The sequence below is a fragment of the Buttiauxella noackiae genome (assembly GCF_000737905.1).
GTDB classification, from domain to species: Bacteria; Pseudomonadota; Gammaproteobacteria; order Enterobacterales; family Enterobacteriaceae; genus Buttiauxella; species Buttiauxella noackiae.
Genome location: NZ_JPRU01000005.1, coordinates 1 through 115343, shown reverse-complemented (window position 1 = coordinate 115343; position 115343 = coordinate 1). Strand labels below are relative to the sequence as shown.

The window sequence follows — 115343 nt, the reverse complement described above, 5'->3', positions numbered from 1 at the left end:
CCCTTCCACCTGTAAACGCACGTTGGCAGCGCTGGCCCACGTGCTTACCATGCATAGGCAAGCCGAGCAAATAATACGAAATCGTGGCACGTTTTCTCCTGAATATCCTTGTTCCCACCCCTGGAAGGAAACGCTTTAACAAAACCCCAACAATTGGGGTTGAAAACTGCACAATAACCCAAATAATTCTTATATGTACTGTAGTCTCATACAGAGGAGTTATTGTCTGCAATAACACGCCTCGTTACAACCGCATGGCGGTTGTTGTTAAATTTAGCCAACATCGGGAGAGCACGACTGATGAAATTATTTGAGAAAACCCATCCCGTGACACAGTCAGAAGCGTTGCCTGGTCGCAATACCCCGATGCCGATCGCCACTTTGCATGCGGTAAACGAGCATTCCATGACAAATGTACCAGAAGGGATGGAAATCGCTTATTTTGCGATGGGTTGTTTCTGGGGCGTTGAACGCATGTTCTGGAGAATTCCAGGGGTTTACAGCACCGCCGCAGGTTATGCCGGGGGCTTTACGCCTAACCCAACTTATCGCGAAGTGTGTAGCGGAATGACCGGGCATACAGAAGCGGTGCGAGTGGTTTATGACCCCCAAATGGTGAGTTACGAGCAATTGTTGCAAGTATTCTGGGAAAATCACGACCCGGCCCAGGGAATGCGCCAGGGTGGCGATGTTGGCACACAATATCGTTCCGCAATTTACCCACTCACACCAGAACAGGATGCCGCCGCGCGTGCAAGCTTTGCACGCTTCCAGGAAGCAATGACGCTCGCCGGAGACGACCGCCACATCACGACTGAAATCGCCAACGCCGGCCCATTCTATTATGCCGAGGATGACCACCAGCAGTATCTGCACAAAAATCCATATGGATATTGTGGCATTGGTGGGATTGGTGTGTGTCTGCCGCCGCAAGGCTAAATCCCGGATAAGCGTCTGCGCCATTCGATAAAACTCGCATAAAGGGTGGATGACACTTGCGCTTATCCACCCGACAAAACCACGTTCCACGCCCCATTTGTACAAACGGTTACCCACGCTGCGTTTACGGTTAAATCACGTCTGTGATATGTTATATGGTAACAAATAAACCCAATGACGCAGATATCGTGCGCCCGAATGTAATGACTCCATGCAGCCCTCCCAATTTTCTGAACCAACGGAACCTTCACCGTTAACTTCTCAGGCTCGTTACTCTTTAGCGTCATCGCAGGCGATGCTGACTGCAAGATTAGTCTTCGGATTAAGTGCGCTAATTTTTTTGATGATTGTGGTGGCGCTTATTGTCAGCATTATTGAGCCATCTTCACGCTGGACGGCCTTGTTAAGCAGCCAGGCCACCTTGCTCATTTTGCTTGCTACCGCCGTATTTAATGCACAGCGAATTTGCCAGTGGCGAGCAGAAAAATTCTCCCCTGCACTAAAACCCGAAACAGCTCCCCTTGAAGCAGAGCAACCTCCAACCATTTATCAACGACTTGGCGCACTCATTCCCATCAACGTTGAACGCATCAATGCGTTACTTAAGAGTGATGGTGTCTGGCTGGCCTCAATGGCGGGATTCGTCTTATTCGTCGTGCAGGCAGGATGGGGAACCCATTACGTTCCGCTGGAAGACGGCAGCCTGCGCTGGGTGGCGGTCGGTATTATTGCATTGGCGATGTTTATCACACTGGTTGCTGAGCGCCATCTGGCAGCAACCTCAAATGAAGCCTGGCCGGAAGCCAAATTCATTGCGCCGATATTACGCCTGACTCTCACGGTACAATTTCTCTCTTTGCCAGCACTGATATTCCCGACAATAAACCTCTCAGTGTTGGTCAATCTGCCTGCGATCCTTGTGGGGTTGGTCGCCATTGAGTTTTTGCTGCGCGGCCTGTTCTCCCTATTCACTCCACCGGGCGAAGAAGACAGCGAACCCAGGTTCCTTGCTCAAAGCCAACTGGCAGCACAGCTTGTCTGGCCGCCGCGCCCGCTACTTTTTTTACAGCGCGAGCTGCACCAACATTTTGGCATTGATTTACGCCAGCTTTGGGCATTTACGGTATTGCGTCGGGCATTTTTACCGGTGTTGGCAGTCATGCTGTTTTGCGGTTGGCTATTGACCGGAATGCAGCAAGTTTCCCCAACCCAACGCGGTATTTATGAACGCTTTGGCAAACCGGTTGCCGTGTTGCCATCAGGCCTGCATTACGGGCTGCCGTGGCCATTTGGCCAGGTGATACTGGCGGAAAATGGTCAGGTTCATGAATTAGCAGCCGGAGAAGAAGCTGATGCTCCTTCAGAACCGCTGGCGAATGCGGAAGGAAACGCACCTCAAAGCGCAGATCGTCTCTGGGATGCAATTCATAGCTTTGATAAAGCGCAGATTATTGCCAGCCAAAGCGGAAACCAACAGGGTCTGCAAATTATTAATAGCGACGTGCGTTTTATGTGGCGCGTTGGGTTAACCGATAACGCAGCACTGGCGGCAACCTATAACAGCGCCAATTTGCCAGAGCTGATTCGCAGCGCCGCAAACCAGGTACTGGTGCATCAGTTTTCCTCACTGACACTTGAGCAGCTTCTGGGGGAACAGCGCATCGAATTAGCAAGCCAGATTAAACAGGCAGTGCAGCAAAAACTCGACAACTTACATAGTGGTGTAGAGCTGCTCTCGACCGTCGTCGAAGCTATCCACCCTCCGGCAGGGGCTGCCGATGCCTTCCATGGCGTACAGGCCGCGCAAATTTCGGCTCAGGCGCTCGTTTCTCGCGAACGTGGACATGCGGCAGAGCTGGCCGCCAGCGCGCAAACTACCGCTACCACGCGCCAGAACCAGGCACAAATGAACGCCACCGATGTGACCAGCAAAGCGCAGTCAACGGCGGTGCGTTTTGCCGCGCAGAAACAAGCGGTAGCGCAATCCGGCCAGGTGTTTGTCGATGAATTATGGTTTAGCCAGTTGCATCAAACTTTAGGCAAAAGCCCGTTGTTAATTATCGACCACCGTATTGGCGCGACCTCGCAGCCCACTATCGACCTGCGCGAGTTTCCCTCATTAAGCCAGGCAGCACGTAACGATGCACCTTCCAAACCGACACAGGAGTCTTCCCGTTGAGCCATTCACATCATCATGGTTGCAGCAGCGGTTGCCACCACAGCCACCATTCTGACGCTCCTGTCACTAAAGCTTGGAAGCGCATTGTTGGCGCAGGTGTGCTGGTGCTCATTCTTGCCGCCGCAGCAAGCCTTGTGCAGGTTCGCTCTGGCGAATCGCTGATTATTACCCGGTTCGGTAATCCGGTACGCGTGCTGCTCAATCCGGGTCTTGCGTGGCGCCTGCCCGCACCTTTTGAAATGTCGACCGCCGTAGATCTGCGCCTGCGAACGACATCGAGCGGCTTGCAGGATGTAGGCACGCGCGACGGGCTGCGCATCATTGTGCAGTCATATGCGGTCTGGCAGGTTGATAGTACCCCTGAACATGTGCAGCGCTTTATGCGCGCGGTACAAAACCAGCCCGATGAAGCGGCACGGCAAATTCGTGCTTATCTCGGCTCGGCACTCGAAACCACCGCAAGTGGCTTTACGCTCTCTCAACTGGTGAATACCGATAGCAAACAAGTGCAGTTAAACCAGTTTGAATCGCATCTGCAGGCGCAAATCAGCCAGCCCTTATTGGAAAGCTATGGCATTCGGTTGGTGCAGGTTGGAACCGAACGCCTGACCCTGCCCGCGGTAACGCTTAACGCTACAGTCGACCGGATGCGTGCCGAACGCGAGACCATTGCGACTGAACGCACCGCTGAAGGCAAACGCGCAGCAGCGGAAATCCGCTCGGCAGCCGAGCGTGATGCCCGCATTGTGGAAGCACAAGCACAGGTCCAGGCTGCCGATATCGAAGCGCAATCTCAGGCGCAAGCCGCCGAAATTTATGGCAAGGCGTACGCCAGTTCACCTCAGCTATACAGCCTGTTACGCCAGCTTGATGCGCTCAGCGGCGTGGTTAATTCCAGCACCCGTCTGGTGTTACGCACTGATGCCGCACCGTTCCGTCTGCTGGTAGAAGGGCCAAAGCTGGATAAAACTCATGAGTGAGCATCAAAAAAATAAATCTGCAGGCCCGTGGATGCAGTCAATACGCCTCGCCTTTTACGCACTGTATGCGCTGACACTACTGGCAGCAGCGTCCTGGTTGTTTTCGAATATTCGCCAGATACCCGCAGACAGCCGTGCCGTGGTACTGCACTTCGGCGCACAGCAACGAATTGCCGAACCGGGTTTGTTACTCACCTGGCCGAAGCCGATTAACGATGTGGTGATGGTGCCAGCACCTGACCGCGTGATCGAACACCACGTTACGGCGCTATTACGCTCGTTCGATGCACAACATGCCGATGCGCGTGGTGATAACAGCAGCGATGCACTGGCAGGTTCCGGTTACCTGCTAACTGGAGATTCAGGCGTGGTGCAGTTAGATATCAGCGTGTTTTACCGTGTTGTCACGCCAATGGCGTATGTATTGCAGGGCGAACATGTGATTCCAGCTCTCGACCGGCTGGTTGAACGTGCAGCCGTTGCGGTATGCGCCGCGCGCGATCTCGATACTATTCTTGTCGCCCGCCCGGAAATGGTCAGCGGCGATTTAAATGTCGCCGAGCAGCGCGAGCGCTTGCGTGCTGATGTTCAGCATAACGTTGAGCAAAATTTACAACGCCTTGCGCAATCAGGCAGCGATCTGGGGATAACGCTTGAGCGTGTTACGGTGCAGTCCACCTTGCCGGAAACCACAGTCACCGCATTCAATGCGGTATTAACTGCCAGCCAGCAAGCGTCACAGGCGATTGCTACCGCAAATACCGATGCTTCTTTAATTCGCCAGAAATCCACCCAGCTTGCTGACCAGACACGCCAGACTGCTCAGGCACAGGCACGTGAACGCGTGGCGAAAGCGCAGTCCGACACGGCGATGGTGGCACGTTTGGCCAACAGCCATAACGACCCTGACCTGTTAGCTCGGGTTTATCGCGAGCGCATTGCGGCAATTCTGGCACAGGCCGAATCCGTCATTACCGTCTCTCCAAAAGATGATGCGAATTTGATCCTGCAAGCGGCCGGGCAAAAGGAACCTTCGAAACCATGAGTACCCACACTGTTAACCCCGGCGGCGCACTGAGCCATCAGGAACAACGGCAGATTACCCGCCAGTTAATACTGGCACTGGTCGCCAGCAGCACATTAATTCTTGGTTTGCTATGGCGTGGCCTGGCACCCGATCAAGTCGCGGTGGCCGATATTTTACTGGGGGCCGCATCGCTGATGGTCGGCATTCCAGTATTGCGCCACGCCTTTTACAGCCTGCGATATCCGAGCTTGCATGGCATTACCGATCAACTGGTTGCGCTGGCGCTGATTGGCTCATGGGCGACCGGGGATTTACTCACTGCCGCATTACTGCCGCTGATTATGATCGTCGGCCATATCCTTGAAGAACGCAGTATGATTGGCTCGCAAGAGGCGATTGAAGCGCTCAGCAAATTGACCCACAGCCGGGCGCGACGCTTTGACGTAGATGGCAATCTGCACGAAATTGACAACCATGAACTGGTAGCTGGTGACATTGTCGAAGTGCGCGCAGGCGACCGGCTACCTGCTGACGGGCGAGTGCTGGAAGGAGCGGCGAGTCTGGATACCGCACCGATTACCGGTGAGTCCGTTCCGCTGGAAGTAAAGCCCGGCATGAATGTTTACGGTGGCGCAATCAATCTTGATGGGCGGTTGCGAATTGAAGTGACGCACATCGGCGAAACCTCAACGCTCGGGCGCGTAGTGGCATTGATGCAAAGTGCCGAGCAAGCCAGCCCACCGATTACCCGCCTGCTTGAACGTCACGCGGCGCGTTATCTGTTGCTGGTTTTATTGATTGCCGCCAGCACCTGGTTTTTGACGCAAAACGACCAGGCCATGTTAGCGGTATTGGTGGCGGCATGCCCTTGTGCACTGGTGCTCTCCGCGCCTGCAACTTCTATTGCTGGGCTAACTGTTGCCGCACGTCATGGTATTTTGATTCGTGGTGCAGCCTTCCTCGAAGAATTAGCCGAACTGAATGCAGTGATTATTGATAAAACCGGCACGCTAACACACGGCAAGCTGCAACTTCATGAGCTGATTCCTGAAGCAGGTGAGTCGCCTGAAGTTCTGTCTGCACTGGCGGCGAGCCTTGGAGCCACCAGTAACCACCCGGTAAGCCGGGCGCTGGTCAATATCGCCCCGCAAAACACATGGCCGCAGCTTGAAAATGTCCATGAACACCAGGGGCTGGGCGTATCGGCAACCACCGCTGCGGGTGACGCGTTTCTTGGTCGATATGAACTACTCAAAACTCAGGTTGCGGATTTACCGGAAGAACCACCACATGATGGCCCGATGGTTGGGCTGGTGCTGGGGGGGCGTTTCCGTGGCTGGATTTTACTGGCCGATAGCTTGCGCGACGAAGCTGCCAGTGCAATGGCGGAACTGCGTGATCTTGGGCTTAACCATCAACTCTTACTGACTGGCGACCGCGAAGCTGTGGCACAACGCATCGCGAAGAACGTGGGGATTAAAGACGTTATAGCGGGGGCATTACCCGCAGACAAACTCCACCAGGTCAGCGTGCAAATCGACAATGGCTTCCGGCCAATGGTCGTCGGCGATGGTATCAACGATTCCCTGGCAATTAAAGCGGGTGTGGTTGGCGTTGCGATGGGTGCAGGTGGCTCGGATATCGCCATGGCATCTGCGGATATTGTATTAATTGGCGGGGACTTACGCCGCCTGGGAACCTGCGTACGCTTAAGCCGCCTGTGCCGCCGCACCTTACAGATGAACGTGTTTATTGGGCTGGGCTGGACGCTGGTGATTGTCGTCGCCGCCGCATTTGGCTGGCTAGGAGCCTCAGGTGCGGTGGTCGCCGCCCTGTTGCATAACCTAAGCACACTGCTCGTTCTGGGCAATGCCGGGCGTTTGTTAAGGTTTGAAGAAAAACTGGGAGGGTGATTAATCACCATTGTAGGGTGGGTGAAGTTGCGCTTACCCGCCCTACAAAGAATTTTTGACGCCCCAATTCATCGTCCAAATTATGCCCTCTGGCAGCCCCATACACCCTTACGCTATATTAGTTCTCAATACTGCCAGTACTGGCAATCATTTCCTTCTTCACGCGAAAAATTGTGGATCGGCCGCAATTGCATAATTTGGCAATCTCATCCGGGGTGTTCTTCCCTGCCTGCAACATATCTATGATTTTTCTATGTAGTTCTTTGTTCTTTTGTTTGCCCTTGTACTTTTTAGCCTCTTTAGCAAGAGCGATCCCTTCGTTGCGACGTGACGCGATCATACCCCTCTCGAATTCTGCTACTGCTCCCATCATGGTTAAAATCAGGCGGGATTGTGGGGAGTTGTCGAAGCTCATAGAGTTTGCGAGGAACTGAACCGTGATCCCACGATCAACGAGGTTATCAATCATTTCCAGTAAATCGCGGGTATTACGTGCGAGGCGACAGATTGAGTGAGTGAGTAACGAGTGTGTCGCCATCGCGGAGGTGGGAAAGCAGGTTCAACAACTCAGGTCTTTCGCTGGTGGACTTGCCTGATTCTTTCTCTGTAACGATTTTGTCGCAAACAGGTTCCAGTACTGCCAACTGACGATCAAGATTCTGATCCTTCGTTGAGACTCTCGCATAACCAAAAATCATTTTCCTGCCCTCGCTACCGACTAGTGTCATTTAAATTAACTTAACGACACAGTATCATTTAAGTTCATTCAATATCTAAATGAGACTAAACGAGACGCAAAAGAGGAGTATCACAAGGGACTACCCAAAAGAGATTTCTGACCGTTCGTTTTTTAGTCAATGCTGGGTTACGTTATAAAATTATTATTTGTAACAATAGTCTTAACACTCAAGTCCTTATCGCTATTAAATAGAAAACCAACGCAGTTAGGTATGAAATGAAACTAAATATGGTGATGAAGACTTTTGTCTTTACCCATTGGGTTGTTTTTGATGGGAGGTTTTTGATGAATCTTATTTCATCATTATTCATATTTCTTGTGTAATAACCATTTTCTTTAGCAATTAAAGCAATGATAAAAAAAGAATCTCGCATAAAAGAAAAAAAGAATCCACCACTCTGATATATCATCACTTGTGTCGGTAGCATCTTAAATTCTTTTTTGAATAGCTCGCAAACTTCAATGAAATTTCGATTTGACATTAGATATTGAATGAAACAAAGCAATGTTGATAGTAAGGCAATAGCTACGAGTGTAGCCATTACCATTTCATTTGTATCGCTGAAAAGTTTATTTCCCATATACTTCATATACCTTATTGCCCATTGCTTCACCGCCAGCACTACCAAGCTCAGAACCAACATAGCCAGCAGTGCCACCAACAATAACAAGGCATGCTAATCCACCTATACCAGCAGTTCCAACACCAATCGCGACACATGCAGGGGCTGCTAAATAACCTGCACCAATACCAAGTCCTGTACCTCCAACAAAACTTCCTATTTCAGTGTATTTCTTTTTAGAACATTCGTCTTCACGACCAACAGAACAAGCCTCATTTATTTCATTGACTGAATGTAAGGCACTAAAGCCGATCCCTACATAACCAACATATCGCATAGCTGCTACATATTTTGCCGCTCGTTCTATATGCGTAGCATAACCTTCAATATCACTTATTCCTGTCTCATTCCATTTATGAGTAATTGAACTTGTTGACAAGCCAAGAGCATTTTTTATTTTAGTGTATTCACCAAATTTCATAGCTTTGTTTAGGAAACCTACTTTTAATACCCTTTCAAGCTCTTTGAATAGTTGAGCACGTCTTACATAGAATTGCTCTCCAATTAAAGCACCTCTTGTCATGTAAGTATTTTTATACGTTTCTTGAATTTCTTTGAGGATTCGTTCTATGTTCTCAAAATACTTACCGACTGGATCAGCAGCAAGGCCAATCCCTTTATCAGCAATGTTGCTAAAGTTAGCGATTGTTGCATAGTGATTGTGTAAGAAATTGGCTTCTTTATGTGTAAGCGGTTCTAATGCTGTATCAATACGTTGTTTTGCATCCTTCATATGTGCTATCTGTTCATCATCCTGCTTTTCAGGATCAACAAGAAGCATAATAGAACCTGCTTTATATTCCTTACCTTCCCCATTCAGTGAACGGTAAAGTTCCTTTGCTCCTGCTGGTGAACTACCTTCGAATAAGTACCGCTCATAAGCACCAGTTTCAGCACCGTAAGGAAGTACACAGAAGCCAGCATCTACTGGCTCACGTTTGGTTTCTTCCTTATATGGTTTTTTAGCTGTCTGAGCATGCTGTACTGGTTCATCCGCTTTTGTCGAAGTAGCCACTAAGGGAGCAGGAGCAACTATAGGAGTAGCCTTTACTGTACTATTTGTCTCAACTCCGTAGGAGGCGTATGGAAAAGATGAAATGAATCTTGCCCTACATGGACATGTACTGCGACTGTGTAATGTTCCCGCTGCTGCTACACCGTGAATCCAGTAATTAGGTATACCACCTGCGATATGGTATATCTTGCCATCTTTGCCACACGATACAGAATCGCCATTTCTCGCGGTAGCAATCCCTCCAAAGCTGTGATCTGGGGAGCCTGAAAGGATACTACCGCCACATGTTGTTTTGTCGCCTTTTCGCAGAAAATGACCAGTAGCCATAGAATCATCCTTAATGAAGTTTGTTAGCAGGTTTGGAACCATTCACTGCCAAAGAAGATACGATCCACATTTGCTTTTCGATGGAATAGGTGGATACACAGTATTGCGTTGCCGGGCTGATCATCGGTGTTGCGGTGACAAGTGCCGTTGATACAGCATTACGAGCGTGCTCTTTGATGAGATCGATAGGTTGAGAGTTCAGGATCTCCATTGATTCACAGTAACTGGCAAACTCTTCATGCCAGTAATCATTCATTCCCTCGAACAGGGATTTGTCGAATTTCAGGATTGCTTTGTTTGTAACGGGATCTAACCCTTCACCAATAGGGAATGACTCAGGGAATTGCAGAGTGCGGTATAGCTCTGTTTGCAAGATAAGGTTTCTGAAATCGTCAATTGAGAACCCAAACACAAGCATGATGCCTTAATGTGAATTATGAGCTTTTGTGTTGATCATCATTTCTGTAATGTTCAGATCAGAGAATGGGTAAACCTTCCATTCAGACGGGGTTTCTGCCTGATTCAGCACTTCAGCAGCAATTGCCGCATCAAGAATCGAAGTGTAAAGAGCCATCCCCTGAACATTGCCACCGCCAACCCACTGAGTCTCTAACCACTGAACCCCGTCATCATTTACCGTCATCCGGGCAACTGCGAAAAGTAAGGTTGGCTGATGTAATCGTTTGTACCCGGTACATAAAAATGGATCTTTTTGGTCATAACGTACTGTACTCAGGTTGTTTTTTAGACTTTAATTCTCACATGAATATTACGGTTTTGTACAGAGTTTGAGCTGTTAACCTCATGTTTTATCCACAAATACATAAAACGGAAAGTACTGAAAAATCATTTCATCGACATTAAAAGAGGCCGCTTTCGCGACCTTATGCCAGTACAAACACTCATTGAGAACGATCAAGTACCATGTACGCTGGCTGGCTGAATATAACAACGAGCGGCCTCATGAATCCGTGAACAACCTGACGCCAGAAGAGTACCGGCTGATGGCCGAAAACCCGGAAGTCTCAAAAAGTACGTGGAACTAAAACAGGTGTACTTACATAACAGCGGATAAAAACTCATCCTCTATTGGCTTATCTCTGACCCTTAAAAGCATTTCACGAATCAAAAGTGGGTTCGTCTTCCCCATTAGCTGAGATAGCCTTATATAACGGCTTCAGTGAGCTTTAAAGCACGGTACTGAGCCACATCTTTGTCCTGTGTCCTTAAGCTCACTCGAAGAAGCTTTCCATCTAATCGACACTGCCACATAAAAGAACGTTCTGAGGAAGCCGTTTTGTCTAAAAACTGCACATTTTGCTGTATAAAGATTGGATAAAGATCTGGTAAAGATTGCATGAAAACCCTCTATTAACTGAGAATGGTTCCCATAAAAGTCACTTCAACACTTTAGGGTACTTGAGCAGTCCAAATTATGCCCTCTGGCAGCCCCATACACCCTTACGCTATACTACCCGTTGAAATTGCTGGCCCAACCTCCACGGACTGGCAGTCAAAACGTATCAACCCTTAGATTTTCAACTACCCTTCCGAGGCTCTGGCTCTAAGCCGGATAAACTATGTTAAACAGTATTTTATTAATACTTCTTCTTATTTCCGTCAGTGCATTCTTCTCAATTTCGGAGATCTCACTGGCTGCTTCCCGCAAAATCAAACTCAAGCTGCTGGCTGATGATGGCAACCTTAACGCGCAACGCGTACTGAAAATGCAGGAAAGTCCTGGCATGTTCTTTACCGTGGTGCAGATTGGCCTGAACGCGGTGGCAATTCTCGGCGGTATCGTCGGCGACGCGGCGTTTTCCCCGGCCTTTAAAGTACTTCTGGAGCGTTTCTTCTCACCAGAAATGGCTGACCAACTGAGCTTTATCATCTCCTTTACGCTGGTCACCAGCTTGTTCATTCTGTTTGCAGACCTCACTCCGAAACGCATCGGTATGATTTCGCCTGAATCTGTTGCATTGCGAATCATCAACCCGATGCGCTTCTGTCTGTTTATCTTCCGCCCGCTGGTGTGGTTCTTTAACGGCCTGGCAAACGTCATTTTCCGCATTTTCAAACTGCCGATGGTGCGTAATGACGACATCACCTCTGATGATGTCTACGCCGTGTTTGAAGCCGGTGCGTTGGCTGGGGTGTTGCGTAAGCAAGAACATGAGCTGATTGAGAACGTATTTGAACTGGAATCACGTACTGTGCCGTCATCCATGACATCGCGCGAAAACGTTATCTGGTTTGATTTGCACGAAGACGAGCAGAGCCTGAAGAACAAAATTGCCGAGCACCCACACTCCAAGTTCCTGGTGTGTAATGGTGATATCGACCACATCGTTGGTTACGTGGATTCCAAAGAGCTGCTGAACCGCGTGCTGGGCAACCAGAGCATGGCACTCAACAGCGGTGTCCATCTGCGTAATACACTGATTGTGCCGGATACACTGACGCTCTCCGAAGCACTGGAAAGCTTCAAAACCGCCGGTGAAGACTTCGCGGTTATCATGAACGAGTATGCGTTGGTGGTGGGTATTATCACGCTGAATGATGTGATGACTACGCTGATGGGCGATCTGGTCGGCCAGGGCATGGAGGAGCAAATTGTTGCTCGCGATGAAAACTCCTGGCTTGTTGAGGGCGGTACGCCGATTGACGACGTGATGCGTGTGCTGGATATCGACGAGTTCCCGCAGTCTGGCAATTATGAAACCATCGGCGGCTTTATGATGTTTATGCTGCGAAAAATCCCGAAACGCACCGATTCGGTGAAGTTCTCCGGGTATAAGTTCGAAGTGGTGGATATCGATAACTACCGCATCGACCAGTTGCTGGTAACACGTATCGACAATAAGCCGACACCGTTGACGCCAAAACTGCCAGATTCAGAAGAACAATCGGCAGCGTAGTTCTCAAACGTCAGAAACACTAACGGCACCCTCAGGTGCCGTTTTTTTTACTTCGCTTTAATGCCCTAAATAATTCAAGTAACAGTAACGAGGCAAAGACCACTAATCTCCAGAAACATCATCCTTTATGTGAGTGGAGTAAGGGGCGAACCAACGCACCTGCGGCTTGAAATATGACGGGTATTTAAGCCATTTCCGCCTGCATACGAATTACCTGGCGGTTTACTTCAGACATAACGGATAAATGCTGCTTATCTTTCACTTTTGGGATAAGAATTTTGCCCTTATCAAATTCAAAAGCGCCAACGTCCTTGATGTACAACCGTCCACGGAACAGGATTTTCACGTACTTCGCCACCTGAAGCGGGTTGTACCGTTGGAAAATTTTCATTCTTCTTCTCTCCTGCAGTGTTAACACCCCTGCGGTTCCACATTTGGTCCGACAAAACGAGGCGAAAAATTTGGTGCCTGGAAACTATAGCCCATATACAAACTGGCACCTAGTTTGCACAATCTTATTTACGGTTTGATTACAATTTCTCAGAATAATCTTTGCAAATGTAAACAAAACTTAGTTTAAGCCTTCAAATTACAGGGATATGTGCGGTCACCCGCAAACTGGCATCGTTGTTGCGGGACAGATGGCTATTCAGCACATATGATTAAAACGTCATAATAAGTGGTCCGATCACCTGCATATAATAAGGAGTCATCATGTCCCTACGTACTACCCTTGCGCTTGCCTTGCTGTTGTTACCCCTTGCGGCATCGGCCCATACTTTTGAGAAAAATCACCGAGTCTCACCTATCGGTATTACGGATAAAGGTGAGCTGATGCTCGATAAAGATAAGTTTAGCTATAAAAGCTGGAATAGCGCGCAGTTACCTGGAAAAGTGCGAGTGCTGCAACTTATGGCCGGGCGCACCAGTGCAAAAGAGAAAAATGCCGGGATAATCGAAGCGATTAAAGCCTCTAAATTCCCACATGACCGCTACCAGACGACAACCATCGTCAATACCGATGATGCGATTATTGGCACAGGAATGTTTGTGCGTAGCAGTCTTGAGAGCAATAAAACCCAGTATCCATGGTCGCAAATTATCGTTGATAGCAACGGTGTTGCACAAAAATCATGGCAGCTGGAGAGTGGCAGCTCGGCGATTGTAGTGCTGGATAAAGAAGGTCGAGTGCAGTTTGCGAAAGATGGTGGTTTGACACAGGAAGAGGTGCAGCAGGTCATGCGCCTGCTGCAAGAGTTGCTCAATAAATAGAGACCCGAAAACCTGGATTCAGGAATGATTCGCGTGGGGTATAGTCGAGAGGCTTACCCTGCCAGTCATGCACGTGCGCACCAGCCGCTGACGCAACGGCGTGGCCTGCTGCGGTATCCCAGATATTGGTTGGCCCGAAACGCGGGTAAAGCTGTGCCTGCCCTTCTGCCACCAGACAGAATTTCAATGACGAGCCAATAGCGGTAGTCTGATGCTCCCCCATCTGCTGCAGGTACTCTTTGAGTTCCGGATCGTTGTTAGCATGAGAGCGGCTTATCACCACCAGCGGTGGACGGGCATCGTGCACGTGGATTTGGTTACGTACGCCGCACTCCTCTTTCCAGGCTTTACCTTCTGCCGCGCTGTACATCACGTTTAGCACTGGCGCATACACGACGCCCAGCACCGCTTTACCATTTTCGATAAGTGCGATATTAACGGTGAATTCCCCGTTACGTTTCAGGAACTCTTTGGTGCCATCCAGCGGATCGACCAGCCAGTAACGCCCCCAGCTTTGACGCGTCTCCCAGGACTGCGGGTCTTCTTCTGAAAGCACCGGAATGTCCGGCGTCAGTGTTTGCAGCCCTTGCAGGATAATGCCATGTGCGGCAAGGTCGGCCGCTGTGACCGGCGAGTCATCGGATTTTTGGGTCGCCTCTAGCGGCTTTTGCCCTTCATACACCTGCATGATGGCAGCTCCAGCCTCCCGAGCCAGTTGGCAAATTTTATCTAACATTCTCCACCTCATGTTGTGTCATGCAAATAACCTATTGTTTTACTTATATCTCATTGCGTCTTTATGCGCTATCTGTGAAGCGATTCCGGTTTAACGCTTCTCATTTCTGGCACACTTCACAAAAATGTAAGCAACAACGTTTATATACATAGCCTTTTGCAGCCTACCTCTAAAAAGGACCTTTTATCATGATCAAGTTTAGCGCAACGATGCTTGCCATGCTGGTTGCTACCAGCGCTCATGCGGCAACCGTTGACCTCCGTATCCTGGAAACCAGCGATCTCCACAGCAATATGATGGATTTCGATTACTACAAAGATACCTCTACGGAAAAATTTGGACTGGTGCGTACGGCAAGTTTGATCAACGCCGCGCGTGGTGAAACGTTAAACAGTGTACTGGTCGATAACGGTGACCTGATTCAGGGCAGCCCGCTCGGCGATTACATGGCGGCAAAAGGCCTGAAAAAAGGCGATATTCACCCGGTTTATAAAGCGCTCAATACGCTGGATTATGCGGTGGGAAACCTGGGCAATCACGAATTTAATTATGGCCTCGATTACCTACATATGGCGTTATCAGGCGCGAAATTCCCTTATGTGAATGCCAATATCATTGATGCTAAAACCAATAAACCGCTATTCACCCCTTATGTGATTAAAGAAACTGCCGTTAAAGATAAAGATGGCAAAGAGCAGACGCTGCGCATCGGCTATATCGGTTTTGTTCCTCCGCAAATTATGACGTGGGATAAAACCAATCTCGAAGGCAAAGTTACGGTGAAAGATATTACCGAAACTGCCCGTCATTACGTGCCTGAGATGCGTAAAAACGGGGCAGATTTAGTGGTCGTTATCGCCCACTCTGGCCTGTCCAGCGACCCGTATCATGCGATGGCTGAAAACTCAGTTTATTACCTCAGCGAAGTACCCGGCGTGGATGCGATTCTCTTTGGCCACGCCCACGCCGTGTTCCCGGGCAAAGACTTTGCCAATATCAAAGGTGTCGATCTTGAGAAAGGCACGCTGAACGGTATTCCAGCGGTGATGCCTGGTATGTGGGGCGACCACCTGGGCGTGGTTGATTTAGTGTTGAACAACGATAGCGGCGCATGGAAAGTGACCAGCAGCAAAGCGGAAGCGCGCCCAATTTATGACAGCGTGGCGAAGAAAGCACTGGTGCCAGAAGATGCCAAACTGGTGGAAGTGATGAAGCACGATCACGATGCCACGCGCGAGTTCGTCAGTAAGCCAATCGGCAAATCATCAGACAACATGTATAGCTACCTCGCACTGGTTCAGGACGATCCGACGGTGCAGGTGGTGAATAACGCCCAGCTCGCCTACGTTGAGAAATACATTCAGGGCGACCCTGATCTGGCGAACTTGCCGGTACTTTCCGCTGCTGCGCCATTTAAAGTTGGCGGACGTAAGAATGACCCGGCCAGTTTTGTGGAAGTGGAAAAAGGCCAGTTAACGTTCCGTAACGCCGCAGATTTGTATCTTTACCCTAATACGCTGGTGGTGGTGAAAGCCACTGGCAAAGAGGTTAAAGAGTGGCTGGAATGTTCCGCCGGGCAGTTTAATCAGATTGATGTGAACAGCACTAAACCGCAGTCGCTGATTAACTGGGACGGTTTCCGCACCTATAACTTTGATGTTATCGACGGCGTGGATTACCAGATTGATGTGTCACAACCTGCACGTTACGACGGCGAATGCCAGATAGTGAACCCGAATGCCGAGCGCATCAAAGGACTGACGTTTAAAGGCAAGCCAATCGACCCTAACGCGACTTTCCTGGTAGCGACCAATAACTATCGCGCTTACGGCGGCAAGTTTGCGGGTACAGGCGATAACCATATTGCTTTCGCGTCTCCAGATGAAAACCGCTCGGTTCTGGCGAACTGGATTACGGCAAGCAAAGAGATCCACCCGGCTGCTGATAACAACTGGCGTCTCGCGCCAATCCACAGTAATCAGAAATTAGATATTCGCTTTGAAACCTCACCTGGTGAAAAAGCGGCGGCATTTATCAAAGAGAAAGGCCAATATCCGATGAAAAAAGTCGGCAGCGACGAAATCGGTTTTGCGATTTATCAGCTTGATTTGAGCAAGTAATTTCTCAGGCGTCCCGTTTTCGGGACGCCATAACCCTTGGCAAATTCTCTTCTATCCAGTCGGCTAACGCAGCAACTTTCACGGCCACTTCTTCGCCCAGCGGCGTCAGGCTGTATTCCACATGCGGCGGCACAACCGGGTAGGATATTCGATTCACAAAGCCATCTGCTTCCAGCCATTGCAGCGTTTGGGCGAGCATTTTTTCACTCACCCCACCCATCTTACGGCGCAGGTCGCTGAAACGATGAGTCCCACTCTGCAAGGCCACCAGAATTAACACGCCCCAGCGGCTGGTGACGTGTTTTAACACATCGCGCGACGGGCACTGCTCGGCGAATAAATTACCATCACGCATTTGCTCAGTTAACGACAGTGGACGGGTTTCAACTACACTCATTTCATACTTACCTTTTTGTGCGTACTTACTAAAAGTTAGTGATAGTGATATTTTGACACAACTTAACCAGAAATCCACAGGAGATTTACCATGATCGCGATTACCGGAGCTTCCGGCCAACTAGGCCAACTCGTTGTTGAAGATTTACTGAATACCGTTGCAGCTAACCAATTGGTTGCCATCGTGCGTAACCCGGCAAAAATTCAATCATTTGCTGAGCGTGGTGTTCAGGTGCGTGCTGCCAGTTATGAAGATAAAGCGGCGCTAGTGCAGGCGCTGGCGGGCGTTGAAAAACTGCTGCTTATCTCTTCAAGTGAAGTCGGACAACGTGCGGTTCAACATCGCAACGTAATTGAAGCTGCTAAAGAAGCGGGTGTGGAGCTGATTGCTTACACCAGCCTGTTGCATGTTGATTCTTCCCCGCTGGGTCTGGCTGATGAACACATCGCTACTGAAAAAATGCTGAAAGAATCAGGCATTCCATTTGTGCTGCTACGCAACGGCTGGTATACCGAAAACTATCTCGCCAGCGTGCCACCAGCACTGCAACACGGCGTGTTTATTGGTAGCGCAGGCGAGGGAAAAATCGCTTCTGCAACGCGCGCTGATTATGCGGCAGCCGCCGCAAAAGTGATGACGCTGGAAAACCAGGCGGGCAAAGTTTACGAATTAGCGGGCGACCACGGCTGGACGCTGTCCGAACTGGCTGCTGAACTGACTAAACAGAGCGGTAAAACCGTGGTTTATCAAAATCTGCCAGAAGCTGATTTTAAAGCAGCATTGTTGGGTGCGGGTTTACCTGAAGGCCTGGCGGAGCTGTTGGCAAATTCTGATGTTGGCGCATCCAAAGGTGGCTTGTTTGATGACAGCCGTCAGTTGAGCGCGCTGATTGGTCGTCCAACCACTACGCTTGCAGAAAGCCTGCGTGCCGTGCTGTAAATGTTAACTTTCCGTTAAACATGGACGCCCCTATACTGATGGGGTGTCCAGATGGAGATTAACGTGCAAGGCGTACCTGACCAATTCAACGATGAAAAAGACAAAGCCCAATTTCGGCATCTGCCGCAATTGCCCGGTGTTGAGCTTTATCACGCTCATATTTCGCGTTACGCCTTTGAACCGCATACCCATGAAGCTTTTGGCATTGGCACGGTAACCTGGGGCGCTGAGCGTTTCCGTTATCGTGGTGTTCAGCATGTCGCAGCTACAGATTCGATAGTGTTGATGAACCCCGACGAGCTCCATACCGGCGAAGCAGCAACCGAAGATGGTTGGCAGTACCGCATGATTTATCTTGAACCGGAGATCCTCGAGTCAGTTACCGGCTCACGTAACTGGTCATTTAGTGATGTGGTCAAACACGATCCGCTGCGGGCAGGTCATATTTCACAATTGATTAATGGCTTGTGGAGCGAGAATGATGCTCTGGCACAGCAGGGCCTGTTACTGAATCTCATCGAAACTTTCCAACCATACGCTCGCCACGTACCATCCGGGCCGAAAGAGTCGGCACACCGCTTCGAACAAATTCGGGACTATCTGCACGATAACTATATGCAACCGGTGACGCTTGATGAGCTCGCGGCCGTAGTTTCGCTTAGCCCTTATCACTTTCAACGCACGTTCAAGGCGCACTTCCACGTCACTCCCCACCAGATGCTCATGGCAATTCGTCTTTGGCACGCTAAGCGATTACTGACGAATGGTATGCTGGCTGCTCAAGTTGCCGCAGCCAGCGGCTTAACCGATCAGGCACATCTGACGCGTGCTTTTTCCCAACGCTATGGCATCACGCCCGTGCGCTACCAGAAACAAGTCGCTCTGGCGTTTAAAGAGTAAAACCGCAAGCTGGTACAATATTTCCCCTCACGCCATGCCTACACTCAATCCAAAGCAATAAACGGAAGATGAAGATGTTAACTGGTGTGTTGTACGCCCTGCTCGCGGGGCTGATGTGGGGGCTGATTTTTGTCGGCCCGCTAATTGTCCCTGATTACCCTGCTGCAATGCAGTCGACCGGACGCTATCTTGCTTTGGGACTGATTGCGCTCCCGCTGGCATGGTTTGGGCGCCAGCGTCTGCGCCAGTTGTGCCGTGCGGACTGGTTTACCGCACTCAAGCTTTCCACCGTCGGCAATCTCATTTATTACGTCTGCCTGGCCAGCGCGATTCAGCGCACAGGGGCACCGATTTCGACCATGATTATCGGCACTCTTCCTGTTGTGATTCCGGTCTTCGCCAACCTGCTTTACAGCAAACGCGACGGTAAACTCCCGTGGCGCAGGCTGGCCCCTGCGCTAGTGATTATTGCCCTGGGCCTGGTGATGGTGAATACCGCTGAATTACGCACCGGGCAGCTCGATTTCAGCTGGTGGCGATATATCAGCGGCATCGGGCTGGCGTTTATCTCGGTTGCCTGTTGGGCTTGGTATGCGCTGCGTAATGCCAGATGGCTACGTGAAAACCCCGATAAGAATCCGCTGATGTGGGCCACGGCACAAGGGCTTGCGATCCTGCCATTTTCACTGCTGGGTTATATTGCCGTTTGCCTGTGGATGTCACGCACCAACAGTGACTTTACCCTGCCCTTTGGCCCGCGCCCGGAAGTGTTTTTAGCGTTGATGCTCGCCATTGCTCTGTTCTGTTCATGGCTCGGTGCTTTGTGCTGGAACATTGCCAGCCAGCGTTTACCGACTGTTATTGTCGGCCCGCTGATTGTCTTTGAAACGCTGGCAGGACTGGCTTACACCTTTATGCTGCGCCATAGCTGGCCGCCATTGCTGACATTACTGGGCATTGTTTGTCTTGTCATCGGCGTGGTGATGGCCGTTCTGACCAAACCGCAGAAAAGTACGCTAGCTGAGGTGGTTGTTGTGACGGACAAATAGCGCCTTACCTCGAAATAGTCATAGCGCCAACTTAAAGATGCATTTAATATGCATCTTATATTATCGACAACGAGGTATTTGCTCATGGCTTTTCGCGACCAACCTTTAGGTGAACTGGCTTTAACTATTCCACGCGCATCTGCGCTGTTCCGTAAATTGGATCTCGATTACTGCTGCGGCGGGAAGCAGACGCTTGTACGTGCCGCAACGCGTAAAGAGTTGGATTTGGACGCGATTGAAGCTGAGCTCGCAAAGCTTGCTGAAGAGCCAATCGAGAAAGAGTGGCGTACCGTGCCGCTGGCCGAAATTATCGACCACATCATCGTGCGTTATCACGACCGCCACCGCGAACAGCTGCCAGAACTGATCCTTCAGGCAACGAAAGTTGAGCGCGTACATGCGGATAAACCAAATGTGCCAAAAGGTTTAGCGAAATATCTGACTATGCTGCATCAAGAGCTGGGCAGCCACATGATGAAAGAAGAGCAAATCCTGTTCCCAATGATTAAGCAGGGTATGGGTTCTCAGGCAAATGGTCCTATCAGTGTGATGGAAAGTGAGCATGACGATGCGGGCGAACTGGTCGATGTGATCAAACACACCACCAATAACGTTACGCCACCGCCGGAAGCTTGTACCACCTGGAAAGCGATGTATAACGGGATTAATGAGCTGATTGACGATCTGATGGAACACATCAGTCTTGAGAATAATGTGTTGTTCCCACGCGCTTTGGCTGGCGAATAACCGTAATTAAGCGCCTCCTCCATGGAGGAGGCGCTTAAAATTACTTACGCATTTCCGCGATGCGTTTCTTGCCGATAAACATCCAGCACACACCCAACAATACAAACCACAACGGCGTCACGATCAGCGCCTGGCGGGTATCTTGTTCCAGCGTTAGCAGCACAATCACAAACACGAAGAACGCCATACACACCCAGCACATCAGCTTACCAAGCGGCATTTTGTAGATAGATTTCTCATGCAAATGTGGGCGCTGTTTGCGATACACCAGGTACGAGCACAAAATAATCGTCCAGACGAACATAAACAGAATCGCCGACACGGTAGTTATCATGGTGAATGCTGCGATCACGTTAGGGTTCACGTAGAGCATCACCACGCCACCCAGCAGGCAGATACAGGAGAAGGTCAAACCCTTCGCCGGAACAGCTCGCTTAGAGAGTTTGGCGAATGCTTTTGGCGCCATACCATCTTGTGCCAGTCCAAATAGCATACGGCTGGTTGAGAACACTCCGCTATTGGCAGAAGAAGCCGCAGAAGTCAGCACCACAAAGTTGATGATACTCGCAGCCGCGGGCAGGCCCACCAGCACGAACAATTCAACGAACGGGCTTTTATCTGCCACCACGGAACGCCATGGCGTTACGGACATAATGACGATCAATGCGAACACATAGAACATGATGATGCGGATCGGAATCGAGTTGATGGCGCGTGGCAGAGATTTTTCCGGGTCTTTAGTTTCTGCAGCCGTCGTTCCCACCAGCTCAATACCCACAAACGCAAATACCGCTATCTGGAAGCCTGCGAAGAAACCGCTGATGCCTTTCGGGAACCACCCACCGTCATTCCACAAGTTGTTGATGGAAGCCTCTACACCAGACGGGGAATGGAAGTTGGTCAAAATCATCACCAGGCCGATAACGATCAGCGCAACGATGGCGACAATTTTAATCATCGCAAACCAGAATTCCATTTCACCGAACATTTTCACGGTGGCGAGATTAAGACTCAGCAGCAAGATGATCACGGCAAGCGACGCCACCCAGTCGGATAAACCGGGGAACCAGAACTGCGCGTAGGCAGTTATCGCGACAACATCTGCCATGCCGGTTACTACCCAGCAGAACCAATAAGTCCAGCCGGTAAAATACCCCGCCCATGGACCCAGTAAGTCTGCCGCAAAGTCGCTAAAAGATTTGTATTCGAGATTAGAAAGCAGCAGTTCGCCCATCGCACGCATCACGAAAAACAGCATAAAGCCGATAATCATATATACGAAGATGATGGATGGACCCGCGAGGCTAATCGTCTTACCGGAGCCCATAAACAGGCCAGTTCCGATGGCGCCACCGATGGCAATAAGCTGAATATGGCGGTTGGTTAAATTACGCCGCAGAGATTGTTCTGACGGCTCTTCAGCAACGTCAGAAACCTTTATCTGATCTACCATGTTGTATTTTTCCTGTACCTGTCTGTTGTGTTCAGGCTCTACCGGCCTTTATAAAAATTAAAATAGTGAGGATGTGATGTTGTTGTTCCGGGGAACTCAAAGATAGTAGGGAAGAATTGGCAGGTTGAATACTAAGAAAGAAATTATTTGTTAATTTAATGTTTGTTTTGAGTGCAAAATCACGACCATAAAGTGAGCAGCCTCACAGAAACACTCAGGAAGGTAGTATTTACCAGATAAAATCACGCTAATTTTGTTAACTACCAAATAAAAACCCCGCCGGAGCGGGGCCTTGAACGCTTACAGAATTTCCAGCAGTTCAACTTCAAAAACCAGAGTGCTGTACGGAGGAATTGACGCACCAGCGCCACGCTCACCGTAAGCCAGGTTATGAGGAATAGTCAGTTCCCACTTTGAGCCAACTGGCATCAGCGTCAGAGCTTCAATCCAGCCTGCGATAACGCCGCTTACCGGGAATTCAGCTGGTTCGCCACGCTGTACGGAGCTGTCGAACACGGTGCCATCAACCAGTTTACCGGTGTAATGTACACGAACGTGATCTTTACGCGCTGGGATTGGGCCAGTGCCTTGAGTCAGAACGCGGAATTGCAGGCCAGATTCGGTGCTGCTCACGCCGTCTTTCTTAAGGTTTTCTTCGAGGAATTTCACGCCTTCAACAGCCAGTTCTTTCTGGCGTTCCTGGCGAACGGCGTCGGCACGCTCGTGAACTTCACGCAGTGCGCGATGAACCACATCAACCGGAACTGCCGGGGCATTCCCTTCCAGCGCATCACGCAGACCAGCTACCAGTGCTTCTGGCAGCAGGCCTTGCAGACCAGATTCACTCAGTTGTTGACCTACTTGTAAACCAATACCGTAACTTGCTTGCGCTTCGACGCTGTCAAAAGAAGGGGTCGTCATGGGATTTCCTTTAATGGTATTTAAAAGCAAGCCCGCAGCATAGCAGCGTCAACCTGACGGGTAAAATGCAAAAGCGGCAAAGGTGACAAATGCAGGCGAAACAGGAACAATGCTTTAAGTGAGCGTGAAATTGCGGTTGAGAATCACGTAACACAGGATTATTCAGCGCATCAAACAGTTAGCGTTCTATAATGGAGTGGGTAAATGTACAGAGCACGTTGTGTGGAAATGAGGAGTATTGCCGATGCGATTCGCTGTTAAACCCTGGCTTGCGCGGATTTGGCATGCACCCGATAATTTCCGGTTGATGGATCCACTTCCGGTGATGCACCGCCGTGGCATTATTATTGCGGCAATCGTGATTGTCCTCGGTTTCCTGTGGCCGACACCTGATGACCCTATTGAGCCAGTTACGCGCGATGCGCAGCTTTCCATTGAGTCGCAATCCCCAATTCGTGCCCACTTAGTCAACCCGCCAGAAAACTCTGCCCCCGTCGAACCGTCACGTGTGGAAGAACAACCACAGGCAGAAACGCAAGCTCCTGTGCCGCATGAGAATAACGATATTGACCAGCAATGGCGTTCGTACCGCGTCGAGTCAGGGCAAACCATGGCGCAGTTGTTCCGCGATCATAATTTACCGCCCGCTGATGTTTATTCGATGGCGCAGGTAGAAGGCAGCAACAAACCGCTGAGTACTTTGCAAACCGGGCAAATGGTGCAGATTCGCCAGAATGCGAATGGTGTGGTGACGGGACTGACAATTGATATTGGTAACGATCAGCAGGTGCTATTTACAAGACAGCCTGATGGTAGTTTTGTGCGTGCTCGTTAGCACTTAATTCTCTTTACTCTAAATAATTCTAGTTGCAGGTAGGCAGTGAAAGAATGCAACCAACTCCTCTGCTGCTTGAAGTATGACGAGTAAATGCAAAACGCCGGCACTAGGCCGGCGTCTTAACGTAACTACATCAGCGTAAATTACGCTTCAGCAACAACGTTTACAGTCAGTTTAGCGAATACATCGCTGTGAACCTGGAAGTCCACTTCGTGCTCACCAGTGGTACGCAGAACGCCGTTCGGTAAACGAACTTCGCTCTTAGCCACTTCAACGCCAGCTGCAGTTACAGCGTCAGCGATGTCGCGGGTACCAATGGAACCGAACAGTTTACCTTCGTCGCCAGCTTTAGACGCGATAGTAACAGTTTCGAGTGCGTTGATCTTCGCAGCGCGAGCTTCAGCAGCAGCCAGAACGTCAGCTAATTTAGCTTCCAGTTCTGCACGGCGTGCTTCGAAGAATTCAACGTTTTTCTTGGTAGCAGGAACAGCTTTACCCTGTGGTACCAGGAAGTTACGAGCATAACCCGCTTTAACGTTAACCTGATCACCCAGGCTACCCAGGTTTGCTACTTTATCAAGCAGAATAACTTGCATTACCTTATCCTCTCAAAGTCATTAATGGACAGTGGCCGATTACTGATGACGATCAGTATATGGCAACAAAGAAAGGTAACGAGCGCGCTTGATGCAGCGAGCCAACTGACGCTGGTATTTTGCACGAGTACCGGTAATACGGCTCGGGACAATTTTACCACTTTCAGTGATGTAGTTTTTCAGTGTAGCGATATCTTTATAATCAATCTCTACAACGCCTTCCGCTGTGAAACGGCAGAACTTGCGACGACGGAAATAACGTGCCATTAGGCTAGTCTCCAGAATCTATCAAATCAATCTGCTCGGCATGCAATACCACTTTATTCAGACCATTTTTTGCCTGATGGCAACTAATGAAACCTTGAACTGTGAGTACCGTGCCGACCGTTATACTTTGAGTAATGGCTGAGTGTGCGTGCCCGCTAATAATAACTGGCATACGGCACCATGCCTGCCGATCTAAACCGGCTTCCTTTTGCACAGAACGGTGCTCAAGCACGAACTGGCAATGAGGAATTCCTGACGGGCTGACCTTGCGAAGAGGCGTCTTGCACACTGTGCCAGACAACACCAGGCGGTTGGCCGTCATTGGAAATTACTCTTCAGAATCCCCAGCATCTGCATCATCAGCAGTTTCGCTAGCGAAGTCATCGCGACGATCACGACGTTCGTCTTTAGCTTTAACCATTGGTGAAGCTTCGGTTACAGCGTGTTTAGTACGCATAACCATGCTACGGATAACGGCGTCGTTGAAGCGGAAGTTAGTTTCCAGCTCATCGATCACTTCCTGCGGAGCTTCAACGTTCATCAGAACGTAGTGCGCTTTGTGCAGTTTGTTGATCGGGTAAGCCAGTTGACGGCGGCCCCAGTCTTCCAGACGGTGGATCGTACCTTCTGCTGCAGTGATTGCAGTAGTGTAACGTTCGATCATACCCGGAACCTGTTCGCTCTGGTCAGGATGGACCATAAAAACGATTTCGTAATGACGCATCGAATTGCTCCTTACGGATTATTCAGCCTCCTGTCAGGGTCAGCCGCGGCCCATGGAAGCAAGGAACGTGTTTATAAAGGCGGCTGAAAAATTGACGCGTAATCATACAAGCGGAGCCCAGCAAACTCAAGGTTATATAGAAATTAATTCTTTTGCATGAAGGCTAATTTTCTAACAAGCGCTAACTCAGTGAAATCTATGACTTTGGCCTGGATCACTTAAAATTTTTGACCAACACCATCAGAAATGGTCGCTTTTTATCCAACTTTAAGGGTTTACACTTATTGTCATAGGCCGCCACTATTTATTAACAGGAGCGACGACCGCAGCTGACACATTAAGTTGTAGTGGAGCGGATTATGAAAATTACAGTTTTTGCCTTTCTGGCGGCGCTTTTGCTTAGTTCAAATGCAGCTGCAGCGATCAAGATTGATGGTCGCCAGGCACAAAATATGGATGATGTGATGAGCCTTGGGGTTATTTATATCAACCACAACTTCGCGACAGAACAGGAAGCTGAAGTTGCTATCCATGAGGATGCAGATCAGCACAATGCAAAGTATTACCACACAATTTTGATGAGAGAGCCCGGTAGTAACGGCAATATGCGTGTAAGTGCTGACATCTACCGGTAGCAGAATGCAATGAGGTAATGAAGTAAAGGCGTTAACACCAGGAATACCACAACGACATAGAAAGCCAACGTTTGACTTGCCCCCGCTTGCGGGGGCTTTTTTATACATCTAATTACAGGTGTTCGCTAAAAAATCGGCTGGTCGCCTCAAGCGCCGTTGGGGTAATACGGTGTTTTACGCCCGCTTCGCGCAAGCAGATCATCTGTTTATCCAGTCCCTTCTCGATAAGGGCTTGTTGCAAACGCCAAGTTTCTGCTGCCGGAACCACATCATCTTCCTCGCCATGCCATAGCAAAAGTGGCCGATTGCCGATGTTTTCCAACTGATGGTTAATGTCATAACCAGCAAGCGCATTTAGCGATTCAATTTCCTCAGTCCTTGGTGGGAATAACGAATGTCCAAGCGACATAAAATATCCTGACCCCATCAAAGACGCCACACAGCATACTTGCGGATAGCGCGCCATAATACCAAGAGCCGTCATGCCTCCCATTGAAGCACCGCCCACAGCAACTCGTCGCTCATCTACGGGATAGCGTTCAAATAAAGCCTGATAAAGCGGCGAAAACTCATCAATATTGTGTTTAAGAATCGACCAGAATTGATACAACCGCGCGGTGTCATCACCATTAAATCGCGCACCGTGTTGATCGGCATCGGGCATAATCACGCGCATTCCAGCCTGAGCAAGAGCGACCGCAAAGTAACTGTAAACTAATTTTGATGATGTAAAACCATGATAGAAAAATACCACCGGGAGTTTGCTTTCTTTTTTTCCGGCAGGTACAGCGTGGAGAACTTCAATGCCCGCAAGCTGTTCAGTATATAATTCAATCATGATATTAGCCCTGTGTCGGTGTGATATATCCTTTGTATGTCAGCGTCCTATGGATGGCAAGTCATTGATGGGTTGTGATTATTCTTCACTATGAGATCTGCTTAGCGATTTTCATTCGAAAGTGATTAAAAAGCGCGGGGAAGCTAACAAAATGGGAACATTCCCTCTTCTCAGATAAAAACCGGGGCTACAATATGGCTATTAAGAGACGAGAAACGATCATGCGATTGCTATTAGCTGTGTTGCTTGCGACCACGCTCAGTGCCTGTAGCGTGCTACAAGGAACACCAGAACCAGCGCCGCCTGCAACCGGAGTCCCTCAGGAAATCCAGCGTTATCAAACGCAGGGTTTGACCAAAATAGGGACAGTGACAGCACTTGAGCACGGCTCTCCAATGGACGCAGAAAGAGCGTTAGAAGAGAAAGCTGTTGCAGCCAAAGCGGATTACTACGTCATTTTGTTAAACGATGAGACGGTAGTGCCAGGTCAGTGGTATGCCCAGGCCATTTTGTACCGCAAGTAATTTAGCGCTGTGTTTAATTTATGCATATTTACATAGCTTTGCGTCAACTGATCGTTTGTTATGCACAATGAACCTCAGCCAACGGACAGGTCTGGAGTTCATCCACGCGAAGGAATGCCCTGCTGATTTAGGGTAAGTATTAAAGGAGTAAATTATGAAACGATCGCTTGCCTTAACCTCATTGCTGCTGTCTGTAGGGCTAATCACCACGTCGGCACAATCGGCAGAAGATGTTGCCGCAGATTGTGTGACAGGCTTGAATGAAATCGGCATGATTTCAGTAAATGGTATTGCCGGTAGCGTGCAAGATGTGGAAAAAGTCATCGCTCTGAAGGCTGACGAACATGGAGCATCATACTATCGCATCGTTAAAATGCAGGAAAACCAGCTTGCTGAAGGCTGGCGTGTACAAGCCATTATTTATGCATAAATTAGCCAGCGGCCATTAATACCCCCCCTTATGGCGCTGGCTTTTTGTTCTATCCTGCGCGCCCTGTCGCTCTGAGCAGGACATCAATAAGTACCTGATTCGGTAAAACACTTTCCCCCCGCGAGTCCAGCATCATACGGCACCAGGCTTCACCTGAAGGTGGAGAGAGATGCTGTAAAACCTGGGTACCTGTCGCCAGAAGAGCCAGCATTCGAGCAACTTCCCTGCCCCATTCCTCTTGTGGCTTATGAAGTCGCTGTTGCAACTGCCGCCAGCTACGATCGAAATGCCGGTTTTGCCCTTTAACTTCGTCAAACTCCGCATGCAACATCTCCATCACACCGGGGTGTTTGGCCAGAACACGTAACACATCAAGGCTCATGATATTGCCCGATCCTTCCCAGATACTATTCACCGGCATTTCACGGTAAATACGTGGCAACTCGCTCTCTTCACAATAACCAGTTCCCCCAAGCACTTCCATCGCCTCCGCAACAAATGGGATTCCTGCTTTGCAGATGCTGAACTTGGCTGCAGGCGTAAACAGACGGCTATAAGCCAACTCATGCGAATTACCGGGTGATTCCCAGGCGCGGGCCAGACGAAAAAGAAACGCCGTTTGCCCTTCAAGTTGCAAAGCCATACGCCCAAGAACCTGGCGCATAATCGGGAGGTCGATCAGTGTTTTGCCGAATGCCTGACGTTGGTGTGCGTGATATAACGCGACAGAGAGCGCACGGCGCATCAGGCCATGACTGCCAAGCGCGCAATCAAAACGGGTATAGCCACCCATTTTCAAAATCGAACGAACGCCTTCCCCCTCTTCACCGATAAGCCACGCCGTAGCATCGCAAAACTCAACCTCACTGCTCGCATTTGAACGATTCCCGAGCTTGTCTTTCAATCGTTCAAAACGAACCTGGTTACGCTGCCCATCGGGTAAGAACCGCGGCAAGAAGAAACAAGAAAGACCGCCTTTCGCCTGCGCCAGAATCAAATGTGCGTCGCTTTGTGGAACGGAGAAAAACCATTTGTGGCCGACTATACGATACATTTCACCCGGGCCACGTTTGTCGATGGCCTCAGCCCGTGTGGTGTTGCTGAGCACATCCGAACCGCCTTGTTTCTCGGTCATCCCCATGCCAATCAACAGGCCACGTTTTTGAGCGCCAGGTGAGAGGTGCGCATCATAACGATCGCTGAGTAGCGGCTTCAGCCACGGCTGAAACTCTTTGGGTAGATACTTAAGCAAGAGAGGAATGGCACCAAATGTCATAGTGATGGGGCATAACGTGCCCGCTTCCACCTGCGCGTGCTGAACAAAGCGCGCGGCTCTTGCCACAAATGAGCCCTGCCTCGCATCTTCCTGCCACGGCAAATTATGAACCCGATTGGCACACAACCCCTGCATCAGTAAATGCCAGGCAGGGTAAAAACGCACATCATCGAGTCGCTCACCACTGGAATCATAGCGAAGTAATTCAGGTGGATTGGCATTCGCCAGGCGGCCGAGCTCCAGCGATTCAGCCGAACCCAGTTGTTGGCCGATACTTGCCAGAAGTTCCGCATCCCAGCCAGCCCCTTCACGAGCTACAGCCTCGGTTAACGAGATATCAGAAAGAAAAAGGTTACTGTTGTTGAGGGGTATTGGTTGGTTGAAAACGGTATGAGTTTGCCAGCGCATCGTGTTCCCTCCTGTAATGGCAATGCCATTAGTATGGACGGTGACAGCGCTTATGCATGGAGAGGGATCACAAAGCGGGGTGCGAAAGCACCCCACAAGGATTTAACTGCGTTGACGCACAGCTTCGAACAGACAAATACCGGTAGCAACGGAGACGTTGAGGGAAGAAACGGTTCCAGCCATTGGGATGCTAATTAGCTCATCGCAATGCTCACGTGTCAGTCGACGCATACCTTCACCTTCAGCGCCCATCACCAGCGCCATCGGGCCAGTCATTTTGCTCTGGAACAAAGTGTGGTCTGCTTCACCTGCAGTACCGACGATCCAAACGTTCGATTCCTGCAATAAACGCATAGTTCGAGCCAGGTTGGTCACACTGATAAGCGGAACATGCTCAGCGGCACCACAGGCCACTTTCTTGGCAGTCGCATTCAGTTGTGCAGACCTGTCTTTCGGTACGATAACCGCATGCACACCGGCAGCATCTGCGCTACGCAGGCAGGCACCGAGGTTGTGAGGGTCGGTAACGCCATCCAGAATCAGCAAGAATGGCTGTTCCAGGCTTGCAAGCAAGTCCGGAAGATCATTTTCCTGATACTGACGACCCGGCTTCACGCGAGCAATAATGCCCTGGTGCACGGCGCCTTCAGATTTTTCATCCAGCCATTGGCGGTTTGCCATTTGAACCGGCACACCCTGGGCTTCCAGCGCATGAATTAAAGGCATCAGACGTTTGTCTTCACGGCCTTTAAGAATAAAGACTTCCCGAAAACGCTGAGGGGCGTTATCAAGTAGCGCCTGGACGGCGTGAATGCCGTAAATCATTTCACTCATTACTGTTACTCATTTCAGGTGCTGATGCACCAGTGTTAATTTGCTCGTAAATGTCAGATGTCGCTTACGCTAATCCGACTTACGAAAAGCAGTTTCAGGGGGGATGACAAAGTACCATCCCCCCTTCAAGGCTAGCTCGGTTGCTTTTTCGCTGCCCGTTTAGCTTTCGTGGCTGCCGCTATTTTACGAGTTTTGTCCGATGGCGTTTTGGGTTTCTTCGCCTTCGGTTCAGCGTTTTTCTCGATTTTTTTGTCGGCTTTGGCTTTCTTCGGTTTAGCTGGCCCTTTCTCTTTACGGAAAGTGCTATCTGGCTCGAAGTTGGTGCGTTTACCGCTCTGGCGACGTTTTGGTCCGTTACCATTAGCGCCTTTTTTCGCTTTGTCTTTCTCAGTTTTACCCGCACCGCGAGGTGCGCGAGTACTTGAGAGCAGAGCAAAATCAATCTTGCGCTCATCCATGTGGACGGCTTCAACGCGCACTTCTACACGGTCGCCCAGGCGATAAGTCTGACCACCAGATTCACCAATCAGGCGTTGCCCAACCTGGTCAAAGCGGTAGTAGTCGTTATCAAGCGTTGAAACGTGCACCAGACCGTCGATAAACAGATCGGTCAGGCGTACAAAGAAGCCAAAACCGGTGACGCTTGCAATAATGCCTGTAAAGGTATTACCGACCTGATCCTGCATAAAGTCGCATTTCAGCCAGTCGGCAACGTCGCGTGTTGCTTCATCGGCACGGCGTTCAGCCATAGAACAGTGCTGACCAAGTTGCAGCATCTCTTCCATGTCGTAGTGCCAGCCGCCAGACTCGGTGCTGTTGCCCTTATGGCCCTGCTCTTTCGCCAGCAGATACTTAATTGCACGGTGTAACAGCAAGTCAGGGTAACGGCGAATAGGCGAAGTAAAGTGCGCATAAGATTGCAGCGCAAGACCGAAGTGACCACGGTTTTCTGGGTCGTAAACCGCCTGTTTCATAGAACGCAGCAACATAGTTTGCAGCATTTCATGATCCGGACGATCGGCAATCGAGTTCAGCAGTTCTGCGTAATCACGCGGTTCAGGCTTCTGCCCGCCCGGCAATTCCAGACCCAACTCTGCCAGCACAGAACGGAACGCGGTGATCGCGTCGTTACTTGGGCGGTCATGATCGCGGAACAACGACGGCTCGTTATGCTTTTCAACAAAACGAGCGGCTGCAATATTCGCGAGGATCATGCACTCTTCGATTAGCTTGTGCGCATCGTTACGCACAGTTTGCTCAACACGCTCAATGCGGCGTTCCGCGTTGAAGATAAACTTCGCCTCTTCACTTTCGAACGAGATGCCACCACGCTCGGCGCGGGAAACATCCAGCACTTTATACAGATTGTGCAGCTCTTCGATGTGCTTAACCAGCGGTGCATACTGCTCACGCAGTTCCTGATCGCCCTGCAACATGTGCCACACTTTGGTGTAGGTCAGACGTGCATGGGAGCTCATTACCGCTTCGTAGAATTTAGAACCTGTCAGGCGACCCGTTGCCGAGATAGTCATTTCGCAGACCATACACAGACGGTCAACCTGTGGATTGAGCGAGCACAGGCCGTTGGACAGAACTTCCGGCAGCATCGGGATAACCTGCGACGGGAAGTAAACTGACGTGCCGCGGTTACGCGCTTCTTTATCCAGTGCGGTTGGCGGGCGAACGTAATAACTTACGTCAGCAATCGCAACCCACAAGCGCCAGCCCCCACCACGTTTTTTCTCACAGAATACGGCGTCATCAAAGTCACGCGCATCTTCGCCATCGATGGTCATGAGTGGCAGGTCACGCAAATCTACGCGGCCGACTTTGGCCTCTTCCGGCACTTGTTCCTTCAGGGAAGCAACCTGAGCTTCAACTTCTGGTGGCCAGATGTATGGGATTTCATGGGTGCGCAGCGCCATATCGACGGCCATGCCGGTGCCCATGTTGTCGCCAAGCAGCTCGACAATTTTACCCACAGCCTTGGTGCGGCGAGTTGGGCGCTGGGTCAGTTCAACGACCACCACAAAGCCCATACGCGCGCCCATCACACCTTCCGGCGGGATAAGGATATCGAAGCTTAGACGGCTGTCGTCTGGCACTACGAAACTGATACCAGCATCGGTAAAATAGCGACCCACAATTTGCCCGGTTCTTGGCTCCAGCACACGCACAATACGCGCTTCGCGACGGCCTTTACGGTCGGCACCCAGCGGCTGCGCCAGCACGATATCGCCATGCATACACATTTTCATCTGTTCAGATGAAAGGTAGAGATCGTCTTTACGACCTTCTACACGCAGGAAACCAAAGCCATCGCGGTGGCCAATGACTTTGCCTTTTAGCAAATCAAGACGTTCTGGAAGGGCGTAGCACTGGCGACGGGTAAAGACCAACTGTCCATCGCGTTCCATGGCTCGCAGACGGCGACGCAGCGCTTCAAGTTGTTCTTCACCAGTAATATTCAGTTCTTCAGCCAGTTCGTCACGATTGGCTGGTTTTTCACGTTTGGAGAGATGGGCGAGAATAAACTCCCGGCTTGGGATCGGGTTTTCGTATTTTTCGGCTTCTCGTTCCTGAAAAGGATCTTTTGACATTGCGGTTCCTCCGTTGTCATTTGCTGAGGAAATCGTGATTTATTCCACCAGCAATAATTTGTAGAGCGGTTGGTTTTGGTCCACCAAATCGGCCAGCGTGTGCTTATCCAGCTCTGTTAGAAAGCTTTGCACCGCCTGAGCCAGTGCCTGTTTGAGGCGACATGCGGGGGTAATATGACAAAACTCACTGCTACAGTTCACCAAAGATAGCGGTTCCAGCTCGCGCACCACATCACCCACACGAATTGTTTGCGCAGGTTTGCCGAGGCGAATACCACCGTTTTTGCCGCGCACTGCTGTCACATAGCCCGCGCGACTGAGTTGATTGATGATTTTCACCATGTGGTTACGTGATACTCCGTACACTTCTGTTACCTCAGAAATGCTCGTCATTTTGCCTTCTGGCAAAGACGCCATATAAATCAAAGCACGTAAACCGTAATCAGTAAAACTCGTTAACTGCACATCAACCTCTTAGGTGGGAGGGGAAACGCTTTTCATAAGCGAATACTCAATACCCTAAATAATTCAAGTTATGGATAGGCGGCAAGGGAGCAAATCCCCATGAGCTTACTTCAGTAAGTGACTGGGGTTTGTGAGTGCAGCCAACACCTCCACAGCTTGAAGTATGACGGGTAGATATATTGATGATAAACCAGCCATATGGTTGCCAGCTAATTTATTTAACGGGGAAGGTAGATAAAACGGCAGGATAAAACAGTTGGGGTGCGCTAAGCACACCCCATCACATCATTATGCGTCGAACGGATCGCGCAGAATCATGGTTTCAGAACGGTCTGGACCGGTAGAGATAATGTCTACTGGTACTTCAGTCAGTTCTTCAATACGCTTGATGTAATCCAGCGCTGCTTGCGGCAAACCACTACGTTCTTTCACGCCGAAGGTCGTTTCGGACCAGCCTGGCATGGTTTCGTAGATTGGCTCGATACCTTCCCAATCGTCAGCAGCCATTGGAGTGGTAGTCACTTCACGGCCATCTGGCAGACGGTAGCCTACGCACAGTTTAACCTCTTTCAGGCCGTCCAGTACGTCCAGCTTGGTCAGGCAGAAACCTGACAGGGAGTTGATCTGCACTGCACGACGCACAGCAACGATATCCAACCAACCTGTACGACGACGACGACCAGTGGTCGCACCAAACTCGTTACCTTGTTTGCACAGGAACTCGCCGATATCATCAAACAATTCAGTTGGGAACGGACCTGCGCCAACACGAGTAGAGTACGCTTTGATAATACCGAGAACGTAATCAACATAACGTGGACCAATGCCGGAACCTGTTGCCACGCCACCCGCGGTGGTGTTGGAAGAGGTCACGTACGGATAGGTACCGTGATCGATGTCCAGCAGTGTGCCTTGAGCACCTTCGAACATGATGAAGTCGCCGCGCTTACGTGCCTGATCCAGCAGATCGGACACATCAACTACCATGCTGGTCAGAATGTCAGCAACCGCCATGACATCGTCCAGAACTTTCTGGTAGTCAACCGCTTCAACTTTATAGAAGTTAACCAGTTGGAAGTTATGGTATTCCAGAACTTCTTTCAGCTTAGTGGCAAAGGTGGCTTTGTCGAACAGGTCGCCAACGCGCAGGCCGCGACGGGCCACTTTGTCTTCATACGCAGGGCCGATACCACGACCGGTAGTACCGATAGCTTTAGCACCACGCGCCTTCTCACGAGCCACATCCAGCGCTACGTGATAATCAAGGATCAGCGGACATGCTTCAGATAACAGCAGGCGCTCACGTACCGGAATCCCACGGTCTTCCAGCTCTTTCATCTCTTTCATCAGTGCAGCAGGAGACAGCACAACGCCATTACCGATGATGCTGGTAACGTTATCACGCAGAATACCTGATGGAATAAGATGAAGAACGGTTTTTTCACCGTTGATTACGAGAGTATGGCCTGCGTTGTGACCGCCCTGGTAGCGCACAACATATTTAGCCCGTTCAGTCAGAAGATCTACGATCTTTCCTTTACCTTCGTCACCCCATTGGGTGCCCAGTACGACGACGTTGTTACCCATTTTTCAAAATCACCGTTTGCTTAAAAAAGGATTCTACCATCGGTTTCCTCGATGATCAGCCCTTTTAGTATACAAAATGGTAATCATCTACCTCAATGTGGCTTAGCCGCCGCTTCGACTCAACATGTAGTAGACAACAACACCTGCAACCACTAGTCCACCGCCAAAACGACGTAGCGTGTTGTCGGGTAATTGGATTAAAGCGGCAATCATACGACGCCACATACGCGGATAAAGCATCGGTCCGAGTCCTTCGAGCACTAATACCAGTGCTAATGCCATCCAGATTGTCGAATTCATAATTTCCTCTAACACCCATAAAAAAAGAGCCGGTCAGACCGGCTCTTGATAAAACGCTTGCGAATATTAACGTGAACTGTTCGCTGGTGTTTTCATATAGCGGAAGAAATCGCTATCCGGGCTTAACACCATAACGTCCTGACCAGAATTGAAGCTCGCCTCGTAAGCACGCAGGCTACGAATGAAGGCATAGAAATCTGGATCCTGGCTGAATGCATCAGCAAACAGTTTGGCAGCTTCTGCATCGCCTTCACCACGGCTGATTCGGCCCATACGCTCGGCTTCTGCCAGAGTACGAGTCACTTCGTAGTCGGCGGTAGCACGCAGCTTCTCAGCCTCTTCCTGACCTTGTGAACGGTGGCGACGAGCAACCGCTTCACGCTCTGCGCGCATACGGTTGTAGATAGCCTCAGAAACTTCAGCTGGCAGGTTGATTTGCTTGATACGCACATCGACCACTTCAATACCCAGCGCTGCCATACTGTTCGGGTTAACCACTGGCACTTTACCTTTGGTTTCCGCCGTTACACGCGCAGCTGCTGATGCAATCGCATCGTCAGCAGCAGGTGTAGACACTTCATCGTCTGTACCTGCAGAACCAGAGTTAAGCGCATCACGAACGTCCAGAGTCAGACGGCCACGAGAATCGGTCACAATGTCTTTCACATCAAGACGACCAATTTCAGAACGCAGACGGTCACTGAACTTACGCTTTAACAGCACTTCAGCTTGAGAAACGTCACCACCACCGGTTGCCAGGTAGTAGCGGCTGAAATCACTGATACGCCATTTGATATAGGAATCGACGATCAGATCTTTCTTCTCTTTGGTTACAAAGCGATCGGCCTGGTTATCCATAGTCTGAATACGTGCATCAAGGGTTTTAACCGACTCGATAAACGGTACTTTGAAATGCAGACCTGGCTCGTAGACCACCGGCTTGTTTTCATCATCACGCAACACTTTACCGAAACGTAACGTAATTCCGCGCTCACCTTCCTGTACCACGAAGACCGAGGTAAACAGCACTACCAGCACGATGATAATTAAAGCAATGACTGACTTACGCATCGTTATTCACTCCCTACGCGCTGGTTATCAGTGCGCTGTGCGTCGGCACGGCGCTGATCCATGATATCGCCCCGGCTTGACGAGGACGGTGTGCTGGCGCTGCCGCTGCTTGAGCTGGATGCAGGTGGCAGACGCAACAAGTTGTTCGCACCACTCGTATCGCTCTTCGCCGCAGGCTGTGAACCACCTTTAAGCATCTGATCCAGAGGAAGCACCATCAGGTTGCCACCTTTGTCGTTAACCAGAACTTTACGGGTATGGCTAAGCACTTTTTCCATGGTTTCGATATACAGACGCTCACGGGTAATTTCCGGCGCAGCCTTGTATTCCGGCAACAATCTGGCAAAACGAGCAACTTCACCCTGAGCTTCTAACACAGTCTGTGTTTTATAAGCGCGAGCTTCTTCGAGAATACGCTGCGCCTGACCGTTAGCACGCGGCTGAACTTCGTTGGTATACGCTTCTGCTTCACGGATGTATTGCTGTTCGTTCTCACGCGCAGAAATCGCATCATCAAATGCAGCCTTCACCTCTTCCGGCGGACGAGCAGCCTGGAAGTTGACGTCCAGCAAAGTGATACCCATGTTGTATGGACGAATGGTTTCTTCCAGCTCACGCTGGGTATCGTTACGAATAATGGTACGACCCTCGGTGAGGATCTTATCCATGGTGTATTTACCAATAACACCACGCAGTGCGCTGTCGGTTGCCTGACGCAGGCTATCGTCTGCGCTGGTTACGCTAAACAGATATCGACGCGGATCGGTAACGCGATACTGAACGTTCATTTCGACGCGAACAACGTTCTCGTCGGAAGTCAGCATCACACCAGAAGCCGCCAATTCACGTACTGCCTCAACGTTTACCGCTCTGACACTATCAATGAATGTCGGTTTCCAGTTCAGACCCGGCTCAACCAAATGGCTGAATTGACCAAAACGAGTCACAACACCACGTTCAGCTTCTTTAATGGTATAGAACCCAGTTGCTGCCCAAATCACGACAGCCACGGCGGCAACGATGCCAACCATGCGGCCACCAATATGAGGACGTGGAAGTTGCGAAGAACCACCACCAGAACCGGAACCGCCGCCTTTACCGCCGCCCAGACCACCCAGTTTCTTACTTAATTTTCGGAAGATATCATCCAGATCAGGTGGCCCCTGATCCCGCCCTCCTTTGTTACCCCCAGAGTCGCCGCCAGGTTTGCTGCTTCCCCACGGGTCGCGGTCCTGTCCGTTATTACCGGGCTGATTCCACGCCATGTTTATGCTCCATATTTGTTGTGCGGTGATATCCCCCGAAGGGGAAAAAGTCTTCAGGACATTCCCTTGACTTGCTAAACGATGTAGTCAGCGAGTGCCGGTTCTTGTTTACAGAGGCGACGCCAGTCAACAATAGGCATACGAATTTGTAAGCCAACACTGCCGTCTTCCTCCATCCACTCTTTTTCTATTGCCTGAAGCTGATAAAACCGGCTCCGCAGTCGGCCTGCCTGGGGGGGTAAGCACAACGTATGCTGTGCAATTTCACCAGATAAACGCTCTGCCAAAGCCTGGAAAAGCAGTGGAACGCCGTCTCCGGTCTGGGCAGAAAGCCAGACCCGAATCGGCATATTTTCATCATCTCTGTCGATACGTGGAACGAAATCATCCAACATATCTATCTTATTCATCACCAAGAGCGTTGGAATTTCATCAGCCTCAATCTCTTCGAGAACGGCATCTACCGCGGCAATGTTTTCCTCAATCCTGAGGTCGCTTGCATCAATGACATGTAATAACAGTGTCGCCTGACGAGTTTCCTGCAAGGTTGCCTTAAACGCCGCCACTAAATCGTGTGGCAGGTGACGAATAAAACCAACTGTATCTGCCAGTATGGTTTCACCAACATCCGCGACGTTAATACGACGTAATGTTGGATCAAGTGTGGCAAACAACTTATCTGCAGCATAAACACCAGCCGCAGTTATCTGATTAAACAGGGTAGATTTGCCGGCGTTGGTGTAGCCCACCAGAGATACGGTTGGGATATCAGCCTTGGCACGTGATCTTCGCCCTTGTTCACGCTGTTTTTCGACTCGTTCTAAGCGTCCAAGGATCTGCATAATCCGATTGCGTAGTAAACGGCGGTCAGTTTCAAGCTGAGTTTCCCCAGGGCCTCGTGAACCTATCCCCCCTCCCTGACGCTCAAGGTGGGTCCAGCCGCGCACAAGGCGAGTTGCCATGTGACGTAACTGAGCCAGTTCAACCTGCAACTTACCTTCATGGGTACGCGCACGTTGAGCAAAAATATCTAAAATCAGGCCGGTTCTGTCGACGACACGACATTCACACAGCGCTTCGAGGTTACGCTCCTGAGCTGGAGACAACGCATGATCAAATAAAACGACCGATGCCCCAGTGGCTTTCACTGCATCGGCAATTTCAATTGCCTTACCTTCACCAACAAAATACTTCGGGTGAGGAGCTTTACGGCTACCAGTAACCACCTGCAATGCTTCGACGCCGGCTGAAGAGACCAGAGATTCAAACTCCTCTAGATCTTCCATGTCTTTGTCTTGCGAAAAATAGATGTGTACCAGCACCGCCTGCTCACCGGCATCATAACGGTCAAACAAGCGTATAACCTCTCAAAAAGACCAGCGGGGAACCCATCATCCCTGGTTCCCCGGCTTGGAAAAACAACGTTACGCCTTATTCAGCGTCTTCGTTATCTTGTTGTGGCGCAGAACCTTGCGCGCTGCCGCCATGGTGGTAGCTGCCAGAACCGCTAGTACCGGTGTTATTGCTGTGATGAGATACCGGACGTGACGGAACAACAGTTGAAATCGCGTGCTTATAGACCATCTGGCTGACCGTGTTTTTCAACAGGATCACAAACTGATCAAAAGACTCAATCTGCCCTTGCAGCTTAATACCATTCACCAAATAAATAGAAACTGGAACACGTTCGCGACGCAGTGCGTTCAAGAACGGATCTTGTAATGATTGCCCCTTAGCCATTCTATCTTTTCCTTATATGCTTGTTGTTTGTAACTCAAGAACCCTGAGGCTCTGAAAAACTGCGTAAGATACTGCGCACCATAACGATTCAATTGTACACATTCATTGGTGCTTCGCACTAACAACCTGTACTACATCGTTATAAGATTGAGACGGATTCTCACTGTCTAACCAGTGAACACCTTCCCAGCCTCTTAACCAGGTCATCTGGCGCTTAGCCAATTGTCTCGTCGCGCAAATACCACGATAAACCATTTCATCATGTGGAATTTCACCCGCCAGATAAGACCACATCTGCCGGTAACCCACACAACGAATGGAAGGCATATCCGTATGCAAATCACCGCGAGCAAAAAGAGCCCGCACTTCAGCTTCAAATCCAGAAGCTAACATCTGATGAAAACGCTGCTCAATTCGTTGATGGAGCAGTTCACGGCTCGCCGGGGCGATGGCGAACTGATGCACCTGGTAAGGCAGAGCTTCTCCTGACGTTTTCGTCAGTTCCGTTAAAGTTTTACCCGAAATGAAAAAAACTTCCAGTGCACGGGAAAGCCTTTGTGGATCATTTGGATGAATACGTGCAGCGGCGACAGGATCAACCTGTGCTAACTCACGATGCAACGCCTCCCATCCTTGCTCTGCAGCCTGTTTTTCTATCCGTTCCCGAACCTCGGGATCGGCAGATGGCAACGGTGACAAACCTTCTAACAATGCCTTGAAGTAGAGCATCGTTCCCCCGACCAGCAAGGGAATACGCCCAGCGGCAGTAATATCTGCCATTTCAGCCAACGCATCGCGCCGGAAATCTGCGGCGGAATAAGCCTGTGCCGGGTCGAGAATGTCGAGTAACCGATGCGGAGCCTGAGCCAGTTCTTCGGCCGTAGGCTTCGCTGTACCAATATCCATTCCTTTATAGATAAGGGCCGAATCGACGCTTATCAACTCTACCGGCAACGTTTTACGCAAATTAATGGCTAACGCTGTCTTACCTGAGGCCGTCGGCCCCATCAGAAAAATTGCCTGTGGCAGGCTTTGCTTAACTTCAGTCATGTTTCAGGGCGTTCATCGCCAATTGTAAATCAACAGGTTGTAACAAACCGCCAGGTGGTGATTTCACCAGCTGCGGACAAAGGCGCTCTACATCAGCCAGCAAGGCAATTGCCTGTGCCTGATTCCATTGTTCATGAAAGCCGTCCATTTGACGAGCAAACCATTGAGCAATCTGAGTTGCGCTCACCTCTGTCTGTTGCGCCAGGTATCCTGGCAGTTCGTGAATCAAGATTTGTAAATTTTGTTTACGTAAAGGTAAAGGTACGGTGCGAATTGTTATCTGACGCGACTCTGCGACAAATTCGATACCCATTTCCAATAAAAGCGACTGATATTTAACCAGAACGTCCTGTTCTTCTTTCGTCACTTTCAGGCGTACAGGGATCAGCAATGGTTGTGCCCGCGCACCTTCACTACCCGGTACTAACTGAGCCATTTTCAACCAGCGTTCAGCCACGCTTAATGAAAGCAGCATGATTTTTCCGTCGCGTTCCAGCAATGCCATGTCTGGTGCGAGCACCGTCAGTACACGGCCAAAACTTTGTGCATGGGCGTCTAACGCTGCGTCAGTTTCAGGTTCAGCGGCACGATTTTTTGGCGTCGGGGAGGCTTGCGTATTCAGAAGTTCGCGATACAACGCCCCTTCTTTTTTCTGGAAACCCGGTGCCGCATGAGGCCATAAAGGTGTGTTTTTGCTGACACCGCCGCCACTATATTCACCGCTATTTGGCGAAGAACTGCGAGACGATGATTCGCGAACAACCGAAGAAGTGGGTGCTGGTGTTGAAAACTGGTTGCGGCCAGATGCCACACGGTTTTCCGGCTGCCAACTCTGTTGCGGTTCTTCGGTAGCCTCTTCCAGTGGCAAACGGTTTTCTGTCTGCTGCTGCAATACGCTCAGTACCCCCTGGTAGATAAAATCATGTACCAGGCGAGACTGGTGGAACCGCACTTCGTGTTTGGCGGGATGCACATTCACATCCACCTGATGCGGGTCGATCTCCAGATAGAGCACAAATGCCGGTTGCTGATCGGCTCCAAGCTTATCTTCACAGGCCTGACGAATGGCGTGATTGATCAAGCGGTCGCGCATCATGCGGCCGTTCACATAGCAATATTGAATCTCTGCCAGTGCGGAAGTCGTCGCCGTAGGTTCAGCCACCCATCCACGTAACGCAAGGTCACCATGCTGCCATTCAATGGCCAGCGCTTGTTCGAGGAAAGCCGTACCACAAATCGACCCCAGCCTACGTTCACGAGGCGCGCCTTCTGCGACCGCACGATACTGCCGAATGACTTTGCCGTTATGTGTCAGATTGATCGACACATCAAAGCGTGCCAGCGCAATACGTCTGACAATCTCATCAATATGGTTGAATTCGGTTTTTTCAGTGCGCATGAATTTGCGCCGGGCAGGCGTGTTGTAAAACAGATCCAACACTTCAAGCGTGGTTCCGACTGGATGCGCTGCGGGTTTCACCGTCACATCTTGTTCTCGGCCTTCGGCATAGGCTTGCCACGCCTCACTTTGATCGGCAGTACGTGACGTTAACGTCAGACGGGCAACCGAGCTAATACTCGCTAACGCTTCGCCACGAAAACCAAGGCTGATTATCGCCTCAAGGTCATCAAGTGAAGCAATTTTACTGGTGGCATGGCGCGCCAACGCAAGCGCCAGCTCGTCTTTTTTGATACCACAACCGTTGTCGCGGATACGAATGAGCCTGGCACCACCGCGTTCGATATCAATATCAATACGCGTAGCGCCAGCATCCAGACTGTTCTCAACCAGCTCCTTCACCACCGATGCGGGGCGCTCTACCACTTCGCCAGCAGCAATCTGGTTGGCAAGTTGCGGCGGCAGAACCTGAATCGGCATGAAATTTCCTTATTGAGTAATCGCGACCTGATCGAGACCCGCACCTTGCGAACGTGCGGTTTGCCCCGGTCCAGGTGCTGATTGTAACGGATGCGTCTGGAAATAGTCCCTCAACCCTTGATAAATGGCCTGGGCAATTTTTTGCTGATAATCATCGCTATCAAGCAGACGCTCTTCCGAGTTGTTACTGATAAACCCGGTTTCCACCAGCACAGAAGGGATATCTGGTGAGCGCAATACGCCAAGGCTTGCATGCTCAGGGCGACGCTTGTGTAACGCACCGACGCGTTGCATTTGAGCCAGTACTTTTGTCGCCACATCATACCCGACACGCTGGGAATGGCCGAATTGCAAATCCAGCACCGCCTGGCTCAGATACGGATCGGCCTGGCTATTAGCCAGTACATCGCCCGCACCACCCAGCAACTCGGATTGTTTCTCGTGCTGTTCGAGCCAGCCCGCCATTTCGCTATTTGCGCGACGGTTTGACAACACCCATACCGATGCTCCCGTCGCATCGCGGTTAGGTGCAGCATCAGCATGAATGGAAACCAGAATATTAGCGTTCTGCTTGCGTGCTACGTCTGAGCGCCCCATCACTGAAATGAAATAGTCGCCATCACGGGTCAGCACGCCTTTAAACATCGGGTCATCATTGAGCAAGGAACGTAGCTTACGGGCAATAGAAATAGTGACATTTTTCTCTTTTGTACCACCAGGACCAATCGCACCCGGATCTTGTCCACCATGCCCTGCATCAATGGCCACAACCACGGTATCGGATTGAGTTGTGGTGCGCTGAGTTCGCGCAGGATGCATCGCCGTATTCGAACTGATGGCTCCAGTCACGGTCTGCGGATTAAAGGGATTTTTTGCAGGTTCTGTTGAACGGACAACGGGCGGCGCCTCAACACGTTTAGCCACCACCGGAGGAGGAGGTGGCGGAGGCGGAGCATCGGCGTTAATGGTAAACACTACCGTGTAATTAGAACCATTTTGCTGTTTTACAGCGCGAGTTTTGCCAGGCTCAGTGAGATCAACCACCAGGCGTAAAGAATCGCTGTCTTTTGGTTGCCCTGACCGAATGCTTTTCACCAGGTTATTGCCACTGAACAACAGCGGTAATCCTCTGATCACACCCGTTTGTTTGATATCCAGAGCAACGCTTTTCTTATCATCCTGAGAAAAAGCATATTCAGGATCACCAATAAAACTAAAGGTGATCCGCGCCTGAGAATCACCATTTGATACCTGAATATCCGCTAAACTCGCGGCACCCGACTGTGCCGTAAGCAACAGTAAGCACGCCGCCATCAACCAACTTTTCACGCGAAAGATCATCCCGTCATCCTTGTTATTTGGCAAACCGCGCCAGTAACGACTCACCAGATGAGGAAACTGCTTTCAGGCACGCCTCGCGCCCTTCGGCCTGGTAACTTAGGTGGATTTCGACATCCGGTTCCGGCAGCACACCCTGACCTTTTTGCGGCCATTCCACCAGACTAATTGCGTCATTGGTAAAATAGTCACGAATTCCCATAAATTCGAGTTCTTCTGGATCAGCAAGGCGATAGAGATCAAAGTGATATACCATCAAATCGCCGAGCTCATACGGTTCGACCAACGTGTAAGTTGGGCTCTTAACATTGCCTTTATGGCCCAACGCTTGCACAAAACCACGGCTGAATGTCGTCTTGCCCGCACCCAGGTCACCATACAGATGAATCACTGTGGCACCGATACAGGCTTTTGCCAGACGCGCACCCAATTCTAAGGTCGCAGTTTCATCAGGTAATGCGATAACTCGATTAATCATTTTCTTTGCTATTCAAATCCGGGTTAACAAAAGGGTACATCGTCGAGAATAAGTCGCTTGCTAACATGCCACGTGTACCGAAGCGCTGAGCCAGTACATCAGCAGCAGCGCCATGTACAACACATCCGGCGCATGCCGCATCATACGGGGTTAACTTCTGTGCCAGCAATGCTCCGATGATCCCGGATAGCACATCCCCCATACCGCCACTTCCCATCCCGGCATTTCCCACATCAATGAGTGAGCATTCGCCGTTTTGGCTGGCAACAACCGTACCGGCACCTTTTAAGACCACAATTCCGCCATAACGTTTTACAAGACGGTCAGCGGAAAGTAAGCGGTCACTCTCAATTTGTGATACCGAGCAATTTAACAGCCGGGCAGCTTCACCAGGATGCGGCGTAATAACGCGATTCTGACGTTTATCGGGATTGATTGCCAGAAGGTTGAGCGCATCGGCATCCCACAGCATCGGTTTACGGCAGTTCTCTACTTTTTGTAGGGCTTTTTTGCCCCATTCCTGCTGCCCAAGACCGGGGCCGATAACCACCACATCCGCCCATTCGAGATATTCATCAAGTGAATTTGACGTGAGATCCTGAACCATCAGTTCTGGTCGGGCGGTAATAAGCGGTGCAATGTTTTCTGAACGAGTCAAAACTTTGACCAAACCCGCTCCAGCGCGTAGCGCAGCCTCACCGGTCATTCGAATCGCTCCGGCAGTACCGTGGTCACCACCAATGATTACCAGCCGCCCATTTGTCCCTTTATGCGACGTAGGTTTACGCGGAGGCAGCCAGCCCGTCAGTTGCGCACTATCCACACGGCTTATTGGCGCAGTTTGCCCCTGCAACCAGGTTTCAAGACCCAACGCATTAAAATGCAGTCTGCCCACTACATCACGCGCTTTCCCGGTCAGTAAACCAGGCTTAAGAGCAATAAACGTAATGGTATGAGAAGCGTTAATCACAGCGCCTGGTGTTGCACCAGTTTCTGCGAGTAAACCGGAAGGAATATCCAGCGCAATAACAAGTGCCGAATGCTGATTACACTTTTCGATAAGCCGGGCGGCCGCATCGCGTGGGGCGCTGTTTATCCCTGTGCCGAGCACACCGTCAATCACAAGATCGATATCGTCAGGCCAGACATGCTCTGGTGCATGAATAACGCCTGCAGCATCCAACCAGGCATCACGTGCGTAAGCGGCTTCTTCAGGCAACGGTTTGTCGCTTTCAAGCGCCAGTAACGTGACGCGAATACCAGCAGCCTGCGCAAGTCGTGCGACGACATAACCATCGCCACCATTGTTGCCATGCCCACATGCCACAAGCCAGTGCTGAGTTTGCGGGTAGAGTTCGTGGGCAACATTAAACGCCGCTGCCCCTGCCCGTTGCATTAACTCGTATAACGTTAATCCCAGGTAATCCGCTGCCTGTTTCTCAGCGGTGCGCAACCAGTCTGCGGACCAGACTGAGTGTGGTATACTTTTGGCGGTTATTTTTAGGCTCAGGTCCGTCATGTCACAGCCCCTCGATCTCAATCAATTAGCGCAAAATATCAAACAGTGGGGTATCGAACTCGGTTTCCAACAAGTTGGCATAACCGATACCGATCTCTCTGCCAGCGAGCCTGCGCTCCAGATGTGGCTGGATAAACAATATCATGGCGAGATGGACTGGATGGCTCGTCATGGCATGATGCGCGCCCGACCACACGAATTGCTGCCCGGTACTTTGCGCGTCATTAGCGTGCGGATGAACTATCTCCCCGCGAATGCAGCTTTTGCTTCCACGCTCAAAAATCCCAAAATCGGTTACATCAGCCGTTACGCGCTTGGGCGTGATTATCACAAACTGCTACGTAATCGGCTCAAAAAACTGGGCGAGATGATCCAGTCCCATTGTTCCACGCTGAATTTTAGACCTTTTGTGGATTCAGCGCCGATTCTTGAACGCCCATTGGCTGAAAAAGCTGGGCTGGGCTGGACAGGTAAGCACTCACTAATCCTCAACCAGGAAGCAGGATCGTTCTTTTTCCTCGGCGAACTGTTAGTCGATATACCACTGCCAATTGATAATCCCATTGAGGAAAAGTGTGGGCGTTGTGTGGCCTGCATGACTATCTGCCCGACTGGTGCGATTGTGGAACCCTACACCGTTGACGCCCGCCGTTGTATCTCTTATCTCACTATTGAGCTTGAAGGTGCAATCCCGGAAGAGTTCAGGCCGCTTATCGGCAATCGAATCTATGGTTGCGACGACTGCCAGCTGATTTGCCCGTGGAACCGTTTCTCACAATTAACCACAGAAGACGACTTTAGCCCGCGTAGCAAATTGCATGCGCCGGAGCTGGCTGAGCTGTTCACCTGGAGCGAAGAGTATTTCCTGCGCGTGACAGAAGGTTCGGCAATTCGTCGAATTGGCCATTTACGTTGGCTACGAAATATTGCGGTGGCGTTGGGAAATGCACCCTGGGATGAAGCGATTCTGGAGACGTTGCAGCAACGGAAAGGTGAGCACCCACTTCTTGATGAGCACATTGATTGGGCGATTGCGCAACAATTAACCAAGCGAAGCGAGGACGCTACCGAAGTCCAGCTCCCGCAGAAACAGCGTCTGGTTCGTGTGATTGAAAAGGGACTAAAACGTGATGCTTGATATGTCCACAGGATGTGAATAAAAATTTGAACACCTTGTCCTGCAAACGAAAAAAAATCTGCAAGCGATCCGCTTAACATTCTCAAATATTAAAAAAATGATATTAATCAAATAGTTAAAATATTCTTATAAAAATTAAGAAATAGTTAGCGATCTAAGTGAATAGACAAAGGCTGTGGATAAGTCTGTTTACAAGAATTTATCGCGAACGTAAAAACCACCACCGACGCTGGTTAGCGTTGTGGATAATTTGTACTGGATATTAGAATTTGGAGCGGGAAACGAGACTCGAACTCGCGACCCCGACCTTGGCAAGGTCGTGCTCTACCAACTGAGCTATTCCCGCTTGGGTGGTGCGTGGCTGTAAAAGCCAATCAAATTTTGGAGCGGGAAACGAGACTCGAACTCGCGACCCCGACCTTGGCAAGGTCGTGCTCTACCAACTGAGCTATTCCCGCTTGGGTGGTGCTGGCTGTAAAAAGCCTAATCAAATTTTGGAGCGGGAAACGAGACTCGAACTCGCGACCCCGACCTTGGCAAGGTCGTGCTCTACCAACTGAGCTATTCCCGCTCTGTGTAACGCTGCAAATTCTGCATCGGTACGGGAGGCGCATTATACGAGAAATCGTTTTAGTCGCAAGCCCTCAAACGATTTTTTTTGCTATTTTTGTTTGAATGCTGATTAATTCGACAAAATGATTATTTTCCCAGCGAATAACAGGAAAATCTCTCGATCCTGCCTTTTTCGGATGAGTGAAAAAAACAGAACCGAGGCTAACAAATTCTTATAACTTGATAAAATTCTCGCGGTAGAAGGCAAGCTCTGCCACCGATTCACGAATATCATCCATCGCCTGATGGGTACCCTGCTTTTTGAAATCAGCCAAAATTTCAGGTTTCCAACGGCGCGCCAGCTCTTTCAGAGTGCTGACATCCAGATAACGATAGTGGAAGTACTCTTCTAGCTCAGGCATGTACTTAAACAGGAAACGGCGATCCTGGCCTATGCTGTTACCACAGATTGGAGAACTATTAGCGGGAACCCACTCTTTCAGGAACTCAAGTGTCGCCAGTTCAGCCGCACGGTCATCCATGGTGCTTGCCTTCACGCGCTCTACCAGCCCGCTGCCAGTATGGGTACGCACATTCCAGTCATCCATCAACGCCAGCTGTTCGTCAGACTGATGAACCGCGATCGTTGGCCCTTCGGCGAGGATATTCAAATTGGCATCGGTAACCAGAGTGGCAATTTCAATTATGCGATCCCGCTCGGGGTCCAGGCCGGTCATTTCTAAATCAATCCAAATCAGATTGTTTTCATTTCCACTCATGCTATTTTCCACCCTTCTTGTGCGTAGCCCACCTTTGTCGATGGGTTAATTCGTATAAAATAGTGTGTATCATAGAGGTTTTGCCCATCACGGGCGACCAGGAGCCAGTAAGATTGAGCAAAAATAAACTCTCCAAAGGACAGCAGCGCCGGGTTTCAGCAAACCACCAGCGTCGGCTTAAACAGACTGTGGAGAAAGCCGATCCTGACGACTCTCAGTTTGGTGAACCGCGCGATGGTCGCGTCATTAGCCGTTTCGGCCAACATGCCGATGTTGAATCACCAGGTGGTGACATTCACCGCTGCAATATTCGCCGCACCATCCGTTCGCTGGTAACCGGCGACAATGTGGTCTGGCGTCCAGCCAAAGAAGCTGCGGCTGGCGTAACCATAAAAGGCATTGTTGATGCGGTGCACGAGCGCACTACCGTCCTGACACGCCCTGATTTCTATGACGGCGTAAAACCGATTGCCGCCAATATCGACCAAATCATTGTGGTTTCCGCCATTCTGCCCGAGCTGTCACTAAACATTATTGACCGTTATCTGGTAGCGTGTGAAACACTGGACGTTGAGCCACTGCTGGTACTGAATAAAACCGACCTGCTCGATGAAGAAGGTCTTGCGTTCGTTAATGAACAAATGGATATCTACCGCAAAATTGGCTACCGCGTCTTAATGGTTTCCAGCCACAAAGTAGAAGGTCTGAAAGAGCTTGAAGAAGCCTTGATCGGCCGCGTCAGCATTTTTGCCGGGCAATCCGGTGTGGGGAAATCCAGCCTGCTGAACAACCTGCTTGGTTTTAAAGAAGCCCAGATTCTGGTTAATGACGTTTCTGACAACTCAGGTCTGGGTCAGCATACAACCACTGCATCTCGTTTGTATCACTTCCCGGGCGGCGGTGATGTAATTGACTCTCCAGGCGTTCGTGAGTTTGGTTTATGGCACTTAGAACCCGATCAAGTCACTCAAGGGTTCACTGAATTCCACGAGTATTTAGGGCGTTGCAAATACCGTGACTGCAGCCACACCAACGATCCTGGCTGTGCGCTGCGCGAAGCTGTTGAACGTGGGGAAATCGCCGAAACGCGTTTCGAAAATTACCATCGCATACTGGAAAGTATGTCCGAGGTAAAATCGCGTAAAACCTTTTCCGATACTGACCGCTGACAATTAAGCTGGGCATCGCTAAAATCGCGCTCCTTTTTGTGTATGCCCGCTAAATATGGGTACTTAGCCAGGAGGCTATCTTGTTAGACAACTTTAAACTTTCGCTCCAGTACATCCTGCCTAAACTATGGCTGACTCGCCTGGCAGGTTGGGGTGCAAGCAAACGAGCTGGCTGGTTGACCAAACTGGTTATCGACCTGTTCGTCAAATACTACAAAGTCGACATGAAGGAAGCTCAGAAGCCGGATACTGCCAGCTATCGCACCTTCAATGAATTCTTCGTGCGCCCACTACGTGACGATGTTCGTCCAATTAATACCGACCCAAATGTACTGGTGATGCCAGCAGACGGTGTTGTAAGCCAGTTAGGCCCTATTGAAGAAGATAAAATTCTGCAGGCCAAAGGTCATAACTACAGTCTGGAAGCCCTGCTTGCCGGTAACTATTTGATGGCCGATTTGTTCCGTAACGGCAGCTTCGTTACCACTTATCTGTCACCACGTGATTACCACCGTGTTCACATGCCGTGTAATGGTATTTTGCGTGAAATGATTTACGTACCGGGTGACTTGTTCTCCGTAAACCATTTAACCGCGCAAAACGTGCCGAACCTGTTTGCCCGTAACGAACGCGTAATTTGCCTGTTCGACACCGAGTTTGGCCCAATGGCGCAAATTCTGGTGGGTGCAACCATTGTTGGCAGCATCGAAACCGTATGGGCTGGCACCATCACCCCACCGCGTGAAGGTGTGATTAAGCGCTGGACATGGCCTGCTGGTGACAACGAAGGTTCTGTAGCGCTGCTGAAAGGCCAGGAAATGGGTCGCTTTAAACTCGGTTCAACAGTAATCAACTTGTTCGCACCAGGTAAAGTGAACCTGGCCGAACAGCTGCAAAGCCTGTCCGCAACCAAAATTGGTGAACCTCTGGCAATCTCTACCGAGCCGGTGATCGAGCCGGAAGTACCAGTGAGTGAGATTTCTGAAATGGAAGTTGCTGCCGATCAGGAAAGCAAACCAGACGTTTAACGCTCCTACCCCAGCCCTCGCGACATCGCAGCGAGGGCTGATTCACCTATAGGTATTCACGTGCGCCTGATAATCACAATTCTGATGGCCTGGTGCCTTAGTCTACCGACGTATGCCGCCACAGCCCCCGACGCCAAACAAATCTCCCAGGAACTAGAACAAGCTAAGTCTGCAAAAGACAAACCTGGCAGCCCTGAAACCGTGGAAGCACTTCAGGCCGCGCTCAACGCGCTTGATGAACGTAAAATCTCGCTGGAGCGTGTCACGCAATATCAGCAAGTTATCGATAACTTCCCCAAACTCTCTGACACCTTGCGTCGGCAGATAAATAATCTGCGCGATGAACCGCCAAAAGTGCCAGAAACCATGAGCACCGATGCGTTAAATCAGGAAATCCTGCAAGTTAGCAGCCAATTGCTGGATAAAAGCCGCCTTGCGCAACAAGAGCAGGAACGCACCCGAGAAATCACCGATTCGCTCAGCCAACTGCCTCAACAGCAAACAGATGCACGCCGCCAGCTAAACGAGGTGGAACGTCGGATGGGCACCCAGCCTGCTAGCAGTACACCGCTGGCGCAGGCACAAAATCTCTCTTTACAGGCTGAATCATCACGCCTGAAAGCCCTGGTCGATGAACTGGAACTGGCACAGTTGTCTGCCAGTAACCGCCAGGAACTCGCGCGGCTACGGGCAGAGCTGGCCCAAAAACAGAGCGCGCAACTGGATGCTTATCTCCAGGCATTGCGTAATCAGCTCAATAATCAGCGTCAGCGTGAAGCGGAAAAAGCGCTGGAAAGCACCGAATTGTTGGCAGAAAGCAGTGCTAACCTGCCATCAGGTATCGTTGATCAGTTTAAAAATAACCGCGAATTATCCCAGGCGTTGAATCAACAGGCTCAACGAATGGATTTAGTGGCTTCTCAGCAACGCCAGGCCTCCAGCCAGACATTGCAAGTGCGTCAGGCACTCAACACACTGCGCGAACAGTCACAATGGCTTGGCGTATCGAATGTGTTGGGTGAAGCCTTGCGCGCTCAGGTGGCTCGTTTACCTGAAATGCCAAAGTCTCAGCAACTGGATACCGAACTTGGCCAGTTGCGTGTACAGCGTCTGCATTATGAAGATCTGCTGAACAAGCAGCAGCAATTACGCCAGATTCGTCAGAACGATGGGCAGGAGCTGACCAGTGAGCAAAATCGTATTCTGGAAGCGCAATTGCGCACCCAACGCGAACTGCTCAACTCCTTGCTGCAAGGTGGCGATAACCTGATTCTCGAACTGACCAAACTGAAAGTGGCGAATAGCCAACTGGAAGATGCGTTAAAAGAGGTCAACGAAGCAACACACCGCTACCTGTTCTGGACCTCAGATGTCAGCCCGATGGGCATAACCTGGCCGGTAGAGATTGTTCAGGATTTGCGTCGTCTGGTGTCGATGGATACGTTCAGCCAGCTTGGCAGTGCGACCATCATGATGCTCACCAGTAAAGAAACGCTGCTGCCTTTGTTCGGTGCATTGATACTGGTGGGCTTTAGTGTCAGCTCCCGCCGCCATTTTTCTGCGTTCCTTGAGCGCTCTAGTGCAAAGGTCGGAAAGGTTACTCAGGATCACTTCAGCTTGACCTTACGTACCGTTTTCTGGTCGATTCTGGTGGCTCTGCCTTTACCCGTTCTTTGGGCAACGCTCGGTTACGGGCTGCAATCTGCCTGGCCATATCCCCTTGCGGTGGCTATCGGTGATGGAGTGACCGCCACGGTTCCGCTGCTGTGGGCCGTGATGATTTGCGCAACGTTCGCCCGCCCAAATGGCTTGTTCATCGTGCATTTTGGTTGGCCGCAGCAACGAGTTGCCCGCGCCATGCGCTATTACCTGATGAGTATCGGCTTAATCGTGCCCCTGATTATGGCATTGATTATGTTTGATAATCTGAATGATCGGGAGTTCTCCGGCTCGCTCGGAAGACTGTGCTTTATGTTGATTTGCGGCGCAATGGCACTGGTCACCCTGAGTCTGAAGCGCGCAGGCATTCCGCTGTATCTGGATAAACAAGGTAATAGCGAAAACATCGCTAACACCATTTTGTGGAACCTGCTGCTTGCCGCCCCGTTGCTCGCCATTCTGGCAGCGGCAGTGGGTTACCTGGCAACGGCCCAGGCCTTACTGGCAAGGCTTGAAACGTCAGTGGCTATCTGGTTCTTACTGCTCGTTGTGTACCACATCTTCCGCCGTTGGATGCTGATTCAGCGCCGCCGTCTCGCCTTTGATCGCGCTAAACATCGCCGTGCTGAAATCCTGGCCCAGCGTGCGCGTGGTGAAGAAGAAACCGCACATAGCCACAGCAATGAAGGCTCATCAGAAACTATCGAAGAACCTGAAATCGATCTGGATACCATCAGCGTGCAATCACTGCGTCTGGTGCGGTCAATTCTGATGCTGATTGCGCTGCTGTCGGTCATTGTGTTGTGGTCAGAAATCCACTCTGCATTTGGTTTCCTTGAGAACATCACCTTGTGGGATGTGACTTCAACAGTACAAGGCGTGGAAAGCATCGAGCCGATAACCCTGGGTTCAGTGTTAATTGCTATTCTGGTGCTGATTATCACCATGCAACTGGTGCGTAACCTCCCTGCGCTACTCGAACTTGCACTGCTACAGCATCTGGATTTGGCGCCAGGCACAGGCTACGCCATTACCACCGTAACCAAATATCTGCTGTTACTGATCGGTACGTTAGTTGGCTTCTCGATGATTGGCATTGAGTGGTCAAAATTGCAGTGGCTGGTCGCAGCCCTTGGTGTCGGTTTAGGTTTTGGTTTGCAGGAGATCTTCGCCAACTTTATTTCCGGCCTGATTATTCTGTTCGAAAAACCGATTCGTATTGGCGACACCGTGACTATCCGCGATCTCACCGGCAGCGTCACCAAGATCAACACCCGCGCGACCACCATCAGCGACTGGGACCGTAAAGAGATAATCGTGCCAAATAAAGCGTTTATCACCGAGCAGTTCATCAACTGGTCGTTGTCGGATTCAGTAACGCGTGTGGTGCTAACTGTTCCAGCTCCGTCTGATGCAAACAGCGAAGAAGTCACGAAGGTGTTGTTGCAGGCGGCCCAGCGCTGTTCATTGGTAATTGATAACCCACCGCCAGAAGCGTTCCTTGTGGACTTGCAGGCGGGCATTCAAATCTTTGAGCTGCGTATCTACGCCGCAGAGATGAACCACCGTATGCCGCTGCGCCACGAGATTCATCAGCTCATTCTGCAAGGTTTCCGCGAACACGGTATTGAGCTGCCGTTCCCACCATTCCAGATGCGTCTGGATAGTCTGGGCGGGCAACGTAGCAGTAAGACGCTGACTTCGACAGGGAAAGCAGGCAGGACGCCGGGGAGTTTGTAAAAAAAGCGGGTGAAGCTAAATGCTTACCCGCTCTATTTTTTACTTCATTTAGGGTGGATAAGCGCAAGCTCATCCACCGTTTTCTTAAGCCCGGTCTACCGGGAACGCCAGCACATCAGCAAGGCTTTCAGCCTTCAGCGCTAACATAATCAAACGATCCACACCTAGTGCAACACCTGAACAATCCGGCAATCCCGCCTTGAGTGCTTCCAGTAAATTCACATCTACCGGCTGCTGCGGTAAACCGCGCGCGGCACGTTTACGGTTATCCTGCTCGAAACGCTGCTGCTGCTCACCGGCGTCAGTCAATTCGTGGAAACCATTCGCCAGTTCAATACCACGGAAATAAACCTCGAAACGCTCTGCAACGCGGTGATCTTCGGTACTGATTTGTGCAAGGGCTGCCTGGCTTGCGGGGAAGTGATAAACAAACGTCGGTTTGTCTTTACCAATATGTGGTTCAACACCCATGCTGAACAGCAGTTGCAGCAAGGTATCGCGGTCTTCTTCCTGATCGGCGATGTTGCTTAAATCGAGTTTTTTGGCCACTTCACGCAACTGCGTTTTATCCGCAGAAAGCGGGTCAATCTCCAGGTGGCGCAGGAACGCCTGCTGATAAGAGAGAGACTCTGCCGCATCAGTTTCCAGAACCTGTTGCAGTAAATCATCAACTTCATTCATCAGACGATACATATCGTAGCAAGGGCGGTACCACTCCAGCATAGTGAACTCTGGATTATGATGGCGCCCCATCTCTTCGTTACGGAAACTGCGACACAGTTGGAATACCGGGCCAATGCCCGCCGCCAGCAGGCGTTTCATGTGATATTCCGGGCTGGTCATCAGGTACAGATTAACGCCCTGAGCGTGACCAGGGCCAACAAAACGGGTTTCAAACGGGAACAGATTGATATCCGTAACCGTTGCCTGACTCATGCACGGTGTTTCCACCTCCAGTACGCCGCGATCGGCAAAAAAACGCCGAATGATGGTCATGATCGCTGCACGTTTCAACAGGTTGGGGATGGATGCGCTCGGCTGCCAGGTGGCCGTTTCGCTCATGGGGAAGTCTCCGTATTCAAACAAGGCGGAGAAGTCTACCCGCATCGCATAAGGGAGACAAATTTTGCGCAGTAAATTTTCACCGTTTCCAGCTCGTAATTGGCATTAATAATCTGTATTTCGTGACGTAACTCATCACCACTATTAATTAATTGCTGCACTGAACAGCAAAAAAATCGAACACGTCAAATTTCCTTAAAAAGCCTGCGGCTATAATCCTCTACCTACAAAGGAGCAGGGATAACCCTTTCGCAATAGCTGGCGCCGTATTGGTGAACTACCTTTGGTTAAATTAGCTGTGCGAAATAACTAAAATCTGGAGGAATGTCGTGCAAACCTTTCAAGCCGATCTCGCCATAATAGGCGCTGGCGGAGCGGGCTTACGAGCAGCCATAGCGGCGGCACAAGCCAATCCACAAGCCAAAATAGCTCTGATTTCCAAAGTCTACCCAATGCGTAGCCATACCGTGGCCGCCGAAGGGGGTTCTGCCGCCGTCACGCAGGATCACGACAGCTACGAATACCATTTTAATGACACCGTGGCCGGTGGCGACTGGTTGTGCGAGCAGGATGTGGTCGACTACTTTGTCCATCACTGCCCTACTGAAATGACTCAGCTTGAACAATGGGGTTGCCCATGGAGTCGCCGTCCAGACGGTTCCGTAAACGTTCGCCGCTTTGGTGGCATGAAGATTGAGCGTACCTGGTTTGCCGCAGATAAAACCGGCTTCCATATGCTCCATACCCTGTTCCAGACCTCCTTACAGTTCCCGCAAATCCAGCGTTTTGATGAGCATTTCGTACTCGATATTCTGGTCGATGACGGCGAAGCGCGTGGCGTGGTCGCCATGAATATGATGGAAGGCACGCTGGTGCAAATTCGCGCCAACGCAGTCGTGATGGCGACGGGCGGCGCAGGCCGTGTTTATCGCTATAACACCAACGGCGGCATCGTGACCGGTGATGGTATGGGCATGGCGTTGAGCCACGGCGCACCGCTACGTGATATGGAATTTGTGCAATATCACCCAACTGGCTTGCCAGGTTCCGGCATTCTGATGACGGAAGGCTGCCGCGGTGAAGGCGGTATTCTGGTCAACAAAGATGGTTATCGCTATCTGCAAGATTATGGAATGGGGCCAGAAACACCGCTGGGCGAGCCGCGCAACAAATACATGGAACTCGGTCCGCGCGACAAAGTCTCTCAGGCCTTCTGGCACGAATGGCGTGCAGGCCGTACCGTTCCGACTCCACGTGGCGATGTGGTTTATCTCGATCTGCGTCACCTGGGCGAGAAAAAACTGCTCGAACGTCTACCGTTTATCTGCGAACTGGCAAAAGCGTATGTTGGCGTTGACCCGGTAAAAGAGCCGATTCCAGTTCGTCCTACCGCGCACTACACCATGGGCGGCATCGAAACTGACAGCCAGTGTGAAAGCCGTATCAAAGGGCTGTTTGCTGTGGGTGAATGTTCTTCCGTTGGCCTGCATGGCGCGAACCGTCTGGGTTCTAACTCCCTTGCAGAACTGGTGGTGTTTGGTCGTCTGGCGGGCGAAAGCGCGATGCGTCGTGCTAACGAAGCACAACCGGCTAACGATGTTGCACTGAACGCGCAAGCGGCTGATGTCGAAACGCGTCTCAAGAAATTGGTTAATCAGGAAGGCAGTGAAAACTGGTCGAAAATCCGCGATGAAATGGGTCTGTCGATGGAAGAAGGTTGCGGTATTTACCGCACGCCAGAACTGATGCAGAAAACCATTGATAAGCTGGCTGAGCTGCAAGAGCGCTTCAAACGTGTGCGTATTACTGACACATCCAGCGTGTTTAATACTGATTTGCTCTACACCATCGAGTTGGGCCACGGCCTGAACGTGGCGGAATGTATGGCGCACTCGGCGATGGCTCGTAAAGAGTCGCGCGGCGCGCATCAGCGTCTGGACGAGGGTTGTACCGAGCGTGATGACGTGAATTTCCTGAAACATACTCTCGCTTTCCGTGACGCCAATGGAACTACGCGTCTGGAATACAGTGATGTAAAAATCACTACGTTGCCACCGGCTAAACGCGTCTACGGTGCGGAATCAGAAGCAGCCGACAAGAAGAAGGAGATGTCGAATGGCTGATACGATGAAGACTCTGAAGATTGAAGTGGTGCGCTACAACCCGGAAACGGATAACGAGCCACACAGTGCAATCTATGAAGTGCCTTATGATGAGCAAACCTCACTGCTGGATGCGCTGGGTTATATCAAAGACAACCTGGCACCAGACCTGAGCTATCGCTGGTCATGCCGTATGGCTATCTGCGGTTCTTGCGGCATGATGGTTAACCGTGTACCAAAACTGGCCTGTAAAACCTTCCTGCGTGAATACACTCAGGGCATGAAGGTTGAGGCACTGGCGAACTTCCCTATTGAACGCGATTTGGTGGTCGATATGACTCACTTTATCGAAAGCCTGGAAGCGATTAAGCCGTACATCATCGGCAACACGCGTACTCCAGACCAGGGGCCAAACACCCAAACTCCAGCTCAGATGGCGAAATACCATCAGTTCTCCGGCTGCATCAACTGTGGGCTGTGTTATTCCGCATGTCCGCAGTTTGGTTTAAACCCTGAGTTTATTGGCCCAGCTGCAATCACGCTTGCTCACCGTTACAACCTGGATAACCGCGACCATGGCAAGAAAGAGCGTATGGCGCAGTTAAACGGCCAGAACGGCGTCTGGAGCTGTACTTTCGTGGGCTACTGCTCCGAAGTGTGCCCGAAACACGTCGATCCCGCCGCTGCCATCCAGCAGGGTAAAGTCGAAAGTTCGAAAGACTTTTTGATTGCTACCCTGAAACCACGCTAAGGAGTGCAAAATGACTACGAAACGTAAGCCATATGTGCGGACGATGACCCCAACCTGGTGGAAAAAGCTGGGTTTCTATCGTTTTTATATGATTCGCGAAGGAACCGCTGTGCCTACCGTCTGGTTCAGCATCTTGCTGCTGTGCGGTCTTTTCTCTTTGAAAAGTGGCCCGGAAAGCTGGGCAGGGTTTGTCAGTTTTCTCCAGAACCCTATCGTGGTTATCCTCAACCTGATCACGTTAGCGGCTGCGTTATTGCATACGAAAACCTGGTTTGAACTGGCACCGAAGGCCGCCAATATCATCATCAAAGATGACAAAATGGGGCCAGAGCCAGTGATTAAAGGCTTGTGGGCGGTGACGGTTGTCGCCACGGTCGTCATTCTGTTTATTGCACTGTTCTGGTAAGGGGGACGTCATGATTAATCCGAATCCAAAACGCTCCGACGAGCCAGTATTCTGGGGTCTGTTTGGCGCAGGCGGTATGTGGGGTGCAATCATTGCTCCTGTTATCGTGCTGCTGGTTGGCATTATGCTACCGCTGGGGCTTTTCCCGGGTGATGCATTAGGCTATGACCGTGTGCTGGCATTCTCACAAAGCCTGATTGGCCGCCTGTTCATCTTCCTGATGATTGTCCTGCCGCTGTGGTGTGGGTTGCACCGTATCCATCACGCAATGCACGACCTGAAAATTCATGTACCATCTGGTAAGTGGGTGTTCTACGGCCTTGCGGCCATCCTGACTGTTGTGACTTTTATTGGTGTCATCACTCTCTAACGCTAAGTATTCCAGCCACAAGGCCTGCCATGTGCAGGCCTTTTTGTTTGTATCTTCCCGCTCACCCCGTAAGCATATTCGCTAAGAAACCCCTAAGGACTAATGATAAATTGAGTCGTTCAGAGCATGCTGTCGTGTCACTTTATGGAAGCCATTCAATGATGAAAAAAACACTTTGCTGTGTGCTAATGCTCACAGCCTCCTGCTCAGCGCTTGCCGCCACGAAAACGTTAACCGAAAAGCAGATTGATCAGACAGTCAATCAGACCATTGAGCCCCTGCTCAAAGAGCAAAATATCCCCGGCATGGCCGTCGCCGTTATTTATCAGGGAAAACCCTATTACTTCACATACGGCCAGGCTGATATCGCCAAAAATTTACCGGTCACGAAAGAGACATTGTTTGAACTCGGCTCTGTCAGTAAGACCTTTACTGGTGTTCTGGGTGGCGACAGCGTAGCGCGTGGGGAAATAAAACTAAGCGACCCGGCAACGAAGTACTGGCCTGCACTCACCGGGAAGCAATGGAAAGATATTAACCTGCTGCAACTTGCCACCTATACCGCAGGTGGCTTACCGCTACAGGTTCCTGATGAAGTCACAAGTCAGGCTGCCTTGCTCCACTTTTACCAGACCTGGCAGCCACAATGGGCTCCCGGCTCCACTCGTCTCTATGCTAATGCCAGCATCGGTCTCTTCGGCGCGTTGGCGGTGAAACCGTCAGGAATGAGCTTTGAAGAAGCAATGTCCAGGCGCGTATTCCAGCCGTTAAACCTTGTGCATACATGGATAAAAGTGCCCACAACTGAGGAGCACAATTACGCATGGGGTTACCGTAACGGTAAGGCAGTGCACGTTTCACCGGGTATGCTGGATGCAGAAGCCTATGGCGTGAAAACAACGATTGTAGATATGGCCAGTTGGGTACAGGCAAACATCAAGCCTGAACAGGTAGGAGCGCCAACATTACGTAAGGGAATTGAGCTCGCACAATCACGCTACTGGCGAATCGGAAGCATGTATCAGGGCTTAGGCTGGGAGATGCATAACTGGCCGGTTGATGCCAAAACAGTGATTAATGGCAGCGATAATAAAGTGGCGCTATCCCCTCAAACGGCGGCTGCTATCGAACCACCAGCGCCTGCTGTTAAGGCATCCTGGGTTCACAAAACAGGCTCAACCGGGGGCTTTGGGACTTATGTAGCATTTATTCCCGAGCAACAACTTGGCATCGTGATGATGGCAAATAAAAGCTACCCCAATCCCGAGCGGGTTAAAGCCGGGTACAAAATCCTCACAGCATTACAGTGATACATACCGGCCTGCTCAGCAGGCCTTTTTATTTCTTCCCGCATACCGCTCTTTTCCTGCTGCCATCTACACTTAGCTAAAACAACAGAAGGAATTAGCTATGCGCATCTGGCCGATTATCACCACTATTGCAGTTGCGTTTCTCGTTGTTGCCTGTAGCTCCCCGACCCCTCCACCAGGCACCACGGTGGTGAATAACTTTGAGGCTAAACGTTACCTCGGTAAATGGTATGAAATTGCCCGTTTTGACCACCAATTTGAAAGTGGGCTGGAGCAAGTGACCGCTACATATAGCACCATGGATGACGGTGGTATTCGTGTAATAAACAGAGGATTTAACCCTGACCGCCAGATGTGGCAGCAAAGTGTCGGCAAAGCTTACTTCACTGGAGACCCAAGTCGCGCAGCACTAAAAGTCTCATTCTTTGGGCCGTTTTACGGTGGGTATAATGTGATAGCCATTGATAAAGATTACCGGCACGCACTGGTATGCGGGCCGGATAAAGACTATCTGTGGATATTGTCACGAACTCCGACAATCAGCAGTGAAGTGAAGCAACAGATGCTTACTATCGCGTCACAACAGGGCTTCCCGGTCGAGAAGTTACTGTGGATTAAACAACCCGCCAGTTAATGAGTACTAATTTTCAGGCCAATAATCCCGATGACAATCAAAGCCAGGCTCGCAATGCGGGCCAGGTTTGCTGATTCGCCTAACAGCAAGATACCTGTGGTAGCAGCACCTACAGCACCAATTCCCGTCCAGACAGCGTAAGCCGTACCGGTCGGCAACGTTTTCATTGACCAGGACAGCAGCGCGATGCTGACAACCATTGCAACCACGGTGATAACGCTTGGCCACAGGCGGGTGAAACCATGGGTATATTTCAGGCCAACGGCCCACACAACTTCTAATAAACCGGCGATAACAAGAATAAACCAGGCCATATACAGCTCCATTATTGGGGCCGTCCCCGGAAATCAAGAAGCGCTAATGGGTCGTCCCATAAGGCTGGTGAGGGGGCTATTTTAACAATCAGCCGCAGACAGAAAAGTCCAACAGGACTTTCTTATCACAAAAGAAAGTAAAGTTTTGTTTCCACATCTGGAGGAGTTTTGACATTAAGCCACGAAATGAACGCAATTTAACCCGCAAATCCACAATTCATTTCAGGTGCTTTCTTCATATTATAATGTTTTATTTGGCATTCAGAAAAGGCTGTAATAGTGAGTCACGCGAACGGTAATTATGCATAAGATATTGTTAATTGACCGCTGCCATTATACCCGGCAGGGATTCAAATATTGGCTCAATCAAAACATGGCTTTTTCTATTTCTGAAACTGATAGTTTACTTTTAGCTCGCGAAAAAATAATACAATGGCGACCTAATCTTGTTATTGCCGATTTCACCAGTTTCGCCAGTGCTCTACACAATATCCAACAACTTTCTTCTATTTATTCTGCCTGTGGCACATCAATTCGATTAATGTTACTTAACAGCATTCGCCACGAAAAAATTGAAGAGTACTGTCTGACACAGGGTTCGCGCTCGCTTTATAGCAAATCCGTACCACTGGTGGAGCTTTACGAGATTATTCAGAAGCAACTGAGTGCCCGCCCACCTTTTCATCCTGTACGGCAGTATATATCTCCTCTTCTTACCCTGCGTGAGGAACGTATATTAAAGTTATGGACCGATGAGGCCAATAATGATTTTATCGCCAGAATAATGGGGATTAGTACCAAGACGGTTTATACCTATAAGCGGAACATCCGTATGAAGTTAGGGATTAATAATCGCTTTTCATTGTTTATAGAACAACAGCATTAAAAAGATGAATTACGGTACGGCAATCATACCGTACCGTCAGTGATGCTTTAATTCTGCGCTTTTGTTGCGGCACCAGAAATCGCCTGACCGCCATCCTGAATATCTTCACCCACACCTTTGGTGGTATTACACGCAGTAAGTAACGACGAAAGCACTATGAGAGAAAAGAACGCTGCAATAGTTTTCTTAATCATGACCGTTTCCTTTTTTGACCATATTGTTTGTGTATAGCAGTTAAAGCATAGACAAGAATTGGCAAGCTGACGGAAAAAGCCGATTTTTTAGGAGTGTTGGAAATTATTTGTTTGCTGCACGTTCGATGGAGCCACCAAGATGCTTGAGATCTTCACCAAAGCCGCGGGTGGTATTACAGCCGGCGAGAAACGAGGTCAACAACGTGATGAAGAGTACATGCTTAATCAAACGGTTCATCTTCCCTGCCTTTTGTAAGCTGCGGTGAAGCTTATTGCACTTCACCGCAAATCTTCACGTATTACTTAACGCGAGAAACGTATTCGCCAGAACGAGTGTCAACTTTGATCACTTCGCCAGTCTGAACGAACAAAGGTACTTTAACCACAGCACCAGTAGACAGTGTTGCAGGTTTACCGCCGGTACCAGCAGTATCACCTTTCAGACCTGGATCGGTTTCAACGATTTCCAGCTCTACAAAGTTTGGTGGCTGTACAGCGATTGGACGGCCGTTCCACAAGGTCACGATGCACTCGGCCTGATCCAGCATCCATTTAGCGTTATCACCGATCGCCTTCTCGTCTGCAGCCAGCTGCTCGAAGGTTTCGTTATTCATGAAGTGGTAGAACTCACCGTCGTTGTACAGGTAAGTCAGGTTCATATCGATAACGTCTGCGCCTTCAGCGGAGTCGGTAGATTTGAAGGTTTTTTCTACGCGGGTGCCAGTCAACAGGCGGCGCATTTTAACGCGAGCAAAGGCCTGGCCTTTACCTGGTTTAACGAACTCACTGGATTCAACCGCGTAAGGTTCGCCTTCAAACATGATTTTAAGACCGGCACGAAAATCGTTGCTAGAATAAGTCGCCATAAGGCCCTCTGAAATTGTTAATTGGTAGCTTAGCCAAAAAATGGCACACATTGTAACCCTAAATCCCCCCCGCAGAGAAGATTGGTTAACGCAACTTGGCGATGTTATAACCGATCCTGATGAACTGCTGCATATTTTAGAGCTGGACGCTGATAAAGAGCTGCTGGCAGGACGTGATGCGCGCCGACTTTTTGCCTTGCGCGTGCCGCGAGCTTTTGTCGCTCGCATGGAAAAAGGCAATCCGAACGACCCACTGTTACGCCAGGTGTTAACTTCAAAAGAGGAGTTTATTGCCGCTCCCGGTTTTAGCACCGATCCTCTCGAAGAACAGCACAGCGTAGTGCCCGGCTTGCTGCACAAGTATAGCAACCGCGCATTGTTGCTGGTAAAAGGCGGCTGTGCGGTGAACTGCCGTTACTGTTTCCGCCGCCATTTCCCCTACTCCGATAACCAGGGAAATAAGCGTAACTGGCAGGCAGCCATCTCATACATCAGCGATCACCCCGAACTCGATGAGATCATTTTTTCTGGCGGCGATCCGCTTATGGCAAAAGATCACGAGCTGGACTGGCTGATCGGTGAGCTGGAGGCTATCGCGCATATTAAACGGTTACGTATTCACAGCCGTTTGCCGATTGTCATCCCGGCACGTATCACCGACACGCTGGTAGCCCGCCTTGCACGCTCACGGTTGCAGGTCATTCTGGTAAACCATATCAACCATGCTAATGAGATTGATGATGAGTTCAGAGCGGCTATGGTGGGCTTACGGCAAGTAGGCGTCACATTGCTTAACCAAAGTGTCCTGCTGCGCGATGTTAACGATAACGCGCAGACTCTCGCAAACCTGAGTAATGCTCTGTTTGATGCGGGCGTGATGCCGTATTACCTGCATGTGCTCGATAAAGTGCAGGGGGCGGCGCATTTCATGGTGAGTGATGATGAAGCCAGGATGATTATGCGTGAGTTACTGACGTTGATTTCCGGCTATATGGTGCCGAAGCTTGCGCGAGAGATTGGCGGTGAGCCAAGCAAAACACCATTGGATTTGCAGTTACGGCAAAGTTGATTCCAGTAGCTTAAAATGGTGGATGATGCGGTACGCTTATCCACCCTACAACTGAAACAGTTTAGTAGGTCGGGTAAGCGCAGCGCCACCCGACATCATAAAGCGACCACTAAATCAGTTCGGGCACTTATAAACCTGGCCAGTCATTTTGCTGGCTGTCGGAGCAAAGCTCGACAACAGGTTTTGAGTCGGACTGCTCACGCCATACAGCACGTTACCACCCATCGCCGCTGCATTATTACGCAGAGCATTAGCCGCGCCGCGCATAGAACCGCCTTCATCACCATGTTGGCCTGACAACCAATTGCTTTGCTCGCCGGTTGCGGTGCCAATCAGCTGGCATTCAGTGCCTGGCTTCTCTTCAACGAAACGAACGCTCTGGCCATTAGTGCTTAACTCATTGCTGGTGCTACATCCTGCCAGCAGCAGCGCTGCCACAGCTATTCCTGCTGAAACTTTAATGCGCATGTTCTTCCCCGTTATCAATGCCGTCTTGAATAGTAGCGGGCAGTCATCGCCCGGTGAGATCTTATACCAGAGTGCGGCCAAAAAGAAAAAACCCTCAGACATTTCTGCCTGAGGGTTTTCTTAACACGGTGTTACTTCACACCAGGTGTTGGGGCAAATTACATCATGCCGCCCATGCCACCCATACCGCCCATACCTGCGCCACCTAAGTCAGGAGCGTCAGATTTTGGCATATCGGTAATCATGCACTCGGTGGTGATCATCAGGCCAGCCACAGATGCCGCGTACTGCAGAGCAGAACGAGTCACTTTGGTTGGATCCAGGATACCCATGTCGATCATGTTGCCGTATTCTTCAGTTGCTGCGTTGTAACCGTAGTTACCGTCGCCTGCTTTCACGTTATTAGCAACAACAGATGGCTCTTCGCCGCAGTTCAGAACGATTTGACGCAGTGGAGCTTCCATTGCGCGCAGCGCAACTTTGATACCCACGTTCTGGTCTTCGTTCTGGCCACGCAGTTCAGACAGTTTAGAAGCTACGCGAATCAGCGCAACACCACCACCGGCAACCACACCTTCTTCAACCGCAGCACGGGTAGCGTGCAGGGCATCTTCAACGCGTGCTTTCTTCTCTTTCATTTCAACTTCGGTAGCAGCACCGACTTTGATTACTGCAACGCCGCCAGCCAGTTTAGCTACGCGCTCTTGCAGTTTTTCACGGTCGTAATCAGAAGTTGCTTCTTCGATCTGCTTACGAATCTGAGTCACACGACCCTGGATTGCGTCTTCTTCACCATTACCATCGATGATAGTAGTGGTGTCTTTGTTGATAACGATACGTTTAGCAGTACCCAGATCTTCCAGAGTCGCTTTTTCCAGCTCCATACCAATCTCTTCAGAGATTACGGTACCGCCAGTCAGAGTTGCGATGTCTTGCAGCATTGCTTTACGACGGTCGCCAAAGCCTGGTGCTTTAACAGCAGCAACTTTCACGATACCACGCATGGTGTTAACCACCAGGGTCGCCAGCGCTTCGCCTTCAACATCTTCAGCAATGATCAGCAGTGGTTTGCCAGCTTTCGCAACGGCTTCCAGAACTGGCAGCATTTCACGGATGTTGGAGATTTTTTTGTCAGCCAGCAGGATGAACGGGCTTTCCAGTTCGATAGAACCGGTTTCAGGCTTGTTGATGAAGTACGGAGACAGGTAGCCACGGTCAAACTGCATACCTTCTACAACGTCCAGCTCGTCTTGCAGGCCAGTGCCTTCTTCAACGGTGATAACGCCTTCTTTGCCTACTTTCTCCATTGCTTCAGCAATCAGAGTACCAACAGTTTCGTCGGAGTTAGCAGAGATAGTACCAACCTGAGCGATTGCTTTAGAGTCAGAGCAAGGAACAGACAGTGCTTTCAGCTCTTCAACAGCGGCGATAACAGCTTTATCGATACCGCGTTTCAGGTCCATTGGGTTCATGCCCGCAGCAACAGCTTTCAGGCCTTCAGTGATGATGGACTGAGCCAGTACGGTTGCAGTGGTAGTACCGTCACCCGCAGCGTCGTTCGCTTTAGAGGCAACTTCTTTAACCATCTGCGCACCCATGTTTTCGAACTTGTCTTCCAGTTCGATTTCACGCGCTACAGAAACACCATCTTTAGTGATAGTCGGTGCACCGAAAGATTTATCCAGAACAACGTTACGGCCTTTAGGACCGAGGGTAACTTTCACTGCATCTGCCAGTACGTTAACGCCACGCAGCATTTTCACACGAGCGTCATTACCGAATTTTACGTCTTTAGCTGCCATTCTTAACTTTCCTTAAATTCGTTTATGTTCGTTCAGTTTTTGCGCGTATTACGCTTCAACAATTGCCAGGATGTCGCTTTCTGCCATGATCAACACTTCTTCATTGTCGATCTTCTCAGATTTCACGCCGTAGCCATCGTTGAAAATTACGATATCGCCGACTTTAACGTCCAGCGGTTGTACGTTACCGTTTTCCAGGATGCGGCCTTTACCGACAGCGATGATTTCGCCACGAGTTGATTTGCCTGCTGCGCTGCCAGTCAGAACGATACCGCCCGCAGATTTAGATTCAACTTCTTTACGCTTGACGATAACGCGGTCATGTAATGGACGAATGCTCATGTGATAGCTCTCCTTTGAGAAAGTCATTATCAATTGTTTAGGTAACGCCGGCCCAAAATGGGTTATCGGCTGGTGACCTGAGAGATGGGGATGCGCCTTCCCCCCTTCAAGGGGGAAAGCAAAAAAATTTTCGAAATTTTAACGATTGTGGCGATCGTCGTTGTCATGGTCGTCGAGCTGTTTCGGCGCATCGTCTTTGCGCTGATACTCGCCATCAAACGTCGAACCACCACCAGTGCCCGCGCTAAAACCGCCACCAGGCATACGTGAGAAGCGTAGATGTGGCATCAGTTTCAGCGTCAGATGCTTCTGTACTGGTGGCAGTAACAGCAATAAGCCCAGGAAGTCTGTGAAGAAGCCAGGCAACAGCAACAGCAAGCCTGCGATGATTAGCGAAACGCTTTTAATCATCTCAGCCGCCGGGCTTTCACCCGCTGCCATTTTCTGCTGCATCAGCATGAAGTTTTTAAAACCCTGGTTGCGAACCAGTGACATACCAATGACTGAAGTGAATATCACCAGAATAAGCGTCAGGAAGACACCCATGACGTGGGCGACCTGAATAAACAATGAAATCTCTATGTAGACATAGAGAAAGACGGCAATTAACGGTATCCAGCGCACCGTACACTCCTGTAGTTGGAAGAGCCCGTAGTAAACCTGGGCAATTGTAGCAAGCGCCATCAAGCACTTGCGAAAATAGGTTAGCAATTATGCACAGTCAAAGAGATGGCGACGCCATAGTCAAAAATCAATCTAAGCGCCCTATTATTTTTTTGGAAGTTTTCAACAATTGATCAACATCACATATTAATAATTGTTATGTGAGCAGACCTTTTAATAAGTGATCCAGATTACTGCTTTTAGCTATCATCAGCATATCATCACGGCACGCAGACCGAATATGGACATAATCGTCGGTCTATTCATTGCACAACCACAGATCCTGTGTGTTCAATGATCAATCAATGGCAGCTTTAATTAAGAAGGTTCACATGTTAAATAACATTCGTATCGAAGAAGATTTGTTGGGTACCAGGGAAGTGCCAGCGGATGCCTATTATGGTGTTCATACTCTGAGAGCGATTGAAAACTTCTACATAAGCAACAGCAAAATCAGCGACATACCTGAATTTGTTCGCGGCATGGTTATGGTTAAGAAAGCAGCGGCAATGGCGAACAAGGAGTTACAAACCATTCCGAAAAGCATCGCAAATACCATTATCCAGGCCTGTGATGAAGTCCTGAATAACGGCAAGTGCATGGACCAATTCCCGGTGGACGTTTACCAGGGCGGTGCCGGTACTTCCGTCAACATGAATACCAACGAAGTGCTCGCCAACATTGGGCTTGAGCTGATGGGCCACCAGAAAGGTGAGTACCAGTTCCTGAACCCGAACGACCACGTAAACAAATGCCAGTCCACCAACGATGCCTACCCGACAGGTTTCCGAATCGCGGTGTACGCCTCTATTGTGAAACTGATTGATGCTATCAACCAGTTAGGCGATGGCTTCCAACGCAAAGCGGTTGAGTTCGAAAATGTCCTGAAAATGGGCCGTACTCAGCTACAAGACGCCGTACCAATGACGCTGGGCCAGGAATTCCACGCATTCAACGTGTTGTTGAATGAAGAAACCCGCAACTTGCTGCGTACTGCAGAGTTGCTGCTGGAAGTGAACCTGGGTGCTACCGCAATCGGTACACGCCTGAACACCCCGGATGGCTATCAACAACTGGCGGTGCAGAAACTGGCTGAGGTCAGCAACCTTCCATGCGTACCCGCTGAAGACCTGATTGAAGCGACTTCCGACTGCGGCGCATACGTCATGGTTCACAGCTCGCTCAAACGCCTGGCGGTGAAAATGTCGAAGATCTGTAATGACCTTCGCCTGCTCTCCTCCGGCCCACGTGCTGGCCTGAACGAAATCAACCTGCCAGAATTGCAGGCTGGTTCTTCCATCATGCCTGCCAAAGTAAACCCGGTTATTCCAGAAGTCGTAAACCAGGTCTGCTTCAAAGTGATTGGCAACGATATCACTGTCACCATGGCTTCCGAAGCCGGTCAGCTACAGCTGAACGTAATGGAACCTGTAATTGGCCAGGCGATGTTTGAGTCCATCCATATCCTGACTAACGCTTGCTACAACCTGCTGGAAAAATGCATTAACGGCATCACTGCTAATAAAGAAGTGTGTGAAAGCTACGTCTACAACTCAATTGGTATCGTGACTTATCTGAACCCATTCATTGGCCACCACAATGGTGACATCGTTGGGAAGATTTGTGCCGAAACGGGTAAGAGCGTACGTGAAGTCGTGCTGGAGCGCGGCCTGTTAACCGAAGCCGAGCTGGATGATATTTTCTCTATCAACAACCTGATGCACCCGGTTTATAAAGCGAAGCGTTATACCGATGAAAGCGAACAGTAACCTTTCCGGTCCTTAACAAAAGGCACGTCCATTGGACGTGCCTTTTTCATTTGTATCACCAACAAAAACACAACAAATAATTATCAATTAATCAAACACAAGGACGGAAATCATGTTTGGAGCAGAACTCGTTATCGTGCTTTTAGCGATATATCTTGGGGCCAGACTCGGCGGCATAGGCATTGGCTTTGCTGGCGGTTTTGGCGTGCTGGTTTTAACGCTTGTTTTTCAGGTAAAACCGGGCTCAATCCCATTTGATGTTATCGAAATCATCATGGCAGTTATTGCCGCGATTGCCGCCATGCAGGTAGCAGGCGGAATGGACTACCTGGTCAGCCTTGCAGAAAAACTGCTGCGTCGTCATCCGAAATACATCACCTTCCTCGCTCCCCTCGTGACATGGTTTATGACTATTCTTGCGGGAACGGGTCATACTGCATTTTCCACGCTACCGGTTATTACAGAAGTTGCGAAAGAACAAGGCATTCGCCCATCGCGTCCGCTGTCTATCGCCGTTGTGGCCTCACAAATTGCGATTACTGCCTCACCAATTTCTGCGGCAGTCGTCTTCTTCTCCGGTCTCCTTGAGCCAATGGGTATCAGTTACCTGACGCTTCTGGGTATCTGTATTCCAGTTACGCTGGTCGCCGTTATGCTGACGGCAGTCGTGTGTAACTTCCTGGGCAGTGAACTGAAAGACGACCCGGTTTATCAGGAACGTCTGGCTAAAGGCGAAGTAAAACTGCGTGGAGCCAGCGTGTTTGAATTAAAGCCTCATGCAAAACGCTCGGTGCTGCTGTTCCTTATCGGTATCGTTGCCGTCATGCTGTACGCCACCGCCATCAGCGACACCGTTGGCCTGATTCAAAACCCAATCCTGCCGCGTAACGAAGCGATTGTGGTCTTCATGCTAACCATCGCCACGCTTATCTGCTTCACCTGTAAAATTGATACTGGTGAGATCCTCAATGCCAGCACCTTCAAATCGGGCATGAGTGCTTGTATCTGCGTGCTGGGTGTAGCCTGGTTGGGCGATACCTTCGTTAAAAACCATATCCAGGATATTCAGGCCGTTGCGGGCGACTTGCTGCAAAGCTATCCGTGGTTACTGGCTGTAGTACTGTTCTTCGCAGCCACTTTGCTTTACTCCCAGGCGGCAACCACCAAAGCACTGATGCCAGCCGCATTAATGCTCGGTGTTAGTCCACTGACCGCTATCGCATCTTTCGCCGCCGTTTCAGCGCTGTTCGTGCTGCCAACCTACCCGACCTTACTGGCTGCGGTAGAAATGGACGACACTGGCTCTACACGTATTGGTAAATACGTGTTTAACCACGCATTCTTAATTCCTGGCGTTATCGCTATTACGCTGTGTGTGATCCTCGGCTTCATTGTCGGCGGCATGGTTCTGTAAATCTTTTAAAACACGGGTCGCACTGCGGCCCGTTTAACGCCCCTGCTCACTCCCACATGCTATAGTCAACCGCGAATCCACCAGATACGAGGTTAGCTATGCCGACTACCCAGGCTGTTGTCATCCTTTGTACTGCCCCAGATGAAGCAACCGCTCAGGAACTTGCCGCCCTTGTGCTGGCTGAAAAACTGGCGGCCTGCGTCACCTTACTACCCGGTGCGACATCGCTCTATTACTGGGAAGGGAAAATGGAACAGGAGTATGAGGTGCAGATGCTGCTCAAAAGCGACATTGAGCATCAGGAAGCCCTGCTGGCTTGCCTGAAATCGCATCACCCATATCAAACCCCTGAATTACTGGTTCTGCCAGTTACCCACGGAGATAGTGAATACCTCTCATGGCTCTACGCATCTTTACGCTAATTTTTGCGCTGTTCAGCTCACATGCTTTTGCAGGTCTGTTCGACAACCAAAGCAAATCTCAGTTTGTGCCGGTCGACCAGGCTTTTGCGTTCGATTTCCAGCAATCTGACCACCAGCTCAATCTGAACTGGCAGATAAAACCCGGCTACTACCTTTATCGCCAGCAAATCAAACTCAACCCAGCTCAAGCAGAACTCGCCCCACTGGAGTTGCCAAAAGGTACCTGGCATGAAGATGAGTTCTACGGAAAGACTGAGATCTATACCCAGCGGCTTAATCTACCGATAACGATTGAGAAGGCGACCAAAGGGGCAACTGTTAGCGTGACGTATCAGGGCTGCGCCGAAGCGGGCTTCTGTTACCCGCCTGAGACGCGCGTGGTGCCGCTGAGTGAAGTTCTGACAGCGGCAAATTCGTCATCGCCCGTCGCTGTTGCACCAAAACCACCAGCAGATGCTACAGACACTAAAACAACCCAGCTGCCCTTCTCTGCACTTTGGGCGTTCTTAATCGGTATCGGTATCGCCTTCACACCTTGCGTGCTGCCGATGTACCCATTGATTTCCGGCATTGTGCTCGGCGGTAAACAACGTTTATCCACTGCACGCGCCCTGCTGTTGACCTTTGTCTATGTGCAAGGAATGGCGCTGACCTATACCGCGCTGGGCCTTGTGGTTGCGGCGGCTGGCCTGCAATTCCAGGCAGCCCTCCAACATCCTTATGTGCTTATCGGCCTGTCAGCGCTGTTTGTACTGCTCGCGGCTTCTATGTTTGGGTTATTCACCCTGCAACTGCCATCATCACTTCAAACGCGCCTGACGCTGATGAGCAATCGCCAGCAAGGCGGTTCCGCAGGTGGCGTGTTTGCGATGGGCGCATTAGCCGGGCTGATTTGCTCGCCGTGTACTACCGCACCGCTGAGCGCCATTCTGCTGTACATCGCCCAGAGCGGGAATATGTGGCTCGGAGGCGGCACGCTGTATCTCTACGCGCTAGGCATGGGCCTACCGTTGATGCTCATCACCGTATTCGGCAACCGCCTGCTCCCTAAAAGCGGCCCGTGGATGGAAACCGTCAAAATCGCATTTGGTTTTGTGATCCTTGCACTGCCGGTTTTCCTGCTGGAACGCATACTGGGAGATAATTGGGGTATTCGGTTATGGGGTTTGCTCGGCGTGGCATTCTTTGGCTGGGCATTTATCACCAGCCTGCAAGCGACTAAATCATGGATGCGCCTGGTGCAAATAATCCTGCTTGGTGCAGCGCTGGTTTGTGCTCGCCCTTTGCAAGATTGGGCGTTCGGTGCCCCCGTAACCGCCAGCCAGGCACATCTTAATTTCACTAAAATTGCTAACGTTGAGCAGCTCGATGCCGCACTTGCCAATGCAAAAGGCAAACCCGTAATGCTCGATTTGTACGCCGACTGGTGTGTAGCCTGTAAAGAATTTGAGAAATACACCTTTAGCGATGCGAAGGTACAGCAACAGCTGGGAAATACCGTTTTACTCCAGGCTGATGTTACCGCCAACAACGCGCAAGATGTGGCGCTATTAAAGCATCTGCAGGTTTTAGGGCTACCAACGATTTTGTTCTTTGATACACAAGGGCATGAGTTGCCAGAAGCACGTGTGACCGGTTTTATGAATGCTGACACCTTCCGTGCGCATTTGCAGAAACTGACGCCGTAAACAACACTCATTGTGGGAAGTACACTAAATAATTCAGTTTGCACCGTGGCAACTGAAGTATGACGGGTACAACGGAGGAGATAACCGTGCAACGCGAAACAGTACTAGAGCACGCCTTACACGTACTTGAACGTGAAGGAATTGCCAGCACCACCCTGGATATGGTCGCTAATGAGGCAGACTATCCGGTTACTGAGATCAGCAATTTCTGGCCAAACAGTGAGGCATTACTCTATGACGCGCTGCGTTATTTGAGTCAGCAAATTGATGTCTGGCGCCGTCAACTCGCGCTTAATGAAGAGTTGTCGCTCGAGCAAAAACTGTTGAAGCGCTACGAAGCGTTGACCGAATGCGTCAACAACCATCGCTATCCGGGATGCCTGTTTATCGCTGCCTGCACCTTTTACCCAGATGCATCGCACCCGATTCATCAACTGGCCGATCAGCAGAAAAAAGCCGCCTGGGAATTCACTCATGAAATGCTAATGCAGCTGGAAGTGGATGACCCAACGATGGTGGCGCATCAAATGGAACTCGTGCTTGAAGGCTGCCTGAGCCGTTTATTGGTAAAACGCAGCCAGGCCGATATCGAAACTGCCCGCCAACTGGCCGAAGATATTCTGCGATTTGCCCAGTGCCGACAAGGTGGCGCATTGACCTGATGAATTGTTTTCTCGCCATTTTGCATGAAAAGAAAGCACTTAAACGCATTTAACCCCTTTTTTATGACAAAGCCGTTGACGCCTAACGGCCTTTACGGTTTAATGCGCCCCGTTGCCCGGATAGCTCAGTCGGTAGAGCAGGGGATTGAAAATCCCCGTGTCCTTGGTTCGATTCCGAGTCCGGGCACCACTATTTAGAAGAACCCGCCTATGGCGGGTTTTTTGCTATTAGAGATTCGGACTCTTCATCGAACTTCGTTCGATTACTCGTCGCCTCCGTGCGACTCGCCCTGCGGGCCAGCGCAAGCGCTGTTCAAAAACGCTCCCGACGTTTTTGTCCGAGTCCGGGCACCACTATTTAAAGAAACCAGCCTAAGGGCTGGTTTTTTGCTATTGGAGATTTGGACTCTTCATCGGACTCTTGTTTGAAACTTAAAGGTTCGATTACTCGTCGCTTCCGTGCGACTCGCCCTGATATAACAATTACCAGAAGTACTTCACACCCGCGCTGGTAGAAAAGGCCTGGTCATTCGCCGTGCTACTTTGCATACCCGCAAAAAGCTGCACGCTATTCAAAATAACGTAATCAATATCTAAGCCATAATCGAAGCTATTTTGGTCAAACTCTGGCGAGTTAAGCGAAATCTCCTGCCCGCTCATATTGGTCGTCAGTCTCATATCGCTGATATCACGCGCCACAATCTTGCTGGCCTGCGCCCATGCTGACAGATGCAGTTCATTGCTCACCATATAATTAAAGCGAGAGCCCAGCGCCACGCTGCTCTGTCGCCCTTTCATGCCACTGACACTCGCCCCCTGCAGGTTTCCTTCATCGATACCATCGGTATTAGAACGATCGTATTCAACGCCAAGATAAGGCGTGATATCGGCTTCATGCGGTAAATGAAATGCGTAGCCTGATTCAAAGTAGAGACTCGCGCTGCTCATATCGGCATTCGACTTCTGGCTACTTTGCGTGCCATTGCCGATAACCGGACGTTTAATGTCTGCATCACCACGCTGGTAACTTGCCAGACCGTTTAGATAGAACGCTCCATCGTTGTACTGCCCATAAGCGCCAACACCATTCTGGCTCCCCTCCAGGCTCCCACCGTTTCTATCTAATTTGGCAGTGATATTATTTTTATTAACGAAGCCACCCAGCAGTAAAGCATTACTAACTCGACCGTCCAACCCCACAGAAGTGTTATTAGTGGTGCTGCTCACCTGGTTCCATCCATCAGGCTGATACTGGTTTTTCATATAATCATAAGATGTCCACACGCCCGGGGTCACTTTACCCATGTCATACATAGCACTTAAACGATTCACGACAGTCTGCGTAAGGCGGTTTTGCTCCGCCAGCAACACAGAAGGCAGCTCGGAATAAATGACGGCAGAATGGCTATCCACAATGCGCTGAACAGCATCTCCTGAACGAGTAGATTGTAGGCCCGCGGAATAATCCAATAATTGCTGCTCATCTAACGTCAGTACTTCACCGTTATGCTGCTTTAATGCAATGTCATTGGCCGCAGCAAAAAGAGTGTCTACCGCTTTGGCTCCTGCCGTTGAAAGATAATCTCCATTACTGACGGCATTTTGCGCAGAGACTTGTGCCACATCGAGATTGACTCTGTCAGGTGTGTAATTAACATGATTAATCTTCAGGAACTTGCTGCCATTGACCTGGCTAAATTCCCCCTGAATATTTTGCGCATGCAGAATGTCGTACGTCCCGTTAACCACGTAATTCTGATTAACTACGTTGACCGTGCCATCCAGCGCCGCGTTACTACTAATATCAAGCTGATTATCAATGTAGGCATTAAGTATGCCGCTATGGGTCTGTGAATAATCGCCTTTCACTTTCAGTGAGCCGTTGGATAAATCTATCGTTCCATTGTTATAAGTCGAACTCACCGAACCAGAACCCGTTAACAACCCTTCTGGGGAAATGTTCACCGAGCCACGATCAATACTGCCACTAATCCACAGTGTGCCCTGATTAATCGTGGTCTTACCGCTGTAGCTGTTATTGCCCGCCAACTCCAGAATGCCGTTACCATTTTTAATCAGCCCCGCATCACCTGATATATCGTTACTGAAGACGTAATGCGAATCGGGTACTTGAGCATTAAAGTCGCCAAAGAGAGAAGAAAACAGCATTGGGCCATTTTCTGCACGCAGAGCATTTAACTCACCCCAACCATAGGTCGCATTGTAGGGTATCCCCAGTGGGGAACCATCAGACAGATAATTTGCCGTCGTTAATATTGTCTGTTTTACCTGCTTTGCGGTCATCCAGGGATATTTTTGCCATACATTTGCCGCCGCAGCCGTGACTTGAGGTGCGGCACCTGAAGTACCGTAGAAATAGACATTACCGTTGTTCTTCTCGTTCAACAGTGGCCCAACAACATAATCTCCAGCAAGACACCAGGCCGCCGCCCTTCCGCATGCATTACTGCCTTTAATGACACCGTTTTCATCATATCCGCTATAGAGTTGCTTATTACCATCAATCCCTACTACCGTGATTAATCCATTTTCTATCGATTTATCAATCAACGGCGTCAGGTTTTCTGATGAAGGGTTGTTAAAGAGATCATTTCCGGCAGAAAAAACTATTAAACCATTACTATTTGTCAGATATTTTAATACAGCAGTAATAGGTGAGTTCGCATCATAATTGTTATAACTCCCCCATGAAGCATTAAATAAATTGACTCCATAATGCTCATGCAGGTCCATTATTGCGGCAAGTTGGTCATCAATGATTGAATGACCAAGAGGGTCATCGGTCGTTTTCGCTTCATAAAGCTGAACGTTCTGGCTACCAACATATGTTCCACCACTCCCGGTACTGGCAAGGATTTGAGAGACATAGCTTCCATGTCCAGAAGCATCCATATCAGCCAGCGCCAAAGATGCCGTAATATCCTCTGGAGTGAATGCACCTGAACCAAGATTCTTCCCCTGGCCAATATAATGCAAAATAATTGCAACCTTACCGGTTATATTGCTGAGGTTTTTATTAACACCTGAGTCCAGCACCCCAACTTTGACTTTATTATTATTTGCTCCCGGAGTTGGTACATCGGGTTTTATAGCAGGAGTATTTAACGGACTTTTTATTGTTTGAGGAGAGCCTGAACCGCTACCACCACCGCCTCCACCACATGCCGTTAACAAAAGAGGAATAAATAGCGCTATCTTTTTTAACTTTAATATATTCATTGTCTCAGTAATGTCTTTTTTTGGATATTTATTATGAGCTTTACGTGGACAATAAACATTACTGAATAGCTGTGTAAAAATCAAACGCATTATTGAATGGCCAATCATTAAAAATATCAATTAGATTTATATAAATAGATAAGTGCAATATTAATATTCTTAGAGAAAAAATATCACGATTAAAAAAACCTTGATTACTGAAAGAAAAATAAGATGAAGTAATTAAGCCAATAAATTAAAGGGAACATCGAATAATTCGATGTTCCACTAAGACGTGCAATTTCAAAATAGTGGCTCAGGCCAAAATGGGTAGCCTTAGGTTAACCCGCTACAAAACCAACGTCATAAAGCGGCTATTCGGGTCGAGTTGATAATCAGCAAACGGCTCACAATCGACAAAGCCATGCTTGAGATAAAGTTGATGGCAAGCAGCAAAACCCGGCTGAGTCCCGGTTTCTAAGCTCAGACGCTGGAGGCCACGCTCACGCGCAACTTGCAAGATATGCAGCAAAAACTGGTTCGCCACACCACGACGTAAAAAGTCCGTCGCGGTACGCATTGATTTCAATTCACCATGCCCATCATCAAGCATTTTCAATGCACCAATTCCGGCTAATTGTTCCCCCTCCCACGCAGACCAAAATGTCACAGCCGGGTCACGGAGTTTTTGCACATTCAGCGCGTGGCTGCTTTCTGGCGGTGATTGTTCCAGCATGCCGGAAATATGGTAGGCCACGAGTGTCTGCACCGCCGGATGCGAAAGGTCGTCAATTTTGATTACGAACATACGAGATTTCCAAATGTTGGGTAGAGAGCAAGTAACATCTTTGCAACATCAAAACGAACAATCACCTGTTCGTCCAATAACGATTACTTATAGCTCTCACTTCTTCAGTTGCTGGAGCTGAATCTGATCGGCGTATTTGGCTTGCTCTGCCAGCGCTGAAAACTGTGCCGGAAGATAAAAACTCTCCGGTACTTTAAGCCCACGCATATCGCTGCCGGTGTGGATTTGCAATTCTCCCAGCTGGCTTATCGTCACCCCTGCAACGGCAGCAGGCATCACTAAGCGGTAGGGCTTTGCCTTTTCAAATGGAACAGGAGTCGGGTAACGGTTCTCGCTGAGATCATAGTTACGGTTGAGCACCAAAAATTTATCCGGCACCCGCCGCTTGCTGTTCCACCAGTCACCGTCCACTTCGCGGAATTTCCTTTCTGATTCTGCTTTGCTGACCGCGCCAAGTTGCACCAACGCCTTGTGTAACGCCTTATCTATCGCATGATCGTAAGACTCAATTGACCTGGCGTGTCCGTGCAAAATCACGTTTATCGCAAGCCGTGCGCCCAATAAATTGGAATAGAGATCTTCGGGTGAAAAAGCAGATATCTCCTCAGAAAATCCTGGAACCGACTGAAATCCATACCACTGAGCAATCTCATGCCATTGCGCTAATTGAAAAGCGAGATGCCCCGCAAGCCAGGCGGCAATCGTATAACGTTCAACCATGGACGCAGGTGGATTAAACGCATGAAGCTGAATGCGTCGGACACCCAATTCTTCGCTATAGAACAGCCGCCAGTCCTGGCCAAGCCGTGAGTAGATCTGTGTGAAAAGGTAGAAGGTATTATCAGCAGTATCACGCACATGGGCGATATCAATAAAACCTCCACGGCGAGTGTAAATGAGGCCACTTTTCTCCTCACTCAAACCAACAATATTTTTGACAGCGCCCAGCGCGCTATCGTTGTAACGATGATGCCCCAGGGTGGTCAGTGTCAGAATATTACCAATTTGGTAGACCGGAATGGGTACACCGATGGCTCGTACTTGCAGGTCATATCCAAAGGCACAGCAAGGCCGTAACGACTCAGGAGCAGTGAGCTCTTGTGTTATCGGCCACACTCGTCTCGCCTTCTCAATGGGCAAGATATCTGCCGATTTTGGTGGCGCGCCAAAACTCAGGGATGCCACACCAAGCAGCAGAGAAAGGATCCAGCGCTGCATTAAAATGCCTCCGCAACTTGAAAGTAAAACCCGGCACTCTCTTTGCCAAACCCCAGATCGAGGCGAATATTCATGTCAGGCTTAACCTCGAAACGGTAGCCCGCACCTATAGTTGGCAATAGCGGATGGTCGGAAAGATTTTTCGGCGTGTCTCCCAACGCCCCGGCACCAACCCATAAAACATAGCCGTGCCGCCAGTTGAGTTTTTTACGGTATTCCAGTTGAGTACTGACAACGTCATTATCGCGATAGCGCCCCTGGTAATAGCCGCGCATACGGTTGTCATCTCCCGCCTCGGATAAGCGATCCCATGGTACATCGCCACGTGCAAACCGCCCCCAAAGATCAAACGCCAGAACATCCTGATCGTTGAGAGGGAAGTAGTAATTATATTGCAGTTGCAAAGCGGTGAAGTGGCTATCCGAACCAATAGCAGGATCAAAAAGGCTGTACTCGGCACTGAAAAATTGCCCGTGTCGTGGGCGCGTAATGACATCCCGCGAGTCAAAGTTGATATTTACCGTGACCCCAGAACTCAGCGTGTTGCCACCCGCGTCATAATGCGAAAAGTTATCGCCCAGGTGAGGATCTTCGATGCTTTTGGCGTCAAAGGTGGAAAGATCCCATCCAAGACCTGCATACAAACTACCAACGACCTGGCGCATGATCTGTGGATGAAGACTAAACGACTGCTGAGTATATTTTTGCTCGTTACCTTGCGCCGCGCTATAGCCGATTCCCCAAAAACCAGTGGGGATCTTCGCAAGCGATCCATCAATAAACAGCCGCCATTCATCGCCCGTAAAGAAGGTGTAATTCTTCATGCCAAGCCCTAACGCGCCGCTAGTACTAACAAAACCGGTAAACGACACTGACGAGTTTTGCGTGACATGATCGTTGGGATCAACGCGGTACACTCCCGCAATGGCAGTTCCCAGGCCAAGTTTCAATTCCGGGGTATAAAACGGCCCGGGCAACACGCTCCAGTCAATGCCTTTACCTGGATCATAGTCATTATCAGCCCCTAACTTTCCCAGGAAACCGTCAATCTCCTCGCGCGTCATCGCAACCGCCTCAGTCGGTGTATTTATCAGGCTTAATAAGCCCAAAAACAGCGCGCCACGTTTATTCATTAGAATCGATATTCGCCTGCGATAAAGAAGCTATTACGTTCGTTAAAACCAATTTCCGTCAGCAGGTTAAAGTTTTGAGTAAGTTCATATTGCGCGCCAATCAAGGTGTTCCATGGCGAAGTGAGATGCTGTTTAACGTCAAAGCGCCCATCGTCATCCTTATTCACCGAATTGATAAGCGGCTGAAGTTCGGCGGGCATATGCAAGTCAGACAGATTGCCTTTGAACTCCTGCTGGACGTCCTGATACATCGCCCCTATCCACACGCTTAAATGGGATGGGCCGGAAATTTGTGGCATATCAAAGCGATAACCCACGCGTGGCGACACAGTCAAGGCTGAGATTTTGCCGTCCAGAATATCGAAATTAGTACGCGTGTAGTTGGTATCCACCAGCGTAAACCAGTTTTTATACCCACCCGCAAGCGTAATGCCGGTGCCATAAGTGACACCTTCAAAATCGAGTGTGAAATCGATGTTCTGTAAATCACCGCTCTGGTTCAGCCTGTGCACCGAGGAGGCAATAATCCTATCAATGCCGGTATAACGCGACGGGTCGGCATCCACCGATACGTTCGAAATTGACGAGCCTTTGGTGTAACCCATCAGCCCATAAATATTTAAAAACGGGAACACCCACATATCGAGACGCAGGTTTTCAGTCTTACTGCGCTCGCGCGTATGGCCCACATCAATGGCAAACATATCGCTGGGAATCGGATGCGCGCCAAGTTTCAATCCGGAGAAGGTAATGCTATCAACATCAACATTCTGGCGAATATTCATATAGCTGAGATTCACACCAAACGGCAGCGGAATAGAATATCCGCGCGCACGAGCTTCATCTCCCCAGATGGGAAATGTGCTGCTATCTGTCGCAGTGTCAGTCGCTGCACCAAACGCCGCACTAGATAAAAACAGTAGCGGCAACGTAATAACCCGGCACTGTTGCACACCCCTTTCGATTTTATTCATGGCGTTCTCTTTAATATTTGCATTGTCAGTCAGGCGGCAAATTCCCTCTATAGCCCCGCCCCCACATTGAAATAAACGGCTTGTTCGCTGTCGCTAAAGGCCACATCAATCCCGGTATGCAACCCAAACTTGCGCGCAATCAGGTAGCGAAATCCGCCGCCATACGCCACTTCGGTTTGAGTAAAGAGATCGTCGGCTTCTTTGCTGGCGCTTCCTGCCCCTACAAAACCCTGTAACACCCAGCGCGGCGTCATTTGCCACTCCAACTGAGTTTGCACAGTGCTGACATAATCTCCCTGATAGCGATACTGCGAGATGCCTCGCAATTTGATATAGGGGCGTGCCATCGGTAGCAAATGCCGCTCATGGTTTGAAAGTGACTGATAATTCCCAGCCAGCACCAGCGTGAATTCGGTGCCGAGCGGTTGGAAATATTTACCGTCGAGCGTCAACATGTCGTAGCGATAATCACCCCCGAGGAAGCTGCTATAAAACTGGTATTCCGCCGTGGCTGACAACCCATTGTGCGGATAGAAGAAGTTATCTGTGGTGTCATATTCCATCAGCAACCCAACACCAGAGGTCGCACTTTTATCACCAAGAAATTGTTTGAATACTCGATTAACAATCGCGTTTTCGGCAGAGACTTCCATATTGGCGTAGAACTGGGAACCACCGACGAAAAAGGGTGTATCCGCTACGCGAAAAAGTAATTTTTGCATACCTCCGTACCCTTTTGTTTGGGTACTAATGCCCTTTCCGTGTTCAAACGCAGCAATATCACCAGAATAAATATCAATATTTACATCGGCATATCCGACAGCAGCCAAATAACGGATGCTGTCGTTGTTCCAGGTATGGCGGTGCCCTCCTCCGACAAACCAGGTGCCATTTTGCGTGGCTCCCCCACCAAACGCCGTGACTGCGGGGGGAATAGATTTCCCACCCTTACGATTTTTTGCCGATTCACTATCGGCGGTATCATGCAAAAAAAGGCCAAACAACCCACCGCCGTAGCCTATTGCCGGTTCGGTGATAACCACTGGAACGGGTAAAAAACCGTAGCTGTTGCTCAGATTTTCGCTCATATCCAGCATGCCATCCGTCTCGTCAATCAGCCCGCTGGCATATGCAACCAGTGGCTGTATCAGCCACAAAAGTACCAACGGGTAGCTGGCCTTCATCATGAGGATTTCTCAGGTTGTATGGCCTGAGCGGCAAACCAGTTATCACGCGGCGCCATAACCTGCACGTTGGATTCGTTAAACACAGCATGAATATAACGATGCAATTCGCTCTTCATCCTCGCCAACGATTCGCCCACGCGTAATTTGAGCTTTAACTCGTACGCGATGTACCAGGCCATCAAATTGAGCCACCTTCAGGCGGGGTCAGGCCAAACTTTGCCTGCAACGTAATAATCGGGTGATGAAAGAATGGGATCGTGTGTGATTGATTTTGTCTGGAGGGCAATTGCCTGGGTTCAACTGCATGCCGCATACCTGTGGTTATCAAAGGTACCCATGCCAAGAGAAATAGCAGCGCCCTGGTCATATGTTTCACCCAAAAAGGAATGATTTTGTTTTATTTTTCAACGACACGAGCAATGTTCTGCCGAGTCATATCTGATTTGAGCATAGACCAGCATTAAGCATATTCAAGATAACAGGAGTGATATTAAAAGGTTGGACGGGAGTAGATATGAAGCAGGAGCGGGGAACTATCGTTGACCCAAAATTATGTATTCAGGAAACATCAAAACCATAAAAACGAAAAAACCCGCCGGAGCGGGTTTTTAAATTTCTGAGCTTAGTTAACGCTAACCTTACAGGCTAGTTACGTTACCAGCTGCTGGGCCTTTAGCGCCGTTCTCGATGGTGAAGGAAACTTTCTGGCCTTCATCAAGAGATTTGTAACCGTCGTTCTGGATTGCAGAGAAGTGAACGAACAGGTCTTTAGAACCGTCGTCTGGAGTGATGAAGCCGAAACCTTTATCAGCGTTGAACCATTTTACCAGACCAGTCATTTTGTTAGACATGTGTATTACCTTTTGAATTGAGTGTGCCTTACGGCGATTTGGTATGCTTTACAGATTTTATGAAGCGGTAGAGGAGCACACGACAAAGGGTATCCAGGGATGACTCTTGAAGGACTGCTTTACTAAGTTGCTTTAAAGGTCTGTACGTCAAACCGATGGGGCGTATTAACTCATGCTTAGGCGATGAATGACAAGGATTATTTTAGCCGTCCACAGCTCTGTAGTTAAATTACGTCTCATTTACCGCTTCGTTTTGGGGGTGCAAATGGCACTCTTGTACCCCCACCCACTACCACATTAACTATTTGTTAGTAATCAATTTTAGCCACGCGACGCAGTGCTTCTGGCGTCACTTCTGGCAGGCCAAAAAACTCCATATAAGCAGGAATCATCTCAAACAACATATCTGTTCCAGGTTGTATCTGGCAGTCTCTTTTCATTGCAGCTTGCAAAAATGGCGTGATTTCGCTCTTCATTACCACCTCTCCCACGAAGGTTCCGGGCGTTATGGCGCTAACATCCACCGGTAATTCGTCACCGGCATTCATACCCAGCGGCGTTGCGTTAACGACAATGGAAAACCCTTTCGGGTTGCGCAAACCGGTAAGCACCTTAAGAGACGGATAGTGGCTACGTAGACGTTTTGCCAGCCCTTCACAGCTTTCCACGCGGCTATCAAACAGCGCCAGCGTATCAACGCCTGCGGCCGCCAGAGACGCAGCAATAGCCGAACCCACACCACCGCTGCCAATGACTAATGCACGAGATCCCTCCACCTGAATACCTTTGCGCAACACCCCACGGACAAAACCGTCGCCATCAAACATATCGCCACGCAACGAGCCGTCCGGCTCAAGGCGAATTGCATTACACGCCCCGGCAATTTGCGCCGTTGGGCTAATAGTGTGAACTAACTCACAAGTCGAAACTTTATGCGGCATCGTCACCAACGCACCAATAATATTGGTCATGCGGAATAGCGAAGGAATCAGTTGCGCATAATCTTCTGCTTTCACCCCCATCGGCACCACTTTGATATCGATGCCTTGCTCTTCAAACCAGGGGTTGTAAATCATCGGTGCTTTGAAAGTGTTTGTCGGGTAGCCCAGGTGGGCGATTAAACGGGTATTGCCACTCATATCCATTGCATCTACCTCTATCACAGCGACTTCAACTACCCGATGTCGCTGTGATGCATCATTAATTAATCAGCCAGTTCAATACGTTTGATATCGCCAAGAATGAAGACATACGCGAACACACCCAACAGTGCAGCACCGCCGATATACACCAGCGCGTAGAAGAAGTTGCCGGTCGCCGCAACGATAAAACCGACAATCAATGGCGTAATGATGGAGGCCAGGTTTGAGCAGAAGTTAAATAACCCTCCTGTCAGACCCGCTAAATTTTTCGGTGCCATATCGGAAATCAGCGTCCAGCCGAGCCCCACCATGCCTTGCCCGAAGAACGCTACCGACATCACCGTAATCACCAGCGCATCGGTTGGCATCCAGTTAGCCGTAATGATAAGGCTTGCCATCAACAGCCCAGAAATGATTGGCAATTTACGGGCAATGTTTACCGAGCCGGTGCGTTTGAGAATTTGGTCAGACACCCAACCACCAAACATCACGCCCACAGCGGCGGCAAGGAACGGCAAAATAGCGAAGAAGCCCACTTTGAGCCATGGCATATGGCGTTCGGTGGCGAGATAAGTTGGGAACCAGGTCAGGAAGAACACCAGCGTCGTATTCCCGGCAAACTGGCCAATGCCCGCACCAAGGATTTGGCGGCATTTAACAAGCCTTGCGACGTTCGCCCAGCTAAAGTTCATCTTAGGTTCAGGCTCAGCCTCTTTTAGATCGTGGCCGATGTACTCAAGCTCAAGCCTGTTAGCCGTTTTGGACTCGTGTGGTTCGTGATAAAAGCGCCACCACACCAACACAAACAAAATGCCCACGACACCGACTGTGATAAACAACGCACGCCAGCCGAAGGTTTCCATAATAAAGAACAGCAACGGAGCAAACGCAGCAAGCCCAACGTATTCCCCGACGGTATACACAGCCGTCGCGCGCGCACGCTCATGCTGCGGAAACCATTTGCCAACCACCCGGCTATTTACCGGGAAGCATGGCGCCTCACTGATCCCTAAACCTAAGCGGCATAGCAGCAGCGTTTTCAGGCCGACGGTTAAACCGTGGAACAGGGTAAATGCCGACCAGAAAAAAAGTGCCAGCGCATAGGTAACTTTATTGCCGAAGCGATCAAGGAAGATACCGCCGGGGATTTGCATTGCCGCATAAGTCCAGGCAAACGCCGAGAACACAATCCCCATTGTTGCCGCGCCAATACCAAGATCGGCACTCAGTTGCGGCGCCGCAATACCAAGCACTGTGCGGTCGAGATAGTTAATCATGGTTCCGATAGCCAGAAGGGTCAGGATAACCATTCGGGTACGGGTTCTTTTTACAACACCAGTTTTCTGGGCAGCGATGTCGCCCTGGCCATAACTCGCCATGGTTTATACCTCGGTTATTTGTAGGTTACAGGTGTCTTATTGAACCTTAAGGTTCATTTATTGTTGTAAATCGTATTAACGCATTTGCATTGCAGCCAGCCGCACAGCGGCGTTGGTTGCACCGTATTGTTGATAATCACCTCGCCGTTCAACTAGTTCAAAGAAGAAACGGTCCGGGCGGAAAGGAGGTGTATAGGCATGCAAAAACTCATGCTGACGTGCATCTCGTTCATAAAGAATATCCAGGCGTTCAAGCCCTTGTAGCAATGGATTATTTGCCCCGTAGCGCGCCAGCAAATCGTCATAATAGTTTGCCGGAATCGGCAGTAATTTTAGCCCTTGTGATTGCAGACCCTCGACCGTCGCGAGTAAATCATCACAGGCAAACGCCGCGTGTTGCAGGCCCGTTCCCTGATAGCTTGCTACCGAACGGGCAATTTGCGTATCAAGGCTGTGCGACATATTCAGCGGCAAGCGGATCGAGTGACAAGGGCTATGCATCACCTGGCTTCTGACCAGGCCGTACGGGTCCGGCACGCTCAGTTCATTATCCAGTTCAAAGCCGAACACCGCGCGGAAAAACATAATCCAGTTGTCACGGCTACCTTCTACCAGCCCTAACGCCAGATGATCAATCCCATTTAAGGTGCCCTGGTTGGCTGTTTCCGAAAGGTTAAAATCGGTCTGATAAATATCACTTTCACCCTGCTCTGGTGCTTCTATCAGATAAATCAGGCTACCGTCAGGCGCGCACACTGCCGCCAGCGCACGCTCATCTGGCCCATGCTTTTCATGCCAGATCGGGTAACCGTAATCCTGCGCCCGTTGCAGTACGTTTGCCGCCCCTTTAACACGCCACGCCATTGCGCACAGCGAAACACCGTGGCGACGGTGAAACTCATCGGCCCAACTGTGCGACTGATGGTTGAGAATGACATTCACCCCGCCGTTGCGCCACAGTGAAACATCCTTGGAACGGTGGTCACCCGCTTGTGCAAAACCCAGTGGTTGCAGTGCTTCACCCAATGCCTGTGCGTCTTTTGCATCGGTGGCAAATTCTAAAAACTCGATACCCTGATAACTGGCTTGTGGCGCGCTATGGAACAGCTGCGCATCAATTTGCGGATTACCATTCCAGGTTTGCTCTTCCAGCCAAAGCAGCGAGCGATAACCATCTTTGGCAGTTGGTGCGTTCGGTGTAGCACGGAAACTGTCGTTGAAAATCTCCAGCGACCATGGGCCGCGGTAGCCTTTTTCCGTCAACAAACGGGTAAATTCCACCACCGGCAATTCGCCCTGGCCTGGGAAGCAACGGAAATGGCGACTCCACTCAAGCACATCCATTTTCATCAACGGTGCATCGGCCAGTTGCAGGAAGGTAATTTTATCGACCGGAATGTCATCGAGATTAATCAGTTGATCGCCCAGCGAAAGCACATGGAAGCTGTCGAGAACCAATCCCAGCGCCGGGCTATTTACCTGCTTTACGCGCTCCCACGCCTGGCGATAACGGTTCACATGGGTGCCCCATGCCAGCGCCTCATAGCCAACGGTTATTTCATTACGTTGTGCTAACTCAGCCAGATGCGCCAGGTCGCTGACCTGCAAATCAAGATTCGGCGAGCAATCGGGTGCCACGTTGCTACAAAGCAACATGGTGTTGCACCCCAGTTCGTGCATCAGTGCGAATTTGCGCCGCGCGCGTTCCAGATTACTGGCAAACTGCGGGCGAGACGCACCTTCGAAATCGCGGAAAGGCTGAAACAGTGTAATAGTGAGCCCGAGATCCGCCGCCATTTTCCGCACATCCGCAGGCGTACCGGGGTAATAAAGAAGATCATTTTCAAAGATTTCTACACCGTCAAAACCAGCAGCCGAAATTGCGGCCAGTTTTTCAGGCAACGTGCCAGAGATAGATACGGTTGCAATTGAACGCAGCATGATGGCTCCTGGTCTGTCGGGATAAGTCGGTTAATGTTGTATCATTTGGTTCATATTGCAAATTTATAGTTAATTTATTGTTACCACAGATCACACCTCAGCAAGTTAAAAAAAATAGCGGGCGATTACCGAACAAAACAAAGTGGAGTTACACTTTTCAATCTCTCTACTGGCAATTAAAAGGCGACACAACATGTCAGATAATAACTATCAGCCCCCAAAAGTTTGGACATGGCAAAAAGGCGACGGCAGCACCTTTGCTAATATCAATCGCCCGATTGCAGGCCCGACTCACGAACGCACGCTGCCAATTGGCAAACATCCATTACAGCTTTATTCACTTGGCACACCGAACGGGCAGAAGGTGACGATTCTGCTTGAGGAGTTGCTGGCACTGGGCGTAAGCGAAGCCGAATACGATGCGCATTTGATTCGTATCGGTGAAGGAGATCAGTTCTCAAGCGGCTTTGTGGACGTGAACCCGAATTCAAAAATCCCGGCGCTCATGGACCATTCGGTGACACCACCGATTCGCGTATTTGAATCCGGCGCCATCTTGCTGTATCTGGCGGAGAAATTCGGTCATTTCCTGCCAAAAGATCTCGCCGCGCGCACTGAAACCTTGAACTGGCTGTTCTGGTTACAAGGCTCAGCGCCATATCTCGGCGGTGGCTTCGGTCATTTCTATAATTACGCACCAATGAAAATTGAGTACGCAATTAACCGCTTTGCGATGGAAACCAAGCGCCAGTTAGACGTGCTCGACAGGCAGCTGGCGACACATCGTTTTATTTCAGGTGATGAATATACGATTGCAGATATCGCCATTTGGCCGTGGTACGGCAGTCTGGCAAAAGGTGGGCTATATAATGCGGCTGAATTCCTCGACCTCGCTTCGTACAAAAACTTCGTGCGCTGGGCCGATGAAGTGGCAAGCCGCCCGGCGGTTAAACGTGGGCGCATTGTAAACCGCACCTTCGGTGAGCCGTCTGAGCAGTTGCACGAACGCCACGATGCATCAGACTTTGAGTTGCGTACCGAAGATAAGCTGGCGAAATAAATACGTTGTACTCGACTACGCCCTGCAAGTTGCACTATGCAGGGCGTAAAAATTTAAAATTAAACAAACTATGGGTGGTTTAAGCCTAACCGTTGCAGGTAAGTTGCCGTCTGAATTATTCAGTAAGCAAACTGCAAGGAAATACCGTGTTAAAAAAATTCGTATTTATATTCACTTTCGTTATTGCCGGCTGTGCTAATCCAGGCGATGAGACGGTCGAAGCCCTAAATACTCTCGAATTCCATCCCGACACAATGTCCCAAGCACTTAATAGCACCCCGGAAGAATTACAAACTTTGCACTCTTCGAATAAAGAAGTGATTACCCGCCTCACTGTAGAAATAAAAGCAGCACGGGTCGATAACCTCAGAAGTGTAGATGTTTTTGATAATCGCTATGGTATTGATGATGTTTTCCAGGCACTGACTCGCCTCGAAGAATTTAATGAGCTGAACAACACTTATCTAAAAGATCAAAACAAAGATGGGTTAGTGCAGATTGGGAAAGCATTAAAACCAATAAAAGAGAAAACATCCTGAGCGAACTAAAATCAGTGGATGTCGCTTACGCTAGTCCACCTGCCAACGACTTACCGTAGTTCGGATAAGCGATGCGCCATCCGACTCTCGTTGACTCAATAATCAGTAAAGTTGCTTTTCAATTAGCATTTGCTGTAACTGCTTTTTTTGTTCCATGGTTAACACCTGGCTGACATTAAACAGGTATTTTGCTCGCTGGTAGCGCACCTTACTCTGAATATCACCGATGGCATTAAGTTGTTTCTTCGCTGCGCTATCATCCCAGACGCCAGAATGGAACATATCAACAATCGCATCTTGTGTTAAAGCATCGGTATTAATTTTTCCGATCTCTTTTTGCGCATCTTCACGTAGTGCTTTTACCTTCTGCGTTTGCTCAGGTGAGAAATTTAATTGCTTCGCCAACGAATCCTGCGGCAGTGTTTCTGTAGCAGAAGATGCAACAGCCATTCCTGAAAATGCCAGCACCGTCATCAACGTGGCAATTTTAAATACTTTTTCATTCTATACCCTTAAACATAGTGTGTATTAATAGCATCTGAACACCCACATTATTAACGCAGTAACAACGTCATTAGAAATCATTAATTATTTATTTTTAAACAAACCAATTAATTGTCTTTAAAAGTTTATTATTATAATAAAGGGTATATATCGCCTGGAGTCCCCAATGCTCATCACACAAGTTTTAACCTTGTTCTTATTCGTATTTTTGCAATGGATTATTGTCAAGCGTACTGGTCTTAAACCCTGGGTTTCACTTTTATTACTGCTTCCGCTAATCAATTTATTCGTATACTTTTATATCGCAACTGCACGCTGGCCTAATGAAAAAAAACCAAAATGTCCAGATTGAATCAAGTGAAAAACTACACCGCAAAGAAAAACAGAACCGTCAAGGTTGGCTGGCAGGGTTGTTTTCATTACTGTACACAATATTTACGGTGATATTTAATGAATACAGTAATTATATTGAATTGAAATACCTACAAACCCCTGTTGAATTTTTAGTTATTGCACTACTCACCTATCTTATCTTTATCAAGAGCAAGATTGGTGCAGTGCTTATGGTTATTTACTTCACCGCACACAAGGTAATATTATTACTTTCTGGAATTTATCTCTCAGTAAGTAACATCATTATCGATATTGCTTTGTTTTACTGTTATTTTACTGCGGCTCGCAACATTAATTCCCCATACAAAACCTAATAAAAAGCCACACTATGTTGCCATAGTGTGGCTGCCGAGCACTGACTATTTGATTATGACTTACATAGCCTACTTCCTTATTGGCTAACAACAGAATAGAACCGTTTCCTTCAGCGCTCAATTATCTTTTCATTTAAAAATAAATGTTGCCGCATGGATAAAAAAATACCCGCCGGACAGGCGGGCACATTGTATTGGCGCAATAAAGCGCGCAAACAACATTAAAAAAAATCTAATCACTCGGGATTGATAATATCAATGAGACTTGATGCATCAACAAAATAATTTTAATGCGCGCTTTGTTATTGGGCAATTGTCTTCGCATATAAAAATAAATTGATCAGAAGTTGAAATTAACCGCGGCATAGCCCCCATCGGCTAAGGTATTATCGCTATGACCATCTTTCCCCTGCATACCTACATAGCGATACCCACCTTCAACTGACAGAGTTGGGTTAACTTTCCAGCGAATGCCTGCATTAGCTTCCCCATACTGCTCAACCCCACTGGAGAGCGAATCAGGCGAATAATAGGCGTCACCAAACAGACTAAAATGATCACCTAGTGGAAGTTGCGCACCACCGCCAACGGCTACGGCATAACCTTCATCACCATCACTCGGATTGAGGTAGAGTGTTTTCCCGCCCAATGTCACCAAAACTGAGCCAAGTGGTATATTCCAGCCCATTCCCAGGCTGGCAATATCACCATCATTATCGCTGTGCGCCCAGTTACCATTAAAGGTAAAACCCGGCTCGTTTGCACCAAAACTCATCCCAAGATTAGTCCAATCGGCACCAGCCTCACCGTGAAATGCCACCGCATTGGCATTGGTTACTGCAAAGGTGTTAAAAACGATTAATGCAATAAGAGTCTTTTTCATCATAATCCTTGAAATCACTGCAGAGAGATAACTCTATGGTTTTGATATTTCAGGGATGGATGGTATTCAGACTCCCTGGATGAGGGAATTTGATTTTTGTTTAATTTTAAATTAAAGAATATTGGGCGAAAATCATTTCGCCAATGCTTTTCATTAATAGTCAGAATGTTAACTTGCCTCAGAATTTCTCCGGCAAGTTGATGACTTCCAGTAAATATCCGCCTCGCTTAATGTCGATGTACCCACCATTTTTTAGTGCAAACATCACATTCAAAATACTGCTGCGCGATAAATGAGTCCTTTCCTGAATGTAATCAAGAACAGATGTTCTTAATCGTGAATCTTCGGGTAGGCGACTCATCTCAATAAGATGTCCACGAATGATGGAATAGGTGCGTTGCTGCACCACTAAAGAATCACGATAGAAAAGATGGCTGGTGTAATAGGAGAGTATCACCGAAACATCCTTCCACATCCCTTCCTGAGTAATTATTTCATGAGCAAGGCTTGCATCAAGGCGCAGCATGGTACATTCAGTTTCTACACGCAAAATATGGCTACGCAATGGCTGGATACTTTCTGCAATACCAAACAGATTCTGTCCAGAAACGGTGGCGATAACCAAACCGTCAGTCGCTCGTAAGACAGAAATCTCACCCTGTTTGAAGACATAAAATTGCGGAATCTCTTTATATTCCCAATTTATTCGTTTACGGGGGATCACCTCCATCGGTGTTCCGTGGGGTTCGAGGACGGCAATCAGACGCTGGATAGCGGATTCCGGGCGGGTTGGAGGAGAGATAGTCATTATTTTTCCTGAAATTACTCACGGTATGCACAGGTTCCTTGAAGTATATACCCAAAATAATTCGTGTTGCGGCCAGGCGGCAATTGAGCTAATTCCCAGGGGCTTACTTGAGTAAGTGACTGGGGTTTGCGAGTGCAGCCAACACCCCTGCAACTTGAAATATGATAGGTATACCGCGCCAAAGATCTCGCTGGGTGCAGTACATTGCTGTGTTTGGCTTATAGATACAACTGTGTTTATTAAAACTAAAACAATATTCAGCAACATTCTTACAACTATTTCCAGGATGCAAAGAATTGTAATTTTTCAGTTTTCCTCTTGCACACTATTATCTACTTTGTGCAATTGAATATTTACCCCCGGTTTATTTTTAAACAAAATAAAAGTGGAGCGATACACGCCTTATCTTTAGTGTCTCCGGACATTTCATCACGGGGGGAACCCATCTATGTTTCTCGATTACTTTGCCTTAGGCGCACTTATTTTCGTGGCATTGACGCTCTTTTATGGCGTTATTGTTGTACACGATATCCCCTATGAAATAGCAGTACATCGTAACCATCCCCATCAGGATGCTATTCATGCAGCTGGATGGGTAAGTCTCTTTACTTTGCATGTTTTATGGCCATTCCTGTGGATCTGGGCGATGTTATATCGTGAAGACAGAGGCTGGGGATTTGCCGTCAAAAATAATGAAATAGAAATGTTACGTGAAAGGTTACTCCGGCTGGAATCCCAGAATGAGAAAAACCAAAGCAAGTCATCAGTAACTGAATAATTGAGCAGGATTCATTGTGGATTTATTACTTATTCTTACATATACCGCAATTTGCTTTGGTATATTTAAATTCTTCAAAATTCCGTTAAATAAATGGAGTGTGCCTACCGCTGTGTTGGGTGGCATTATTCTTATTGGCTCGTTGTTATTATTAATGAATTATAACCATCCCTATACCGAACGAGCCCAGATGGTTACCGTTACGTTACCCATCATCCCTGAAATCCAGGGCGTCGTGGTAGAAGTTACCCCGAATGCCAATAAAAAGCTTAAAAAAGGGGATTTCCTGTTTCGGGTTGACCCAACTGCCTATGAAGCCAAAGTCGAATCAATAAAAGGTGAGATAGAAAGCGCTCAGCAAAATGTAGAAATGCTCAAAGCACGCCTTGCTTCCGAAAACGCCGATATCGCGCAGGCAAAAGCAGAGCGCGATTTAGCCTTAAAAGATGCCGACCGCTACCGCAACGGCAGCCGGGACAAACTGAAAAGCCCGTTTACCGATCAAGAAGTGGTTCGCGCACAGCAGACATATCTGGCCGCACAAGCACAGTGGCGCTCTTCCCTATCAAAGAGAGATCAAACAGCGGCACAGCTTGATGCCATGATAAACGGTGAGAACGCCACAGTTTACCGGCTGAAAGCAAACCTCAAAGAAGCAGAATACTTCCTTGCAAAAACCGTGGTTCGCGCACCCAGCGATGGCTACGCGACACAGCTCTTCCTGAAACCCGGTATGTTCGTGCGCCCGTTGCCGCTGCGCCCGGTGATGGTGTTCGTTCCGGATCAAAAAACCAGTGTTTATGCCGTATTCCGCCAAAACTCCGCGCTGCGTTTAACCGCTGGAGACCAGGCCGAAGTGGTGTTTAACGGTCTTCCTGGCAGCGTGGTGAAAGGAAAAGTGAAGCAGATCCTCCCTGCGATTGCTAACAGCAGCTATCAGGCCCAAGGCCATTTGCAGGGCTTGAGCCTTGACCCAAAACTCGACGGAATCTATGCCGAAATTGAACTGAATAACGTTGCAGACGTGGAAAGATTACCCGCAGGAACCATGGGCCAGGTCGCCGTCTATTCCGGTTATTTCGAGCACGTTTCCATTATTCGCAAAATCCTGCTGCGCATGACCAGCTGGATGCACTATCTCTATATTGATCATTAATTTAAGGTGAAAAAGGGAGCCGCCCATGCAGAAAACAAAAATGTTTATTCTTTTCGCCATCGTTATTCTGACCTGGGGAACAACCTGGCTTGCGATGAAATTTGCGTTGGTCAGCATGCCACCAATATTTGCCACCGGGCTGCGCTTCTTAAGTGCAGCACCTCTTTTGCTATGGCTATTATACGTTACGCGCTCATCACTGTTATTTCCTCCTGGGCACCGTTTTTTCCAGTTCTGCGTGTTCCTGTTTTGTTTCTGCCTGCCCTTTACGCTGGTGATTTACGGTGAGCAGTACGTTAATGCCAGCACGGCCGCGATAATCTTCGCTGGAATGCCCGTCGCCGTGCTTCTGATTTCTATTGTGGTACTCAATGCCCCCACCAGCCTGTTGCAGCTCATGGGGGCAATGCTGGCAATGCTGTCCCTGTTTTGTCTCTTGCAGGAAGAGTCCAGAAACAGCCTGAGTAATAACTGGAAAGGCGCTTTTGCTGTCGTGGCTGCCGTCGCCATGCATGCTTTTATGTATGTGCAATGCAAAAAGCGCAGTTGCCAGGTTTCGCTTTTCACGTTTAACGCCCTGCCTTGCCTGGCTGCGGGCTTACTACTCACATTAACTGGCGCAGTAGTGGAAAAGCCGGAAATTGAAAACATCACCTGGTTGTCTTTTTCTTCGATTATTTACCTGGGCGTCGTGGCTAGCGTATTCGGCATCTTGTGTTATTTCTCGCTGCAAAAACGCATTTCGACTTTTAATACCTCTTTGGTATTTATCTGTTTTCCCGTTATCGCGGTGATCCTGGAATGTGTAGTGATGGGCAGCGTGTTTTCTCATACATCGTGGATTCTGCTCGCGGGAATGTTATGCGGCGTGTTGCTATCCGTCATTCCTGTAGAGAGAGAAAAAATGGCCACAACACCAAAACGTCTGTGGAATTAGCACGATTTTTTCATCGCCATATTTACAAGTAATTAATAGCTGTTAAGAATGGATATTATTTGCTCATAATTGTGGTCAATGTCAGAAGAGATACTCAGGCAGCAGATTCAGAACCTCAAAAAACACAATGCCCGACTCAAAAGAATTGCACACGACTCTCGCAATAAGCTCAGTGCAGCACTGGACGGGACAGGCTTATGTTTATGGCAACTCGATGTGCCAAGCGGCAAATTGGTTATTTTCAACCGTCGCTGGGGTTCCATGCTGGGCTTTCAGCCCAAAGAACTTAGCGCTCATTTTGATGTGTGGCGTGAGCACCTGCATCCTGATGATAAAGAGATGGTGCTCTCCGCGTTTTATAACCACCTTGAAGGTAAAGCCCCATTTTATGAAGCACTGCATCGAATGCAGGCGAAAAATGGCACCATCACCTGGGTGCTCGACCGGGGCCGTGTGACCGAATGGAGCGATGACGGGAAACCGCTGAAAGTTACCGGCACCCACATTGATATGACCAAAGAAAAGCAGTACGAGCAGCAGTTGGCAAAACTTGCCAATCACGACCCCCTCACAGGCCTTGCCAACCGCCACGCCCTACAGTCGCAATTCGAGCTGTTAAAAAAGCTGGGCCCACTTTCGATAGCCTTTATCGATCTCGATGACTTCAAAAACGTTAACGATACGCTGGGCCATCGCAGCGGTGATGAAGTACTGTTGCAACTCAGTCAACGCCTGCACGAATCCTGCCCGCCAGAGGTCACCATTGGCCGCATTGGGGGAGATGAATTTATTCTGTTATTGCCCTGGTCGCTGGAACATCCTGAGATAAACCACATCGCCAGATGCTGTCTGGATGCAGCCATCACCCCGTTCGAATTAGATAACGGTTCCGCCAAAGTAGGTGCATCTATTGGGGTGAATGAATCCTGGGCGGATGACACTTTTAATAACGCGCTGATTCGTGCCGATGAGTCGATGTACTTGATTAAACGCACCGGCAAAAATGGCATCGCGTTAGGCGCCAGGATTATTATTCAGTCTTAAACCAGGTATTTGCGGAACCACTCAATGGTTCTCGTCCATGCAAGCTCTGCCGCGGCCTTGTCGTAACGTGGAGTCGAATCGTTGTGGAAGCCGTGGTTCACACCTGGATAGATGTAGCCTTCATAGACTTTATTATTCGCTTTCAGAGCCGCTTCATACGCGGGCCATCCCTCATTGATTCGCGAGTCGAGCTCACCATAATGCAGTAATAAAGGTGCTTTGATACGCGGTACATCTTCAGTTTTTGGCTGGCGACCATAGAACGGTACGGCGGCAGCTAATTCCGAGTAAGCGACCGCTGCGGCATTGGCGACGCCTCCGCCGTAACAAAAACCGGTGATACCGACTTTTCCTGTCACTGCATCGTGATGCATCAAAAACTCAATCGCGGCAAAGAAATCATTCATCAGTTTGGTCGGATCAACCTGGGATTGTAGCTCGCGGCCTTTTTCGTCATTGCCTGGGTAGCCACCAACCGAGCTTAATCCATCAGGGGCTAATGCAATAAAACCCGCTTTCGCGACACGGCGTGCCACATCTTCAATGTAGGGATTAAGCCCACGGTTTTCATGCACCACGACCACCCCCGGTACTTTTCCCACGGCTTTTGCCGGGCGCACCATGTAGCCTCTCACCTGCCCATGCCCTTGTGGACTTGGGTACTCAATGTATTCAGCGACAATATCCGGATCGGTGAACTCAACTTGCGTCGCGAAGGCATAATTTGGCGTCAGCAATGTACCAAGTGCCACCGCCGAAAGGCCACCCACAACAAATTTCCCCGCGATATCGAGAAACTCACGTTTGCTGATTTTGCCGTGTACATAAAAATCGAAGTATTCGAGTAATTCAGGAGGGAAATCTTTTGCGGTAAGTCGTGTCATTTGCAGGCCCGTCATATTGGTCAGTTTGATGTCGGATGACGCTTCGCTTATCCGACCTACGCGAGCCGTTGTAGGTTGAATAAGCGAAGCGTCATCCACCAACGCCCCATAAATAATGGCCTGTATTTACTGATTTTGCCTGGTCTAATTTAATCGCGATTTAACCACGTTCACGCGCCAGATGCCGAAGCACACCAGCACTAACGCCAGTGCATAGCGCCACTCAAGAATGCTCTCTTGCAGGAAGATAGCCGACAATACCGCACCTGATACCGGGATCAGGAAGTTAAATGGCGCAATCATGCCCACACGGTTGTGTTTGAGCAGCAGGCTCCACAGTGCAAATGCCACGGATGATAACAGCGCCAGATAACCCAGAATGGCCACCGACTCCCACCCATGAAACGCAAGCGTACCGCCGCAGGCATAGCCACCAGCCGTTAGCACAAGGCCACCAATAGCCAGTTGCCAGCCAGTCATAATTGTCGCATCCATGGTTTGCGAAATACGCTTACCGTACAACGACGCGGCAGAAAGAATAAACGCCGCCAGCACCACGAAACCGTCGCCCATCAGGCTGAAGCTAAAGTCCATCAACTGGCTGTTGAAGTTCACCACCATCACACCGGCAAAACCGAGCACGCAACCCACGACTTTGTTAATGCTGAGCTTGTCGTTTTGGTAGATAAAATGCGCCAGTAACACGCTAAAGAAAGTACCGGTGGCATTCATAATTGAACCTTTCACACCGGTGGTATAGGCGAGGCCTATATAAAAGAAGATGTATTGAATCGCGGTTTGCGTGACGCCTAATACCGCCAGTTGGGAATACTGCTGGCGCGACAAACGCGCAATCGGCTTACCCTGTAAAAACGCAAATGCCAGCAACAACAAACCAGCAATCACAAAGCGGTATCCGGCAAAGACAATTTTGCCAGGCAGGTCATCCGTCGCTATCTGAAATATTTCATAGCCGTTTTTAATTGCCGGGTAAGCACTACCCCATAACAGGCAACAAAAAGCGGCCCCCATCCATGCGATTTTCTTATTAGTAAACCGTGAAACGTTATTGCTCACGCCTCTTCCCTTAACAAAAATTAAACTGTCGTTTCAGAATCGACCATTATCCTTCAATAAAGAAAAATAGCGATAGCGCCATCCACACTTTGCGGGGTGGATGGCACGACGTTTAATTTAAGGTTTAGGAAGATGCGAAGGACGCGCTTTCGGATGCACGGCAAAGTGCCCTTCTGGCGCATTGTCGACTTTCACATGAACCAGATCCGGAGCCTGACTTTTAATCGTTTTATCGCGGAACAGATAGACGTTGAACGGCAGAATAAACACCAGTACAAAGCAGACAATCAGCAAACCACCATACACATCATGTGCGTGGGCACCGGGTAGGGAACTTGGCGGAATAAATGACACAATAAACGCCAGCACTGACACCACCAACCCGGAACAGGCGATAGCCAGTTTCACCGGTTTCCCACCCGGAACCTGGAAGGCACGTTTTCTATCACGCTGTTTACGCACCAGTTGGATATATCCCAGGAACAACATCAAATAACTGCACAGATAGATAACTACGGTGAGTGACAGAGCCACGAGGAATGACATATTGCTACCGCCGCCAGTATTGGTCAGGACAATCAGCGCAATGGAAGTGATGATCAACTGAGAGATCACCAGTGCTACAGGTACGCCGTTTTTATTCACTTTGGCAAAACGCGCAGGCAGCAGACCTTGTCGCGCTGTCACTAACATGCCGCGAGAAGGGCCGACAATCCACGAAGCAATTTCTGCTAACACACCCAACATCAGCAATGCCGCTATAACTCGCACCGCCCACTCAAAACCTGGGCCGTAATAACCAATCAACGTACTAAATGCCTGCATCACACCGGCAGAAAGGTTGATTTCATCATGCGGAATAACCGCCGCAACCGACAGACCACCAATCGAGCTAAGTACAATGGCGGCAATCACCAGCAGAATCATCGCCAGTGGGTAATCACGCGCCGGGTTGGTCATTTCATTGACGTGAGTCGCGGAGGCTTCAACGCCCATGTAACTGAGCACGAACGCCACAAACACCACTAATGTGCCAATTTGTGAAAAATCAGGGAAGAAAGTCGTGGCCGACATTTCAATCGCCAGCGGTTGGCCGTTATACAACCAGGCTACAGCCAGCCCCACCAACACGATTGCAGGGAATAAAATCCCGAAGAAGAACCCCGCTTTAGCAATACGCGCCGTGTAGCGTGTGCCTTTAAATTGTGTAAGAGCCAGGCCCCATAAAATAATCAGGGCTGCGACGGTTTTCACCAGCGGATCGGTATTTAGCGCAGGCCAGTTGAGGATGTATGAGAGCGCGCCGAGCACAAAATAGAGCATCGGAATAAAACCGATGGCGATTTGCAAATAGCTAAAGGAAATCGCCGCAAATCCCCAGCGCTCACCAAGCGTATTGGAAACCCAGGCAAATAAACCGCCCTCTTCCCAGCCTTCTACGGTCGCCATTTCAGCGGCACACAAACCAACGGGAATAAACCAGAAAACCCCGCCCATCAGCAGGAAGAAAACCAGGCTAAAACCTGAGGTAGCAAACGTTGGATATTCATAAACCGCCATCACCATTGAGGCAGTAATCGCGAAAAAGCCAAGCAAAGTCAGCGACCTTGCGGGGGCATTTGTCGTTGTGGTGGACATAAGTCTCTCCGCATCCGCAAGCAAATGCCTGCGGATGTTTTGGTTAATAGATAAAAAGAGACTGATGACAAAGCTTATTTTGTAGGTTGGCTAAGCGAAGAGTCACCCGACAATACTGGGGGAATGGTGGATGGCGCTATCGCTTATCCACCCTACAAAACCTTTGTCTGCAATCTGAAAGTGTCTTATGCGTGGTTGAAGCCACCCGCTTCTTCGGCGGTCAGCGAATGTGTAACCGGATTTTTTTCCAACGCCTGAAGAGTGCGTTTCAGATCGGCAATCAGCAATTCAGCCAGGTCGGTGCTCATTCCGTGACGAACCAAAATGCGCTGCACCACTAAGTCTTCACGATGTGTTGGCATGGAATAAGCAGGCACCTGCCAGCCACGGCTACGTAAGCGGTCCGCCAGGTCATATAAGGTGTATCCATCATTCTGATGGTCAGCTTTCAGCGCCCAGGTCAGTGCCGGAATGCCGTTCAGGTGGCTGCCGTCAAAAATTATCTCGAATGGACCAATTGCGGCAATTTCTCGCGCCAGATACTGCGCTGTCTCGTAACAGGCCATGTGAATTTTGCGATAACCCTCGCGGCCCAGGCGCAAGAAGTTGTAGTACTGCGCGACAATTTGCCCACCAGGACGCGAGAAGTTCAGCGCAAAGGTCGGCATATTGCCGCCGAGGTAGTTAACGTTAAAGATAAGCTCCTCTGGCAGGTCCTGTTTTTCACGCCATACCACCCAACCGGCACCCAGCGGTGCAAGACCAAATTTGTGGCCAGATGCATTGATGGATTTCACACGCGGTAGACGGAAGTCCCAATCGATTTCCGGCGCACAGAACGGAGCAAGGAAACCACCGCTTGCGGCATCGACGTGCATTGGAATATCCAGCCCGGTCTTCTCGAACAGATCGTCCAGAGCATCGTGAATCTCTTTCACCGGCTCGTACTGGCAGGTAAAGGTAATGCCTAAAGTCGGCACCACACCGATAGTGTTCTCATCAACATATTTCAGTGCTTCTTCAGCCGTCATCATCAGGCGATCGCCTTCCAGTGGCACTTCGCGAAGCTCAACATCAAAGTAACGGGCGAATTTGTGCCAACAGATTTGTACCGGGCCACACACCATGTTTGGTTTATCGGTAGATTTTCCGGCCAGCTCACGGCGTTTGCGCCAGCGCCATTTCAGCGCCAGGCCGCCAAGCATCGCGGCTTCCGAAGAACCGATGGTTGAGCAACCGAGCGTATCGGTGGCAGCCGGGGAATGCCAAAGATCGGCGAGCATATTCACACAGCGCTGTTCCAGTTCAGCGGTTTGTGGATACTCGTCCTTATCAATCATGTTCTTATCGATGGAGAGATCCATTAACTGGCGAATCTCATCATCAACCCAGGTCTGGCAGAAGGTCGCCAGATTCTGGCGAGAATTACCATCGAGCATCAGTTCATCATGAATGGCATGAAAAACATTGCGTGGATTGCTTTCTTGAACCGGGAATACGTTTTTTGGTAGTGAAGTAGATAGTTCTACAGATGCATAAACATCATCATTTTCATTTTCGGCGGGCTGAATGAGCATAGTCATAATTAATCCTTTTCATATCAGATAAATTTATTATTCAGTTACTTTAGGGCTGGAGTTATTTCACCCAATTTGGCATGCGGTGTCTTTTGACATTGTTTGAATATTTTCGGCACCGCTACGGTTTCGACCTCATGCCAGTGAACATAATCGCCACCTTTAAAATCGGTATTTCTATTGACGACCCAAAAGGCAATTGGCGTCATGGACTTCGGATTCATATCCATAAATTCCTGACAGGTCATATTTTGTGGCGTCGTTTCCTGTTGCGCAGCAAAAGCAGAATTAAAAGTGGTAGAAAGAGCCGCTGCGGCAATAATTATCGAGATACTTGCTTTAATATTCATAAATTATTCCAGTGGTTATTTAGAATCTTTTACCGCCAGCCGTTTAGGTTGCGCCAGCGCCAACTTCTTACGTAAAGAGATAAAACTCCCGGCACTGAAGATCATCTCCAGACCAATAAAAACAGTGGTGAATAGATAAGACTGCTCAGGGTTCATGCCCAGCCAGATAGCGGCAATCAGCAAGTCAAAAATACCGATAAAAATGTTCCAGATGGCCCCGGAACGGCCGCGCATGGTGAAGCCAGATACGATGCGCGAAACGCCACCGATAATGAACAGACAGCAAAATATTATCGATAAAGAGTTCATCCCAACCATCGGATTGGCGACGAAGCTGTAACCCAACAACAACCAGGCGAGAGCGAAAATCACGCTGACAAATTTGGATTTCCAGTGCTGCTGGCGAAAGACAACCAGGCTATAAAGTGTATAAAAGCCGCAAATCATAAACATCATGCCAATTATATAACTGAGATACAGTCCGGACATAAATGGGTAGATAAGACAGCAGGCACCACATATAAGTAGCAGAACAGCCATGACCAGAGCATGTTTTTTATAATAAATACGAGAGGCTTCACTCAGCGCCTTCATTCTATATTGGTTAAAGATGAACATATTATCTCCGCCGTAGTTTCAATAATTGAAATGGTAGTCCCCACTTGACTGCGGAGTAAATAAGAGTGAAGAGCCATTGTTATACGCTGAGTCTGACATCTGTCTGTCTCTTCTGACATATGTAAGACTGTGCTTGCATTATTAATCCGGCGCTCTGATTTTCATTGTGATACTTATTTTTTATTCTGGTGGCGTTTGGTGATGAACACCCATTTTATTAAGGAGAAGATAATGAAAAAATTAATTCTGGCAGGCCTGTTGGCAACTATGATGAGTTCTGCACCTGTATTAGCAGCAGCAACTACAACCCCAGCGCAGACCGCAGCGGCAACCGCACAAATCCAAAAAGAAGCGGCTGATGTCATGCAAGTTGCGGTTCAGGGTGCCAATGCAATGCGTGATATTCAGTTTGCACGCCTGGCGCTATTCCACGGTGAACCTGCCAGCGCGAAGAAATTGACCGACGACGCAGCAACCTTGCTGAAAGATGACAGCGCTGACTGGAAGAAATTTGTCAAAACCGACGCCAAAGCGAAAATGATCGACGATCAATACGTGATCATTAACGCAACGGTAGCGCTGTCTGAAGACTACATTGCGACCCCAGCAAAAGAGAGCGCCATCAAATCTGCTAATGAAAAAATGGCCAAAGGAGACCAGAAAGGTGCGATGGATACTTTACGTCTGGCCGGTATTGGCGTGATGGAAAATCAATATCTGATGCCACTGAACCAGACCCGTAAAGCGGTTGCTCAGGCCCAAAAACTGCTGGCAGACGGCAAATACTACGAGGCGAATTTGGTACTGAAAGGTGCTGAAGACGGTATCGTGGTTGATAGCGAAATGTTTGCTGCCAGCAATTAATCTGCGTTTGTATTGAGAGTGCGCGCGGGGAATGGTCGGGCAATAACTGCCCGACCATTCAATCTCAGTGGCTCATCAAGCTCTCTATCTCCACCTCAATTTCTCGCATAACCGCAGTAATTTCCTCTAATGCCTCCCGTCGCTCCTCAAGCGGTAGCGAATCATGTCGGCGTGACTCAAAGGGTTCACAAAGTTTCTGTAAAGCTGTGATTTCCAGTATTTGAGCCGAGCCATGCAGACGATGTAGCGCATGCAAAAACATTTGCGGCTCATCTTCTTCTATTGAACGCACAGCTGCCTGCAAATCATTTGCCGAAGCTTCGCGGAACGTTTCCAGAATTTCATTCATCAACTTCCGATCTCCCCCCGTATTCTCGGTCAAAATGCTGAGTTTCAGATGCCGGGTAACACAAGGCATTGAACGGCCAACATCCAGTTTACTGAGCTCATGGGTCAGCGTTTGAATCGACACCGGCTTAAACAGACATTGATTCATCCCACTTTCCAGACACTGTTCGCGTGACTGAGACAAGGCACTGGCAGTAAGCCCCCAGATTTGCAGCCGCTGATTTTGACGACGTAACGACGCCGCCAGTTCGAGGCCATCTTTTTTCGGCATATTCACATCCGTTATCAACAAGTCGTACTGCTTGCTGAGGATTTTGGCTTCAGCCTCCTCGCCATCACAAGCTTCATCAACATTGAAACCAATGGTATTTAACTGCCGTTTGAGTAGCAGGCGATTAGTCGGGTTATCGTCCGCAATCAGAATCGATAAGCGTGGCAATGGCGACAACGCCGCAGGCGTATCGCGCGTTGGCGTTAGCGATTGTTGAGCCGTTTCAACCGCAAGCGTTATCGTAAAAGTGGTACCCAGCGACTGGCGGCTGCTCATTTCAAGCGTACCGCCCATCAGCGTGACCAGCTCTTTACAGATAACCAACCCCAGACCAGAACCCGTTTGCTCACGCCCCTGACGCGCCTGAACGTAGCGGTGGAATAACGTTTCCTGCTCTTCCGGGCTAATTCCACAGCCGGTATCACTTACCGTAATCACTAACGTGCCGTGTTTATCCATTTCGGGGATCAGGCGAGCAGACACCTGAATATGCCCCTGTTCAGTAAACTTCAACGCATTGCCGACCAAATTGGTGAGAATTTGCCGCAAAGCCTGCGGATCGACCAGTACCCGATCTTCGGCTGCCAAATGGCTGATGCAGCGCAGCGTAATGCCCTTTTGCTTCGCCAGTGCATCAAACGAGTGACATTGCAGGTCGATAAGCTGAGTTAAATCAGTCCACTGTGGGGCAATTTGATATTTTCCTGACTCAATTTTATCGACATCAAGAATCTTACCGATTAACCCCAATAGCGATTGTGCCGTCGCCCCGGCAAGTGCTATCGCCTCTTTACGTTGGCTGGAGCTAAGATCCGAACTCGACAGCAATTCTAAAAAACCCACAATCGAACTGACGGGCGTGCGTAACTCATGGCTCATACTCGCCAGGAAACGACTTTTTGCTTTAGTGGCCTGAATCGCTTTATCCTTTTCAGCCTCCAGCTCGCGGGACAGTGCCTCTTTCAAATGCAGTTGCTCTTCGAGTTGCCGCTGCGATTGCTTTCTTTTACGCACTTCCCGGGAAAGCGACAGCCCCCAGCCCAGGCTGATGGCGATAAGCACCAGCGCGAAGAGAACCAACTGATAGAACTGTTTGCTGTAAAGGCTCCAGGTATCAATCTGCACGCTGGAAATCTTCGACCACTTCTCCGTCATTTGCAGAATTTCGCGTGGAGGAATCGCTTGCAGCGCCTTACTCAAAATGGATTTGAGTTCCGGCTCATCGCGCGACATCGCAAAGCTGATTGACGCAACGGGCGTACCGGGCAGTCGCATGTAATGCATATTTTGCGGGTAGTAATGATCAATCATGTAGCGGGCTGAAAGCTCGGTGGTGATCGCCGCATCCACCTTGCCTTCCTCAACCATTTTCATCGCCACGCTGACATTATCTGTCTCAACCCAGGTTGCCTGCGGATACCTCTGCTTTAAATCGTGCGCCAGGATATGCCCCGCAGCCAGAGCGATACGCATCGGTCTTGCCTGCAATGTGGCCGCCGTTTCGCGATGTGCGGTGACAATCACGAACGAGACATTCATTAGCGGGTCGCTAAACGAGACAAATTTCTGTGCTTCATTACTGAAGGTGGCCGCAGGGATCATATCCCAGTTCCCCTGAGCCATTTTTTGTGCCATTTCACCGTTGGAATTGACGATAACAGGCTTAAATTCCAGCCCGGTTTGCAACTGGATGATATTGAGCAAATCCGCCATGATGCCGCGCAACTCACCGTCATGGTCGACTAGCGTAAAAGGGGGATAATTGGGGTTAATCAACACCCGAACTTCATGGTGCTTTTTAAGCCAGCTTTTCTCTTCATCGCTGAAGGGAATTGGCTTATTCAGATAAGCCAGATTGCCGCGATTTAACCAATTCTGCATCACCCGCATATGGGTTTCATTGCTGATAGAGGTAATAAAGCTCTCAAGGATATTTCGCAACAGCGGTTGATGCTGGCTGGTAACAAAATAATTGTATTGTTGCTGCTTGTTAAAGTAGTGCGTAATAACCAGTGATTGCGAAAAATATTTAGAGATACAATTCGCAGTCGTAACGTTATTACCAATGAAATATTGATTCTGCCCGGACATCACAGACGACATCGCCTGGTAATCGCTATCGTAAAAGGTAATTTTTGCATTTGGAAAAGCCGTCTTAGCCACATCCAGAAACGCACAATCTTTCACGCAGGCCAGGGTAACCTCTTTACGCGTGGTCAGCGGTAATAAAGTGTTTTTGAGTGAGGTAACCAACGTCGGCCAGGTCTTTATCAATGCCGAAGTGCGCAGCAAGTCACTGCCCACTCTTTTATGCTGGGATAGCTGAGTCAACAGAGTATCGACTTCATTTCGCGAGAGTGCCGCCAGCGCCTCTTGTTCGTTATCGTACTGTTTGATAAAAATTTTAATGTTCAGATTCTTTTGCATTAATGCAAGATAATCTGCATTGACGCCCTGGTAATGTTTACCCTCGCTTTTATAATCAATAGGTGAAACTTCAGGCAACCAGGTGCCGACTGTCAGAGTATTATGATGTGCCAGCCAGCGCGATTCATCGGCGCTTAAACGAATATCCAGCGCCGATGGTTGATAATTACTTTTCAGCTCAATTAACTGAGCGGCACCAGAAGCCGAAAAAACGCTCAAGAAAAACATTACTGCCAAATAAATATATAATCTAAACCGCATCTCACTATCCTATTTTATTTCTTTGCGCATAATCATAAAGTTCCATTAATGAGGAGCAGTCTAACTTTTCCATTAAGCGACTTTTATAAGTACTGACGGTTTTATTACTAATATTCATTTTGCTGGCAATGGTTGTGTAATCAATACCATTGAGGATATAGCGTAATACTTTCATTTCCTGGGTAGACAACGTATCCAGCTTGTCCTGTTCTGTCGTGGCGGCACCGCTGAAGCGCTCGAGTGAGAATGGGAAATAGCTGTAGCCATTTTTTGCCGCCTCAATAGCCGCGAGGATGTTGTTCATGCCCTCTTTTTTGCTAACAAAGCCATTAGCGCCGCATTCAGCGCTACGTTTACCGTAGAACAGTTCATTCTTAGCTGAGATGATAATAATGATGCCAACGTAGTGCCGTTTGCGTAGCTGTTCCAGCACTTCAATACCGCTGATGCAGGGAATATCTACATCGATAATTAATAGTTCAGGCTTGAGTTTCTCGACGGTTTGTACCGCATGCTCACCGCTATCGAGCTCAGTGGTGACCGTAATACCGTTGGTATCGAGTAAATTGCGAATGGCGATACGCGCCAATGGGTGATCGTCAACGATTATCGCGTTCATTGCGTTAAAACATCCTGGTGTAGTAAAGAATAGCGAGGCCGGTAATATTATTACGTTTAGAGGTAATTCTGAGTTAGATTAAATTATAACTTGTCCGACCAAGTGTTCTAAAATATTTACACCATGAGTAAACAATGAACAGAAAACCAATTTTATTGATTTAGTCTATCTTTTTAATAAATAGGTTAATCAGGGTATAGATGATACTGATCATATTTTTGACTACGTGTGTAGGAATGGGATTTCAATTACTCAGGCGGGGTCTTAAATAAAAAGTGTTAATTATTTCAATATTGTCCCCTCATCCCTTCCCATTGGGAGAGGATGAGGGCGGTACTTAAAGATTAGTTACGGCCAGCCATCACACCACCATCCACATCCCACAACGCGCCGGTTACCCAACCCGCTTTATCGGAAAGCAGGAACCCGACAGTTTCAGCGACATCACGTGGTGTACCTACGCGGCCAATCGGGTGGAAGCTATTGAAACTGTCCATTACGCCGTGAACTTCGTCTTTCGGAATAAAACCTTCATAAATGGGTGTTTGTACTACCGCTGGCGATACTGCATTCACGCGAATCCCGTTACCACCCAGCTCAATAGCCATATTCCTGGTCAGCGCATGCAAGCCTGCTTTTGCCATGGAGTAAGCAGAAGAAGGTGTTGCACCAATCGCTTGTTGCGCCCACATAGAACCGATATTTACGATAGAACCCTGAATGCCTGCGGCAATCATGTTTTTCACAACATCACGGGTGATAAAAAACGTCGCGCGGTTAATGTTCATATACATGTCGTAATCGGCTTCTTCATGTTCAGTAAATGCTTTAGGGAAGAAGACCCCAGCGGCGTTAACCAGCAGATCAATATCCTGATGCTCAGCATTTACTGTTGCCATCACATGCTTCATACCTTCAGTGGTCATCAGGTTGGCAATGATGGTGTCGACCTTACCCAATGGTGAAAGTGCTGCACGCGCTTCATCTGCTTTTTCCTGGCGATTACCCACCAGCACCACACTACCGCCCTGTTCCAGCACCAGACGTGCAGTTTCCAGACCCATGCCGCTTGTGCCGCCAACAACCAAAAGTTTTTTACCTGCGAATACGTTGCTCATGATTCTCTCCACAATAATTTCTATGTTAGTTGATACAAGGAGAAGCTTGTCTCCCTGTCGATGAGCAAAGAATGCCAGCTTAGTACGGCATCCACGAACCATAAGAAATAACGCACCAAGAAAGAAAAACTATCTCACTAGCTTCTCCTGCGCTACGCTAATTGCCTGCTAATGAAAAGGCGTATACATGCGAACGTTGAATAGACTGAAATGGCTGCAAGCCTTCGAGGCTACGGCGCGCCACGGTAGTTTTACCGGTGCGGCAAATGAATTAGGCGTCACGCCTGCCGCCGTGGGCCAGTTGGTGCGCGCACTGGAAGAGTGGGTTGGACATCCCTTACTCAACCGCAGCCGCTCCGGGAATGAACGTTTGACGCTGATTCATGAAGCTCAGGAAGCGCTCGACGATATTTCCCTCGGGCTGGATAAACTCGAAATGGGGTTAAAAAAACTTCGTGGCCGCAAAGCACGTTCAGTATTGGTGATCACCGCGTCGCAAGTATTAGTGATGAACTGGCTAATGCCACGGCTCAACCGCTTTTCCGAACGTTATGAAACGATAGATGTGCGCCTTGATGTCGCAGACCGACTTATCGATCTGACACATGGTGAGGCCGATATTGGTATCCGCTGCGGCCCTGGGAGCTGGCCTGGACTGGTCGCTGACTGGATGATGGATGAAGAGGTGGTGATGATTTGTAGCCCGTCATTACTCCCCGCTGAGGGCGATGCCAATGCCGCCTGGCTGTCTTATCAAAAGTTGATTCAGGATGATACGCCACACCCAGGGGCCAACTTCCCATCATGGGAGAATGTGTTGATGCAAATTGGGCTGGATAATCTTTACCAGACTCGCCAACACATTAACTCGACCGCTACCGTGATTCAGGCTGTACTCACTGGTCGAGGGGTTGCTTTAGTACGCAAGGCGCTGGTGCAACAGGATTTAGATATTGGCCGTCTGGTTCAGCTATTCCCAAAAAACCGCTGGCCGATTAACTGGTCTTATTATGTTGTTTGTTCAAGTGCATCATTGAAACGCCCGGAAGTTCAGGCGTTTCATGATTGGATTTTGGATGAGGTTCGGGTTAAATAGCAAATTGGCCCTCTCCTGGAAAGGAGAGAGCCAGGAGGGTTTAAGCATTCGCCAACTGTTTCGCCTTCTCTTCTTCTTCGCGCTGTTGCTGCTCGGTTTCCAGCATCTTCTTCTCGTAAACTTTGAAGAATGGATAGTAGATAGCCAATGAAATAAAGAAGCAGACGAACACCAGCCCACAGGCAACCAGATTCCAGTTAGAGGTGATCAACGCCCCTAACGGAGCAGGAATAGTGAACGGCGGTTTCACCATCATGCGTGGAATAATCCCGGTAATGGTAAACAGATACACCACCACGGTGTTTGCCATCGGCGCAAGAATAAAGGGAACAGCCAGAATCGGGTTCATCACTATTGGTGCACCGAAAATCATCGGTTCGTTGATGTTAAACAGCCCCGGAATAAACGACAGTTTCCCCAACGATTTCAAATAAGCCGCTTTAGAACGGATAAACAACACGACCAGCGCCAGTGTCGAGCCCGTACCGCCCATCTGCGCATACCACTGGAAGAACTGCTCGGTGAAAATATTTGGCAGTTCGTAAGCGCTGGTGCCCGCCTGGAACATCTCCATATTCTGCACAATCGCCTGATCCCACAGCGGGCGAATCAATGGCCCCATCACCGCATGGCCATGGATCCCGAATACCCAGAACAGATCGATAAAGAACTGCGTAACAATGCCGCCGAACAGGTTCGTACCGGTCATAAACCCTTTGAGCGGCATGATGATGTAACTGATGATGGCGTTAATATCGATATTCAAAAAGTGACGCGGGATCCAGAAGATCAACACTACAGCCAGAGTCGGAAATAACGCGGAAAACGAACTAGCCACCACCGGTGGCACGCCCTCTGGCATTTTGATTTCAATATTTCTGACTTTAATAAAACGGTAAATCTCGATAGCAATCAGTGAGGAAATAATCGCGCCAAATAGCCCCTGAGAACTTAACGAAGTAATAGGAATATAACGTCCGGAAACCGCGTCTCCGGCAACGGTAATGCCTTGTTTGATGTTGACGGGCACAATCATCAGCAATGTCGCCAGCATCGCCAACAGCCCGCTGGTAATATCGTTGAGCTTGTAACTTTTACCGAGGAACGAACCGATAGTAAAAGCAGCATACAGCGACATTAATCCCACGGTAAAACGGAACGGCACATCCAGCATATCGCGATATGGCGCGATGAAATCCATATAACCTTTTATCGGGATATTGAGCAAAATAACGAAGAATGACCCGACAATAGTCAGCGGTAAAATTGAGATAAGCCCATTACGGATTGCCTGCATATGCCGCTGGTTGCCAATGGCATTTGCCACCGGCAGCATTTTTTCAGCCAGTCGTTCAAAGTAAGACATTATTGCGCCCCCTCGAATCCGTTATTTTCAATCACAGCCTTAAACCACAGGCCCGATTTTTTAAGCGAACGCTGCTGAGTTTCTAAATCCAGACGATAAAAACCATAGCGATTTTTATAAGCGTTTTGCCATGACCAACAGTCGATAAATGTCCACATGTGATAACCCAGGCAGTTACTGCCATCAGCAATGGCCTGATGTAAATAACTCAGGTGTTCCTGGAGAAACTCAATGCGGTAATCATCCTGCACCTGACCATTCACCATGAACTGTTCTTCGTCAGAAATACCGATGCCGTTTTCCGAGACAAACCACGGTAAATTGCCGTAGCGGTCTTTAACCACCATTGCGATGTCATAAAGTGCCGCAGGATAAATCTCAATGCCGCGCGAGGTATTCATCCTGCGCCCCGGCATAATGTATTCTTCAAAAAATCGCTCTGGCACAAAACCGTGCGGTTCTTCGAGCAGGGTTTCACGCGCTTTAACACGGCGCGGGCGATAATAATTAATCCCCAGTAAATCAATACGCGTGTTGGCGATAAGCTCACAATCACCTGGCTGAATTACCGGCAATTGATCGTACTCTTTCAAAATGGCGATCAGTTCATCCGGGTAGCGTCCAAGCAAAATCGGCTCGTTAATACTGCGGGTGTAAAATAGATCGGCCATTTCTGCGGCGTGTAAGTCCTCCGGTGTATCGCTGCGTGGATAGACCGGAATAACATCCATAATGATGCCAATCTGCCCGGCAATATTCAGCTCACGCCAGGCAGCAACCGCTTTGCAATGGGCCAGAACGATATGATGCAACACCTGCGCAGCACGGCGGAAACTGGTCACATAAGGGTAATGGCGAGGATGCAAATAACCCGCCTCCGCAGGAATTAGCGGTTCGTTAAAGGTGAACCAGTAGCGCACCCGGTCGCCAAAAAGCTCGTAACAAATCCGCGCGTAGCGGGCAAACGCATCTACAACTTCACGGTTTTCAAAACCACCTTTTTCCTGGAGCGCCATCGGCATATCGAAGTGATAAAGATTAATAAACGGCTCGATGCCCTGAGCATTTAGCTCATCAATCACTGCGTTATAAAAATCGACTGCCTGAGGATTAATTTCCCCATCACCATCAGGAATAAGGCGTGACCAGGAAATTGAGGTTCGAAATGAATTCAGACCAATATCTTTGGCGCGTTGAATGTCTTCCCGATAGTTCTGGTAAAAGGTTGAGGTATCGTCCGCGGTTACGCCACCGAAGAAGCGTTCGTTAAAATGATGTGAGGCATAGTCCCAAATATTTTCGCCTTTGCCATCTCCGGCCTGGTGCCCTTCGGATTGAGTTGCGCTGGTTGCTGTACCCCACCAGAAATTCTCAGGAAAACGGTATTTCATGACCCATCCTTATTGTGCATTTTTTAATAAAGACAGGGCCTGATCCAGCACCTTATCGCCCTGCATTGAGCCGTACAGCATCATATCAATCGCCGCCACCGGCACGCCGTGTGGCGCGGCTGCGCTGGATATACTCTGTAACTGGAATTTCACCTGTGGTCCAAGCAAAATGACATCAGCGTCCGTGATGATTTGGTCAAATTCAGACACCGGCACCGCCGTAATTTCTACTTCAATATTTCGGCTGGCGGCGGACTGTTTCATTCTTTCGACTAACATGCTGGTGGACATTCCGGCAGCACAGCATAAAAAGATCTTTTTCATCACTTCTCCCTGGCGTAATAAATGAGGTCATCCGCAGCATGCGGCAAAATATATTCTGAGGAGTGGGGGAAAAAGCAGCAAGTGAGGCGCGACACAGAATTGGTTTTATTGTCTGGTACTTTTACGGGGAAAAATGATACAAAGCATAGTTTATTGATAATAAACAGAAAGATAGCGCTGTTACTTTTTAGAATGATATTGAGATTTAATATCTAAATTTGCGACATAATAAGAAAACCTTCCGCGTTTAGATATATTTCAAAACCGGTGTAAACGCTGTTTTTAAAGCATATTATTTTCATCAGCAACCTCACACCAGAATATATCCAAAATAATTCAAGTTGCAGGATAAAAGGCTTCAGCCGTTTGAACAGCGCTTGCGCTGACCCCTTAGGGGCGAGGCTACCCACTGTGATATCAAACCCGCCGTCTCCGGCAAAAATCCCCGACTGCTCCATCACGCTGTTATAGTCCGAGTGCATCTTGCCTTTACTGAAACTGATGCAGCCCGACCCCGTCATCGACCCGAACGTGAAGCTCGCCCCACCGCTGATGCTGTTCTGTTTGCTGTCGTAACGGTCGCTGTCCTGCAGGTTGCTGATGGTCGGGTCTCCGCCGATATCCGCCACCACGCTGTTGCCGCTCACCTGCGCCCCGGCAATCGTTGTGTCGTCTCCGCTGTGGAGATTCACGCGGTTACCCGCATCTATGGTGGTTTCATTATGCGTCGTGCCGTTACCCCCACCGCCGCCAGAGCCGCCAGAGCCGCCAGAGCCGGAGATTATGCAGACGTTACGGAAGATCCCCAAACTTTCGGCACGCAAGCAACAGCAGATCCTTGAGTTTATCGAGGTGATCACGGCTAAAAAACTGCCTGCGGGTAAGTGGATTTGACGGTTAAGTGACAGATAAAAAATCCCGGCGACTTGGCCGGGATCTGTGCTTTACTCAGGATCTGATGGGGGATATTTTCGGGCTTTACGTTCATCTATCTTGGCGAAAAGCCATGAACCCAGCCCCCCCGCAGCTCCTGCGATAGTGCTTACAACGATGATATCTATAATTACTTCTCGTGTTAAATTAACCTTACCGTCAAAAATCAAGTCAATAACAACACTAGCCATAAAGAAAAAAATGAAACAACAGAAAACAAGATAAACAACACTTAAAAATAAAAGCCTCAAATTTATATTCTTGTGTTTTTTATTTACCAGCATTATTGAAATCCTTTTTATTTATTTTATCTTTGATTTTATTACCAATAAATTCACCACCAACAGAACTAATGGCATCACTAACAAAGCCAGAGCCTGGGCCTAAAACTGGATTCAATACAGGCGGTGCAACTACTCCAACTACTGCACCAAATGCCCAACTAGCCCCAGTACCAGTCAAGGCACCTTTATCCAGGCCATCCGTAAAGAACGTCCCACCTGCGGCAATTCCTGCGTTTTGCCATACACTCCTACCTGGAGCCAATGCCCCTGTAATCCCTGCTGAGGCACTTCCCCAGTAATCCCAGCTTTTATTTGCATTGCCCGACTTACTCAGATCGAACCACTGATAAGAGCCATTGGCTATTTCCGCAAGAACAGCGCCACCAACAACTTTTCCTACCGATGCCGCTGGCCCTAAATAAGCGGCTCCCGCTATTAACACACCATCCTGATATCCTTCAACAATGGCTTTCGTGATATTAGCACCTTCCGGTAAATCACCCTTCGCCAGCTTATCCAGCCCTGCCTGCGTTTGTTCCGGCGTGAGATTGTTGTCTTGCGCATACTGGTTCCACGAGGCAGCGGCCTGTCCGTAGTTCACCATCCCATTCGGCAGGCTCAGCGCATTATTCTCCGCCGCATTCTTACCAGACTGCGCACCCGCAACAGCGCTCGCGGTATTGTCTCCGACCAGCCCGCCTGCCAGGGCTGCAGCCATCGTCGACAGCGCGGAGATATTCTGCTTCTGCTCTTCCGTCAGGTCTTCGCGCTTCACGCCCGGGTAAAGCTGCTGCGCGATAAGTTCTCCTGCGGCGGCTCCCACTGCTCCCGCTCCCGCGTCGCGGCCCTGAAGTTCTGCCACCACGCCACCCTGAATGGCGTGGGCGATGGCATTCGCTGCGACGTTATCTTCACCAACCTGAAGCTTAATCTGCTCCGCCAGATACGGCGCTGCACCTCCGGCTAGCGCGGCTGCCATATCGCCACCTGCCAGCCCCTGCAATGCTGCCGTGGCAGCCTGCAGTCCCTGCTGGATATCGCTCCCCGTGCCGTACTTCTGCATTTCCGCTTTGTATTCCGGTGTCTTACGCAGTTCATCTACGTTCATACCCGGATGTTTATCTTTCGCCACTTCCAGTCCTTTTATATCGCCCTGTGTCCGCGCAATATCCATCGCCTGGCTGCCGATTTCACCGAGGGTCTGCGCTATCTCCAGTCGCTTCTGCTCTTTCTCTTTATCAAAGATTGGGCTGATGCTGCCGTTGGCGTGCTCCACATCCCGGCTCAGGTCTGCCACATCCTGCTGCTGGTTTTCTTTATCCCGGAGGGTGATGCTGCCTGCACTGATGGCCGCTTTCGTGGTGCCTTCTGCGTCACCGCTGTTATCCAGGCCTGATAACATGTTGGTGGCCATATTACCCATAAACTGCTCGCCGATATTGCCACCGCTGCTGCTGATGCTCGCCCCGCTGTGGCTGACGTCGTACTCCGCCTTGTTATGGATGTCGTTCCAGCCCAGCGTACCCGTGTCCAGACGATTATTTTTCGGGCCAGAAGTGGACGCTATCACCCCACCATCCAGCTGGGTGTGGTTACCCACMGTGATATCRAACCCGCCGTCTCCGGCAAAAATCCCTGACTGCTCCATCACGCTGTCATAGTCCGAGTGCATCTTGTCTTTGCTGAAACTGATGCTGCCCGACCCCGTCATCGACCCGAACGTGAAGCTCGCCCCACCGCTGATGCTGTTCTGTTTGCTGTCGTAATAGTCACTGTCCTGCAGGCTGCTGATGGTCAGGTCACCGCCGATATCCGCCACCACGCTGTTGCCGCTCACCTGTGCCCCGGCAATCGTTGTGTCGTCTCCGCTGTGGAGATTCACGCGGTTACCCGCATCTATGGTGGTTTCATTATGCGTCGTGCCGTTACCCCCACCGCCGCCAGAGCCGGAGATTATGCAGACGCTGCGTAAGGTCTGTAAGCTTTCAGGCCGTAAGCAACAGCAGATCCTTGAGTTTATCGAGGTGATCACGGCTAAGAAGCCACCTGTTGGGAAGTGGAGTTGACGGCTAACAGGTAAAAGGATCCCGGCTCGATGGCCGGGATTGATTCATTTTCCTGTCATCATATATTGTGCTCTAACATCATTAACTATTTTATATACATCTTCTTTTAATAAAATTGTTTCATAGACATTTAAATCGTCATAATTCTTCCATTCATAACCATCTTGTCTATTCCCATATAAATAACTAGTCTTAGCCCCTAATATTCTTACTTTATCCTCCGAACCAACAGCTAATACATAGCAGGAGTCACCCTCTAAATTATATGTAGATGCTTGATATCTGTAATCCGTTTCGAAATCATCTGGTATATCCACATAGAGCTCTAGCAAAGTGGGTAACATAACTTTCAACATGGCCTGAAAGGCAAGTAATTTATCCATTTTGTACAAAGCATTATTTTCTGGTGGAGAAAGTAGAGCATTATTCTCCGATAAGAAGTTCACAT

At 49.4% G+C, this 115343-nt stretch carries 112 protein-coding genes, 4 tRNA genes and 3 pseudogenes (1 of these 119 running past the window's edge); 44 read left to right on the top strand and 75 right to left on the bottom strand.

Features of this window, described 5'->3' with window-relative positions; genetic code table 11:
* Window positions 1–51, bottom strand: partial view of an autotransporter assembly complex protein TamA gene (gene tamA, locus IX31_RS19500; protein WP_122974066.1) — the start only. 1644 nt of this gene lie to the left of the window's left edge; 51 of the gene's 1695 nt are visible here — the first part of the coding sequence; the start codon lies at window positions 49–51; the stop codon falls past the left edge of the window.
* 249 nt (window positions 52–300) lie between these two features.
* On the opposite strand from tamA, the gene msrA reads away from it, so the two are divergent.
* The 5 genes from msrA to IX31_RS19475 all read left to right on the top strand — a co-directional run bounded on the left by msrA (window position 301) and on the right by IX31_RS19475 (window position 7038).
* Window positions 301–939, top strand: coding sequence for a peptide-methionine (S)-S-oxide reductase MsrA (msrA, locus tag IX31_RS19495; RefSeq protein WP_034461227.1), 639 nt, complete (start codon window positions 301–303; stop codon window positions 937–939).
* Between the two features lie 211 nt (window positions 940–1150).
* Complete coding sequence (gene hflK / locus IX31_RS19490) at window positions 1151–3118, top strand: protease modulator HflK (RefSeq protein WP_034461224.1); 1968 nt, start codon at window positions 1151–1153, stop codon at window positions 3116–3118.
* Window positions 3115–4098 (top strand): protease modulator HflC, encoded by a 984-nt coding sequence (hflC, locus tag IX31_RS19485; protein WP_034461223.1) that lies wholly within the window; start codon window positions 3115–3117, stop codon window positions 4096–4098. Before hflK (IX31_RS19490) ends, hflC (IX31_RS19485) begins: the two co-directional genes overlap by 4 nt.
* Window positions 4091–5143, top strand: coding sequence for an SPFH domain-containing protein (locus IX31_RS19480; protein WP_034461221.1), 1053 nt, complete (start codon window positions 4091–4093; stop codon window positions 5141–5143). The genes hflC (IX31_RS19485) and IX31_RS19480 overlap by 8 nt, the downstream gene beginning before the upstream one ends.
* Window positions 5140–7038 (top strand): heavy metal translocating P-type ATPase, encoded by a 1899-nt coding sequence (locus IX31_RS19475; protein WP_034461219.1) that lies wholly within the window; start codon window positions 5140–5142, stop codon window positions 7036–7038. The genes IX31_RS19480 and IX31_RS19475 overlap by 4 nt, the downstream gene beginning before the upstream one ends.
* A 118-nt stretch (window positions 7039–7156) precedes the next feature.
* On the opposite strand, the gene IX31_RS23830 is transcribed toward IX31_RS19475, so the two are convergent.
* The 6 genes from IX31_RS23830 to IX31_RS19450 form a co-directional block, all read right to left on the bottom strand.
* Window positions 7157–7507, bottom strand: a complete 351-nt coding sequence (locus IX31_RS23830) for a recombinase family protein (protein ID WP_422110236.1) — start codon at window positions 7505–7507, stop codon at window positions 7157–7159.
* A gap of 19 nt (window positions 7508–7526) precedes the next feature.
* Window positions 7527–7736, bottom strand: a complete 210-nt coding sequence (locus IX31_RS23825; RefSeq protein ID WP_422110235.1) for a recombinase family protein — start codon at window positions 7734–7736, stop codon at window positions 7527–7529.
* Window positions 7737–7944: 208 nt separating this feature from the next.
* Window positions 7945–8319 carry a hypothetical protein gene (locus tag IX31_RS19465; RefSeq protein WP_157837388.1) on the bottom strand — a complete coding sequence of 125 codons (375 nt, stop codon included), beginning with the start codon at window positions 8317–8319 and terminating at the stop codon, window positions 7945–7947.
* A 28-nt stretch (window positions 8320–8347) separates the two neighbouring features.
* Entirely contained in the window at window positions 8348–9742 is a 1395-nt protein-coding gene (locus IX31_RS19460) for a PAAR domain-containing protein (RefSeq protein WP_034461216.1), read from the bottom strand.
* A 10-nt stretch (window positions 9743–9752) separates the two neighbouring features.
* Window positions 9753–10115, bottom strand: coding sequence for a hypothetical protein (locus IX31_RS19455; RefSeq protein WP_198528585.1), 363 nt, complete (start codon window positions 10113–10115; stop codon window positions 9753–9755).
* Window positions 10116–10166: 51 nt separating this feature from the next.
* A complete protein-coding gene (locus IX31_RS19450) occupies window positions 10167–10385 on the bottom strand; it encodes a hypothetical protein (protein ID WP_034461213.1) in 219 nt (72 codons plus the stop codon).
* Between the two features lie 286 nt (window positions 10386–10671).
* Between IX31_RS19450 and IX31_RS22675 the strand changes: the two are divergent.
* Window positions 10672–10788: pseudogene (locus IX31_RS22675) on the top strand (integrase core domain-containing protein); the annotation flags it as partial.
* A 534-nt stretch (window positions 10789–11322) separates the two neighbouring features.
* A complete protein-coding gene (paeA, locus tag IX31_RS19445) occupies window positions 11323–12660 on the top strand; it encodes a polyamine export protein PaeA (RefSeq protein WP_034461211.1) in 1338 nt (445 codons plus the stop codon).
* Window positions 12661–12844: 184 nt separating this feature from the next.
* Here paeA and IX31_RS19440 read toward each other — a convergent pair whose 3' ends face one another.
* Window positions 12845–13051, bottom strand: coding sequence for a DUF1107 domain-containing protein (locus tag IX31_RS19440; protein WP_034461209.1), 207 nt, complete (start codon window positions 13049–13051; stop codon window positions 12845–12847).
* A gap of 323 nt (window positions 13052–13374) precedes the next feature.
* Here IX31_RS19440 and IX31_RS19435 point away from each other — a divergent pair, with 323 nt between their 5' ends.
* A complete protein-coding gene (locus IX31_RS19435; RefSeq protein WP_034461208.1) occupies window positions 13375–13932 on the top strand; it encodes a YtfJ family protein in 558 nt (185 codons plus the stop codon).
* Here the strand turns inward: IX31_RS19435 and cysQ are convergent.
* Window positions 13922–14668 (bottom strand): 3'(2'),5'-bisphosphate nucleotidase CysQ, encoded by a 747-nt coding sequence (gene cysQ / locus IX31_RS19430; protein WP_034461206.1) that lies wholly within the window; start codon window positions 14666–14668, stop codon window positions 13922–13924. The genes IX31_RS19435 and cysQ overlap by 11 nt on opposite strands.
* Before the next feature lie 188 nt (window positions 14669–14856).
* Here cysQ and IX31_RS19425 point away from each other — a divergent pair, with 188 nt between their 5' ends.
* A complete protein-coding gene (locus IX31_RS19425; protein WP_034461204.1) occupies window positions 14857–16788 on the top strand; it encodes a bifunctional 2',3'-cyclic-nucleotide 2'-phosphodiesterase/3'-nucleotidase in 1932 nt (643 codons plus the stop codon).
* A gap of 4 nt (window positions 16789–16792) precedes the next feature.
* Here IX31_RS19425 and IX31_RS19420 read toward each other — a convergent pair whose 3' ends face one another.
* Window positions 16793–17185, bottom strand: a complete 393-nt coding sequence (locus IX31_RS19420) for a winged helix-turn-helix transcriptional regulator (RefSeq protein ID WP_034461203.1) — start codon at window positions 17183–17185, stop codon at window positions 16793–16795.
* 90 nt (window positions 17186–17275) lie between these two features.
* Here IX31_RS19420 and IX31_RS19415 point away from each other — a divergent pair, with 90 nt between their 5' ends.
* The 4 genes from IX31_RS19415 (at window position 17276) to ytfE (ending at window position 20820) form a co-directional block, all read left to right on the top strand.
* Complete coding sequence (locus tag IX31_RS19415) at window positions 17276–18124, top strand: SDR family oxidoreductase (RefSeq protein WP_034461201.1); 849 nt, start codon at window positions 17276–17278, stop codon at window positions 18122–18124.
* Window positions 18125–18187: 63 nt separating this feature from the next.
* Entirely contained in the window at window positions 18188–19024 is an 837-nt protein-coding gene (locus IX31_RS19410; RefSeq protein ID WP_034461364.1) for an AraC family transcriptional regulator, read from the top strand.
* 74 nt (window positions 19025–19098) lie between these two features.
* Entirely contained in the window at window positions 19099–20073 is a 975-nt protein-coding gene (locus IX31_RS19405) for a DMT family transporter (protein ID WP_034461200.1), read from the top strand.
* A gap of 84 nt (window positions 20074–20157) precedes the next feature.
* On the top strand, window positions 20158–20820 hold the full coding sequence (ytfE, locus tag IX31_RS19400) for an iron-sulfur cluster repair protein YtfE (protein WP_034461199.1): 663 nt from the start codon (window positions 20158–20160) through the stop codon (window positions 20818–20820).
* A 40-nt stretch (window positions 20821–20860) separates the two neighbouring features.
* On the opposite strand, the gene cycA is transcribed toward ytfE, so the two are convergent.
* A complete protein-coding gene (cycA, locus tag IX31_RS19395; protein ID WP_034461198.1) occupies window positions 20861–22273 on the bottom strand; it encodes a D-serine/D-alanine/glycine transporter in 1413 nt (470 codons plus the stop codon).
* A gap of 300 nt (window positions 22274–22573) precedes the next feature.
* Complete coding sequence (gene fklB / locus IX31_RS19390) at window positions 22574–23194, bottom strand: BamJ family beta-barrel-assembly machinery protein (RefSeq protein WP_034461196.1); 621 nt, start codon at window positions 23192–23194, stop codon at window positions 22574–22576.
* A 238-nt stretch (window positions 23195–23432) separates the two neighbouring features.
* Between fklB and IX31_RS19385 the strand changes: the two genes are divergently transcribed.
* Window positions 23433–24029 (top strand): OapA family protein, encoded by a 597-nt coding sequence (locus tag IX31_RS19385; RefSeq protein ID WP_034461195.1) that lies wholly within the window; start codon window positions 23433–23435, stop codon window positions 24027–24029.
* Window positions 24030–24175: 146 nt separating this feature from the next.
* Here IX31_RS19385 and rplI read toward each other — a convergent pair whose 3' ends face one another.
* Genes rplI through rpsF form a run of 4 tightly spaced genes read right to left on the bottom strand, consistent with a single transcriptional unit; the run spans window position 24176 to window position 25619 of the window.
* A complete protein-coding gene (rplI, locus tag IX31_RS19380; protein WP_034461193.1) occupies window positions 24176–24628 on the bottom strand; it encodes a 50S ribosomal protein L9 in 453 nt (150 codons plus the stop codon).
* Between the two features lie 39 nt (window positions 24629–24667).
* Window positions 24668–24895, bottom strand: coding sequence for a 30S ribosomal protein S18 (rpsR, locus tag IX31_RS19375; protein WP_002210155.1), 228 nt, complete (start codon window positions 24893–24895; stop codon window positions 24668–24670).
* Between the two features lie 4 nt (window positions 24896–24899).
* Window positions 24900–25217 (bottom strand): primosomal replication protein N, encoded by a 318-nt coding sequence (gene priB / locus IX31_RS19370; protein ID WP_034461190.1) that lies wholly within the window; start codon window positions 25215–25217, stop codon window positions 24900–24902.
* A 6-nt stretch (window positions 25218–25223) separates the two neighbouring features.
* A complete protein-coding gene (rpsF, locus tag IX31_RS19365; protein ID WP_034461189.1) occupies window positions 25224–25619 on the bottom strand; it encodes a 30S ribosomal protein S6 in 396 nt (131 codons plus the stop codon).
* A 359-nt stretch (window positions 25620–25978) separates the two neighbouring features.
* On the opposite strand from rpsF, the gene yjfY reads away from it, so the two are divergent.
* Entirely contained in the window at window positions 25979–26254 is a 276-nt protein-coding gene (gene yjfY / locus IX31_RS19360) for a DUF1471 family protein YjfY (protein WP_034461188.1), read from the top strand.
* Window positions 26255–26366: 112 nt separating this feature from the next.
* On the opposite strand, the gene yjfP is transcribed toward yjfY, so the two are convergent.
* Window positions 26367–27092: an esterase gene (gene yjfP, locus IX31_RS19355; RefSeq protein WP_034461187.1), complete on the bottom strand. Its 726-nt coding sequence runs from the start codon at window positions 27090–27092 to the stop codon at window positions 26367–26369.
* A gap of 194 nt (window positions 27093–27286) precedes the next feature.
* Here yjfP and bsmA point away from each other — a divergent pair, with 194 nt between their 5' ends.
* Together bsmA and IX31_RS19345 are read left to right on the top strand one after the other, a co-directional pair.
* Window positions 27287–27616, top strand: a complete 330-nt coding sequence (bsmA, locus tag IX31_RS19350) for a biofilm peroxide resistance protein BsmA (protein WP_034461186.1) — start codon at window positions 27287–27289, stop codon at window positions 27614–27616.
* Between the two features lie 154 nt (window positions 27617–27770).
* Window positions 27771–28046: a YdgH/BhsA/McbA family protein gene (locus tag IX31_RS19345; RefSeq protein ID WP_034461185.1), complete on the top strand. Its 276-nt coding sequence runs from the start codon at window positions 27771–27773 to the stop codon at window positions 28044–28046.
* Window positions 28047–28095: 49 nt separating this feature from the next.
* On the opposite strand, the gene IX31_RS19340 is transcribed toward IX31_RS19345, so the two are convergent.
* The 15 genes from IX31_RS19340 to nnr all read right to left on the bottom strand — a co-directional run bounded on the left by IX31_RS19340 (window position 28096) and on the right by nnr (window position 45856).
* Window positions 28096–29730 carry an isovaleryl-CoA dehydrogenase gene (locus IX31_RS19340; protein WP_034461184.1) on the bottom strand — a complete coding sequence of 545 codons (1635 nt, stop codon included), beginning with the start codon at window positions 29728–29730 and terminating at the stop codon, window positions 28096–28098.
* A gap of 102 nt (window positions 29731–29832) precedes the next feature.
* Entirely contained in the window at window positions 29833–30564 is a 732-nt protein-coding gene (gene rlmB / locus IX31_RS19335; RefSeq protein ID WP_034461183.1) for a 23S rRNA (guanosine(2251)-2'-O)-methyltransferase RlmB, read from the bottom strand.
* A 131-nt stretch (window positions 30565–30695) separates the two neighbouring features.
* Window positions 30696–33164 (bottom strand): ribonuclease R, encoded by a 2469-nt coding sequence (gene rnr, locus IX31_RS19330; protein ID WP_034461182.1) that lies wholly within the window; start codon window positions 33162–33164, stop codon window positions 30696–30698.
* A gap of 39 nt (window positions 33165–33203) precedes the next feature.
* The gene (gene nsrR / locus IX31_RS19325; RefSeq protein ID WP_034461180.1) at window positions 33204–33629 is read right to left on the bottom strand and encodes a nitric oxide-sensing transcriptional repressor NsrR; all 426 of its coding nucleotides are present in this window, start codon (window positions 33627–33629) and stop codon (window positions 33204–33206) included.
* A 288-nt stretch (window positions 33630–33917) separates the two neighbouring features.
* Window positions 33918–35216: an adenylosuccinate synthase gene (locus tag IX31_RS19320; RefSeq protein ID WP_034461178.1), complete on the bottom strand. Its 1299-nt coding sequence runs from the start codon at window positions 35214–35216 to the stop codon at window positions 33918–33920.
* Window positions 35217–35318: 102 nt separating this feature from the next.
* Window positions 35319–35516 carry a DUF2065 domain-containing protein gene (locus IX31_RS19315; protein ID WP_034461177.1) on the bottom strand — a complete coding sequence of 66 codons (198 nt, stop codon included), beginning with the start codon at window positions 35514–35516 and terminating at the stop codon, window positions 35319–35321.
* A 66-nt stretch (window positions 35517–35582) separates the two neighbouring features.
* Window positions 35583–36587 carry a protease modulator HflC gene (gene hflC / locus IX31_RS19310; RefSeq protein WP_034461175.1) on the bottom strand — a complete coding sequence of 335 codons (1005 nt, stop codon included), beginning with the start codon at window positions 36585–36587 and terminating at the stop codon, window positions 35583–35585.
* A 2-nt stretch (window positions 36588–36589) separates the two neighbouring features.
* Complete coding sequence (gene hflK / locus IX31_RS19305) at window positions 36590–37852, bottom strand: FtsH protease activity modulator HflK (RefSeq protein WP_034461173.1); 1263 nt, start codon at window positions 37850–37852, stop codon at window positions 36590–36592.
* A gap of 74 nt (window positions 37853–37926) precedes the next feature.
* Entirely contained in the window at window positions 37927–39207 is a 1281-nt protein-coding gene (gene hflX, locus IX31_RS19300) for a ribosome rescue GTPase HflX (RefSeq protein ID WP_034461172.1), read from the bottom strand.
* 76 nt (window positions 39208–39283) lie between these two features.
* The gene (gene hfq, locus IX31_RS19295) at window positions 39284–39592 is read right to left on the bottom strand and encodes an RNA chaperone Hfq (protein ID WP_034461169.1); all 309 of its coding nucleotides are present in this window, start codon (window positions 39590–39592) and stop codon (window positions 39284–39286) included.
* A gap of 102 nt (window positions 39593–39694) precedes the next feature.
* Complete coding sequence (gene miaA / locus IX31_RS19290; protein ID WP_034461167.1) at window positions 39695–40642, bottom strand: tRNA (adenosine(37)-N6)-dimethylallyltransferase MiaA; 948 nt, start codon at window positions 40640–40642, stop codon at window positions 39695–39697.
* Window positions 40635–42521, bottom strand: a complete 1887-nt coding sequence (mutL, locus tag IX31_RS19285) for a DNA mismatch repair endonuclease MutL (protein WP_034461165.1) — start codon at window positions 42519–42521, stop codon at window positions 40635–40637. The genes miaA and mutL overlap by 8 nt, the downstream gene beginning before the upstream one ends.
* Before the next feature lie 9 nt (window positions 42522–42530).
* Window positions 42531–43862 carry an N-acetylmuramoyl-L-alanine amidase AmiB gene (amiB, locus tag IX31_RS19280; RefSeq protein WP_034461163.1) on the bottom strand — a complete coding sequence of 444 codons (1332 nt, stop codon included), beginning with the start codon at window positions 43860–43862 and terminating at the stop codon, window positions 42531–42533.
* A 13-nt stretch (window positions 43863–43875) separates the two neighbouring features.
* Complete coding sequence (gene tsaE / locus IX31_RS19275; RefSeq protein ID WP_034461161.1) at window positions 43876–44337, bottom strand: tRNA (adenosine(37)-N6)-threonylcarbamoyltransferase complex ATPase subunit type 1 TsaE; 462 nt, start codon at window positions 44335–44337, stop codon at window positions 43876–43878.
* Window positions 44330–45856 carry a bifunctional ADP-dependent NAD(P)H-hydrate dehydratase/NAD(P)H-hydrate epimerase gene (nnr, locus tag IX31_RS19270; protein WP_034461158.1) on the bottom strand — a complete coding sequence of 509 codons (1527 nt, stop codon included), beginning with the start codon at window positions 45854–45856 and terminating at the stop codon, window positions 44330–44332. Before nnr ends, tsaE begins: the two co-directional genes overlap by 8 nt.
* Here nnr and queG point away from each other — a divergent pair.
* Window positions 45855–46994 (top strand): tRNA epoxyqueuosine(34) reductase QueG, encoded by a 1140-nt coding sequence (queG, locus tag IX31_RS19265; RefSeq protein WP_034461155.1) that lies wholly within the window; start codon window positions 45855–45857, stop codon window positions 46992–46994. The two genes, nnr and queG, sit on opposite strands and share 2 nt — an antisense overlap.
* A 270-nt stretch (window positions 46995–47264) precedes the next feature.
* Here the strand turns inward: queG and IX31_RS19260 are convergent.
* From IX31_RS19260 to orn, 4 genes are all read right to left on the bottom strand, one after another.
* Window positions 47265–47340: transfer RNA gene (locus IX31_RS19260), tRNA-Gly, on the bottom strand.
* Window positions 47341–47376: 36 nt separating this feature from the next.
* Window positions 47377–47452, bottom strand: a tRNA-Gly gene (locus tag IX31_RS19255).
* 37 nt (window positions 47453–47489) lie between these two features.
* Window positions 47490–47565 (bottom strand) — tRNA-Gly (locus IX31_RS19250).
* A 214-nt stretch (window positions 47566–47779) separates the two neighbouring features.
* Window positions 47780–48325: an oligoribonuclease gene (gene orn, locus IX31_RS19245; protein ID WP_034461152.1), complete on the bottom strand. Its 546-nt coding sequence runs from the start codon at window positions 48323–48325 to the stop codon at window positions 47780–47782.
* A gap of 113 nt (window positions 48326–48438) precedes the next feature.
* On the opposite strand from orn, the gene rsgA reads away from it, so the two are divergent.
* The 3 genes from rsgA to mscM all read left to right on the top strand — a co-directional run bounded on the left by rsgA (window position 48439) and on the right by mscM (window position 53921).
* Window positions 48439–49494 (top strand): small ribosomal subunit biogenesis GTPase RsgA, encoded by a 1056-nt coding sequence (rsgA, locus tag IX31_RS19240; RefSeq protein WP_034461145.1) that lies wholly within the window; start codon window positions 48439–48441, stop codon window positions 49492–49494.
* An 80-nt stretch (window positions 49495–49574) separates the two neighbouring features.
* Window positions 49575–50522, top strand: coding sequence for an archaetidylserine decarboxylase (asd, locus tag IX31_RS19235; protein ID WP_034461140.1), 948 nt, complete (start codon window positions 49575–49577; stop codon window positions 50520–50522).
* 60 nt (window positions 50523–50582) lie between these two features.
* The gene (gene mscM, locus IX31_RS19230; RefSeq protein WP_034461139.1) at window positions 50583–53921 is read left to right on the top strand and encodes a miniconductance mechanosensitive channel MscM; all 3339 of its coding nucleotides are present in this window, start codon (window positions 50583–50585) and stop codon (window positions 53919–53921) included.
* 84 nt (window positions 53922–54005) lie between these two features.
* Here mscM and epmA read toward each other — a convergent pair whose 3' ends face one another.
* Window positions 54006–54983 carry an elongation factor P--(R)-beta-lysine ligase gene (gene epmA, locus IX31_RS19225; protein WP_034461137.1) on the bottom strand — a complete coding sequence of 326 codons (978 nt, stop codon included), beginning with the start codon at window positions 54981–54983 and terminating at the stop codon, window positions 54006–54008.
* A gap of 329 nt (window positions 54984–55312) precedes the next feature.
* Between epmA and frdA the strand changes: the two genes are divergently transcribed.
* The 6 genes from frdA to IX31_RS19195 all read left to right on the top strand — a co-directional run bounded on the left by frdA (window position 55313) and on the right by IX31_RS19195 (window position 60556).
* A complete protein-coding gene (gene frdA / locus IX31_RS19220; protein WP_034461136.1) occupies window positions 55313–57106 on the top strand; it encodes a fumarate reductase (quinol) flavoprotein subunit in 1794 nt (597 codons plus the stop codon).
* A 4-nt stretch (window positions 57107–57110) separates the two neighbouring features.
* Window positions 57111–57836, top strand: coding sequence for a succinate dehydrogenase/fumarate reductase iron-sulfur subunit (locus tag IX31_RS19215; protein ID WP_422110237.1), 726 nt, complete (start codon window positions 57111–57113; stop codon window positions 57834–57836).
* Window positions 57837–57846: 10 nt separating this feature from the next.
* Window positions 57847–58242 carry a fumarate reductase subunit FrdC gene (gene frdC, locus IX31_RS19210; RefSeq protein WP_034461133.1) on the top strand — a complete coding sequence of 132 codons (396 nt, stop codon included), beginning with the start codon at window positions 57847–57849 and terminating at the stop codon, window positions 58240–58242.
* A 10-nt stretch (window positions 58243–58252) separates the two neighbouring features.
* Window positions 58253–58612, top strand: coding sequence for a fumarate reductase subunit FrdD (gene frdD / locus IX31_RS19205; protein WP_034461132.1), 360 nt, complete (start codon window positions 58253–58255; stop codon window positions 58610–58612).
* Window positions 58613–58770: 158 nt separating this feature from the next.
* Window positions 58771–59922, top strand: coding sequence for a CMY2/MIR/ACT/EC family class C beta-lactamase (ampC, locus tag IX31_RS19200; protein ID WP_072009485.1), 1152 nt, complete (start codon window positions 58771–58773; stop codon window positions 59920–59922).
* Window positions 59923–60022: 100 nt separating this feature from the next.
* A complete protein-coding gene (locus IX31_RS19195; protein ID WP_034461131.1) occupies window positions 60023–60556 on the top strand; it encodes a lipocalin family protein in 534 nt (177 codons plus the stop codon).
* Here IX31_RS19195 and sugE read toward each other — a convergent pair.
* Window positions 60553–60870 carry a quaternary ammonium compound efflux SMR transporter SugE gene (sugE, locus tag IX31_RS19190; protein WP_034461130.1) on the bottom strand — a complete coding sequence of 106 codons (318 nt, stop codon included), beginning with the start codon at window positions 60868–60870 and terminating at the stop codon, window positions 60553–60555. The two genes, IX31_RS19195 and sugE, sit on opposite strands and share 4 nt — an antisense overlap.
* Window positions 60871–61171: 301 nt before the next feature.
* Here sugE and IX31_RS19185 point away from each other — a divergent pair, with 301 nt between their 5' ends.
* Entirely contained in the window at window positions 61172–61756 is a 585-nt protein-coding gene (locus IX31_RS19185) for a LuxR C-terminal-related transcriptional regulator (protein WP_034461128.1), read from the top strand.
* Between the two features lie 47 nt (window positions 61757–61803).
* On the opposite strand, the gene ecnB is transcribed toward IX31_RS19185, so the two are convergent.
* From ecnB to efp, 3 genes are all read right to left on the bottom strand, one after another.
* Complete coding sequence (gene ecnB, locus IX31_RS19180) at window positions 61804–61950, bottom strand: lipoprotein toxin entericidin B (RefSeq protein ID WP_034461127.1); 147 nt, start codon at window positions 61948–61950, stop codon at window positions 61804–61806.
* 103 nt (window positions 61951–62053) lie between these two features.
* Window positions 62054–62188: an entericidin A/B family lipoprotein gene (locus IX31_RS19175; RefSeq protein ID WP_034461126.1), complete on the bottom strand. Its 135-nt coding sequence runs from the start codon at window positions 62186–62188 to the stop codon at window positions 62054–62056.
* Window positions 62189–62249: 61 nt separating this feature from the next.
* A complete protein-coding gene (gene efp, locus IX31_RS19170; protein ID WP_034461125.1) occupies window positions 62250–62816 on the bottom strand; it encodes an elongation factor P in 567 nt (188 codons plus the stop codon).
* A 40-nt stretch (window positions 62817–62856) separates the two neighbouring features.
* Between efp and epmB the strand changes: the two genes are divergently transcribed.
* Window positions 62857–63885 (top strand): EF-P beta-lysylation protein EpmB, encoded by a 1029-nt coding sequence (gene epmB, locus IX31_RS19165; protein ID WP_034461124.1) that lies wholly within the window; start codon window positions 62857–62859, stop codon window positions 63883–63885.
* Between the two features lie 114 nt (window positions 63886–63999).
* Here epmB and IX31_RS19160 read toward each other — a convergent pair whose 3' ends face one another.
* From IX31_RS19160 to IX31_RS19145, 4 genes are all read right to left on the bottom strand, one after another.
* Entirely contained in the window at window positions 64000–64353 is a 354-nt protein-coding gene (locus tag IX31_RS19160) for a DUF4156 domain-containing protein (protein ID WP_034461360.1), read from the bottom strand.
* Between the two features lie 158 nt (window positions 64354–64511).
* On the bottom strand, window positions 64512–66155 hold the full coding sequence (gene groL, locus IX31_RS19155; RefSeq protein ID WP_034461122.1) for a chaperonin GroEL: 1644 nt from the start codon (window positions 66153–66155) through the stop codon (window positions 64512–64514).
* A gap of 48 nt (window positions 66156–66203) precedes the next feature.
* Entirely contained in the window at window positions 66204–66497 is a 294-nt protein-coding gene (locus IX31_RS19150; protein WP_034461121.1) for a co-chaperone GroES, read from the bottom strand.
* A gap of 138 nt (window positions 66498–66635) precedes the next feature.
* The gene (locus tag IX31_RS19145; protein WP_034461120.1) at window positions 66636–67121 is read right to left on the bottom strand and encodes an FxsA family protein; all 486 of its coding nucleotides are present in this window, start codon (window positions 67119–67121) and stop codon (window positions 66636–66638) included.
* Window positions 67122–67492: 371 nt separating this feature from the next.
* Between IX31_RS19145 and aspA the strand changes: the two genes are divergently transcribed.
* The 6 genes from aspA to IX31_RS19115 all read left to right on the top strand — a co-directional run bounded on the left by aspA (window position 67493) and on the right by IX31_RS19115 (window position 73305).
* The gene (gene aspA / locus IX31_RS19140; RefSeq protein WP_034461119.1) at window positions 67493–68929 is read left to right on the top strand and encodes an aspartate ammonia-lyase; all 1437 of its coding nucleotides are present in this window, start codon (window positions 67493–67495) and stop codon (window positions 68927–68929) included.
* Window positions 68930–69041: 112 nt separating this feature from the next.
* Window positions 69042–70343: an anaerobic C4-dicarboxylate transporter gene (locus IX31_RS19135; RefSeq protein WP_034461118.1), complete on the top strand. Its 1302-nt coding sequence runs from the start codon at window positions 69042–69044 to the stop codon at window positions 70341–70343.
* A gap of 98 nt (window positions 70344–70441) precedes the next feature.
* On the top strand, window positions 70442–70765 hold the full coding sequence (gene cutA / locus IX31_RS19130; protein WP_034461116.1) for a divalent cation tolerance protein CutA: 324 nt from the start codon (window positions 70442–70444) through the stop codon (window positions 70763–70765).
* Window positions 70741–72453 (top strand): protein-disulfide reductase DsbD, encoded by a 1713-nt coding sequence (locus IX31_RS19125; protein ID WP_034461114.1) that lies wholly within the window; start codon window positions 70741–70743, stop codon window positions 72451–72453. Before cutA ends, IX31_RS19125 begins: the two co-directional genes overlap by 25 nt.
* 86 nt (window positions 72454–72539) lie before the next feature.
* Window positions 72540–73115, top strand: coding sequence for a transcriptional regulator (locus IX31_RS19120; protein WP_034461113.1), 576 nt, complete (start codon window positions 72540–72542; stop codon window positions 73113–73115).
* A 114-nt stretch (window positions 73116–73229) separates the two neighbouring features.
* A tRNA-Phe gene (locus tag IX31_RS19115) sits at window positions 73230–73305 on the top strand.
* Between the two features lie 293 nt (window positions 73306–73598).
* Here the strand turns inward: IX31_RS19115 and IX31_RS19110 are convergent.
* The 11 genes from IX31_RS19110 to IX31_RS19060 all read right to left on the bottom strand — a co-directional run bounded on the left by IX31_RS19110 (window position 73599) and on the right by IX31_RS19060 (window position 86967).
* Window positions 73599–76355 (bottom strand): autotransporter domain-containing protein, encoded by a 2757-nt coding sequence (locus IX31_RS19110; RefSeq protein WP_198528582.1) that lies wholly within the window; start codon window positions 76353–76355, stop codon window positions 73599–73601.
* A 328-nt stretch (window positions 76356–76683) separates the two neighbouring features.
* Window positions 76684–77142, bottom strand: a complete 459-nt coding sequence (locus IX31_RS19105) for a GNAT family N-acetyltransferase (protein ID WP_034461110.1) — start codon at window positions 77140–77142, stop codon at window positions 76684–76686.
* 96 nt (window positions 77143–77238) lie between these two features.
* A complete protein-coding gene (locus tag IX31_RS19100; RefSeq protein WP_034461109.1) occupies window positions 77239–78360 on the bottom strand; it encodes a DUF4056 domain-containing protein in 1122 nt (373 codons plus the stop codon).
* Window positions 78360–79493, bottom strand: coding sequence for a BamA/TamA family outer membrane protein (locus IX31_RS19095; RefSeq protein WP_034461108.1), 1134 nt, complete (start codon window positions 79491–79493; stop codon window positions 78360–78362). Before IX31_RS19095 ends, IX31_RS19100 begins: the two co-directional genes overlap by 1 nt.
* Complete coding sequence (locus tag IX31_RS19090) at window positions 79493–80467, bottom strand: porin family protein (protein ID WP_051880773.1); 975 nt, start codon at window positions 80465–80467, stop codon at window positions 79493–79495. Before IX31_RS19090 ends, IX31_RS19095 begins: the two co-directional genes overlap by 1 nt.
* 47 nt (window positions 80468–80514) lie before the next feature.
* On the bottom strand, window positions 80515–81654 hold the full coding sequence (locus tag IX31_RS19085; RefSeq protein ID WP_034461107.1) for a BamA/TamA family outer membrane protein: 1140 nt from the start codon (window positions 81652–81654) through the stop codon (window positions 80515–80517).
* Window positions 81651–81833 carry a hypothetical protein gene (locus IX31_RS19080; RefSeq protein ID WP_034461106.1) on the bottom strand — a complete coding sequence of 61 codons (183 nt, stop codon included), beginning with the start codon at window positions 81831–81833 and terminating at the stop codon, window positions 81651–81653. The genes IX31_RS19085 and IX31_RS19080 overlap by 4 nt, the downstream gene beginning before the upstream one ends.
* Window positions 81834–82292: 459 nt before the next feature.
* On the bottom strand, window positions 82293–82505 hold the full coding sequence (gene cspE / locus IX31_RS19075; protein ID WP_034461105.1) for a transcription antiterminator/RNA stability regulator CspE: 213 nt from the start codon (window positions 82503–82505) through the stop codon (window positions 82293–82295).
* Window positions 82506–82813: 308 nt separating this feature from the next.
* Window positions 82814–83650: a shikimate dehydrogenase family protein gene (locus tag IX31_RS19070; RefSeq protein ID WP_034461103.1), complete on the bottom strand. Its 837-nt coding sequence runs from the start codon at window positions 83648–83650 to the stop codon at window positions 82814–82816.
* A 59-nt stretch (window positions 83651–83709) separates the two neighbouring features.
* Window positions 83710–85026, bottom strand: coding sequence for an MFS transporter (locus IX31_RS19065; RefSeq protein WP_034461101.1), 1317 nt, complete (start codon window positions 85024–85026; stop codon window positions 83710–83712).
* A gap of 75 nt (window positions 85027–85101) precedes the next feature.
* The gene (locus IX31_RS19060) at window positions 85102–86967 is read right to left on the bottom strand and encodes a bifunctional sugar phosphate isomerase/epimerase/4-hydroxyphenylpyruvate dioxygenase family protein (protein WP_034461099.1); all 1866 of its coding nucleotides are present in this window, start codon (window positions 86965–86967) and stop codon (window positions 85102–85104) included.
* A gap of 193 nt (window positions 86968–87160) precedes the next feature.
* On the opposite strand from IX31_RS19060, the gene yghU reads away from it, so the two are divergent.
* A complete protein-coding gene (gene yghU / locus IX31_RS19055; protein ID WP_034461097.1) occupies window positions 87161–88027 on the top strand; it encodes a glutathione-dependent disulfide-bond oxidoreductase in 867 nt (288 codons plus the stop codon).
* A gap of 146 nt (window positions 88028–88173) precedes the next feature.
* Entirely contained in the window at window positions 88174–88566 is a 393-nt protein-coding gene (locus IX31_RS19050; protein ID WP_034461096.1) for a hypothetical protein, read from the top strand.
* 102 nt (window positions 88567–88668) lie between these two features.
* On the opposite strand, the gene IX31_RS19045 is transcribed toward IX31_RS19050, so the two are convergent.
* On the bottom strand, window positions 88669–89016 hold the full coding sequence (locus tag IX31_RS19045; protein WP_157837387.1) for a Spy/CpxP family protein refolding chaperone: 348 nt from the start codon (window positions 89014–89016) through the stop codon (window positions 88669–88671).
* A gap of 377 nt (window positions 89017–89393) precedes the next feature.
* Here IX31_RS19045 and IX31_RS19035 point away from each other — a divergent pair, with 377 nt between their 5' ends.
* Window positions 89394–89777 carry a hypothetical protein gene (locus IX31_RS19035; protein WP_034461092.1) on the top strand — a complete coding sequence of 128 codons (384 nt, stop codon included), beginning with the start codon at window positions 89394–89396 and terminating at the stop codon, window positions 89775–89777.
* A gap of 340 nt (window positions 89778–90117) precedes the next feature.
* Here IX31_RS19035 and IX31_RS19030 read toward each other — a convergent pair whose 3' ends face one another.
* Window positions 90118–90660: a YfaZ family outer membrane protein gene (locus tag IX31_RS19030; protein ID WP_034461091.1), complete on the bottom strand. Its 543-nt coding sequence runs from the start codon at window positions 90658–90660 to the stop codon at window positions 90118–90120.
* A 178-nt stretch (window positions 90661–90838) separates the two neighbouring features.
* Window positions 90839–91468, bottom strand: coding sequence for a winged helix-turn-helix transcriptional regulator (locus tag IX31_RS19025; protein ID WP_034461090.1), 630 nt, complete (start codon window positions 91466–91468; stop codon window positions 90839–90841).
* 448 nt (window positions 91469–91916) lie between these two features.
* Here IX31_RS19025 and IX31_RS19020 point away from each other — a divergent pair, with 448 nt between their 5' ends.
* The 4 genes from IX31_RS19020 (at window position 91917) to IX31_RS19005 (ending at window position 95383) form a co-directional block, all read left to right on the top strand.
* Window positions 91917–92246: a DUF3302 domain-containing protein gene (locus IX31_RS19020; protein WP_034461088.1), complete on the top strand. Its 330-nt coding sequence runs from the start codon at window positions 91917–91919 to the stop codon at window positions 92244–92246.
* Between the two features lie 16 nt (window positions 92247–92262).
* Complete coding sequence (locus IX31_RS19015) at window positions 92263–93402, top strand: HlyD family secretion protein (RefSeq protein WP_034461087.1); 1140 nt, start codon at window positions 92263–92265, stop codon at window positions 93400–93402.
* 25 nt (window positions 93403–93427) lie between these two features.
* Window positions 93428–94339, top strand: a complete 912-nt coding sequence (locus IX31_RS19010; protein WP_034461086.1) for a DMT family transporter — start codon at window positions 93428–93430, stop codon at window positions 94337–94339.
* Between the two features lie 78 nt (window positions 94340–94417).
* Complete coding sequence (locus IX31_RS19005; RefSeq protein WP_034461085.1) at window positions 94418–95383, top strand: GGDEF domain-containing protein; 966 nt, start codon at window positions 94418–94420, stop codon at window positions 95381–95383.
* Here IX31_RS19005 and yghX read toward each other — a convergent pair.
* From yghX to IX31_RS18975, 6 genes are all read right to left on the bottom strand, one after another.
* On the bottom strand, window positions 95380–96267 hold the full coding sequence (yghX, locus tag IX31_RS19000; RefSeq protein WP_034461356.1) for a YghX family hydrolase: 888 nt from the start codon (window positions 96265–96267) through the stop codon (window positions 95380–95382). The two genes, IX31_RS19005 and yghX, sit on opposite strands and share 4 nt — an antisense overlap.
* Before the next feature lie 144 nt (window positions 96268–96411).
* Window positions 96412–97299, bottom strand: coding sequence for a DMT family transporter (locus IX31_RS18995; RefSeq protein ID WP_051880769.1), 888 nt, complete (start codon window positions 97297–97299; stop codon window positions 96412–96414).
* Window positions 97300–97461: 162 nt separating this feature from the next.
* Window positions 97462–98982 (bottom strand): glutamate/gamma-aminobutyrate antiporter, encoded by a 1521-nt coding sequence (gene gadC, locus IX31_RS18990; RefSeq protein WP_034461083.1) that lies wholly within the window; start codon window positions 98980–98982, stop codon window positions 97462–97464.
* 185 nt (window positions 98983–99167) lie between these two features.
* Complete coding sequence (gene gad, locus IX31_RS18985; RefSeq protein ID WP_034461354.1) at window positions 99168–100559, bottom strand: glutamate decarboxylase; 1392 nt, start codon at window positions 100557–100559, stop codon at window positions 99168–99170.
* A 44-nt stretch (window positions 100560–100603) separates the two neighbouring features.
* Window positions 100604–100909: an acid-activated periplasmic chaperone HdeB gene (gene hdeB, locus IX31_RS18980; RefSeq protein WP_034461081.1), complete on the bottom strand. Its 306-nt coding sequence runs from the start codon at window positions 100907–100909 to the stop codon at window positions 100604–100606.
* Window positions 100910–100924: 15 nt separating this feature from the next.
* Window positions 100925–101527 (bottom strand): HdeD family acid-resistance protein, encoded by a 603-nt coding sequence (locus IX31_RS18975; protein ID WP_034461080.1) that lies wholly within the window; start codon window positions 101525–101527, stop codon window positions 100925–100927.
* Between the two features lie 231 nt (window positions 101528–101758).
* Here IX31_RS18975 and IX31_RS18970 point away from each other — a divergent pair, with 231 nt between their 5' ends.
* Window positions 101759–102391, top strand: a complete 633-nt coding sequence (locus IX31_RS18970; RefSeq protein WP_034461079.1) for a YfdX family protein — start codon at window positions 101759–101761, stop codon at window positions 102389–102391.
* Between the two features lie 64 nt (window positions 102392–102455).
* Here the strand turns inward: IX31_RS18970 and IX31_RS18965 are convergent, their stop codons facing one another.
* From IX31_RS18965 to IX31_RS18955, 3 genes are all read right to left on the bottom strand, one after another.
* The gene (locus IX31_RS18965; protein ID WP_034461078.1) at window positions 102456–105698 is read right to left on the bottom strand and encodes an ATP-binding protein; all 3243 of its coding nucleotides are present in this window, start codon (window positions 105696–105698) and stop codon (window positions 102456–102458) included.
* 4 nt (window positions 105699–105702) lie between these two features.
* Window positions 105703–106317, bottom strand: a complete 615-nt coding sequence (evgA, locus tag IX31_RS18960; protein ID WP_034461077.1) for an acid-sensing system DNA-binding response regulator EvgA — start codon at window positions 106315–106317, stop codon at window positions 105703–105705.
* A 344-nt stretch (window positions 106318–106661) separates the two neighbouring features.
* Window positions 106662–107435, bottom strand: coding sequence for an SDR family NAD(P)-dependent oxidoreductase (locus tag IX31_RS18955; protein ID WP_034461076.1), 774 nt, complete (start codon window positions 107433–107435; stop codon window positions 106662–106664).
* Window positions 107436–107622: 187 nt separating this feature from the next.
* Between IX31_RS18955 and IX31_RS18950 the strand changes: the two genes are divergently transcribed.
* On the top strand, window positions 107623–108531 hold the full coding sequence (locus IX31_RS18950) for a LysR substrate-binding domain-containing protein (protein WP_034461075.1): 909 nt from the start codon (window positions 107623–107625) through the stop codon (window positions 108529–108531).
* A 40-nt stretch (window positions 108532–108571) separates the two neighbouring features.
* Here the strand turns inward: IX31_RS18950 and IX31_RS18945 are convergent, their stop codons facing one another.
* The 7 genes and pseudogenes from IX31_RS18945 to IX31_RS18910 form a co-directional block, all read right to left on the bottom strand.
* Window positions 108572–109897, bottom strand: coding sequence for a PTS sugar transporter subunit IIC (locus IX31_RS18945; protein ID WP_034461074.1), 1326 nt, complete (start codon window positions 109895–109897; stop codon window positions 108572–108574).
* Window positions 109897–111288, bottom strand: coding sequence for a glycoside hydrolase family 1 protein (locus tag IX31_RS18940; RefSeq protein ID WP_034461073.1), 1392 nt, complete (start codon window positions 111286–111288; stop codon window positions 109897–109899). Before IX31_RS18940 ends, IX31_RS18945 begins: the two co-directional genes overlap by 1 nt.
* Window positions 111289–111297: 9 nt before the next feature.
* Window positions 111298–111612 (bottom strand): PTS sugar transporter subunit IIB, encoded by a 315-nt coding sequence (locus IX31_RS18935; protein WP_034461072.1) that lies wholly within the window; start codon window positions 111610–111612, stop codon window positions 111298–111300.
* A 404-nt stretch (window positions 111613–112016) separates the two neighbouring features.
* Window positions 112017–112358 (bottom strand): annotated as a pseudogene (locus tag IX31_RS23820) (hemagglutinin repeat-containing protein); the annotation flags it as partial.
* Window positions 112359–112556: 198 nt separating this feature from the next.
* Window positions 112557–112829, bottom strand: coding sequence for a hypothetical protein (locus IX31_RS18920; protein WP_034461068.1), 273 nt, complete (start codon window positions 112827–112829; stop codon window positions 112557–112559).
* Window positions 112816–114780 (bottom strand): annotated as a pseudogene (locus IX31_RS23670) (VENN motif pre-toxin domain-containing protein); the annotation flags it as partial. The gene IX31_RS18920 and the pseudogene IX31_RS23670, both read right to left, overlap by 14 nt.
* A gap of 159 nt (window positions 114781–114939) precedes the next feature.
* Window positions 114940–115343 (bottom strand): Imm42 family immunity protein (locus IX31_RS18910; RefSeq protein ID WP_034461066.1); only part of this gene is annotated, 404 nt, incomplete at its 5' end.

Coding starts and splice junctions, on each gene's coding strand:
- msrA (WP_034461227.1), top strand. CDS start 301: ATGAAATTATTTGAGAAAACCCATCCCGTGACACAGTCAGAAGCGTTG.
- hflK (WP_034461224.1), top strand. CDS start 1,151: ATGCAGCCCTCCCAATTTTCTGAACCAACGGAACCTTCACCGTTAACT.
- IX31_RS19480 (WP_034461221.1), top strand. CDS start 4,091: ATGAGTGAGCATCAAAAAAATAAATCTGCAGGCCCGTGGATGCAGTCA.
- IX31_RS19475 (WP_034461219.1), top strand. CDS start 5,140: ATGAGTACCCACACTGTTAACCCCGGCGGCGCACTGAGCCATCAGGAA.
- IX31_RS23830 (WP_422110236.1), bottom strand. CDS start 7,507: ATGATTGATAACCTCGTTGATCGTGGGATCACGGTTCAGTTCCTCGCA.
- IX31_RS23825 (WP_422110235.1), bottom strand. CDS start 7,736: ATGATTTTTGGTTATGCGAGAGTCTCAACGAAGGATCAGAATCTTGAT.
- IX31_RS19465 (WP_157837388.1), bottom strand. CDS start 8,319: ATGGCTACACTCGTAGCTATTGCCTTACTATCAACATTGCTTTGTTTC.
- IX31_RS19460 (WP_034461216.1), bottom strand. CDS start 9,742: ATGGCTACTGGTCATTTTCTGCGAAAAGGCGACAAAACAACATGTGGC.
- IX31_RS19450 (WP_034461213.1), bottom strand. CDS start 10,385: ATGACGGTAAATGATGACGGGGTTCAGTGGTTAGAGACTCAGTGGGTT.
- paeA (WP_034461211.1), top strand. CDS start 11,323: ATGTTAAACAGTATTTTATTAATACTTCTTCTTATTTCCGTCAGTGCA.
- IX31_RS19440 (WP_034461209.1), bottom strand. CDS start 13,051: ATGAAAATTTTCCAACGGTACAACCCGCTTCAGGTGGCGAAGTACGTG.
- IX31_RS19435 (WP_034461208.1), top strand. CDS start 13,375: ATGTCCCTACGTACTACCCTTGCGCTTGCCTTGCTGTTGTTACCCCTT.
- cysQ (WP_034461206.1), bottom strand. CDS start 14,668: ATGTTAGATAAAATTTGCCAACTGGCTCGGGAGGCTGGAGCTGCCATC.
- IX31_RS19425 (WP_034461204.1), top strand. CDS start 14,857: ATGATCAAGTTTAGCGCAACGATGCTTGCCATGCTGGTTGCTACCAGC.
- IX31_RS19420 (WP_034461203.1), bottom strand. CDS start 17,185: ATGAGTGTAGTTGAAACCCGTCCACTGTCGTTAACTGAGCAAATGCGT.
- IX31_RS19415 (WP_034461201.1), top strand. CDS start 17,276: ATGATCGCGATTACCGGAGCTTCCGGCCAACTAGGCCAACTCGTTGTT.
- IX31_RS19405 (WP_034461200.1), top strand. CDS start 19,099: ATGTTAACTGGTGTGTTGTACGCCCTGCTCGCGGGGCTGATGTGGGGG.
- ytfE (WP_034461199.1), top strand. CDS start 20,158: ATGGCTTTTCGCGACCAACCTTTAGGTGAACTGGCTTTAACTATTCCA.
- cycA (WP_034461198.1), bottom strand. CDS start 22,273: ATGGTAGATCAGATAAAGGTTTCTGACGTTGCTGAAGAGCCGTCAGAA.
- fklB (WP_034461196.1), bottom strand. CDS start 23,194: ATGACGACCCCTTCTTTTGACAGCGTCGAAGCGCAAGCAAGTTACGGT.
- rplI (WP_034461193.1), bottom strand. CDS start 24,628: ATGCAAGTTATTCTGCTTGATAAAGTAGCAAACCTGGGTAGCCTGGGT.
- rpsR (WP_002210155.1), bottom strand. CDS start 24,895: ATGGCACGTTATTTCCGTCGTCGCAAGTTCTGCCGTTTCACAGCGGAA.
- priB (WP_034461190.1), bottom strand. CDS start 25,217: ATGACGGCCAACCGCCTGGTGTTGTCTGGCACAGTGTGCAAGACGCCT.
- rpsF (WP_034461189.1), bottom strand. CDS start 25,619: ATGCGTCATTACGAAATCGTTTTTATGGTCCATCCTGACCAGAGCGAA.
- yjfY (WP_034461188.1), top strand. CDS start 25,979: ATGAAAATTACAGTTTTTGCCTTTCTGGCGGCGCTTTTGCTTAGTTCA.
- yjfP (WP_034461187.1), bottom strand. CDS start 27,092: ATGATTGAATTATATACTGAACAGCTTGCGGGCATTGAAGTTCTCCAC.
- bsmA (WP_034461186.1), top strand. CDS start 27,287: ATGGCTATTAAGAGACGAGAAACGATCATGCGATTGCTATTAGCTGTG.
- IX31_RS19345 (WP_034461185.1), top strand. CDS start 27,771: ATGAAACGATCGCTTGCCTTAACCTCATTGCTGCTGTCTGTAGGGCTA.
- IX31_RS19340 (WP_034461184.1), bottom strand. CDS start 29,730: ATGCGCTGGCAAACTCATACCGTTTTCAACCAACCAATACCCCTCAAC.
- rlmB (WP_034461183.1), bottom strand. CDS start 30,564: ATGAGTGAAATGATTTACGGCATTCACGCCGTCCAGGCGCTACTTGAT.
- rnr (WP_034461182.1), bottom strand. CDS start 33,164: ATGTCAAAAGATCCTTTTCAGGAACGAGAAGCCGAAAAATACGAAAAC.
- IX31_RS19320 (WP_034461178.1), bottom strand. CDS start 35,216: ATGGGTAACAACGTCGTCGTACTGGGCACCCAATGGGGTGACGAAGGT.
- IX31_RS19315 (WP_034461177.1), bottom strand. CDS start 35,516: ATGAATTCGACAATCTGGATGGCATTAGCACTGGTATTAGTGCTCGAA.
- hflC (WP_034461175.1), bottom strand. CDS start 36,587: ATGCGTAAGTCAGTCATTGCTTTAATTATCATCGTGCTGGTAGTGCTG.
- hflK (WP_034461173.1), bottom strand. CDS start 37,852: ATGGCGTGGAATCAGCCCGGTAATAACGGACAGGACCGCGACCCGTGG.
- hfq (WP_034461169.1), bottom strand. CDS start 39,592: ATGGCTAAGGGGCAATCATTACAAGATCCGTTCTTGAACGCACTGCGT.
- miaA (WP_034461167.1), bottom strand. CDS start 40,642: ATGACTGAAGTTAAGCAAAGCCTGCCACAGGCAATTTTTCTGATGGGG.
- mutL (WP_034461165.1), bottom strand. CDS start 42,521: ATGCCGATTCAGGTTCTGCCGCCGCAACTTGCCAACCAGATTGCTGCT.
- amiB (WP_034461163.1), bottom strand. CDS start 43,862: ATGATCTTTCGCGTGAAAAGTTGGTTGATGGCGGCGTGCTTACTGTTG.
- tsaE (WP_034461161.1), bottom strand. CDS start 44,337: ATGATTAATCGAGTTATCGCATTACCTGATGAAACTGCGACCTTAGAA.
- queG (WP_034461155.1), top strand. CDS start 45,855: ATGTCACAGCCCCTCGATCTCAATCAATTAGCGCAAAATATCAAACAG.
- nnr (WP_034461158.1), bottom strand. CDS start 45,856: ATGACGGACCTGAGCCTAAAAATAACCGCCAAAAGTATACCACACTCA.
- orn (WP_034461152.1), bottom strand. CDS start 48,325: ATGAGTGGAAATGAAAACAATCTGATTTGGATTGATTTAGAAATGACC.
- epmA (WP_034461137.1), bottom strand. CDS start 54,983: ATGAGCGAAACGGCCACCTGGCAGCCGAGCGCATCCATCCCCAACCTG.
- IX31_RS19215 (WP_422110237.1), top strand. CDS start 57,111: ATGAAGACTCTGAAGATTGAAGTGGTGCGCTACAACCCGGAAACGGAT.
- frdC (WP_034461133.1), top strand. CDS start 57,847: ATGACTACGAAACGTAAGCCATATGTGCGGACGATGACCCCAACCTGG.
- frdD (WP_034461132.1), top strand. CDS start 58,253: ATGATTAATCCGAATCCAAAACGCTCCGACGAGCCAGTATTCTGGGGT.
- ampC (WP_072009485.1), top strand. CDS start 58,771: ATGATGAAAAAAACACTTTGCTGTGTGCTAATGCTCACAGCCTCCTGC.
- IX31_RS19195 (WP_034461131.1), top strand. CDS start 60,023: ATGCGCATCTGGCCGATTATCACCACTATTGCAGTTGCGTTTCTCGTT.
- sugE (WP_034461130.1), bottom strand. CDS start 60,870: ATGGCCTGGTTTATTCTTGTTATCGCCGGTTTATTAGAAGTTGTGTGG.
- IX31_RS19185 (WP_034461128.1), top strand. CDS start 61,172: ATGCATAAGATATTGTTAATTGACCGCTGCCATTATACCCGGCAGGGA.
- ecnB (WP_034461127.1), bottom strand. CDS start 61,950: ATGATTAAGAAAACTATTGCAGCGTTCTTTTCTCTCATAGTGCTTTCG.
- IX31_RS19175 (WP_034461126.1), bottom strand. CDS start 62,188: ATGAACCGTTTGATTAAGCATGTACTCTTCATCACGTTGTTGACCTCG.
- efp (WP_034461125.1), bottom strand. CDS start 62,816: ATGGCGACTTATTCTAGCAACGATTTTCGTGCCGGTCTTAAAATCATG.
- epmB (WP_034461124.1), top strand. CDS start 62,857: ATGGCACACATTGTAACCCTAAATCCCCCCCGCAGAGAAGATTGGTTA.
- IX31_RS19160 (WP_034461360.1), bottom strand. CDS start 64,353: ATGCGCATTAAAGTTTCAGCAGGAATAGCTGTGGCAGCGCTGCTGCTG.
- groL (WP_034461122.1), bottom strand. CDS start 66,155: ATGGCAGCTAAAGACGTAAAATTCGGTAATGACGCTCGTGTGAAAATG.
- IX31_RS19150 (WP_034461121.1), bottom strand. CDS start 66,497: ATGAGCATTCGTCCATTACATGACCGCGTTATCGTCAAGCGTAAAGAA.
- aspA (WP_034461119.1), top strand. CDS start 67,493: ATGTTAAATAACATTCGTATCGAAGAAGATTTGTTGGGTACCAGGGAA.
- IX31_RS19135 (WP_034461118.1), top strand. CDS start 69,042: ATGTTTGGAGCAGAACTCGTTATCGTGCTTTTAGCGATATATCTTGGG.
- cutA (WP_034461116.1), top strand. CDS start 70,442: ATGCCGACTACCCAGGCTGTTGTCATCCTTTGTACTGCCCCAGATGAA.
- IX31_RS19125 (WP_034461114.1), top strand. CDS start 70,741: ATGGCTCTACGCATCTTTACGCTAATTTTTGCGCTGTTCAGCTCACAT.
- IX31_RS19110 (WP_198528582.1), bottom strand. CDS start 76,355: ATGAATATATTAAAGTTAAAAAAGATAGCGCTATTTATTCCTCTTTTG.
- IX31_RS19105 (WP_034461110.1), bottom strand. CDS start 77,142: ATGTTCGTAATCAAAATTGACGACCTTTCGCATCCGGCGGTGCAGACA.
- IX31_RS19100 (WP_034461109.1), bottom strand. CDS start 78,360: ATGCAGCGCTGGATCCTTTCTCTGCTGCTTGGTGTGGCATCCCTGAGT.
- IX31_RS19095 (WP_034461108.1), bottom strand. CDS start 79,493: ATGAATAAACGTGGCGCGCTGTTTTTGGGCTTATTAAGCCTGATAAAT.
- IX31_RS19090 (WP_051880773.1), bottom strand. CDS start 80,467: ATGAATAAAATCGAAAGGGGTGTGCAACAGTGCCGGGTTATTACGTTG.
- IX31_RS19085 (WP_034461107.1), bottom strand. CDS start 81,654: ATGATGAAGGCCAGCTACCCGTTGGTACTTTTGTGGCTGATACAGCCA.
- IX31_RS19080 (WP_034461106.1), bottom strand. CDS start 81,833: ATGGCCTGGTACATCGCGTACGAGTTAAAGCTCAAATTACGCGTGGGC.
- cspE (WP_034461105.1), bottom strand. CDS start 82,505: ATGTCTAACAAAATGACTGGTCTGGTAAAATGGTTCAACGCTGATAAA.
- IX31_RS19070 (WP_034461103.1), bottom strand. CDS start 83,650: ATGGATATGAGTGGCAATACCCGTTTAATCGCCCACCTGGGCTACCCG.
- IX31_RS19065 (WP_034461101.1), bottom strand. CDS start 85,026: ATGGCGAGTTATGGCCAGGGCGACATCGCTGCCCAGAAAACTGGTGTT.
- IX31_RS19060 (WP_034461099.1), bottom strand. CDS start 86,967: ATGCTGCGTTCAATTGCAACCGTATCTATCTCTGGCACGTTGCCTGAA.
- yghU (WP_034461097.1), top strand. CDS start 87,161: ATGTCAGATAATAACTATCAGCCCCCAAAAGTTTGGACATGGCAAAAA.
- IX31_RS19045 (WP_157837387.1), bottom strand. CDS start 89,016: ATGGCTGTTGCATCTTCTGCTACAGAAACACTGCCGCAGGATTCGTTG.
- IX31_RS19035 (WP_034461092.1), top strand. CDS start 89,394: ATGAAAAAAAACCAAAATGTCCAGATTGAATCAAGTGAAAAACTACAC.
- IX31_RS19030 (WP_034461091.1), bottom strand. CDS start 90,660: ATGAAAAAGACTCTTATTGCATTAATCGTTTTTAACACCTTTGCAGTA.
- IX31_RS19025 (WP_034461090.1), bottom strand. CDS start 91,468: ATGACTATCTCTCCTCCAACCCGCCCGGAATCCGCTATCCAGCGTCTG.
- IX31_RS19020 (WP_034461088.1), top strand. CDS start 91,917: ATGTTTCTCGATTACTTTGCCTTAGGCGCACTTATTTTCGTGGCATTG.
- IX31_RS19010 (WP_034461086.1), top strand. CDS start 93,428: ATGCAGAAAACAAAAATGTTTATTCTTTTCGCCATCGTTATTCTGACC.
- IX31_RS19005 (WP_034461085.1), top strand. CDS start 94,418: ATGTCAGAAGAGATACTCAGGCAGCAGATTCAGAACCTCAAAAAACAC.
- yghX (WP_034461356.1), bottom strand. CDS start 96,267: ATGACACGACTTACCGCAAAAGATTTCCCTCCTGAATTACTCGAATAC.
- IX31_RS18995 (WP_051880769.1), bottom strand. CDS start 97,299: ATGGGGGCCGCTTTTTGTTGCCTGTTATGGGGTAGTGCTTACCCGGCA.
- gadC (WP_034461083.1), bottom strand. CDS start 98,982: ATGTCCACCACAACGACAAATGCCCCCGCAAGGTCGCTGACTTTGCTT.
- gad (WP_034461354.1), bottom strand. CDS start 100,559: ATGCTCATTCAGCCCGCCGAAAATGAAAATGATGATGTTTATGCATCT.
- hdeB (WP_034461081.1), bottom strand. CDS start 100,909: ATGAATATTAAAGCAAGTATCTCGATAATTATTGCCGCAGCGGCTCTT.
- IX31_RS18975 (WP_034461080.1), bottom strand. CDS start 101,527: ATGTTCATCTTTAACCAATATAGAATGAAGGCGCTGAGTGAAGCCTCT.
- IX31_RS18970 (WP_034461079.1), top strand. CDS start 101,759: ATGAAAAAATTAATTCTGGCAGGCCTGTTGGCAACTATGATGAGTTCT.
- IX31_RS18965 (WP_034461078.1), bottom strand. CDS start 105,698: ATGCGGTTTAGATTATATATTTATTTGGCAGTAATGTTTTTCTTGAGC.
- evgA (WP_034461077.1), bottom strand. CDS start 106,317: ATGAACGCGATAATCGTTGACGATCACCCATTGGCGCGTATCGCCATT.
- IX31_RS18955 (WP_034461076.1), bottom strand. CDS start 107,435: ATGAGCAACGTATTCGCAGGTAAAAAACTTTTGGTTGTTGGCGGCACA.
- IX31_RS18950 (WP_034461075.1), top strand. CDS start 107,623: ATGCGAACGTTGAATAGACTGAAATGGCTGCAAGCCTTCGAGGCTACG.
- IX31_RS18945 (WP_034461074.1), bottom strand. CDS start 109,897: ATGTCTTACTTTGAACGACTGGCTGAAAAAATGCTGCCGGTGGCAAAT.
- IX31_RS18940 (WP_034461073.1), bottom strand. CDS start 111,288: ATGAAATACCGTTTTCCTGAGAATTTCTGGTGGGGTACAGCAACCAGC.
- IX31_RS18935 (WP_034461072.1), bottom strand. CDS start 111,612: ATGAAAAAGATCTTTTTATGCTGTGCTGCCGGAATGTCCACCAGCATG.
- IX31_RS18920 (WP_034461068.1), bottom strand. CDS start 112,829: ATGCTGGTAAATAAAAAACACAAGAATATAAATTTGAGGCTTTTATTT.